Genomic DNA, 115343 nt, shown 5'->3' with positions numbered 1-115343 from the left:
GCCAACGATTCCCCATGGGTCACCTTCTTGCAGCGAACGATGTAGATGAAATACATACATGGAATGACAACGCTTATAGAGCTTCCGAAATTCGCAAACTGCGTGATGCTTATCACACCCCAGATGAGCAGAAACCCGAGAATCGCGCCGAGAGCGATCACGATGGCCGCCAGACGCGCGATGAAGATCGATCTCCTGCTCGGTGACAGCGGATCATCTGCCTCTATACCTATCGAGCCGAAGAATTTCCGCTCCGTCAGCAGATAAGTCATCCAACCGGCGAGCGCGGATGCCGCCGCGACTGCAAAAGCGGCCTGATAGCCCCAGATAAGGGCAATGGTGCCCGCAAAAACCGGAACAACGGCACCGACGTTGTTGATGACATATCCTATCGCGAAGGCTCCCTCCCGGCGCGAATCCCCTCGATCGTAGAACATGCCCAGAAGCGCATCTTGAGCTCTCCCCTGCATCATCGCCGAGCACAGGAGCAGCACCTGACTGATTGCATAGCCCGCGACGCCCAAGGGATGAATCGCGAGGAACACGTAACCGAGAGCACCAAGGCCCTTTGCGATGCGCACGGCCGCTCGCGGACCGAGAATGCGATCGGCGACATATGAACCCAGAAGGCCAACAAGACCTTGAACCGCCCAATACAATGAAACGAGCTGCGAAGCCTGCGTTTGATCGAAGCCGAGCCCGCCCTCTGAGACGGTCGCATACAGATAATAGATGAGCACCGCACTCATCGAATAGTTCGCCAGCGCATTGAACATCGTCATGAAGCTCAACGTGCCCACTCCCCGTGGATGCCCCAAAAAGTTGCGCTCGGCGCGGATTGCAACGATCGTGCTCGTCTCTGCGTCTTTTCCCATGCCCCATCCCTTCATAGAAAGCGCTGCCGCTTATAGCTGCACACCAACCCTGGGCAGATCGCACGGTTCCGGTGCCCTCATCACCTCAGATCTCGAACCGTGAACGCAGATGGTCTAGATAGTGCTCGACATTCAAGTCCTCACCGCTGGCGCCACGAAGGACCTCGGGGGCGGTGAGCGTCTGTCCATGGCACCAGATCCGATCCCTAAGCCAGGTGATGATCGCCTCCGGATCGCCCTTGGAGAGACGCTCGAAGGCATCGGGGACCTGATCGCGAAGCGCATGGTCGATTTGGGCGGCATATAAATCGCCCAGGGCATAGCTGAAGAAATAGCCCACGCTTCCGCTCGCCCAATGGACGTCCGAGAGCACCCCTTCGCTGGCGCAGCGCGGCCTGACTCCGAGATAGGTCTCGTATCGGTCGTTCCAAGCCTCTTCGATGTCTTCGAGCGACAGCACCCCATCGAAGACGTCGCGCTCGATCTCGTGGCGGATGATGATATGAACAGGATAGGTCAGCTCGTCTGCGGCCAACCTGCTGACTTTGAGGGTTGGCTTGTTGAGCATCCGCGCCAGCGCGCAAGGATCGACGTCGGCGAATTCCTCGAACTCGCGCGCGAGCCCAGGGATGAGACGCGACAGGAATTCGGGTGTGCGCCAGATGTGATTCTCGAAGAACCGCGACTGACTCTCATGCATGATGCCCTCTACGCCGCCCCACAGACCTGCCTCGACGACGGCCTGCGAGCTCGACGACGCATACATTGCATGCCCCATCTCGTGCGCCATGGCGCGAAGCGTCTGGAACAGTGAAACAGATCCGTGCAGATAGGTGGATGGACGCGCGTCGCGCGGGCCGGTGCACACGGTCACGGGGTGTCGGACGCGCCAGCGACCGATGCGCTCGGAATCGGCACCGAGCAGCAGCGTGATGTCTGCGAGCAGCCGCTCCTCCGCCTGCTCGCTGCGCCTGTCGGCAGCAGCGAGCAGCGAATCGTCAACCGCGTCCCACGTTGAGCGCGACGAGGCGAGGATGCCGGTGACGCCCGCTTTCACCTTCGTGAACAGCGCGTCGAGCTCATCGGTTCGATAACTCGGATCGCAGCGCGCGAGAATCACGTCATAGGGCTGCGCATCCGCGTCGATTGCCTCGGCGATGCGGCGCTGGATATCGAATTGCCGCCTCAGCGCAGGCAAAAAGCCCTGAAAGTCATTGCGGTCTCGACATATCGCCCAGATGCGCTCACCCTCGGTGCTCGCGGCCGAAAGCTCTGCGGCGAGCTCGAGCGGCACCCTCGTCGCCTCCTCGACCCGTCGCGTGAGCCACCGAGCCATGCCGCGCTCCAGCTCGCTGGCGCCCTCCTGCTCGAGAGCCCCGCGCAGCGTACGCTCGATCTCGCGCGTCTCGGGGCACAGCAGCAGATCGCGTTCAAGTTCGATGAGGTGCTCGGTCGCGGACTGCTCGAAGCCGTATCCCGCGACGGGGCAGCTCCCGGACCAGCGATCGTAATACAGCGCATTCTCAGTGAACTCGAGATAGCGCAACCGCCGGATGCAACCCACCGCCCGCTTGCAAAGCTCTCTTGAGATCATGATCGCACCCCTTTCATGGTCGCACTCGCTATTCATCTGCGCTCGCAAATCCCATTCCGCGCTCGAGCTGTCTGCTGAATACCAGGACGGCCAGGCTGATCACGATGCAGATGCCCCCGAGCAGCATAAAATAGGGCACCTCGGAGCCCTCATGGTAGAAGTTGACCATGATGGTGGCCATGCCGCCGCCGAATGAACCCGTCAGTGCCCACACCGTGATCATCTGCGTCGAGAACGCAGCCGGTGCCACCTTGGCTGATGCGGAGTAGCCCACCGGGCAGCCTATGGCTTCGCCGAGCATGGCGATGAACCAGAAGCCGATTATCCACAGCGGGCTCACCTTCACGCCGACTGGATACAGCAGAAACGGCAGGCACATGAACAGAGGCGCGATTCCATAGATCATGCTGCCGAAGCCGACCTTCGCCGCGGCGGTCGGCTGTCGCTTGAGCTTGGTCCACAATAGCGTGCATATGCTACCGAACACGATGGAGAACACGGCTCCGAGCGTGCTGAAGATGGCGGGCGTGACCTCGATCCCGAACAGCATCCGATCGACGGTGGTTTCCGAATAGATGGACAGGACCCCCATGGCCTGTTGGAAGACAACGTTGGTGACCGCGGTGCACAGGAACAGCGGCACGATGCTCATCACGTGGCGAGATTCCTCGCGCGTGTTCTTCTTGCTCTTGATGATGTAAGCCAGATAGAACAGCGGCACGAAGATCGCGACCGTGCTCACGGCGTTCGCGAACACGCTGATCGTGACCGTCCCGGAGATGAACGCCCATGAGCCGAGCGCGATCGCTGCCGCGACCGCTGCCGCGAGACCGATGAGAAACGTCCGCTTCGCCGCAGGCGTCATCGGATCGTCGGGCTCCAGACCGATCGGGCCGAAGTAGCTCTCCTGCGTGAGGACGTACACGACCACGCCGGCGATCTGCAAGGCAGCCGGCAGGGCGAATGCGACGTGGTAGCCGCTCACGAGCGCCACGGTGCCGACGAGCGCGGGCACGGCGGCGCCGATGTTGTTGATGACGTACTGCAGACCGAACGCGCCGTCGCAGCGCGGGTCATCCAGATCGTACATCTTCTTCGTGAGCGCGTCCTGGCTGCGTCCGGCGGCCATGGTCCCGATGCACAGCAGCACCTGACTGGCAGCGTAGCCGAAGATACCGAGGAACGGAATGGCGAGCAGCGTGAAAGCGAGAGCTTGGATGGACCTCGCGATGGTGAGCGCCCTTCTGGGCCCGAGCACGCGATCGGCGACATAGGAGCCGATGAGCCCGGTGAGCACCGTGCAAGCCGAATACAGGGAGACGAGCTGGGCCGCCTCGGCTTGAGTGAGCCCCAGGCCGGTAGGGATCTGCGCATACAGATAGTACACGAGAATGGCACTCATGCCGTAGTTCGCAAACGAGTTGCACAGGACCATGAAGCTGAGCGATCCGACAGCCTTCGGATGTCCGAGAAATGAGGTCTGCCTTCTCAGCGCCCTCGAAACGTCCGCCTCATGCGATGGGGTCGCAACTGCCTCTGCCATAGATGACCACCTCTCGATCGATCAACGAAACACGTGGGCTCCTCGGCATCGTGTGAGCGCGCCGGTCGGCTCCGTCGGCTGAGAGCAGGGAGCTCTCCCGGGAGCCAACGCGCTTTCGCACCTCATTCGATGCGCCCCTTTGAGTCGGCCTCTCCGCCCATGCGGCGATTGAGCGCGCGAGACCCTGCGACGACAATCAGACCCATCGCGATGGTGAGACCTCCCATGATGAGAAAATAGGGAACCTCGCCCCCTGCGATGTAGAACTGCGAGGCGAGCGTGGACAGGCCGGCGCCGGTCGACTGCGACAGGGACCAGACCGTCACCATCTGAGTGGCGAAGGCGGCTGGCGCGACGGTACAGGCGGCGGCGTACCCGGTGGGGCTGTTGAGCGCCTCGCCGGCGATGATGAGCACGTAGAAGGCAACGAGCCAGATAGGGCTCACTCTCACGCCCGCTGGAAACAGAATGAACGGCAGGCACATGAACACCGGGCCCAGTCCCCATAGAACAGTCCCGGCTCCCACCTTCCAGGGATTGGTCGGCTGGCGATCTCCGAGTCTCGCCCATACGAGCGCAGCGAGCGAGCCGAACACGAGCCCCAGCACAGCTGGGATGGTCTGAAACGTCGCGGGACTGATCTTGAAACCGAGCAGATTCAGGTCGACGCTCGTCTCGGCGTAGATCGCCAGAATCGATGTCGACTGGGTCCAAACGAGCATGGACAAGCAGTTGCAAGCGTACAACGGCAGCAGCGCCAGCACGCGGCGGGCCTCGCCACGCGTTGTCTTTCTGCTGTTGACGATATAGATGAGATAGATGATCGGGATGAAGATCGCCGCCGTGCTCATCGTGTTCGCGAATTGCTTGATGCTGAGTGATCCGCCCATGAACAGCAGCGCCAAAATCGCGACCGCCGCCACGAGGGCGACGACGATACCCACCATGATCCGCCTTTTGACGGCGGCGGGGAGCGGATCATCCGGCTTGTCGCCGATCGGTCCGAAGAAGCGCCTCTCGGTGAGGAGGTAGCTCCCCGCGCCGAGCACGGCGACAACAGCTCCGACGGCGAACGCTGCGTGATAGCCTGCGACCAGCGAGATCGCTCCGGCGATAGCCGGCACTGCGGCACCGATGTTAGCGATCGTGTACGTGATGGTGAAGGCGCCGTCTTTGCGCTCATCGCCGGACTCATACATCTTGCCCATGACAGATTCGAGCGAGCGGCCCGAAAGCATCACGCCGAAGATCAGCAGAATCTGGCTGGCGGCGTAACCGGGGATGCCCATACCCGGTACGGCGAGCACGACATAGGCCACGGCCTGCGCGCACCGAGACAGACGCAGGCCGGCGCGTGGCCCCAAGATGCGATCGGCCACGTAGGACCCGACGAGGCCGGCGAGCAGCGACAGGGCGGAATACAGTGATATGAGCTGGGCGGCATCGGTCTGGGAGAGCCCCAAGCCGCCCTCGACCTTCGTGGCATAGAGGTAGTAGATGAGGATGGCGCTCATGGTGTAGTTGGCAAACGAGTTGCACAGCTGCATGAATGATAGCGTGCCCACAGCCTTCGGATGACCTAGAAAGGAGCGCTGCGTCCTCAGCTCATGCACCAGCTGCTGCTCGCTGAGGGTGAGGGTGCCTTCCTTTGACATGGCAACGTTCCTTCCTCCCGTGCGCCGCATCGACGGATCCCTTCAGTTCCAGTATGAACCGTGAATGTTATTTCATTCTCATGAAATCAGCAGACGGTAGATTCCGTCTGCGACTGAAACGGATGCGACGATCGAGAAGGGTGCCGGCTTCACGGTCGCGAGGTTGCTAGCGCACAGCGAACCAGATGCTCTCGGACACGTCCGTCCCATCGTTTTCTATGGTATGCCCGCAGTTTGCTTGTATGAACAGGGAGTCGCCGCGGCTCAGCTCGAATCGACGTTCCTCTATCGTCACGGCCAGCTCGCCGCGCATCACATACACCGCCTCATCGTAAGGATGCATCGCGACGGCGTCGACGCGTCGCGCGTGCGGCTCGATCGTGATCACTGAAAATGCGCGGTGGTTTGCGCCGAAATCAACGATCTTCATCTTCATAGAGCTCTCGGGGACGTCGATGATCTCGGCCTCCCCGTCCCGGACAATCTCATGGAGCGCGTCCCCCTCACCCAGCACATCCAAGATGGAGACATTCAAAGCATTGCAGACCTTTGTGAGGTTGGCGACGGTGGGGCTTGAGATCCCGTTCTCCATATTGGAGAGAAAGCCCACCGAAAGACCGGTATACAAGGAGAGCTGGGTGATGGTGAGCACCTTCTTCTTTCTGAGACTTCTCAAGCGCTCACCCAGTTGCGTGGCGGCACGACCCGCCGCGATATCTTCTCCCGGTGTCGAACCCGTCATGCAATCCCTGCCGTCTGTAGTCATGTTGATGCGCCCGTCCCATCGTCTGCCGACTTGGAGAGTATACGGCAAGCGCGCCCCCCGAACAGGAGCGCGCCTCGATGGAGGATTGACTCGGCTATCCGATGAACTCCCAATCGAATTTCGTATCCAGGTCATACACGCGGGGACGCCCGTTGATATCGTAGTCATCCTTACCGAAACGCCAAGGGCGCGGAAGACTTTTCTCGGGGTAGATGCTTTTCATGAGTTCATAACCCGAGGGATCGTACTGTTCGAGCTCATCGCGCGTGTTCACCGGACCGCGGATACCGTCCCATGTGCCATCGATGCCCTCCTGCATCGCATCGAACCACACCGTGGACAGCGTCGCGAAATACTCCTCGTAGTTGGAGATCGCATAGGAATCCGGCCACAGGTTCCGCTCGCAGGCACCCCGATACGCCGAGCGCACCTGATCGGCGCATGTCTGGTCTTCCAAGAAGTTGATGCCGACGAGATGGATGGCGTGCCCGAACTCATGGACCAAGATCATCTCGTTGGGATATCTCGTGGCATACCTTCCGGTGCGCAGTCGAATGAGGTTGGCCTCCGAGATCGAGCTTATCGCGTTTTCCGCTTCACCGCCGAAGCCCTCAACCGGACGGGTCGCCATGAGATAGCCCATGCGATGCTCGGGTACATCATACGCATCGTATTTGAGTCCGTACACGGCCACCTCCGCACCCCGTTCCTTGAGTTTGGACGCGATATCGCAACGCTTCTCCAACATGAGATCGATGATCTGCGCGGCGATCTCGAGCGTGTAGGATTGTATGACCTTGCTGCCTTTGATTTTGATACCGTCCCGGGTCGATCGATTGGTCGTGTAGTGGGGCTGATACTCAAGGTTGTAGCGCCGGGTGCAGTCGGCCGGTCGCGCGAGAAGATCGCAGACCTCGCCTCTCACGCGAACCGAGATCTGCGCGGCATCGGCGACATCGACCGGCGCGAGGAGGGCAAGCGTGGTGCAGCAGGTCTCCTTTTGGTACACGCATCCGTAATCCCAGCCCATATCCGCGGTCCAGTGCACGAGCTCGAGCTCCTCGCCATCGCGCATGACTGAAAAGTTGCGCTCGTCGTCTGCCCGACGCACCTGTGTGCTCCAGCACAGCTCGATGCGTCGCTCGTCGATCAGGCGGGCGCATGCAATCTCTGGAGCAGGCGAGCGATCAACTTTGGTATCCATGGCGATCCCCTCTCGTATCAGATCTCGATTCCGCTCTTCTGTCAAAGTTTCATGAATATGAAAATATCATCATGTTTTACTATCGGATCCATTCGACCGGCGTTCAAGGACCCTCTCGCAGACGGTAGGGAAGCCCTCCCGATCGGCAGACCGATCCGGAGCCCTCGGTGTTTTCGGAGGGCAGTGCCAGCGGGAGTCCGGCGGGCCGCGCACACGGGCAACGAAACCGTTGCCGAGATCATCTGAGGGCTCGGGCCGTATAATGGGTGCGCTCCGAGATCGTGATGAGGGCACGCCCAAGCGGAAAGGTCGCTGACATGGAGTTCTACGCAAGCTGCCCGACGGGCTTCGAAGACGCGCTCGCTACCGAGTTTCGCGATCTGGGGCTCGAGCGCGTTCGCAGACTGAAGGGTCGGGTGACCTTCGAAGGGGAGGTCTCGGATGCCTACCGCGCCTGCCTGTGGTCAAGACTCGCGAGTCGCGTGCTCGTCGTGCTCGCCCGCTTCGATGCCGCCGACGATCGGCAGCTCTATCGCGGTGCATACGATATCTGCTGGGAGCGCGTCCTCGCGCCGCGCGCCACGATATCGGTCTCGGCGCGCGGCTTCAACGAGCGGCTGCGCGATACGCGCTTCTCCGCCTTGCGCGTGAAAGATGCCCTGTGCGATCGAATGGTCGACGCGACGGGAGCGCGGCCGTCGGTCGATACGTCATCCCCGGATGCCCGCATCGTCCTCACGCTACGCGGCGAGCGGGCGAGCCTGAATCTCGATCTGTGCTCAGAGCCCTTGTTCGATCGCCTGCCACGTGCGTGCGCGAACGGTCGCATGATGCGTCCTGACTATGCCGCTCTCATGCTCGCGCAGCTTCCGATGAGAGCGGGATCCGCAGAGGCGCCCGCGCTCATCGATCTCGCATGCGGGGGAGGCGCCATCGTACTCGAGGCGGCCGGACTGCTCCTTGACAGGGCTGCGGGCCGTACACGCAGACGATGGGGATTCAAAGGCTGGGCAGCCCATGAGGACAGGACATGGGCGGCTCTGATCGAGGAGGCCGACGATCGCTCCGCGACGGCTGCGGCTGCCGTGGCGATGGGATCGCGGCGGATCAGCATCGTCGCCACCGACACCGATGCGAATGCGGTGTCTCTCGCAGAACGGACCGTGCGCGCCGCGGGTCTCGGGCACCTTGTCGAGTTCGTGCGACCTGAAGCGAACGCCGTGCTCGCGGCCATGAGTCCGTCGCCTCGAGATCCGGAAGCCGCCCGGGCGAGCGACAGGATCGATACCGGTATCATCATCGCCGACATGGCCGCGACGCCGCTTGGCCGCATGGCATCTGCGATCGCGCTGATCACCGGGGTTTGCTCGCAACCCGCGCTGAAGGACTTCACGCTCGTCGCTGTCGCGCGCGATGGGGCGCTCGAGGCCGCGATGGCGGCCGCGCCGGACGGGACGCATCAAATCAGGCTGGGAGGCGATGACGCGACCATCTCGATTTTCGATGCCGTCGGCAACACCGCGAGCACAGGGGAAAACGCAGGTGTTCGAGTTACCGGCAGCGTCGACATCGGCTGCGGGGCACCGATCCCCATACTTGTTCCAGGCTCCGAGCATCTCGCGCACCGCCTCAAGAAGGTCGCGCGGTTGCGCAGACGATGGGCCGCGCGCACCGGCGTGTCGAGCTATCGCGTCTACGATGCCGATCTGCCCGACTACGCCGCATCCATAGACCTCTACACCGCCGCGGAGGCCACAGCGGGGCGCTGGCTGGTCATATCCGAGTACGCCGCACCGGCCACCATCGAGCCCGACCTCGCACGAGCTCGCTTTCTGGACATCTTGCAGATAGCTTCGCGCGTCCTGGATGTCGAGCCGGAGCACGTCCACGCCAGGGCCCGCGTCCGCTCGCGGGGCGGCTCGCAATACGGCAGAAGGTCAACCAAGGCAGGCGGGAGCGTCCGCGATCGCACGGGTGCTGCCGATCGTTGCCTGCCGCTTATCCAAGAAGGCGGTCTCACGTTCCTCGTGAACTTCGACGACTACCTCGACACGGGAATCTTCCTCGATCACCGCATCACCCGCTCGATCATCCGCGAGCGAGCGGCGCACCGAAGGTTTCTGAACCTGTTCGGCTACACCGGTACCGCCACCGTCTACGCGGCAGACGGCGGGGCCGACGAGACGCTTACCGTCGATCTGTCGAACACATACCTCGACTGGGCCGAAGAGAACATGGCGCGCAATGGTTTCACCGGAGATGAACACGGCTTCATTCGCGCTGACGCGAGAGCCTTCATCGACGAGATGCGCCGGTGCCGCGAGCTCTGGGATCTGATCTTCTGCGATCCGCCGACGTTCTCGAACTCGACGAAGATGGGCGGAAGCACCTTTGACATCCAGCGCGATCACGTATCGCTTCTCATCGGCGTCGCGCATCTGCTCGCTCCCGGCGGTCAAGCCGTTTTCTCGACCAATCTGCGCACGTTCAGATTGGATGTGCACGCGCTCGAGCGGGCGGGAATCGAGATCAGAGACATCACAGCCGAAACCATACCGGAGGATTTCGCTCGGAACCCCAGAATCCACCACTGCTACATCGTGGATCGATCATCTGATGTGGACGATGAGGCGTCATGGGTATAGACGCTACTGACGACGCGTCCCGAGCCCGCTGATGCGGCTTGCGCGCATGCGATTCTTTATCGCCATCATACCAGCTCGATCGCATGGCGCGCTATCGACCTAACGACTATAATGTCGTGTCGTCGAAAATGAGAAGAGATGCGGTGACGCAGAATATCTGCTGCGAGCGTTTGACAACATCCAATCTGAGGAGCATCCCCCGATGTCGATTCCACCCGAGATAGAGCCTCCCGAGCCCATGGACCTGTTCGAATCCGATAAAACAGCGGTACCGCCCGATGCGGTTCCCGCCGCGGTCCTCGATCGCTCCAAGGGTAGCGCTCCGCGCCCGAAGCGAGCACCTCGGACCACGGCGCATCCGAGTGCGAGCAGAATCCCTATCGGGATCTCGGCGATGCTTGTAACCTTGGGCGTCGTCTACGGCGATATCGGGACATCACCCATGTATGTCACCAAAGCGCTTCTCGCTGGAAACGGCGGCATAAACTCGGTTACACAGGAATTCATCTTGGGTGCGCTGTCTCTTGTCATCTGGACGCTCACACTGCTCACCACGGTGAAATACGTCCTCATCTCTCTGCGAGCCGATAACCATGGAGAGGGCGGCATCTTCGCTCTGTACAGCATTGTGCGGCGGTACGGCAAGTGGCTGATCATCCCCGCCATGCTCGGCGGGTCGGCGCTGCTCGCCGACGGCGTGCTCACGCCAGCGGTTACCATCACGACCGCGATCGAGGGTCTGCGCACCATTCCCGACATGCATGCGATCATGGGAGACAGCCAGACCAACGTCGTCATCATCACCCTTGTCATCGTATCCGTACTGTTCATAGTCCAGCGCGCGGGCACGAGCCGCATAGGCAGGACCTTCGGACCGGTCATGACCTTATGGTTTCTCTTTCTAGGCGCGAGCGGCCTCATCTACGTCGCTGGAAACCCCGTGGTGCTGCTGGCGTTCAACCCTGCCTACGGGCTCTCATTTCTATTCTCTGCGAACAACCACGCCGGCGTCATGATCATGGGCAGCTGCTTTCTGGCCACGACCGGAGCGGAGGCGCTCTACTCCGATATGGGCCACGTGGGCCGGGGCAACATATACGCGACGTGGCCGTTCGTGAAGATTTGCCTGCTTCTCTCGTATCTGGGCCAAGGAGCCTGGCTGCTCGCAAACCGCGGAGAGACCCCCCTCGCGCGAATCGCCGATCTGAACCCGTTTTTCGAGATGCTCGGCAGCGGCCTGCGCCCCTTCGCGGTCGTGCTTTCGACGATGGCGGCGATCATCGCCTCGCAGGCTCTCATCACCGGCGCGTTCTCACTCGTATCGGAAGCCAGCCGGCTCGATCTCATGCCTCATATGCAGATCTTCTATCCGGCTGAGACGAAGGGCCAGCTCTACATCCCCATGGTCAACCACGTCTTGTGGATCGGGTGCGCGATCGTCGTCGTGTTGTTCCAGTCCTCCGCCCATATGGAGGCGGCCTATGGGCTCGCCATCACCATCACCATGATTTCGACCTCGCTGCTGCTGTTCTTCTTCTTGCACAACGTTTTGAAACTGCGGTTGCTGCCCTGGCTCTTCGTCGTCTTCTTCGTCGCGCTCGAAGGCTTCTTCTTCGTCGCGTCGCTCACGAAATTCTTCCATGGGGGCTATTTCACGATCCTCATGGCGGCCCTTATCATGGGTGTCATGGTGAGCTGGCTGGCCGGTACCTCCGTTGAGCGACGGCAGGCGACGCTTCTGCCCCTGCGCAACTATCTGAATCAGCTCGATCGGCTGCGCACGGATACAACATATGAGCTGATCAGCGACAACTTGGTCTATCTCACGAATGACACGAACACCGACTTTCTCGATCGCGATGTGCTGTACTCGATTCTCGACAAGCACCCCAAGCGGGCACGCGCATGGTGGTTCCTGAACATCGAGGTCATGGAGGATCCCTTCACGTTTGCCTATTCAGTCGAGGACTTCGGCACGGATTATGTGTTTCGCGTCCATCTGTTCCTCGGCTACAAGGTCAACCAGCGCGTGAACGCCTATCTGCGCCAAGTCGTCTCCGATCTGTCCGCATCCGGTGAGCTGCCCCCGCAGACTCATGACTATTCCGTCTACAAGAAGCCTGGTCGCATAGGATCGTTCATGTTCTGCGTGCTGAGAAAGACTCTCGCACCCGAGTCGGACGTCAACAGCCATGAGCGCGCCGCGATAAGCCTGAAATACGCGATCCGTCGCTTCGCGGGATCGCCGGTTCGCTGGTACGGTCTGGAGAACTCGGCGGTGTTCAACGAGTACGTGCCGATGTTCACCAAATTCAAAGCCGTGGACAAGCTGCATCGCATCGCCCCGAACGAGCGCCCTTGAAATCTTCGGAGCTGACGCGTTGAGTGCGCCTTCGGTCTGACCGCCCGAAGGCGCACGGCCAGACCGAAGTCGGACATCCGATATATGAGGCGCGTCATGCTCGCCTGCCGGACATGCCTGACCCGAGCATGCCTCGGTCGGCTCAACTCAGATGCAGTGAGCTCTTGGCCGCCGTGATCACCGTTTGAAAATCGCTCTCGTCTGGATGCGCGAGCGCCTCATCGAAATTCTCGATCATGGCCTTTGCACGCGCATCCTGCGGATCCTGCCCAAGCATGGCCTCATAGCGTCGGCGCACGGCGACATCCATCTTGCCCTGGCACATGACGCTGCCTGCGAGATCCGCATCGGCTGGAAGATGGCTGCGGACGGTCGCCAAGATGCGATCGAAGTAAGCTTGGCTGCCCCCGAACCCCGCTGTACCGAACAGAAAGACCCGCTTGCCCGACAGCGTCTGGAGAAAGCGTGCTGCATCCTGCGTGCAATCGCCCTTATCGGTCCAGAAACCGAACAGGATCGTATCGGCCTGCTGGATCATCTCCACGCTGCCGCACGCGGGCTCGCTCTGCGACGCGCCCTTCTCAGAGCAGGTCTCGCCGTCCGCCGGCGGAATGTCTCCGACATACATCGCCTCCGCGCGCCCGTTCGATTCGGCGAGCGCGCGCATCAAGGCGTTGCCCACAAGCCGCGTGTTGCCGCTCCTGCTGTTGATCACGATCGCGTATTTCATAGCTGCCTTCCCTTCGCCGCCGATCGGAGCTCGTCGCAACCCCATGCCCGAAAGGCGAATCCTGCTGATATCTTCGATGATAGGCCTTTCCGCGGACGTGTGCGCATGTGCTACAGGATCGTCACGCCAGCGCCTCGAGGACGCGAGGTTCTCGCGCGAGACGTCAAGATGTGTAGTTTTCCGAACCTTGTTCTCTGCGCAGACTTCCACCTTATAACTTCAGCCCCCACGGGTAGGACCTTGTGTACGTCCATTCATTTTCCAAAAGGAGGAAACATGGCCAAAGAGCATCAGGATTTTGGTGACAAGATGAGCGAGGTCGGCGATTCGATCAAGGACGCCGCGAAGACCGCTGGTAAAAAACTGCAGGATGTCGCGGGCAACGCGAAGGACGCCGCTCAAGATTCGATGGATAAGGCTTCGGGAAAGGCAGAGGAGGCCAAGAAGAAGGCGGACCACACCGCCAAAGACGCTCAGGGCAAGGCGGAGGAGACCAAGGAAAAGGCTGGTCGCGCTGCCAAAGAAGCCCAGAACAAAGCTGAGCATTCAGCGAACAGAGCCGCAGACTCCACGCAAAGCGCCGCCGAAAAGGCAAAGCGAAACACGCGGTGAAGAACAGCGATGTCACCGGCCGAGATCGGTGACATCGGCAGCAATCAAAAAAGACGTCTCCGGACCACGTGCCGGGGACGTCTTTTTGTATCGCTCTTCCAGAGCGCACGTTCAATTACGGCTGTTCCGCAGTCGCGAACTGGGAATTGTAGAGCTCTGCATAGGCACCGCCTCGGGCGAGCAGCTCATCGTGGGACCCTCGCTCGACGATGCGACCGTCGCGCATGAACAGGATCAGATCGGCACCTCGTATCGTGGAGAGTCGATGGGCCACGATGAAGCTCGTCCGGCCTCTGACCATCTCATCGAAGGCAGCTTGAACCTGCAGCTCGGTACGGGTATCGATCGAACTTGTCGCCTCATCGAGCAATAGGATGGCAGGGTCGGTGAGCATGACGCGCGCGATGCATACGAGCTGCTTCTGACCCTGTGAGAACGTTCCGCCGTCCTCGGAGATCATCGTATCGTAACCATTCGGCAGTGCATCGATGAACGCAGCTGCATGAGCGCGTCGCGCGGCACGCTCCACCTCATCGCGAGATGCCGTGGGTCTGCCATAGGCGATGTTATCGTGCACGGTTCCCTCAAACAGCCAGGTGTCCTGCAGCACCATGCCAAAGGCCCGGCGAAGGCTCGGGCGGCTGAGTCGCCTGGTGTCGAGGCCATCCAGCTCGATCGTGCCCGCATCGACCTCATAGAAACGCAGCAACAGGTTGATGAACGTGGTCTTTCCCGATCCCGTCGGACCCACGAGCGCCAGACGCATGCCGGGCTCGGCGTGCACGCAGATGTCTTGAAGCAGACGCCTGCCCTGAATGTAGGAGAAATCCACGTGATCGATGTCGACATCGCCTTTCGGATCGGTGATCTCGATCGCATCGGCTGGATCCGGCGGCTCTGCTGCTGCATCGAGCAGACTGAACACGCGGCGCGCCGAGGCGAAAGCCGTCTGGATCTGAGTGATCACGCTTGTCACATCGTTGAATGGTTTGGTGTACTGGTTGGCATACGACAGGAAGATCTGCACCTCTCCCACCGTGAGCGACGCGGGGACCCCGGTGATGACGCACATGCACCCGACGATGGCGACCACGGCGTAGATGAGGTTGTTCACGAAGCGCGTTCCGGGATTGGACAGCGAGCTCAAAAACTGAGCCCGCTCCCCTGCGGTATAGAGCTCTCGATTGATGCGATCGAAACCGATCTGCGCTCGATCACCGAACGCGAAGGCATCCACGAGCTTCTGGCTTCCGATCAACTCCTCGATGTATCCACCGAGTTGGCCTTGGATGCGCTGCTGCGAGGTGAAGCTTCTGCTGGAGAATCGTGCGATGAGGGAGGCCACGAGCACGGAAAGGGGCGTCACGAGCACCACGATGATCGCGATGGGGATCGAGATGGACAGCATGAACACGATCGTTCCCGCGATCGTGACCACACCGCCGAACAGCTGGGTGAGACCCTGGAGCAGACCATCGCCCACTTGGTCCACATCGTTTACGATACGCGATATGAGATCCCCGTGCGCATGGGAGTCGATGAAGGACAACGGCATGCGGCTGATCTTGTCGTTCGCGTCGATTCGCATGTCGCGAACGGTCTCGTAGGTGAGACGATTCACGCAGTAGCCCTGCAGCCACTGGAATGCCGCCGCCCCGAGGCTCGCCGCGACGAGCCGCTCGAGCAGCGGTACAAGTGTCTGAAAATCGACGCGCCCCGCAGCGATCATGCAGTCGATCCCCTGTCCGACGAGGATGGGCACGTAAAGCTGAAGCAGCACAGATATCACTGCCGAGACGAAGGAGACGACGAAGGACATCATATGCGGTCGCACGTAACGAAGCAGCCTGCGGCTCACCTGAGCGACCGGCATGCGAGGCGCACCGCCTCCGCGCGGATCTGTCGCGCTCGACGTGCGCCCGGAAACGTTGGAAGCCACCGTGGATGCCGATCCGGCTGATTCATATGGATTCATCGCGTCGTCCCCCATCAGGTCTTTGAAGCAGGCGGTGCGGATGCTGCCGACGGCTCATCGATGGCTCCAGAGGTCGGCTCGGCTGCGTTCGACTGCTCCGAAGTCGCCTCGGCCGCCTCACCGAGCTCATCGGGACGCAGCTGCGACAACCCGATCTCGCGATAGAGCCGCGATGTGCGCAGCAGCTCCTCATGCGTGCCGAGCGCCGACACGCGTCCATGATCGAGCACGCAGATGACATCGGAGTCGCGCACTGCCGAGACGCGCTGCGACACGATGACGCAGGCGAGCGGCGGTATCGCAGATGATGTCATCTGTTCTTGCCTGCTCATCGTCAGAATCGCTCTGCGCAAGGCGGCATCCGTCTTGAAATCGAGTGCAGAGGCCGCATCATCCAAGATCAGCAGTCTCGGTGAGCCCACCAGTGCTCGTGCTATCGTGAGCCGCTGCCGCTGACCGCCGGAAAAGTTCCTGCCACCGGCCTCGACGGTACTGTTGAGTCCGTCTTCCAGGTCTCGAACGAACTCACCGGCCTGAGCGATATCGAGCGCGCGCCACAGCTCATCGTCTGAGGCGCTCTCGTCGCGCCATCTGAGATTGGATGCGATGGTGCCGGATACGAGCGAGGCCGACTGGGGAACGAGACCGATGGCGCGGCGCAGCCGAGCGAGCGGCCAATGGCGAACGTCCTCGCCGAGCACCTCGACCGATCCCGCTCTCACATCATACAGGCGAGGAATGAGTGAGATGAGCGTTGATTTGCCCGATCCGGTCCCCCCGATCACGCCGAGCGTCTGCCCGGGAAAAAGTTCGAGGGTCACGTCATCGATCGAGTTGACGGTCGAGCCGGGATACGCGAACGTGGCTCCCCTCATGCGCAGCGCCGCAACCGAGGAGGAACTCGACGACTCCACGGGCTCGCCGCCGGCGTCGGTGATGCTCGGTTCACATGCGAGCACCTCGTTGATGCGTGAAGCGGACGCACCAGCCTTCGTGAAGACCACGACGAGATTGGCCACATACACGATCGAGAGAAGCGTCTGCATCATATAGTTCACAAAAGCCATGACCTCACCCTGGGTGAGGGAGCCCACGTTCACCTGAATGCCGCCTTGCCACAGGATGGCGCAGATAGCGAGATACATGATAAAGAACGTGACGGGATTCAGAAATGAAGAGAGCCTGCCCACGGCGATAGCGGTCGACGCTTGATCGAATGACGCGTCGTGGAATCGCTCGCGCTCGTGGTCCTCCCGCACGAATGCGCGAATGACCCGGATGCCCGAGATGCCCTCGCGCGTGATCAGACCGATCCGGTCGAGCTTTCTCTGCATGCTCTTGAAGTACGGCACGCACCTTGCCATGACCACCCAGAAGATCACGCCGATCAAAGGCGTGGAAACCAGAAAGACCAGTCCGAGCCTCACATCGATGAGCAACGCCGCGACCATTGATCCGATGGCGAGAAACGGCCACCTGACAAGCTGACGTATGCCGAGCGCGATGGCGAGCTGCACCTGGTTGACATCGTTGGTGATGCGCGTGATGAGCGATGGAGTACCGAAGCGATCCAACTCGGCATAGGAGAACTCGTTGACGCGCCTGTAGAGGCTGTGGCGGATATCGGTGCCGATACCTTGAGAGGCGCGCGACGCCATCTTCTGGCACACGAGTGTGAAGGCGAGCCCTACCGTAGCCATCGCGAACAGCGCAAGTCCATAGCCCCAGATGGAACCGAGATCGCCCTCACCGACGCCCTCATCGATCATGCGCGCGATGACCAAGGGGGTCAGAAGATCAAATATGGCTTCGAGCAATTTGGTGGCAGGACCCAGAATCATGAAGCGCCGGTACGATCCGGCAAAGCATCGTAGCAGTTTGAGCATGATAAGCCCTCGGCTATCGGAACGGTCGGATATCCTGAGCAATCCGCGAATGACTCGCTGCGCGATGCGACGAGAAATCGAGCACGGCACCGCATCGCAGCGTCCAAGAGTCTCACAAGAATCGCCGCTGTGCCCTCGATGGATTCGGGTGCCCGTCAGAGGCCCCTTATGGCTGCTTCCTTCCGGACCTGACCAGGTTCGAGACATATCGTCACCCGAACCCATCGAATGCGCAGTTCTCCTCGGCGAAGATTGCACATCTGCACTATAGTACCCCCTTCATCCCTTCGCGTCGAGTGAAATCCCGTCACGAGAGGCTGGGTTCCCACTCCGCGATCAAGTTCCGCCTTGCTCATCGCATGCCGCGAAAACCGATCACTTGGCTCTCCGCCCGCGAAGATCGGCGAAAAACGTGGTCAGCAGATCGGAGCACTCCTCTCGCTCGACATCTCGCGTCACCCCAAACGCATGATTCAGTCGAGGATCGCGGCTCACATCGAAAAGCGTCCCGAGCGCGCCGCCCTTGGGATCGCTCGCTCCGAAGACGCAGCGATCGATGCGGGCGTTGACCATGAGACCCGCGCACATGAGGCACGGCTCGACGGTGACATAGACCGTGCATCCCGTGAGCCGCCAGCGTCCGAGGACGGCCGATGCCTTGAGCATCGCCACGAATTCTGCATGCGCCGATGGATTTCCATCAAGTTCTCGCCGATTGTGCGCTCGAGCGATACAGTCTCCCTCATAGACCACGGCGGCTCCGATCGGCACCTCGCCGAGTTCGGCGGCCATGCGCGCTTGCGCGAGCGCCTCTCGCATGAAGCGCGCGTCATCCGGATGCGCGTCCAGCACATCCGACGCTGTCTTATCCATGCTCCCTCCTCACGTGTTACTCCAGATCAAACGATGGTATCATTACCTTGCACGGAGAGATGGCAGAGCGGTTGAATGCGGCGGTCTTGAAAACCGTTAGGCGCGAGAGCGTCTCGGGGGTTCGAATCCCCCTCTCTCCGCCACGTCACGTGGGTGCCGACGCACCCAGAAAGGGAACATCATGACTCCCATCATCGTCGTCATCATCGTCGTCGTGCTCATCGGCATCGTCGTCGCCGGCATCTACAACAACATGGTCACGCTGAGAAATCGCATCGACAACGCTTGGCAAAACATTGACACGCAGCTGCAGCGTCGATTCGATCTGATCCCCAATCTGGTCGAGACCGTGCGCGGCTACGCCTCACACGAGAAGACGACGCTGGACGCCGTGACGCGCGCCCGAAACGCCGCCGTCAGCGCCGGCAGCCCCGAGGACAAGATGGCCGCGGACAATGTCCTCACCGGTGCTCTGCGCCAGCTGTTCGCTGTCGCAGAGGCCTACCCCGACCTCAAGGCCAATCAGAACTTCATCCAGCTGCAGGGATCGCTCGAAGACACCGAGAACAAGGTCTCCTACGCGCGCCAGAGCTATAACGACTGCGTATTGTCCTACAACAACGCGATCCAGACATTTCCCGGCAACATCTTCGCCGGGGTGTTCCAGTTTCGCGAGCGCAAAGGGTTCGAGGCGGAGGAGTCATCCCGCGATGTGCCGCATGTGAAATTCTGACGGCGGACGCCTCGAGGTGCGCGCGATTCTAGGATTCTAGCGAATCGTGTGGACCCACCCGTGGACATCCTCCAGAGCACCCTCTTGGATACCGGTGAGCGTCTCTCGCAATCTGCCCATAACCGGACCCATCTCATCGTGGCCCTGCGGGAAGACCACCACGATATCGCCGTTGTGGATCTCTGCGACCGGGGAGATGACTGCAGCGGTGCCGCAAAGCCCGCACTCAGCGAAGCCCCCTTCGGCGACCTCATGCCAGCTGACGGGACGCTCGATGACCGGCATGCCCAGATCCTGTGCGACCTGCACAAGTGACCGGCGTGTTATGGAATGCAGGATGGAGTCCGTCGGCGACTGCGGAGCCACGAGCGCTCCATCTGCGGTGACGAACAGAACGTTGGCACCCCCGGTCTCCTCGACATAGGTGCGCGATTGAGCATCCAGATACAGATTCTCGTCAAAGCCGGCCCGATGAGCATCCATCGTCGCCTTGATGCTCATACCGTAATTGAGTCCGGCCTTGATGTTGCCGGTTCCGTGCGGAGCGGCGCGGTCATAGGGCGACACCGTGAGTCGGATCGGTCTGATCCCACCCTTGAAGTATGGGCCGACAGGCGTCACCAAGATCCGAAACTGATAGGCGCTCGCGGGAGCGACGCCCAAGACCTCACCGGTGGCGATCATGAAGGGACGAACATAGAGGGTTGCTCCCGATCCGTACGGAGGCACCCAGCAAGCGTTTGCATCGATGACCTGCTCGACCGCAGAGACGAAGCGCTTCTCCGGGAAGGGGGGCATCTCGAGACGTGTCGCCGAAGCGCTCATGCGCACCGCGTTGAGTTCAGGTCGAAAGCACACGATGCCGCCATCTGCTGTCGCATATGCCTTGAGTCCCTCGAAGCACTCCTGACAGTACTGATAGATCCCGGCGCACTCGGAGAGCGTGATCGTGTGCTCGGATGTCAGGCACCCGGCATCCCATGCACCGTCGGACCAGTTCGAAACGTAGCTGTAATCGGTGCTTTGATACGCGAAGTCCAGGTTTTCCCAATCCAGATTCTTGATTTGCGTCATCACGATCGTCCCTTCGTGCGCGTGCTGCTCCTATGAGTGCATTCTACTCCGGCTGGAGCGAAGCGACCGATGAGTTCATACGGTTGCAACAGTCTGCCGGAAACGCGTCTGCGTCCCGATCACGCGAGGCGCGCCTCAGGCGTCGGGAGCCGATCGATCCTCCGACTTGCGGGACAGTCTGGAGCGCACAAGACCTGCGATCATGGGCAGGACCGACACGGCCACGATGGCCACGATCAGTACCTCGAAGTGCTCCTCCACGACGGGAATGCCGCCGAAGAAATATCCCATCAGCACGAACATGCTCGACCAGGTAATCCCGCCGAGCATGTTGAACAGAATGAATGAATGCCACTGCATGCCGCCGATGCCGGCGAGAAACGGGACGAACGTGCGGATGAATGGAAAGAAGCGACCCAGAAATATCGCGAGTCGGCCCCAGCGATCCAGAAAGGCCTCGCTCTTGGCGATCCGCTCGGGTGTCATCGCTCGGATCCTGCCCGATGCGATGATTCGGCTGCCGAAGAAATGGCCGATGAAGAAGTTGCACTGATCGCCTGCGATCGCAGCGGTCCATACGATCAGCAGCAGCGCAAAGATGTCGATGCTGCCCATGTGCGCGAAGAAACCGGACGCGAACAGCAGGGAATCCCCGGGCAAAAACGGCATGAAGACCACGCCGGTCTCTATGAATACGATCAGGAAGATGAAGCCGTAGGCAAACAGCGGACCCATCGCGATCCATGCGGAAATCGCATCCCGCGGGTTCTTCAGAAGCTCGACGATGCCTTTGAGCAATCCCATACGACTTACCTCGCTGTCCGGCCTCGCACCAAGAGGCGCTTGTGCTTGCTCGATCACGCGGCGCATGCGCGCCAGCGGACACGATCGTTCAGTATACCTGCTGCGCATATGATTTCCCATGCCGCGCGCCGCGCTCGAACGCATGCGCTTGGGACATCACACAATCATCGCGACAACCCGAATGAGCGCGCACCGAGAGCGATGACGCGGGTATAAGCATAGACCCCATGGCCATCATGCGCGGCGCCGCGCACTAGGATAAAACCTAGCGTATCGCTATACTTAAACGCGCGACAGAGGGGCAGATGAAGCGAAAGGTCGGATGATGAGGTTCATAGGAACCATGAGGGAGGATATCGAGACGGTCAAGCGGAACGACCCTGCCGCTCAGGGCGCTCTCGTGATCTTTCTATCCTACCCCGGGCTTCACGCCAAGTGGATGCACGCTCCTGAGCGGTGGCTGTGGAGACATCGTCTGCGCGGACCCGCGCGCATCCTGTCGCAGATCACGCGCCTCGTCACCGGCGTTGAGATACATCCGGCTGCGAAAGTGGGACGTCGGCTGTTCATCGACCATGCGGCGGGCGTCGTGATCGGCGAGACGGCGAGCCTGGGCGATGACTGCGTGCTCTATCAAGGCGTGACCCTGGGCGGCACCGGTCGGGAGAGCGGCAAGCGCCATCCCACCCTCGGTGACGGTGTCATGGTCGGTGCCGGTGCGAAGGTGCTCGGCAGCATCCGGATCGGATCGGGTGCAAAGATCGGGAGCAACTCCGTGGTCGTGAAGGACGTGCCCGATAATTCCACCGTCATCGGTATCCCCGGCAGGATCGTGCGCCGAAACGGCCGGCGCATCGCACGGGAGACACTCGATGAGCGCCCTGGACTCATGCGCGCGACGGCCCCGGATGAGGAGGAAGTGCTTTGGAACCGACGGGCGATCGCGCGGGCCTGCAAGAGAATCGAGCAACTCGAAAAGGAAGTTGCGAATCTGCAAGAGGCTGTCGAGCGGCTCGCCCGAACCAAGACCTGCACGGGCGCTCAGAGCAGCGAGCGACGCGGCTCGCAAACGGGCGCTGTCGCGGCGGACGCACCGACGGCCCGCGCTTGAGGAAGCGGGGATGTCCGCGCGCTCGATAAGAAAAACGTCGACGAAAGGAGAAACATGACGGGAAATCCACTTGTCATCATCGCTCACCCCCACCTCCACGGGAGCTCGCGCGTGAACAGACGATGGCTTTCTGAACTGCGCGCGCATTCGAATGAGTTCGATGTGCGCGATCTGTACGCTCTGTATCCAGACGGGCAGATCGACGATGATGCCGTCGCCGACGAGCAGGCCGCACTCGAGTCACACGATCTGATCGTCTTCCAGTTCCCCGTCTACTGGTACAGCTGCCCGGCTCTGCTTCGCACGTGGATGGACCGCGTTCTCGCATTCGGTTGGGCCTACGGTGGCGATCGCGCGCTTCCCGGTGAGCCCGGGCGCAAGCTCGCGGGCAAGCGCTTCGCCTTCGCCACGAGTGCCGGTGATTCCGCAGCAAACTACAGCGCGACCGGTGCCGCCGGATTCACGTTCGATGAGATCATGGTTCCCTTCCGCGCGACCGTCAGATTTCTCGGCGCCACATGCGAGACCCATGCGTTCACATTGTTCGCAACCGAAAACGACATCACGGACAGCGACGTGGAGGCGAGCGCGCACTCCTATCTCGCTTGGCTGCGAGACATCGCTCGGAGAGACGATATCGCAGGCGAACGGTCGGCCGTCATGCCACAGCCATCGACGCGACCCATGGGCGAGACGGCACTCTGATACAAAAGAAACGGGATTTTAGCCATTGCCGAACCTCTGAATAGGGAGCATCGGGAATCTGAGTATTCGGTGAGAGCGAAACGCCTACCAGCCGGGTGGCACCACCCACCTAAAAGTTCGGATCCAAGACCGCGATCCGCGGTTAACTGAAGGTCTCTGGTTTTACTGGCACCGTGCCGCGATCTCGGCACACGATGACGGGAGACACCCATGGGCTTCAAGGCAGTAGAAGCAATCGATATAGACTTCGAGAAGTTTCTCGCGTACCTACGCTCCAAGACGCGCGTGTTCATGGATATCGACGATGATCAGTACTACATCACTCACACCGATGGCTACTGGCGCGTGCAGGATTGCTCGAAGCTCAACGACAAGGGACGGTTCACCGACTGTACCGATCTGGTCACCACCATGTCCGAACTCGTCGAGTTTCCCTGGCGCGACGGCAGATCCATTCACGATATGTTTCCACAGGCGACATTCTATGAGTCCATTCAAGAGGGCTGGGAGATGTAGCTCCGAGCCCTCTTGCTGCGCTCTTTGCCGGCCGCCGGCTACTCCACCGTGACCGACTTCGCGAGGTTGCGCGGCTGATCAACATTGCAGTCGCGCAGCAGCGCGACCTCGCGGGCGAGCAGCTGCAGCGGAACGGTGGCGGTGATCGGCGAGAAGCAGTCGCGCACGCGCGGGATGTAGATCACATGATCGGCGATGGCGCGGATCTCCTCGTCGCCCTCGGTGGCGACAGCGATGATCTCGGCACCGCGCGCCTCGCATTCCTTGAGGTTCGAGACGGTCTTGTCGTACACCGGGCTTCTCGTGGTCACAGCAATGACCGGGAAACCGGGCTCGATCAGCGCGATCGGCCCGTGCTTCATCTCGCCGGCGGCATAGGCCTCCGCATGCAGATAGCTGACCTCTTTGAGCTTGAGCGCGCCCTCGTAGCAGATCGCCGAGCCGACACCGCGACCCACGAACAGGGCCGACTGCGCATCCTTGCATGCCAGAGCCGCCTCGCGGATCGCCGCGCCCTGCGTGTCCATGATCCATTGGATCTGCTCGGCGGTGTCGCCGAGCTCGTGGAAGAGCATGCGGACCTGGCCGCAGGTGAGCTTGCCCTTGACCTGTCCGAGCATGAGCGCCAGCAGCGTCAGGCTCACGACCTGTCCGATGAAGCTCTTCGTGGAGGCGACTGCGATCTCCTTGTTGGCCTTCGTGTAGATGACGCCATCGGCCTCGCGCGCGACCGGCGAGCCGATCACGTTCGTGATCCCGAAGACCTTGGCACCTCTGATGCGCGCGTCGCGAATGGCCGCCAGGGTGTCTGCGGTCTCGCCGGACTGCGACACGGCAACGACGAGCGTGGACGGCGTGATGATCGGATCGCGATACCGAAACTCGCTCGCGGCCTCGACCTCGCAGGGAATGCGCGCCCAGCCCTCGATCATGTTCTTGACGATGAGACCGGCGTGGAAGCTCGTACCGCAGGCGATCACGTAGACGCGATCGATGATATCGAGTTCCTCATAGCTGAGACCGAGCTCGTCGATGTCGAGCTCGCCGCCGCGCATGCGCCCCACCAGGGTGTCGCGCACGACGCGCGGCTGCTCGGAGATCTCCTTGAGCATGAAGTCCGGGTATCCCCCCTTCTCCGCGACGTCGACGTCCCAGTCCACATGGGTGATCTCCGGCTCGATGGTGCGACCCGCATCGTCGGTGTAGCTGATGCCCTGCGGCGTCAGCCGCGCGAACTGCCCATCCTCGAGCACCACGACATCGCGCGTCGCATCGATCAGCGCGATGACATCTGATGCCACATAGCTGCCGCGCTCTCCTCGCCCGATGATGATCGGCGAGTCCTTGCGTGCCACGACGATGACGCCGGGCTCGTCTGCGCACATGACCGCCAGACCGTAGGCGCCCACGACGCGCGTGCACGCTTCGCGCACCGCCGCATCGAGATCGGAGCTGGCGGCGTAGGCTTCCTCGATGAGATGGGCGAAGACCTCGGTGTCGGTCTCGCTGCGAAACGTGTGGCCGCGTGATTCGAGCTCTGAGCGGAGCTCGACGAAGTTCTCGATGATGCCGTTGTGCACGATCGCGATCCTGCCATCACAGGAGGTGTGGGGATGCGCGTTGTCCTGGGACGGCTTGCCGTGCGTGGCCCAGCGCGTGTGGCCGATGCCACAGGTCGATGCGAGATCGATCCCTGCGAGCTCCGACTCAAGACCCGAGACCTTGCCCACGCGGCGGATGACGTCGATCGTCGTCGCCGGTGCCGGTTCGGCGGCGTGCGCGCCGCGGGCGCCGGTGCGCTCGAGCGCGACACCTGCCGAGTCGTAACCTCGGTATTCGAGGCGCTTGAGCCCCGATACCAGAATATCCTTCGCTGCATCAAGCCCCGTGTAGCCGACGATCCCGCACATATGCGATTCCCTTCGTGCCGATTTCAATGAAGACCTGACAGATCGAAACACATTTCCCGCTCATTGTATCGAACGACGAGAGCAAGCCGTTCCCCGGCGATGACCGCTCACAAAGCTGACGGGTTTTTCCATAAGATCGAGCGAAACCCTGCAGAAGACAGGACAGGGCGCGCGACGAGTGCTCCGCGCATCAGCTAGGGGGCGCGCGGGCGCGATCCCTCAGAACCGCGATCCCAACATGATACAATTGGGCAGCTCAGCGGCCGCAGGGCTTCGTGTGCCCTCGGTCTCGTGATTCTCCGATGAAAGGCGGCTCATGTCAGGTGTGAAGATCATAGATGTCGCCCGCGAGGCAGGTGTTTCACTCGGAACGGTTTCAAATGCCCTCAACCATCCCGACAAGGTGCGACCTGAAACCCGTGTTCGCATCGAGGCGGCCATCGATATGCTCGGCTACACTCCCAATCAGAGCGCCAGATTGCTCGCAGGCGGCACGAACGCAGCCATCGGCTTGGTGCTTCCGCGCTTGAGCGAGGGCCTCAGCATCGAGATAGCCGGAGGCGCCCGCGCGGAGTGTCATGCGAGAGGGTACTCGTTGCTCATCGCAGATGTCGGAGGGGATGAGCGTCTGGAGCGCCGCTATCTCAGCTCGTTCATGGGAGCTCAGGTTGCCGCTGTTCTCATACAGCCGGTAGGTCGTGACAGCTGGTCCGCGCCCTCGAGCCCCTCTTCGATCCCAAACGTCTTTCTCGATGTGAAAACCGATGCCGCGGGCTGCTTCGTCGTAGCTGACAGCCAAGCGCAGGGACGCATCATCGCCGAGCACGCCCGGGCTCGTCAGGCCAAGCATGTAGCCGTCATCGGTCGCTCTGATTCGTGCAAGCTCGAGCTGCGCCTCTCCGGTATCAGAGAGGCGCTGACGTCTCATGGCGAGATCAACCTCGAGATCATCGACGCGGGGGACGGAGATGTCTCAGGAGACGGATACAGTCTCGGTCTCGAGTTGGCACGCCGCGCGAGGAGGAATCGACCCGATTTCATCATCGGGCTCACCGACGTGCTCGCCGCCGGTGCGCTGGCAGCGTGCCTCAGGACGGGCCTCGCCGTACCGGAGGATGTCATGGTCGCGGGCTGCGACGGCAACCCGCTTGCCTGGAACGGCATGCTGGAGCTCACCACCTGCGCTCCCGTGGGATACGAGATGGGACGTCGGGCTGTGCGCGCCTCGATCGAAGCCATCGGCGCGAGGCAGCTCGATCGCATCGGCACCCGAGGCGCCGGCGCGGCCGCAGCCCGAGGCGAAAGGGCATCCGCCCACCGTGAGGAGATCATCAGACCTTTTCTGCTCGCACGTGCCAGCACCCTCGGTTCACGCGCGCGCGAAGGCGATGGATGCAGCTCGGCCACCTCGCATGTACCCGAGCTGAACCTCGGTGTCTATCTGTAACGAGATGCGAGTCGCCGCGGCGATCACTGGTCGAGTTCGAATTGAGGAGGTGTGCCGACATGCGAGACAAACTCAGGCAGCTGCATGTTCTGCTGCGATCGTTCGGATCTATCGCGATCGGCTTCTCCGGCGGCGTCGATTCCGCGTTTCTGGCAGCTGTCTGCGCGCGCATCATGGCAGATCGCACGCTGCTCATTCATTTGAGCACGCCGCTTGTCGGCACACCGGAGGAGCGTTCCTTCCAGAAGATGACGAAAAACCCCGACGAGGCTCAAGCGATCGACGGTCGAACCGAACGCGGTGCCGTCCGCAGGTCCGCCACAGTGCTGTGCGCTCTGCCGCTTCCCGTCGTTGAGGTCGCACTCGACCCGCTTGCCGACCCCGATATCGCCCGCAATGATGAAGCCCGCTGCTACCATTGCAAGCTCGCCGGCTTCGCCCGCATCGTATCCGAGGCTCGCAAGAGGGGCTACGCCGTCGTGGCCGATGGGAGCAATGCCGATGACGCTGGTGACTACCGGCCCGGCATGCGAGCCATATCGGAGTTGGGAGTGAGGTCGCCGCTCCTGGAGACCGGATGGCACAAGGAAGAGGAGCGCGAGCTGCTGCGCGCATGGGGCTACCCGGTATGGAATCTGCCCTCGGGTGCCTGCTTGGCGACGCGCATCGCGACAGGTGAGCGGCTCACTGCGGGCAGAATCGAGCAGATTCGCACATGTGAGGACCTGCTCGAAAAGCTGGGACTCAGCCAGGTCCGCGCTCGCCTCGTCGGCGACCTGATGAGGATCGAAGCGGCCCCCGCGGATCTGGCAAGGTTGCGCGCCGTCTCAGCAGAAGATGCATCCGACGGGCGCGCGCCGACGTCGATCTGTCCGCTCGGAGGGACAGACGATGATGGGGCCGTTGCTCTTCCGGCAGATGTCCTGCAACGTCTCGGTGAGCTCATCGACATCCGGCTTGATCCGTTCGCCCATCCCTATCGCAAGGGCGATATGAACGCCCAAGCGAAGCCGTTCCAAGGCTAAAAGGCCTCCACGATCTTCGGAGTCAGGCTTGAGACGACCTCCACGGCCACGCGCGCAGCGGCCTCGATGTCGTCGAGGGCGCAAATCGAGGTGGCCGTATGGATGTAGCGGCACGGGATCCCCGCGACCGCGCACGGCACATCGAGCAGATGCGCGATCCCCCCGTTCGTACCGCCGCCCTCCCGCACGGCGGCCTGCACGGGGATCTCGCAGCGCTCGGCCACGCTCAGGACATGTCGTTGGTAGCGCGGGTTCGTGATCATGCTGTGATCGAAATAGCGAAACATCGGCCCTTGATGCAGCGCCGTCGGCTCCTCGCTCGCCGGCGTGAATGAATCGTCCGCAGGGCAGCCCTCGAACATGAAGGCGACCTTGGGATCTACGCGACGCACCGCAGCAGCTATGCCTCGCTCGCCGACCTCCTCCTGCGCGGAGATCGATCCGATGACATCGAATGGAAGATCTGACCGACGTGCGAGCTCGCGCAGTGAGAAGAGCAGCGCGCAGACGCCCGCGCGGCAGTCAAACGCCTTGCCGAACGCGATGCCGCGGCCGGCGTCGCAGCTGAAGCGCGTCGCGGGAACCACGGGTTCACCGATGCCGACACCGAAGCGATCGCGCGCATCCTGCTTGGAAGTCGCTCCTATATCGAGGATCTCCTCGAGCGCTCTCGATCCGCTTCGCTCGGCAGCGTTCATGAAATGCGGGGGTTTCACACCTATCGTGCCGCGGATCCAAGCACCGTCGACGGTGCGCACGAACACATCTTGCCCGGCGAGCGCACCCGGCGAGAACCTGCCGAGTTCCACGAATGCGAGCGTGCCGTTCTCACGGATCGTCTTCACCATGCCGCCCACCTCATCGGCGTGAGCATCGAGCATGACCACGGGCTTTTTCCCGCTGAACGTCTTGGGCTTGATGAAGGTGTCGAGCAGACTGTTGGTCGTTACGCTGGCCCACCCCGCGCTGAACTCCCGTGCGATTTCAACGACCTCGTCTTCAAAACCCGAGGGTGCCTTCGCATCGGAAAGCTGCCCCAGTACCTTGATGAGCTCTGTGCGCTGAATGCTCCATGGATTCTTTTCTCTCACGTCGAACGCGTCCCTTCTCAACGGTTTTCCTATCGCATCGGATTTTTTTGGCACCCGCTCCAACAGCATACCCCCTAGGGCAAACGACGATAGCATCGAGATCCTCAACTGGTTCATAGCCACGGGGCATTCGACGTGGGATGCGCGCATTCGGACACATCGGATGCTTCTGCCCTCAGATCGCGAAGGCGGTCTCGAACCGCCTCGATGAACGCATCATTGTCCTTCAGCGACACGAGGGTGTCATCACAGCAATCTATGCCGCGCACTGTTATATACACCCGATCGAACGAATTCGCCGTACTCGCGAGCAGACAGTGCGAGCGCTCGACCGAGCGTATGCTGCTGATCGTTATTCTGATGGTCATGGGACCATAGCAGATCTCGACACGGTCATCAAAGACATCCACGTGGTTGCGGATGAGCGTGCTGATGAGGAAGATCGACATCAGCAGCCCGGCGCCCGCGATCCACAAAGCCACAGGTGAGGGGATCAGCATGATGATGAACATCACGGCGGTCCAGACCAAGATAAAAGCGATGAACCACCAGCTGCTCTTGCCGTTGAACCTCGTCATGGGCTTGCCTTTCCACCCGCACTCATCTGGGAGCAACGAAAACATCCCTATGCTCGCTCAACCACTCTAGCACGCGCGCTCGGCGAAATCACGCCTCTGAACGGGGTATATCGATCATGGTGGAAACAGCGCCTCCATGTGGAAGGGGACTTGAGTCGCATCGCAACCGATACCGCGAAAGGAAATCCATGACGGAGAAGATGTCAGATCAGATCATAAGCGCGCTCGAGAACCGCTTCGCCTGCAAGAGCTATGATCCTGCAGGCCATGTCTCGGATAGCGATTTCAATACGATCTTGGAGGCCGGTCGGCTCTCGCCAAGCTCCTTCGGCCTTGAGCCCTGGAAGTTCCTCGTGATCCAGGATCGTGACCTCATAGATGAGATTCGCGCGAGATCTTGGGGGATCAAGATGGATGCCGACCGAACCGTGATCCTGCTGACGCGACGCAGCGTCAACGCAAGAAGCACGTGGGTGCACCGGATCCTGCATGACATCCAGGGTTATCTGCAGGAGGACGAAATCGCCCGCCTCGAGAAGCTCGAGGCGTTTCAGCGCGACGATCTGCACATCCTCGACAGCGATCGCACGCTGTTCGATTGGGCCGGCAAGCAGACCTACCTCGCGCTGTCCAATATGCTGACAACGGCGGCTCTGCTTGGCATCGACTCGACCCCCATCGAAGGTTTCTCAGCCGAGAGGATGAACGCGCTTCTCAGCGAGCGCGGGTTGATCGATCCTGAAGAATGGGGCATCTCGGCCATGGTTCAGTTCGGCATCCACGACCCGAACCACCGTCCCCACCCCAAGCAACGGCGCCCATTCACCGAGGTCGTCGAGTACGTTCGGCCGCGTCCCCAGGTGCGATCAGGCGTGACCGCCGGTCTGTGAAGGTGTCGCCGGAGCTGCCAGCTCCACGCGGATGTAGGGCGCCGTGCGACTCCGGGCGACCCGCGCCACCTGCTCGGGGGTGCCCGCAGCAACGATCCGCCCGCCATTTTGACCGCCTTCGGGCCCCATGTCGATGAGGTAGTCCGAGTTGGCGATCACATCCAGATCATGCTCGATCACCACGACGGTCGCGCCGTTGTCCACGAGCCGCTGCAGCACGCCGAGCAGCACCTCGACATCGAGCGGATGCAGGCCGATCGTCGGCTCGTCGAACGCGAACAGGGTATCGGACTGATCGCGCTTGAGCTCGCTGGCGAGTTTCAGCCGCTGCGCCTCGCCGCCTGACAGCGCGGGTGTCGCCTCGCCCAAGGTGAGGTAGCCCAAGCCGAGATCGCGCAGGATCTGCAGGCGAGCCGCGACCTTGCGCACGTCGCCGACATAGCCCATCGCCTCATCGACGGTGCACTCGAGCAGATCGGGCAACGCGATCCGCTCGGACTCGGAGCCGTCGGGCACCGCGCGCGTGATCTCGTAGGCCTCCGGTGCGTAGCGCGAGCCATGACAGGTCGGGCACGGTATGTCCACGTCGGGCAGAAACTGCACGTCAAGCGAGATCTGCCCGGTGCCGTCGCAGGTGGGGCACCGGAGGGATCCGGTGTTGTAGGAGAAGGCGCCCGCACCGAGCTCGCGCGCCTTCGCCTCGGGTGTCGCCGCGAAGGCGCGCCGCAGCTCATCGAGGACACCGGAGTAGGTGCTCACCGTCGAGCGCACGTTCACGCCGATCGGATCGGCGTCGATGAGGTTCACCTGCTCCACGCGCCCCGGCTCGATGCGGCGGACGTGCGCGGGCAGCTTGGCATGCGCCTTGAGCGGGCGCAGCGCCGGGATGAGACTCTCGAGCACAAGCGTCGTCTTGCCCGAACCCGACACGCCGCTCACCGTTGTGAGGCGACCGTAGGGGATGTCCACCGAAAGCGGTCCGACCGTGTGGATCGGTCCGGTCTCCATGTGGATGGTCCCCTCGTCGAACATCGCATCGGACGTCGCGCGCTCGCGCACGCGGACATGGCGCTCCCCGCTCAGAAACGCTGCGATGCGCGAGTCCTTCGTCCGCTCGACCTCCTCGACCGTGCCCTGCGCGATGACGGTTCCCCCCTGCGCACCGGATCTCGGGCCCATCTCGATCAGATGATCCGCCTCGCGCAGCACGCGTATGTCATGGTCGACCACGACGACCGAGTTGCCGTCCTCGAGCAGATCGCCCATGACACCGAGCAGGCCATCGATGTTGGTGGGATGCAGTCCGATAGAGGGCTCATCGAGGACGTAGAGCGCACCGGTCGTGCGATTGCGCACGGCGCGGGCGAGCTGGACGCGCTGCAGCTCGCCGGTGGACAGCGTCGCGCTCGCCCGGTCGAGCGTGAGATAGCCGAGCCCCAGCTGCATGAGGCGCTGAATCGGCTCGCGCATCTCCTCGACGACGCTCTCGGCGATGCCGCTGATCTCGTCGGGAGATATCTCCGGGACCCAGGCGATCCAGCCTGGGAGCTCGGCGAGCGTGAACTCAGTGACATCGGCCAGCGAGAGGTGGTCTATCAGCGGGGATCGAGCGCGCGCCGAGAGCCTCGTGCCGCCGCAGTCCGGGCAGGTTCTATCGGTCAAAAACTTGGCGATGCGCTTGAGGCCCTTCTCGTCGGTCACCTTCGACAGCGCGTTTTCAACCGTGTAGATGGCGTTGAAGTAGGTGAAGTCCAGCTCGACCGCCTCGCCGGTCTTGGGCGACTGGTACAGGATATGGCGCTTCTCGGCCGGGCCGTGAAAGACGATATCGCGCTCCTTGGCTGTGAGCTCGCAGAACGGCACATCGGTTCGGACGCCGAGCTCGCGTACGATCTGGATCATGAGCTTCCACATGAGCTGCCGCCAGGAGGCGACGGCGCCCTGATCGATGCTGAGCGACTCGTCGGGCACCAGGCTCGACTTGTCCACCGCGTGCACCACGCCGGTGCCGCCGCAGGTGGGACACGCGCCCGTGCTGTTGAACGCGAGCTCCTCCGCTCCCGGCGCGCAGAAGCTCGCTGCGCACACCGGGCAGGTTATGGGCAGACCCAGCGCGACGTTCATGGTCGGCGGCACGTGGTGTCCGTTGGGGCACTCGTGGCTCGCCAGGCGCGAGAACATGATACGCAGATAGTTGAGCAGCTCAGAGGCCGTGCCGAACGTGGAGTGGACGCTCGGCGTCGCCTGCCGCTGTCGCAGGGAGAGCGCAGCCGGGACGTGGAGCACCTCGTCGACCTTCGCGCGCTCATACTGAGCGATGCGCCTGCGCGTGTAGGTGGACAGCGCATCGAGGTAGCGGCGGGATCCTTCGGCGTAGAGCACGCCCAGCGCAAGGGAGCTCTTGCCCGAGCCGGACACCCCCGCGATGCCGACGAGCCTGCCGAGCGGCACCGACACATCGATGTTCTTGAGGTTGTGCACGCGCGCGCCGCGCACCTCGATCGTTGTCGGCTGCGGCGAGCGCTCGCCTGCGCGCCTGCTCGATTTCATGAGACCACCCCACTCCATCCGATGAGACACCCGTATGAGCGCTATTCTACCCAGCTGCGCCGAGCGTCTCGAAGCGCCCGCCCGTCGCCTGCGGCGAGACCGCTAGACGTCCCTGAATCGCGACACATCCACGCCCTCGAGTGTGAGCAGTGCAATCTTGCGATCGAGTCCGCCGGCGTAGCCCGTGAGCGAACCGTCGCTGCCCACCACGCGGTGGCACGGAACGATGATGGATATCGGATTGCGCGCGATGGCGCCGCCTACGGCACGACAGGAGATGCGCTCGGTGCCCGAGCGGGCGGCCACCGACTCGGCCACCTGCTTGTAGGTGACGATCTTCCCGCGTGGAATCGCGAGCAGCTCGAGCCAGACCGCGCGGCGATACGGCGTGTCGCGCATGAGCAGCGGCGGCATAGAGCCGGGCTGCTCGCCGTGGAAGTAACTGTCGAGCCACTCCGACGTCGTCGCGAACACCGGAAGAGCGCGCGCCTCGACCTCGTCGCCAAGACCGGCGGCGAAGTACTTCTGGCCTTCGAACCACAGACCGATGAGCGCCTCGCCGTCGCTGGCGAGCATGATATCTCCCAGCGGCGAATGGTAGGTATCGATGTAGTTCATGATCACTCCTGTCCGGTCGGTTTCGATGTGCGCGATCGCGAGCGCCGCGGCGCGCGGTCGCGCAGGCCCGGCACGGCGCCGCCCGCGACCGCCCACAGATACAGACTCGCCACGCTGCCGCAGGGGCTGAACCGTCGCCGATAGCGCTTGAACAGCGCGGGTGAGATCGCGCGGTGATGGTACAGCATGCGCAGACCCCGCTGGATCCCCAGATCGCCATAGCTCAGCACATCGGGTCGCTCGAGGCAGAACAGCAGGATCATCTCGGCGGTCCACACCCCGACGCCCTTGATCGCGACGAGCCGCTCCACCGCATCGGCATCGTCTAGGCTGCGGATTCCCTCCAGATCGAATGATCCGTCGACCAGCTGCCGTGCGAGATCGCGAATGTAGCCGGCCTTGCGAAAGGTCATGCCGAACGACTGCAGCTCCTCGACGGGCGTCGCTGCGATGACATCGGCATCGATCTCACCCAGCGCGTCGTGCATTCGACGCCAGATCGTCTGCTGAGCCGCCGTTGAGATCTGCTGGCCGATGATATGATGAATCACCGAGGAGAGCAGATCGGGATCGATCTCGCGCTCGATGTGCCCGACAGCCGCCATGACCGCAGCGAGCCGGACGTCGCGAGCGGCGAGATATGCCGTCTCCTGCTCGCCGTACCGAAAGATCCTCGCACCATCCGCGGTCGCGGCTGAGATGAACGACGATGGCGATCCTGTCAGCGGAGTCGTACCCATAGCGGTCAGTATAGCAACCATCCGCGCGGGCGCGAATAAGGGGGTTATTCTGACAAAGTCCACAGAACGGACGCCGGGAGTCCAGATGGGCAGCTGAAGCGTCAACGGCGTATCTCCGGTCTCGCCCCCGTGCGCAGGCTGATCGACGGTCGCCACGCGACGCCACGCGATTGGGTACACTCGTATCCGGACGAGAGAAAAGGGGATCCATATGAACGATTATCGATTCGTCGTCGACCGCAACGCCGTGCGCTATGTCGACGCAAACGGCACCAGCTGCGCTGAGGTGACCTTTCCCGACGTCGGCGACAACACGGTTGAGATCGACCATACCTTTGTAGACGATTCCCTGCGCGGACGAGGCATCGCCGGTCAGCTTCTCGAGCGCTGCGTCCGCTCGCTCGAAGAGACCGGTCGAAAAGCCATTCCGACGTGCTTCTACGCCATGCACTGGTTCGAGAAGCATCCTGAGCGCGGTGATCTGCTCGCCTGATCAGCAACGCTCTTCGCACGTGCCGTGAAGCTCGGAGAAGTCATGGTTCACGATGGACGTGTTCGAGAAGGCGCCGGTCGCGGCATCGTAGGAGAAGACGAGCACGCAGCAGTTGCCGATGTAGCCGTCCTGAGCGCAGCGCGCATATGCGACCCATGCCTGACGAAACTGCACCATGAGCGCCCCATGGGAGATCGCGAGCACAGTCTTTGACCCGGCATCGGCCATGAGCTGCGACAGCGCTCGAACCACGCGCCCACGGGCATCGCGCTTCGACTCGCCGCCGAACGGCACCACCGCATCGCCGGGGTCCCAGAGGTCTGCCGGTACATTCGCCCGCGGACCCGCCTCAAGCGATCCGTAGCTGCGCTCGATCAAACCGTCGAGCGCAACCGCCGGCGGAACGCTTCGTCCCCGCTCGATCAGATCGTCGCGGATGAGCTCCGCCGTCGAGCGCGCGCGACCCAGCGGGGAGCTGACCAGCTGATCGAAATCAGCTCCTCGGTCCGCGAGCCAGCGCGCGGCGATATGCGCCTGAGCGATGCCGCACGCCGTGAGCGGCGAGTCGCACCGCCCTTGGACGAGATCGGCCCGATTGAACTCGGTCTCGCCGTGGCGCATGAGGTAGAGGTGTCCCGTCATCGGATGATGTAGGCGTTCACGATCTCGCCGTAGTACTCGGTATGCAGATCTGAATTGGCTCCGAGCGCGGAGCCTGGCACCTGCGGCGGATAGTTCTTCGCACGCAGCTCGTCGGGCAGCAACGAGATATCTTGATCGCGCTCGTAGATGACCTTGCACTCGAGCGTGAGGGGAAGCTCGGCGATCGCGGGGACCGTGACGTCCAGACCCGCGACATGCGTGAGCCCGAACCTCGCCGCCTTGTCGATGTCGCGGCCGCTCGTCCTGCCGCAGCCCACGACGATGCGACGCACGCGGTCGTTCGCCTCATCGTCAAGACCGGCCAGCGGTGCATTGACGGTGAACTCGCCGTTCTTCGCGAGGATGGTATGGGTGTGGCGGTTCAGGCGCACGTAGGTGATGAAGATGGGCTTGCCCCAGGCGACGCCGATCATCCCCCAGCCTATGGTCATGGAATCGGTCTCGCACTCGGCGGCCGTGCTCAGCAGCACGCCCGGATTGAAGGATGACAGAATCTGCGGCGCATAGTGGAAAACGTCGATCTTCTCTCGGTTGATAGAATCCATGATGTCCTCCTGAACTTCATCGGCCACCTCAATTCAGCATGATAGCCGTTGCGCAGACATGGCCCGATGGTGATCACGATAACGACAAGCTCCGCCGCACAGACGAAGCTGCACCTGCTGGAGTTGCTGCCCGCCCACCTCAGATGAGCGTGCTGATCATATCCCAGGTGATGATCCTGCGGATCGCGCCGCAGGCGCGCCGCCGATCCCCGGACGCCACAGCAGCGTCAAAGGCCCGTTGCACCGTCTTCCCATCGATTCCGACAGCCTCGGCGATGTATCGATCTGAGTAAGGGTAGTGGTCCCGCTTCGATGCGAGCAGCGTAGAGAAGCTACGGCAGCTTACGTCCTTACCTCGTGCCATGGATCCTACTTCCTTCCGAGATAAAATGCCTGCCTGCATTGTACATCGTATCGTACGTCGTCGCGATTCCCTTCCGGAATCGCTCTCAAGGGAACGTCGGATCCGGAAGCGAGCCACATAGCCCGACTGCTGATTGGCATCTCGGAGGTGGACTGCACGTAGACCTTGACACCTGCGTGCTCTATCAGCTACTAATGATTGATAGGCAAACCTGAACGACTCGGGCCAGAGCGGGTGCGCGCGTAAGGAGAATCCGTTGGATATCAATACCGTTGCCACGATAATCAATATCACGACGCCGCTGGCCACGGCAGCCGCGGCAGCCGTGGCGGCCGCCGAGTACCTGCACACCAAGAACGCAGGAGAACAGGCGCGCTATATTGCCGTGTATCCTGTTCTCCTATACAACGCCGTCAACAATTCATGGGTCGCGCTTAAGATCGCACCGGCGGGCATCGCGGACATCGAAGAGAATAGGACGAAATCGATGGCCGTCGCTGTAGTGATAGAGAACAACTCTCAGCAGCCAATACGCGATTTCTCTGCAAAGATAAACATCGGGGCGATCGAACGTGAAGTCACCCAAAATGGCAATCGCGACGAGACGCGTGCCGAGACCGAAAAAAAGTATGATGTCGCACCTGAAGTCAACATGCTCAAGATCATACCTCCGGGTAAATGGGTCGTTTCTATTGATGAGACGAGCGACCGATCGCAAAAATCAAACTGCAACCAATGGCAAGGATTCAATTCCTTGGAAGATGTATTGGAGTTCAACGAGGGCACCACCAGATACAACCCGATCATCAGGACCGACGAAGACCCCCTTGAGGAATACAGCTTCATCGACAGCACGTCGCAAGTCTGGTGCTACCGAGATGGCAAACTGAACAAGATCAGCCGCTGAGAAGGAAGTGACAGCATGGAAGTCACCAGACCCGCGATGCTCTGCCCCGGCGATACCGTTGGTGTCGTGGCTCTGGGCAGCCCGATTTACAGCAAGGATGCTGTTCGCAGTTCCTGCGCCTGGTGGGAGGAGCGCGGATTCAAGGTCAAACTGGCTGAAGGGCTGATCAAAGACGGTGGCTATCTCGCAGGCTCTCCGAAGGATCGTGCAAAGGCCTTAAATGACATGTTCGCGGATAAGGATGTGCATGCCGTGTTTTCCGTGCGCGGCGGCTGCGGTTCGGCTCAGATCATCCCCTATCTCGATTTCCGGGCGTTCAACTCAAACCCGAAAGCATTCGTGGGGTTCTCGGACAACACCTCGGTGCACCTTGCATTCGCAGCGCTCAGCGATGTCGTCACGTTTCATGGTCCCGTATTCTCATACTTACGGGAAGACACGACGGAGTACACGGAGTCCCATCTGTTCAAAGCCATAGCGGGCGTCGATCCTCTGGGCCCAGTAAAGCCCGCGAATCCCGATGCAGCATTATGCTCGCTGCGATCAGGCGTCGCCGAGGCGCCGATCATCGGAGGCAATCTCACGCTTCTGTGCTTGAGCTTGGGCACGCCCTATGAGGTGGACACTCGGGGCCACATCCTGTTTTTCGAAGATACGGATTGCGAGCCCTGGATGATCATCAATTTCCTTGATCAGCTCCAGGCTGCGGGAAAATTCGACCGGGTGGCCGGTGTCGTGATCGGAGAACCGAAAAATATAGAGCCCGGCGTTTGCAGTGCCGCCTTTCAACAGGGGGAAAGCTTCCTAACCGTCGTGAGGCAGTTCTTCCGCGACGCCAAGTTCCCCGTTCTGTACGGACTGCCGCTGGGACACACCAAGGACATGGCCACCATTCCGCTGCGGGTGCCAGCGAGATTGGATGCAGATTCACTCACCTTAGAGATCTTGGAGGCTGGCATGACGGAAAAAGGATCAGGTCGCAAGCGCACAACGCACGAGACATTCAAAAGCAGGATCTATGTTTCAAAAGCAGCTGAACTGCTAGAAAAGGCGGTGCGTGCGTCGTTGGGCGAGGACGCATGGGAAAAGATTTGCGCCGCCCCCATCGGCGACAACGCATATGAGGCCTGCAGGGCGATGCGTAAAGCTCTGCACTGTAACGACATGGACTGGGTTCCTTCGGCAGGCGAAGCAACCGACAAGCCTACGTGCAGCAATTACGAAAATCAATTTCCAGAAACCAGCAAATATGAGATAAAAGAACTCAAAAAATGGTGCGCTGCGAAACGAAAGAGCGGTACCAACTCACGGAAGGCCACTCGCGATGACCATCCCCAGGGCTATTTCGAATGCTATCTGGAAAAAGACTGCCATCATTGCAAATGTAGCGGAGAAAACATCTACTGCTATAAAAATGAACTTGATCACATACTGTCGTATTTGATCGTGAAGGCGTTTAATGCACCCATACGGGATGCCAAGAGCAGAATAGGTTGCAATTTTAAAAAAACGGGCATCAGGCTGATTTGGAATGAATTAGGTCTTCTGCCAAAACTGAAGGTCGAGCTAAATACAACCGAGCAACGAGATCCTGATCCTGATCCTGAGAATGGGACCGTTTCAGAGCATCGTTGAGCTGGGTGTTTGTCCACACTCTGTTCGAAGCGGGATGCGCATGCATTCGATAACCTGAAATACCGAGTGAACAACCACCGCGAGCAGAGGCAACGTCCAATACGTCGCAACTCGCACGAAAGCTGCTCTGTCGTGAAGCGCCACGGGGAAAGATCGGCGTTGCAGCCTTTATGGTAGTGAGATGCAGATAGATCATGAAACAACGTTTGATGATGCACGATTCACGGAGTCCGCTTGTCGGGAACGGATCGAACGGCTTCTCAGCGTCAACGGTCGTGAAGTAAAGGCTCCTGCTACAGGCGGAACCTCTGATCAACTCCCAGCCAAGGTGTTCGCAGCAGGCGATGAGCTCGCGAAGCGTCTTGGTGTTCGCGCAGAAGTTTCTCACCACCAAATAGGCCCGATCGGTATCTGTTTGACGCTCAATACGGTATGACTGCAGGCCCTCATTCATTATCTCCGCTTCAAAACTAACCATCTTCCACCTTTGCAATGCCGCATCTCATCCATATGTGTTCAGCAGCCTGTCGGTACTGCTTTCACGAGAGCCGATCACAGGGGACACTGCCTGCGTGCATCTCGTTGTGGTGCTCTCGTTCAACAAGTATGACCAAGCGATCTTCTACAGCGTGTTCGACCCTCTCGTCGCTGGGTTGTCAAACTCGAGCCATGTTGATGCGCTCGTCAGGCTCGACAGCTACCAGTCCTTCATTGATGATCTCTGTGAACTTATCGATCAGATGCATCGATCGACGCGCGCTTGAAAACCACATCAGATTCCCCTTTTTGATGCCGCGAATTCAACACCCGCCATCGAGCAGCAACGATGCAGCTCAAATGGATGACAAAGACTTTTGATGGTGCGGCGGAGGGGACGACACTTCTCTGTCGTCCACCTTTGATGGTAGAGTCGAGTCCGACATGGCATCCTGCGGATGACACGGGTCGCACGAGCGCCTTGAGAGGCAGCTCGACAGCATGAAAGGAGGTCAGGCGCATGCAGGTCGGCGCGCACATAAGGGAGCACCGAGCGCGGCTTGCCCTCTCTCAGGACGATCTCGCCGCTCGGATCTATGTGAGCCGGCAGACGATCTCCAACTGGGAGAACGACAAGACCTACCCGGATGTGCAGAGCCTGCTGCTGCTCAGCGCAGTGTTCGATGCGACCGTCGACGAGCTCATCAAAGGAGATGTGGATGCCATGGACAAGACGGTGAACGAGGACGCAGGAAAGATGAAGCAGCTGGAGTGGTACGCGCTAGCGTGTATGGTACTCGGTGCGGCAGCATTGTACTGGGCGGGCTATCAGTTCCTTTCGGGATGGGCGTGGCACACGATCCCAACCGTCATGCACACCGTGACGGGTTGGACAGCTTTGTTTGTGATCACCCATCGCATAGAAAAGCTGAAGCGCAAGCATGACGTGATCACCTATAGCGAAGTGCTCGCGTTCACGCGAGGCGAGCGGATCGATCGCGGTACGAGGGCGAGCCGTCGCGTGCGTGCCCGAACGCGGAAACAGCGTGCGGGCATACGAGATGGTGCCATTTTGCCTCTGATCAATTTCCAAGGACCGCCATCTTTTTCCATGCACAAGGGAAATCAGCTCTGAGAAATAGTACTCGTGCGAAATGACTGCAGCTTTAAGCAAATCGCAGCCAAACCTCCGAAAGCACTCGGATAGATCGAGATGCCACTCCAGATCAAGTGAATAGGTCATCGCCCGACTGCATTGCGACCGAAAAAGATGAAGACGTTGAATTTTCCTTCATCTGGCCCGGTCTACTTCCGGCTTGATGCATGATTAACAAGATCTAAATTAAATTACGATATCGGACAACATTTCAATCTCCATCCGCCTTCACGTACCCTACAATGCAAAGCGTAAGAAATTTCGATCGAAACAATCGAGTGCATGTCCGACAACCATGCCGGCCGTAAGGGGAGATCACATGTTGTGTGCCAACTGTGGAGCTGAAAACGACGATGAGGGAAAGTTCTGCGCGAACTGCGGACGGCCGCTGTCCGGAGATGCCTGCGCAGCGGCAACGGGAGAAATCGATCGCGCGTCGATGCCCGATGAGCGTGATCAAGCTCCGGTGCCAGAATCGGTTCGCGAACCGGAGGCGGACCCGGCAGATGCTGTCGAATCCTCTGCTGGATCCGAGACCGATGCGGCCATCGACCCTGGGACTGCACCCGCATCAGACACTGACACGATAGCGAGCGCGGATCCGACAGTCGAGCAGCCCACCACTGAGCCAGCTGCTGAACCTGTCGCCGCAGCTTCATGTGCCAGCGCTGCAGATTATTCTGTCCCACCGCAGATGGGCCCTTCCGACTTACCGCCCAGCGTTCCGTTTGCAACGGCTCCGAGCACACGGGCATCGGAGATGAAAAGACGTGTACCCCAACTCGTGAGTGCCGCGGTGATGCTGGTCTGCTTCTTCTTACCCGTCATAGAATTTGGCGGCATCTCGTTCTCACCTGTCGGAATGGCATTCGGCGTGAACATCGCCGGGTATATGATGTCGGATCCCTCAAATATCATCTTCATAGTGCCCGCTATCTGCGCCTTGATATCGCTTGTCGCATTCAGGGGCAAAGCAGCGAACATTTTCGCGATCATGTTCGGTGCGATCAATATCGTCCTCATCATAGGGCTCGCATTCTACGCGACCGTATCAATCCAATCCGACATCAACCTCTCGGTCGGCCTGTACCTCTATGTCCTATCCAGCATCGCACTGATAGTCTCGGCGATCATCGGGCTGATCAAGCCGCATCAGACCTATCAGGCACCCACCATGCAGTAGTTGATATCAGCTTTTGCAGTTATCTTTGAATTTGGGGCGCTTATGACCCGCCCACCATCTTTCATGATACTTCGAACGCATTGTCCTGCATGCAAAGACGGCTGTCCGCTGGACCGAAAACGACACCAGCGGACAGCCCTTCTGTTCTTCGATACATTCCTCAGCGCACCCCTCAGCTCGAAGCGCGGCGCTCGGAGGCTCGCGCTCAGCGTCCCTGCGCGCGAGCCTCCTCATAGGTCTTGACCAGACGTTCCTGCACGTCATGGGGAACCTGCGCATAGCCGGAGCGCTTCATCGTGAAGTCTCCGGTGCCGCGCGAGATGGAGCGCAGCCGCGTCGAGTAGTCGGTCAGCTCGGCGTAGGGCGCAACGGCGGTCACGACGGTGTTGCCGCGCTCGTCGGCGTCCATGCCGGTCACGTGACCGCGCGAGGCGGAGATGTCGCCCATGACCGCACCGGCGTAGCTCTCCGGCACCGTCACGGTGATCTCCTCGACCGGCTCGAGCACGACCGGATCGGCATCGGAACACGCCTTGCGCAGGGCCAGGCGCGCTGCGGAGCGAAACGCCATCTCGTTGGAATCGACCGGGTGGTAGGAGCCGTCATAGACCACCGCGCGGACGCCGGTCAGCGGATAGCCGGCGATGATGCCCTCTTTCATGGTCTCCTGCACCCCCTTGTCCACCGCCGGAATGAGCCCGCGCGGGATGCGGCCGCCCACGACCTCGTCACCGAACTCGTAACCTTCAGCGACGCCCTCCTCGGAGAGCAGCGGCTCCACGCGCAGCCAGCAGTCGCCGAACTGGCCGGCGCCGCCTGTCTGCTTCTTGTGACGACCCTGCGCCGAAGCCGTGCGGCGAATCGTCTCACGGTAGGGGATCTTGATCGGAACGATGTGCGCGGACACCTTCGTGCGCTCCTCGAGTCGATTGAGCAGCACCGATACCTGCGCCTCGCCCACCGCCGAGATGATGGTCTGCCCGGTCTCCTCGTCGCGATCGGTGCGCATGGTGGGGTCGGCGATGCAGGCGCGATCGATAAAGGTGAACAGCTTCTCCTCCTCGCTGCGATTGTCCGCCTCGATGGCGATGCGGTACTGCGAGTTGGGGAAGCGGAATGCCGCCGCCTCGATTTTGCCGGTTGCCGACAGCGTGTCGCCGGTCTCTGCGTTGAGCTTGGGTACGACGATGATGTCGCCGGCATAGGCGTGACCGACCTCGGTGAGCTCGCGTCCGCACATGACGTTCAGATGCGCAAGCCGCTCGGGTTTGCGTGTGCGCGCGCAGATGAGCTCGAGGCCCGGCTCGAGCGTGCCGGTCAGAACCTTGATGAAGGAGATGCGGCCCTGGAGGGGGTCAGAAAGCGTCTTGAACACGAAGGCGACCGGGCGATCGTCCTCAGAGGAGATCTTGATTGAGCCGCCATCCACAAGGGGCATCTCGCCGTAGTCGACCGGCGAGGGAAAGTTGGCGGCGATCTCGTCCATAAGAGAGTTGACCCCCTGCTCGCGCACGCAACTGCCCGCGAACACCGGAACGAAGATACGAGCTGCGATCGCACGCGAAAGCAGACTCTCGAGCTCATCTTGCGTGAGTCCATCGCCATCGAGGTACTTCATCATGAGCTCGTCGTCCGCCTCGGCAACAAGCTCGCACAGCGCCTCGTGGCCCGCCTCGGCGCGCGCACGATACTCCTCGGGGATATCGTACTCGGTCTGCTCGGTGCCGACGCAGCGCCTGGCGCGCATCCGCACCAGATCGATGATGCCGTCAAAGTCCGGACCCTCCCCCCAGGGGATCGTGACGGCACCCAAGCGCATCCCGAATCGCTCGCGCAGCTGCTCGAGCGTCCGCTCGAAGCTCGCGTCCTCCTTGTCCTCGCGGTTCACGAAGACGGCGCGCGCGAGTCTCAGATCCTCGGCGGCGTACCACAGCTTGACGGTCGTGGGCTGCGGACCCTCGGCGGCGTCGACTACGAACAGCGCGGTTTCGCACACGCTCATCGCCGCGTACGCGTCGCCGATGAAGTCCGGGTAGCACGGTGCGTCGAGCACGTTGACGCGGACGTCTTTCCAGTCGATCGGAGCGATGGAGGTCGAGATCGAGAACTCGCGTCTGACCTCCTCGGCATCGTAGTCGAGTGTCGGCTTGGTGCCGTCGTGGCCACCGAGACGGGCGGTTTTGCCGGAAAGGTGGAGCATGGCCTCCGCGAGTGAGGTCTTGCCCACCCCGCCTTGGCCTACGAGAACCACGTTCCTCACATGACCGGTTTTGGGCGCACCCATGATGACCTCCTTGTTTGTTCGGAGTCGCATGGCGGACGCTGACCCGGCCGGCGAGGCGTGCCACCGCGCGGCGAGCAGGATGAGCGGCGCGCCACACGCGCACCGGCTTGTACGATGCCTTGAGTCTAGCGCTTCGGCTGCAGGCTCTCCGCGGCCTTTCGCTCAGCGCTGCGGCCGCGACGGTGAGAGACGGCGCGGGCCTCAGAGTCGTCTCAGCGGTGGAAACGGGGTTTTGCGATGCCGCCTCGATCGGTGGATGAGTCCAGCGGCGACGATCGCTGCCAGGGCAAGGGCCGCGACAATGGAGATCGCGGCGTCTCCGGTCACAGGGATGCCGCGATCTCCGCCGGCGTCATGACGCGCCGGCTGTTGAGCGGAGGACTCAGCGGATCGGGAATAACGGTTTTTGAAAACGATGCGGTGACGAGCGTCTTCTATCGCATACACCACCTTATACGTACCGTCCCCGGCGTCTGCGGAGGTAGCGGTCACATTGAAGACGCTCTGGTCATATTCCATATCGTCCTCATCACCTTTCTCCTCCCGCAGCGTGTAGGTGTGCGTCCCCGCCTCTGCGAAGCTCACCGGATCAAACTTCACGACGCCGTCTGAGCGATTGACCCCCCTTGCTACGACCTGATCCCCCTCGACAAGTTCATAGGACAGCTCCCTGTCGCGCAAAGCCCGACCTGCGAGCTCTTGCACGATTTCAATCTGGTCCGTGAGGCGCGCCGGGGTCGGGGATGCGGTGTAGGCGTTTGCGAAGGAGATGCGATCTCCCCCCTCATCGACGGTGAAGGCCGCGCTGAGCGATCCTGCGGAATCTGTCACCGTCGCCGTGATGATGTGGACGGCTGCGTCATAGGAGATTCCGCCTGCGGTACCCGCAACCTCATGCAACCTGAAACGAAACGTTCCCGTCGTCGTGAAGTTCAGTGGCGGAAGGACAACTCTGCCGGCGGCATCGTTGATCGCGTTCGCGACCGAAACATCTCCTCGATCCAACTCGAAGGTGAATTCTCCAGCGGTCAGAGCCTGTCCATCGAGCGTCGTCGAGATCTCGATCTGATCGCTTGGACTCGCCTTGGTCGGTGCGACAGAGTAGCTGTTCTTGAATTCGATGCGCCCGCTGTCGTCCTTGGCCCTATGGCGCACCCCGAGCGTGCCGTCGCCGTTGTCGGTGAGCGTCGTTGTGATCTCGTATACCGTGGTATCGTAGCCGATGCCAGCGCGATCTCCGGGGACCTCCCGCAACGTGTAGCGGTGCTCGCCGGTGGCGGCGTAGCTTATAGCGCTCATCTTGACGTCCCCGTCTATGTCGCTGGTCCCTCGTGCGACCACCTGAGCGCCCTCGAGAAGCTCGAAGGCGAACTCCCCTGCAATCGAATCCTGACCGGTGAGCTGCTGATCGATAAGGATCTGATCTGTCACGCTCGAGCTCACCGGTACCGTGTGGTAGCTGTTCTTGAAGATGACGCCGTTGCCGGCTATCTCCCCTTTCAGCCTGCAGGAGGCGCAGAGCGTGCCGTCGCCGTTGTCTGTGACGTTGATCTCGAGGTCGTACGCGGCACCGTCCATGGTCATACCGCCTGCAGATCTTTTCACCTCGCTGAGCGTGCAGCTGTGCCGGCCGGCCCCAGTGTATCTCACAACCCCCATCTTCACCGCCCCTGAGGCGTCGTTGGTGCCTGAGGCGACCACCGCGGCACCCTCGCGAAGTTCGAGAGCGAACTCCTTGTTGGCAAGCTTTCTGCCAGCGAGCTCCACTCGAGCCGGGATCTGATCGGTCAGGCTCACAGACAGCGGAGCGGCGGCGTAGGAGTTCTCGAACGATACCCGACTCCCTGCGCCCTTCAACCCATAGCGCACACGGAAGGATCCGCGATTCCCATCGGTGACGGTAACGGTGACCGTATAGATGCTCTTATCGTAGGTGACTCCGCCCAGCTTGCCCGGTACCTCGTGCAACGTGTACGCGTGCTGCCCCGGAGCATCGTAGGTTATCGGCTCCATGGTCACCTTGCCCGCGGCGTCATTTTTCCCGGATGCCACGACGTTTCCGTCTTCAAGAATCTCGAAGGAGAACTCGCCGTCGGCGAGCGCGCGACCGAACAGCCGATCCACGATGTCAATTTGATCGGTGAGACTTGAGGGGGTTGGCGCGCAAGAGTAGACGTTTCGAAATGCGACGGTCATCTCTGTCGTGTCCAAGGTGTACGCGGCGTGAAGCGCCCCGTTGCCGTCATCGGTGATGACGGCGCTGACCTGATAGACCCGCTCGTCGCAGGTGACGCCATCGGTCGATCCGCGTCGTTCCCGCATCGTGTACGCATGTCTGCCCGCTTCGGTATAGCGAATCGGGTCCATGGACACCCTGCCTTGAGCATCGTTTTTCCCACTCGCTGCGACCGCTTGGCCCTCCACGAGCTCAACGGTGAACTCACCAGCGGCGAGGGGCTTTGAATCTCTGCCGGCGAGCGTCACGCTCACGGAAATCGCATCGGTGAGCGCGGAGTTCAGGGGAGCTGGCGCGTAGCTGTTGACAAATGTGATGCGGTCTCCTTTGAAGCCGGGACGGTGGCTCGCCCTCAATCTGCCGGATCCGTCTTTCGTGATCGTTGTGACGATGGAATAGGTAGCGGTGTCGCGCGTCACACCCGAAGCGAGTTCGGAAGCCTGTCGCAAGGAGTAGCGCCTCACCCCGGGTGAGACGTAGGTGATCGGGGTCAGACGGACGGAACCGTCGGCTGAGGTCTTCCCGGTTGAGACGATCCGATCGCCCTCAAGAAGCTGAAAGCTGAACTCCCCCTCGATCGCGGGCCTGCCTCTGAGCTCGCAGCGCACCGGAATCTCGTCGCTTATCGATGAGGAGATCTCGAACATATAGATGTTGGAAAACCTGATGGTATTTCTGGTCCACATCTGTCGATGGCTGATTGAAAACGTTCCGTCGCCCGCGTCCGCTACCCTGGTTCTGATGCGCCACGCGGTTTCCGAATCGTATGTGATATGAGGATCGGTGCCCTTGATTTCGCGGACCGTGTAGAGGTGCTCTCCGGGCCTGTCATAGAGAATCGGAGCCAGGGTCACAGCCCCGCCCTCGTCGCTCGTGCCTGTGGAGACGACCGAGTCCCCTTCGACGACCTCGAAGTTGAACTCGTCTTTGACCATCGTGTTGTTCTGGAGATGAACGGTGATGGGGATCTGGTCGGTCACGGACCCGGCTGTGGGCACCGGCGCGTAGGAGCTCTTGAATGTGATCTGGTGGCTTCCGTCGTCTTTATCCAGAGCGTAGCGCACGCTCAGGTTCGCGGAACCGTCATCGATCACATCCGCTGCGATCGAGTAGATTCGCTGATCGCACATCACGCCAACGAGATCGCCCGGCGTCGCGCGCAACGCATAGACGTGATGTCCGACCTGCGTGTATGTGATCTGGGGCAGCGTCACCCTGCCCGCGGCGTCACTTGTCCCCGCGCCCACGACGTCGGCACCCTCAAGAAGCTCGAATCCGAGCCCGTCTGCGCCGAGCGCGCGACCATCGAGCTGCGTACGGATATCCAGCCGATCGGTGACGCTCGAGCTCAGAGGTTTGACTGCATAGCGGTTTTTGAACGTGAAGCGTTTCATGCCCTGTTGCGGATCGACGCGCGCGCGAAGATATCCATCGAGAGAATCGGTGATGGTGACGATGAGATGGTATCGCGTCTCATCATAGGCGACGCCGGGCCTCTCGCCGGGCTGCTCGACAAGCTCGCAGTCATAGACGCCTGGCTCCGCGAAGGTGGCGGGACCCATCCTGACCACGCCGCGGCCGCGGCTGCGACCGGATGCGACGAGAGTGCCCGCGCGCACAAGAGCCACATCGAACTCGCCTTCTGTCTGTTTGGAAGCGATCAGCTCGGTTCGGATATCAACCAGATCAGTCAGGGAAAATGAGACGGGGATGGCTCGATACGCGTTTCTGAAGGACGGTTGAGCTCCTCCGTCGCTGCGGTGGTGCACCTCCAGGACGCCATCGGATCCACTGGTGACCTCAGTCGTGATCTTCCACGCAGCCGAACTGTATGAGATACCGGGCTCATCACCTCGCTCCTCGCGAATCTCATAGTGGTGCACGCCCGGCTTCGCATACCTCACCGCCCCCATGCGCGTGTTGCCGCAAGCATCGTTGGTTCCGGTCGCAACCACCTTCTCATCCTCGACGAGCTGGATCGTGAACTCTCCTTGCGCCAGTGGCCTGCCGGTCAGAGAGACCGGTATCGCGAAACCGTTCGGTCCGGTCACGCTTGAGATGACGGCGTCTGCGCGCACCTCATCCTCCATCTGCGACGAGAAGCGCGCAGGCCCGGTCGGGCCCCGATTGCGAGCTCTGCTTCGCGCAGCGTCTCTCGAACCGAGGACCCCTGACCCGAGGGCTCCCGCCAGATGTTGCTCGGGGAAGGTTGACGGCAGCGGAACACTCCGCAGCGAGCTCATGTCGATGGCCGATGAATCAGATGCATCCGGTGTTCTTGTGGGCGCGGCATAGGCCGATGAGGCGGTCGCGCACAGAAGCGAGACGCCGATGAGCGCGGCAGCGATCAGGAACACCGCGACTTCGCGGCGCGCGTGGCGCAGCGCTGCGCCCACAGCCGTGCTCGTTATCGCAGACATGGGAATTCCTTTTCTGCTGGGCCGCAAGCTTCCCGTCACCTTCTATGGATGCGGAATTATTGATACCCGATCTCAGTTTCGAATATCACAGCGCTGCGACCCCCGCAGCGATCTTGCGAGCGCCGTCGAGCGCGGAAGCGACACACGCTCTCGATTCGACTGATCGCCGAGCATGGTAGGCTGTCCCAAGCGAGGAATCACGGCGAGGAGCCGAGCAGCGAGAGGAGATGTGATGTCGAGAACCAGACCTGACGGTCCGTGTCCGACGATGCGGACGTGCGGTGGCTGCGCCTGGCTCGGCATTCCCTATCTGAAGCAGCTGCGTCGCAAGCACGCGGCTCTAACTGAGCTGTTCGAGCCCTTGGCGAGGCGACACGAGATCTCGATTTGCATCGATCCCGTCCGCGGCATGGGCGCAGACTCCGACAGCGACACCCGCATCCTCCCCCCGCGCGGATTCCGATTCAAGGCGGCGACGCCATTCGCGCCCGGCATGTGCGGCTCGCTGCGATCGGGATTCTTCGCCCGGGGAACGCATGAGATCATAGAGAGCGAGGATTGCATCGTCGAGGCACCGGGGGCCAGACGGATCCTTCACGCGGTCGCCGTCGCCGCCGAGCGCTCGGGTGTGTCCGCCTATGACGAGGACCGTCGCCGGGGAGCTCTGCGACATGCGGTGGTGCGCTTGGGTCGGCGCAGCGACGAGGGCATGCTCACCATCGTGACGAGCGGGCGTGAAATCGCTCACCTCGCCGCGTTCGTCGACCGGCTCCGCGATATCGATCCCCGCGTGAGAACGGTCGCGCAGAACGTGAATTTGCGGGCGACCAATGCGATTTTGGGCAGCGAGACCCGGATACTGGTGGGGCCGCCGCGCATGCGCGATCGGCTGCTCGAGTGCGACTTCGAGATCTCCCCGACCGCGTTCTTTCAGACCAATCCCGAGCAGACCGAGGTGCTCTACCGCGTGGCGATCGAACACATGGCCCTGGACGATGGCGATGTGGTGCTGGACGCCTACTGCGGCAGCGGTACGATCGGCCTTTCCTGCGCCGCCCACATGCGAGCGAGCGGGCGACCGATCCGCGTCATCGGCGTCGAGCGCAACCCGGCGGGGGTGCGTGACGCCAGACGCAATGCCGAGATCAACGGACTCGACGCGATGGCGCGCTTTGTCGAGCAGGATGCGACAGCGTATATCGCCGGCGCCGCCGATGCGGGCGATCGCGTCGACGTGCTCGTCCTCGATCCTCCACGCGCCGGTGCGAGCCCGGAGCTGCTGGCGGCCGCTGTGCGGCTCGCTCCCCGTCGCATCGTCTACATCAGCTGCAATCCGGTCACGCAGGCGCGCGATCTGGACTCGGTGCTCGATGCCGGATTTCGCCTCATGCGCGTGACCCCGGTCGATATGTTCCCGCACACGAGCCATATCGAGACGGTTGCAGTCCTTGCGTGCGCAGCGGGCTGAACGGTGTCGCGCTAGCTCATCCGTCTCAAGCCGTCCGCGTCCAGCGATTGCATCCATGCGATGTAGGTGCATGGGTAATGTCCGTACAGGATCCGAACGGGATCGATTCTCGCGGCGCACGAGGCCAGCACGGAAGCGATGCCCACAGGAGTCGTGAGATCGCGGGCTGAGTGGACCTTGGTGCCTATATCGCTCAGCAGCTCGCTTACCTCCCGGGCGTCGCTTGGGTCATAGGGGCTCTCGGTGCCCACCAGCGTCCTGAAGCGAGCGCACATCGCCTCATGACGCCGCCCGAAACCATCGTCGTCGATCGCAGGCAGCTCAAGCGTCACTCCATAGCGCCTGTATCCCCAAGATCCGAGTGGCAGGTACGGCATGATATCCGAAGGGTTCACGATGTTGAAGATGTTGTCATAGCATGAGGAGAAGGCGTCGTCACGAGTCGTTGTGTTCGGTGAGGCGAACGTGTAGGCGAACACGCGATCCCTTGACGCCAAAGAAAGACGCGAGACTCCGCCGCGCACGGGGGCCCCTGTGCGCGCGGCGCTCAGATCATCATCGGCCATCGATGCGACGAGATTGGCGATGGCTCCTCCCCTGCTGTGCCCGACGAGCAATAAGGAGACGTCTTCACCTCGATCATGCGCGCTCGCGACCCAAGAGCGGAGCGCGGAGGCGATCTCATCTGCAGCCCGGCTGTAACCGGCATGATCCTCTTCCTGAGACCGGGCGCAAGCGCCTTCCTTGGCGGTTGCAGCCCCGGATAGGATCTCATCGGTCGCCGCAGACGCTCCATCAGATGTCGCCGCATCCGTGATGTCGAAATTGCTCAACCACTCGGCACCATAGGACCCGCGAACCGATACGAAGATCACGCAGCGCGACCGCCCCTCGGAGCCGCCAACCACTTTGCGAGCGATGGTGTAGGCGACAGAATCCTCCTTCTGGGTGAACAGATTCAGGATCTGGTCGAGCACCTCGGAGCGGTACCGATAGGAATCGGTGGACGCTCTCTCGAAGCCGAGCTGCTCGAGCGCGCGCTCCATATAGGCCGGACAGCTGGAACCCGCCTGATAGTAACCGGACTCCGAGTAGGCGAGCGCGGAGAGCACCGAGCTGGCGCTCGCGAGATCGCGGTTATAGATCCGTTCATCACCCGCGAACCACGAGTCATCCCAGACGAGCGGCACGTGAAGTTCCGCGTCGTGCGGTGCGCCCGGTGTCGTGAGAGTCACAGACGTCTGGAACCTGCCGTATCGAGCCGGGCTGTCGCCATAAGCTATCCGGGGCGACTCCACGCCGCCCTTGCCGAGGCTTATCTGATCATAGCGAAACAGAAGCATCGCCGCGAGAGCGAGCGTCGAGACGGCGAGTCCGACAAGCGCCATGAACGGCAGCCGCCGCAGAGCGGCGCGCGGCCCTGATATCTTCCCATGCCCTGCAGCCATGGCACCAACCCCGATCGCAACCATATCGCAATCCTTTGCGATAGCGCTCGTAACAGGATATCAAGACGCTGTGTCGCGATCATGGTGAAAGCGGGGCGCACTCGGTCGTCAACCCCGTCTCAGGCGCGACCGCGCGAGCGGGCTCGGCTCCTGATCCTTGGCGGAGGCACAGGCGGCAGGAGTCTTCGAAGCTACGTGATATCTCGCAGATCGCATACACCTGATGCGCACAGTTGCGCGAACAAGCTGTCCCGGCTGCGATTCATGATGAGCTCCTCTGGAAAATCGATGCGCTCGAGCATCGCTGAAGCCGAGGGGAAGCTGCCGATGTCCAGCGCGATATGAGCGTCGCTCGATACCGAGATGCCCACTCCGAGTTCCGCGCAGCGACAGGCGATGCGCTCACATGCCGCAAGGCTCGAACCGTCCGGATCGCGAGCAAGGCTGTGCTCGTTCACCTCGATGAGCTTGCCGAGCGCCTTGGCGCAGCCGAGCACCTCATCGAGATCGAACGGAACGCCGGAGCGACCCACATGTCCCAACTCGAAGACGCGCGGATGCTCGAGCGCGCGCACGTACATCTGCGTCGTGCGCGCCAGCGACGCTCCTCGAGTGAATTCATCATTGTGAACGCTGGCGATCAGATAGTCGAGATTGGCGAGCGCGCACTCAAACAGACTGCGCTCAGTCTGGCGCCTCTGCCCAGCGATGCTCTCGGGACACCCGATATCCTCGCCGAACAGACCGCCGTCCAACGTGACGATATCGACCTCAGCAGCGCGCAGCAGGATCACGCCATCCCAGAGTCGAGGCCACGCCACCTGGTTTATGAAGAACTGGAAATCCCGAATGTCCAGATGAGATTCAAGCATGGCGCTGAAATGGTCCGAGGACCCGAGCACTTCGAGCTCGGCGCGGCGCGCGGCCGCAACATTCTCCGCGATCGTTGAATAGGCGTGGCGCGAGAAGAGCGTGTGGGTGTGAATATCGCTCGCTATCGTGTAGGACATGCATGCTCCTTCGATTCGATGCGCGTGTGACAGCGCGCGCAGACGGTCCGGGGTACCTCAGGGTGGCGCTCATCAAAGATCGATGCCGAGCTGGCGCGTCGCGCTGAGGTTGCCCGGATGCCATCACGGTGACTGCGTCTCGCTCGCACAGGCAAGCGAAGGGCACCCGAGGTGTCAGCTCGAATCCGTCGTGTTCTGGGAGCTGTCATCTTGCTGACCGCTCGGATCATCTGCGTCGGTCCGCGCCTCTGCGAGCTGCTCGCCTGAGAGCTCGCTGTCCGTGGCGGCGCTGTTGCGCTCCTCTTTGGCTGCGAGGAGCTCCTCCTCGCTCGCGAGATAGCTCTCCCACTTCCCGTCGAGCAGCGCCACGACGGCGTCACCCTCGACGGTCTCGCGTTCGAGCAGAACCCGCGCCACGAGATCGACCTGAGCTCGATTCGTCTCAAGAATCGTGGAAGAGCGTCGATGCGCCTCGCGCATGATGCGCTGGACCTCGATGTCGATGCGCCGAGCCGTCTCCTCGGAGTAATCCTGATGGTTCGCGTAATCGCGTCCGAGAAACACCTCGTGCTGCGCCTCACCGAATACCTGCGTACCCAGCTCCTCGCTCATGCCGAGACGCGTGACCATCTCCCTGGCGATCTTCGTGGCGCGCTCAAGATCGTTGGAGGCCCCGCTCGTGATATCGCTGCACATCAGCTCCTCGGCGACTCTTCCGGCGAGCAGCACCGCGAGCTCGTCGAGCATCTGGTTTCTCGTCTTCAGGAAGTGGTCCTCGGTCGGCAGCTGCAAGGTGTACCCGAGCGCCTGACCGCGACTCAAAATCGAGATCTTGTGCACCGGATTCGCATGCTCGAGTATATGGCCCACCAAGGCGTGGCCACTCTCGTGGTAGGCGATCGTCGTGCGCTCGAGATCGGTCATGACTCGGCTCTTACGCTGCGGACCGGCGATGATGCGCTCCATCGACTCCTCTATCTCCTCCATGGAGATGAGTGCGCGATGGCGGCGGGCGGTGAGAAGAGCCGCCTCATTCAGCAGATTCGCGAGATCGGCACCGGTGAAGCCCACGCCCAGATGTGCGATCTTGCCGAAATCCACATCCTCATCCATCGGCTTGTTCTGCGCATGAACCCGCAGAATCTGTTCGCGACCAGCCATATCCGGCGCGTCGACGGTGATCTGCCGGTCGAAGCGACCGGGTCGCAGAAGCGCCGGATCCAAAATATCGGGGCGGTTCGTCGCGGCGATCAGAATGACCGAGTCGGAGCCCGCAAAGCCGTCCATCTCGACAAGGAGCTGATTGAGCGTCTGCTCGCGCTCGTCATGTCCTCCGCCGAGGCCCGCACCGCGCTGTCGACCGACCGCATCGATCTCATCGATGAAGACGATGGAGGGGCTCTGCGCCTTCGCCTCTTTGAACAGATCGCGCACCCGGCTCGCTCCGACGCCCACGAACATCTCGACGAAATCGGATCCGGATATGGAGAAGAACGGAACCCCCGCCTCCCCGGCGACCGCTTTCGCAAGCAGCGTCTTACCGGTTCCGGGAGGGCCCACCAGCAGCACGCCACGTGGGATCTTCGCGCCGAGCTTGCGATAGCGTTCGGGATCCTCGAGGTAGTCGCGTACCTCCTCGAGCTCCTCGACGGCCTCATCGATGCCGGCGACATCTTTGAATTTGAGATTTTGGCGCGTCGCCTGACTCGTCTTCGCATGGGTCCTGCCGAACTGCATGGTCTTGTTGTTCGCACCCATCACCTGACGCAGCGCATAGAGCACGACGAAAGCCAGCAGCAGCGCCGGCAGGTAGTTCAGCGCGATCTCGATCCAGGAGTTCGGATTGGACGTGTCGATCTCGTAGGTGGTCTTCGGGTGCTTGGCCATGAGCTCGGACAGCGAATCCGGTCCCACGTATACCGAGGTGAACTTCGTGAGCCGATTCTCCGACCCGGCATCCTCGCTGTTTTTCCAGTAGGTACCCGTAACGGAGCTGTTCGCAACCATATAGGTGAGGCTGTCGACGCGATCCTCATCGATAGCGCTCACCAGATCATTCGTGGAGATCTTCTCAGGACGGTCCTCCCCGGACAGACCCGGAATGAGGCGAAAGGCGAGAAACGAGATGAGAACGCAGAAGAAGATGAAGTATGTCCATGTGTACCACTTGGGACGCTTTGGCCTGCCCTTGCCGGCCCGCTGCCCGCCGCCCCCCGATGTGTCACCGAGCACGAGCCGATCGATCTTACCGAACAGGCCATCCTGCTCCTCGGGCTTGTCGCGCGCGGGATCATCCGACTCGCTGGGCTGCGTGTCATCTTGATCGTCGTCCGTCGCGAAACCGAGGACCAACCCGCCGGTCGAATCGTTGTACTGAGAAAACATGCTAGGCGTAGACCTCCGATTTCAAGATCCCCACGTAGGGGAGATTGCGATAGCGCTCTGCGAAGTCGAGTCCGTATCCCACGACAAAGGCGTTCGGACAATGCGATCCCACATATCTCGGGTTGACGGCGGCCTGCTTGCCGTCTATATCCTTCCAGAGAAAGGTAGCCACCTCCAGCGAGGCGGGCTTGCGGCTCGCGAGATTCTTCATGAGATATTTGAGCGTGAGGCCGGAATCGAGTATATCCTCGACGATGAGAACGTCACGATCCTTGATGTCCATCTCGAGATCCTTGACGATGCGAACGACCCCCGATGACTTCGCTTTGTCGCCGTAGCTTGAAACCGCCATGAAGTCGATCGCGAGGGGCACGCTGATCTGACGCATGAGATCGCCCATGAACACGACCGCTCCGCGAAGCACCGCGATGAGAACGAGGTCTTTGCCCGCGTAGTCACGGCTGATCTGCTCGCCCATCCGCTTGACCATGGATTCGATGTCGCGCTTGTCGAACAGGACCGCGTCGACGTCGGGATGCTCCTTGTTCATAAGGACCTCTCTGCTCTATGATATCGGTGTCCGGCTGACCCTGGTCAAAGACTTCAGCGCCAGCAGGGACCCCACGAGACGGGTTCCCATTGTATCAACATAGAGCGCTGAGGGCTCCTCCGGACGCCTCCGCTCGGCGAATTCCTGCAACCAACACACGCTCAGCAGCATTTCTCTCGAGCGAGCGACGCAGCGACTCGATGACTAGAGGTCCTCTAGGTAATCCTCTTTGTCATAGGTGATGCTATACGCTTTGTTGAGAATGCGCACCAGCTCGTTCGCATCATGCTCGCCCAGCGCGGAGAGCTGGTGCGCCAGAGCCGCGACGCTCTCGGCGTATCTCTCGGCCGCGTAGCGCCGACCCTCATCGGAGATGCTCACGATGACGCGGCGACGATCCCGCTCGTCCTGGACGCGCCTGATGTAGCCCTTGCTCTCAAGAGCGTCGAGGATGTGCGACATGCGACCACGCGTGTACCCGAGTCTTCCGGCGAGCTCCGACGGAATGATATCGCCCTTCGCGTTCACCAGGTATTGGAGCACGGGAGCTTCGCCCACGCTCGCTCCATGCACGGTGCTCAAGGACCCCTTGGCGAGTGACCGGGAGTACACGATCAGTTTTCTGGCAACGTCCTCGTAGTTCACGTCTTGAATCCTCAAACCGTCCCGTAGAATCGCGGCGTCATCCGCATCACCGGCGAGATCCGGGTCCAGGTCCGCTGCACCGGCGAGCGCACAGACCAATCGATAGATGAGTTTACCTGAATGATGGCGGCCGACACCACCGAAACAGGTGCCTATGCCCCCCATCTCCATGCATCGTGCAGCCATATCCGCTCCTTGTGCGGGCACCCTCCCGTGCGCTTCGCAGTCTCGGGCTCCGATGCCCGTGAATCGCAATACTTGAAACGGAGCGCGCGACCCTTTGGCGATTTGACTGGTGCTTGCGAACGACGCGCAAAGCTCAGCTCGGCAAAACCTCACCATTGTATCCGTCTTCGATCCCGCATGCCGACCTCGCGATGAAGCGCGCATCCGCGCTCGGAACCCTCACGCTCTCGTCGATCTCCGAGCGCGGCGCGAAGCGGATCGCTCGTCCGCGCCATCGTGAGCGGACGAGCCCGCGCCCGCAGCCTCAAGGATCTTTTCGACGTTGCTCCTCGCATGCGCGATGCCGATCTTCAGGATCACCGAGATCGGCACGCCGATCACAAGGCAGGCGACCCCTGCTGCGACGGCGGCCGGCGAGGCCTTCTGAGTGCCCCACAACACCAGGATCGCCCCGATCGCCGCCAGCGAGCAGGCGAGCCTCAACCAGGCGCCGAGCCGGCCGATCGCGGCGGTCTGGAGGCGCGCCTCCTCGATCAGCTCGCGTCTGCCCATGGTGCCGGGACTCGCTGAAGCCCTGTGTATCTGCGCCATCTGCTGATCTCCCCTCGCATCGATCTGATCGCATCGACGGCGCCGACGGACCTTCGCTCACAAATCCGGCGATGCGCCGAGCTACGCCAGCCAAGGGACGAGGCCGCACCGCTCAGACGGCGCGGTGCGGCCGGGCCACGGCTCGCCTCGGATGATCTCGCACTCAGTAGGACAGTCCCGGATTGAAGAATCCGACGAGCACTCCGAGAAACGCGATCACGACCAAGATGAGCATCACCACGATCGGGTTGATCTTCTTCTTCGCCATGAGCCACCAGCAGAACAAGGTGAACAGCAAAGGCAGCAGCTTGGGATAGATGCCGTCGAAGGTCTTCTGCAGCGTCGAATCACCAGGCAGCGGCAGCACCGTCTCGATGGAGATCCACGTCGCCGCGACAGCCCCGATGACCATGGTGCCGACCATGACGATCGAATCGCGAATCGCCGTGGCGTTCGGGCCGACGAGCGCCTCGACCGCCTTGCCGCCCATCTCGTAGCCGCGGAAGTATGCGAGATGCATGCCAAGATACATGAGCACGTTCCACACGACGATGTAGAAGATCGGACCGACGATCGAACCCCCATTGGAGAGCCCCAGCGAGATGCCCAGGATGATCGGGATGAGCGTGCCGACGATCAGCGAATCGCCCAGACCGGCAAGCGGCCCCATGAGGCCGGCGCGGATGCCGTTGATCGTCTCGTCATCGATCGGGTCGCCGTTGGCGCGCGCCTCCTCCAGACCCACGGTCACACCGACGATCATCGTGCCGATCTGCGGCTCGGTATTGAAAAAGGCGCTGTAGGTCTTGAGAGCCCTGACCTGCTCGTCGTGGGTCTCATAGAGATCCTCGACGATGGGCAGCATCGACACCAAGTAGCCGAATGTCTGCATGTGCTCCTGCGAGAAGCAGGTCAGGTTGCCGTAGATCCAGTTGTGAAACGATTTCTTGAGCGCTTTGTCAGAAACCTTCTTGCGGCCTGCGCGGGCCGCAGCAGAGTTGTCCGCCATCTCAGATGTCCTCCTCTTCCTCGTCCTCGGCGGCATCGAAGGTGCCCGCCGGAGTTGCCTTGGCGATCCTGATCGTCTCGATGCGATAGTTGATCAGTGCAAAGAAGCAGCCTATGAGCGCTGCAGCCACCAGGTTCGCCCCCATGACCGCGGACAGCGTGAAGCCGAAGAAGAATGTGAGAAAATCAGTCGGCTTGCCGATAACCTGCTTGAGAAGGATCGCGACGCCGACGGCGGGCAGCAGCGAGCCGACGGTGAACAGCGTCTTCATCGCGATGCCATCCATCGGCATGTAGGCTTTCATGAGATCGACCATGTTCGCACCGGCCATCGTGATGATGAACGTCGGCAGAAATGAACAGATGATATGCGAGATCCAAGGCAGAACCCAGTCGACGAGATAGAGCTTTTTCGTGTCTCCGCGCTCAAGGGCGTGCCAGCCTATTCCCTGCCAGACCAGATTGATCGTCGCCGTTCCGTAGAACAAGACGGTGCCGAGCGTGCCCACGGCGGCTCCGAGCGACGCGGCGAGGCCGGCGGCCTCGCTCGAAGAGGGATCGAGCCCTTGCGAGCGAATCGCCAAAATCGCGAGCGGGATGCCGATGTAGCTGATGGCGCGCACGTCAGCAGAGACCGTTCCACCAGGGGTCACCAGCGCGATGTAGACGAGCTGGATTGCTGCGCCCACGATGATACCGGTCTGGATGTCTCCCATGATCGCACCGACCACGAGACCGGCTACGAGCGGACGGCCGAGCGTGTAGTTGCCCACGGTCGTGCCACCCATGCCCGGCATCGATGCGAGGCATGCGAACAGGCCGAACAGCGTGGCTTGCAATGCAGTTACTGCCATAGTTCCTTCCACCTTTCTTCTATCTCCGAGCCCTTGTCGACGGGGCTGTTCCGGACGTACCTCCAAGCCCGGTCACGGACTCGGTGAAGACGCTTTGATTGTTTGCCGTGCGCCGCCAGAGCGCGCGAGCGCGATGTGGTCTCTCGATCAGCTGAAGCCGAACTGCTTGCGAAACTTCGGCCACTCCCCGATCGACTTCTCCTTGAGCAGGGCGAATTCCACGGTATATCCGGCGCTGGTGATATCCTCGAGCGCTTGAGCCTCATCGTGCGTAATGGACTGATTGTTCCCGAGTCTGATCGCACCGGGCCGATCGTTGCAGGGACCTACGCATACGCGATCGAGTCCGGCCTCGAAGCCCTGATCGACGAGAATCCTCTTCATGTCGATCGGGTTCTTCGTGATCAGGAAGTAACGATCAGCGCTGTCCAGGACCTGCTGACTCTTCATGCGAAAATGGTCCAGTGTCCACACGAAGGTCTTCTTGTCCGATGTCGCCCCCTTGTAGGCGGCTTTGAGAACCGGGTTGGTCGCAGCCGCATCGTTCACGGCGATCAGGCCGTCGCAAGGGTACTCGAGCGCCCATCGCGTGCAGGTCTGGCCGTGTATCATCCGGTCATCGATGCGCAGAAACGTTATCATGAATTCTCCTATCATCCGATTGTCGAGCGTGGCCTCTCTCTGGACTGCGGACGGCCTCGCAACCTTGGCTTCGACGAGGTCTTCGCAGCGACGCCGGTCGGTCGAGGCGCGATCTCATCCGATGGATCCCCTCGAGATGGAAAGAAGATCCCCTTCCCCTCGATGGAACGGCTCAGATTTCCTCTTCATCCTCGTTCTCGTCCAACGCGGGCCTCAAGTCGAGTTCGCGTAGACCGGCTCGTCCCTCGGCGAGCACGCTGTCTCTCAGCTCATCGGCGTCCATGGAGTCGAGTCCCATCGCAGCCGTCATCGCCATCGGGAGGTTCATCCCGCCGAACGCCATGGTCGCGCCCAGCAGGCCCTTCTCCGCGATGAGGTCCATCGCGTTCGTGAGCGGCGAGCCGCCTATGATGTCACCCATGACAACCACTTCGTCGTCTGCGCCCATCGGCTCGATCAGGCGACGTACGCGATCGCGGTACTCGTCGGCTCCCATCCCGTCCTCGAGGCTGCAGCTCGATATGGTGGATCTGTCGCCGACAAGCATGGAGAGCACGCTGTGCAAACCCGGAGCGAGTGTTCCATGACTCACCAACAGCAGATACCGCATGTCCAAGCTCCTCGCGACGCGCCCACTTCAACCGATCAGCCAGCAGGTCGTCCCTGGTGGCAAAGTAATTGTCATCAACAACTACCTTGCCAGCAAGAAGATAGTTGCGAACGGCAACTATCTATCGGTTAACGGTAGCAACTATTTATGTTCAAGCTTGAGAAGTCCAGTCATATGAGATATCAAGCTGCGCCATGTACCATCTGACGAAGCAGCTATCAATGGTTTTTATCGGTTCCGCGAACGGAGATCCTCAGCGCGACCTTCGTGGTCGGCGTGCATCTGAACCTGTCATCGAGCCTGACACCCGCCACCCACACCACTGCTCCGGTGGGAGCGGTCCGAACGACCGGCACGCGGGAGCGCTCCTCCACCGGCACTCGATCCGCCCCGAATATGTCTGAGAGCTTCTTGGATCTTCCGTGCATGCCCAACGGACACATGACGTCCCCGGGAACCGGCGTGTCCACCCATAGCCGCATCGAGCCGACCCCCGTCGCCTCATTGTCATTCATACCGTGAGGCAGATCAGCTTCTCCGTAGCCGAGTGATGCGGCATCGACCAGAACAGCCGGCGCGGCGCGGCGCGCGCAGGCGATCGGGTCCGAGCCCGGCTCCATGCTGATGGGCTCCACCTCGATCGCCGTCTCCTCGGTGATCGCGATCTTGCCGGGTACCGGCAGCCAACCCGGCGTCGGCTCACGAAGAGGCGCGGGCACGCGAAACGTGAGCGTCCCGAACTCGACCAGGGCGCTGATGCCGCCCGGCAGCGTGATCGAGCGCTCCCCAGCGGCCACGCATTCGAGCACCCTTTGGACATGATCCATCTCCAAGCGAGCTTGCGGGTCGATCCGCTTGACAGCCAAGCGAACCATCCGGCGGGCGAGGGCGATCTGCGTGGCGGCGAGCCGGTCCGCATTCAAGACGAGCAGACCCGCCCCCTCTCGTCGCGTGCACGACCGCAGCGCCGTCGCCGCGAGCTTTTGCATGTACGCATCCTCATCAGCAAGGATGTCACAGCTCGCCGCTACCGTGCGGACGAGATTCCTGTTGCGCTCCATCGCGACGGGCATGAGACGGTGACGCACGTAATTTCGCAGAAACGAGGTGTCTCTGTTGCTCTCGTCCTCCCGCCAGCGAAGCCCGGCCACCTCGAGGTAGCGTTGAAGCTCCTCATGCGTCCGATCGATGAGCGGCCGCACGATGAGATTGCGTCTGCGCGGGATGCTGGATAGACCGGAGATCCCTGAGCCTCTGATCGCGTTCATGAAAAAGGTCTCAGCTCGATCGTTGGCTGTGTGCGCCGTCGCGATCCGAGCGGAGCGGCGCGGGCATCCGGCCTCCTCGACAAGCTCTTTCAGGTAGCGACGCGCGGCGGCATAGCGGACATCGCGCGCCGCCGCCTCGAGATTTCTGCCTCCGAGATCTCGCAGGGAGGCGTGCTCGACGCAGACGGGCACGCCGAGGCGACGGCACAGCTCGCGAACGAATGCCTCGTCGCCATCGGATGCGCTCCCGCGCAGGTGATGGTTGACGTGCAAGACGTGCAGCCGATTGCGCGCGATGGAAGCCCGGCCGCATCCGTCGTCGATATCGAGCTTTGATGTGCACGCCATCAGAAGAAGCGCCGTGGAGTCCGCCCCTCCTGATACCATGAGTACCACGGGGGGGACGGAATCGTCTTTTGGTGCGCGCGCCGAGCTTGGGATTCGCGCTCGGCTCTGGATCGTGCGCTGCGAGACCGTTGGCATGGGTACCTCCTTTGAACTTCACCTATTGTAGCGGCTGGGAGATGTATGGACGCAAAAGGCGCATCGATCGGTACGAGGAAGCTGCATCTGCACATCTTGGGCAGCGGTTCGAAGGGGAACTGCGCCCTCGTGGAGGCGCCGGAGGGTCTGATCATGATCGATGACGGATTCTCGCGCCGCGAGGTGCTCGCTCGAATGCATCGCCTCGGGCTCGATGAGACGAGGGTCCGCGCGCTGGTGCTCACCCATGAGCACTCGGATCATGTGAGCGGCGTCGGTGTGTGGTGTCGCAAGTTCGACGGCACGATCTGGGCGAGCGCCGGCACCGCTGAGAAGCGCTCATATCTGGCATGCCTGCCCTTCATCCGCTTCGAGGCCGGCGATGCCCTGGAGATCGCCGGCGTTCGAATCCAAACGTTCTCCACCTCGCACGACGTCGCGAATCCCATCGGTCTGCGCTTCAGCTGCGAGGAGGACGCCATAGGCTTTGTCACCGATACCGGCATCTTGAGTGAGGCCGCCATGAGGGAGCTGCGCGATGTGCGGATCCTGGCACTCGAGAGCAACCACGACGTGGCCATGCTGCGCGGCGGATCCTATCCGCGCATGCTGCAGGATCGCATCGCATCGAGTCGAGGGCACCTGTCGAACGCGCAGGCGGCCGAGGCCGCTGTCGACCTCGTTGGCGAGGGCACCGAGCAGATCGTGTGCATGCATATCTCGCTCGAGAACAACCGTCCGAGTCTGGCGGTGCGCGCCCTGGCGGCCGCGCTCAAAGCCGGCCTCGACGATGATCTCGGTTGCTCGGCGACGCTCAGACGCACCAACCCGACCAGGATGCTGCGCATAGGGGCGGCGAGTCAATTCGAACCCATGAGCTTTCTTTGAGAGAGCCTCCCGAGAACAGCAGGTGGCCCGGACACGATGCCCGGGCCACCTCGATGAGCGGCCTCGACGAGGCCGCACGTTCCTTGCGCTGAGCGCGCGAGAACGATCAATCGATGTTGATCTTTGTGACGTTCGCCTTCTCCGCGATCTTGGGGACAGAGACGGTCAGCACGCCATCGGCGTACTGAGCCGATAGGCCCTCGCTTGAAGCATCCTTCAGGTAGACGCCCCGCGATGCGCTGTAGGCCGAGAACTCCTTTTGCAGGTAGTTCTTATCCTTCTCCTCTTTCTCCTCTTCCACGTTGACCGAGATGGACAGACGGCCCTCGTTCAGCTCCACATCGATATCATTTTTATTGACACCGGTGAAGTAGGCCTTGACCTCGTAGGCCTCACCTTTGTCTTCCACATCGATGGGAAACGCCTTGCTCGCTGCCGGGTTTCCGGTGAAATCCAGCATGTCGTCGAAGACATCGAACAACGTGTTGGCCGACGGACGCAGACCCAGAACTGAACGATACGGAATCAAGCTTGCCATACAGATCACTCCTTCGTGCTCTTGTCGCCCTTGTGGCGCGACGACCTTTAATCACTTGCGTTATTCCCCGATCTATGTGCATTATACATAATCTGAGAAATTTTATAAGTGAGTTCACATCATTTTATCTAAGTTCATAAGACTTAGATAATCTAAGGGTCATATGATGCGAAATGCAGAACTCGACAGTCGCCAGCGAATCGGATCGTGTGTTTCGCTCGTGAATGCGTGATCTTTTTCTGCATGTTCCAGACAAGCCCAGACGGACCTCTTAGAATGAATTCGTCTGTATGCTATCGAGTTTGAGGGCGCGTCATGGATAACCAACGCACTGCGCGCAGCACACCGCCTCACGGTGATCCGGAGACCCATTCCGGTGGCATCGCGGGATCGCCGGGCGATGTGAAATCTTACGGCTCAGATCCTCCTCCATCCGACGCAAGGGCTTTTCGGCCCAACCGGCGGCACATCACGCAGGAGCCCATCTTTGACTCCGGAGCGCCACCGTGCGATCGGCGGCGCGCTCAAGATGAGCTCGGCTCGCCCCATCGACATATGGGCGTGGCGACAGCGGATCCGCAATATCTGCCGTCGACGAGCAGCACGGCGATGCGCGATCGTCCGAGCGAAATTCCTCAAGCCGTGCAGAACGCGGAGCGACGCAAGGTCATCCACTCGGATCGCTACCTCCAGACCCCGAAGGCGGGCAGGGCGATCTTCACGTCGCGGGAGGAGCGGGCGAAGCGCACCATGCGCCGGTTCTTCGGGGTGCTCATTCTAGCTGCCGTGATCTTAGGTCTCATCTGGTACTTCAGCATCAGATGACGCGTCGCTGACGCATCGCGGTTCACGTCAGGACAGCAGCTCGCGCCCGGCATCCTCGATGCGCGCCATGAGCTCGTCGGCGGCTGCGGCGTCGGCACCTTTCGCGAACACGTACAGCTTGATCTTCGGCTCGGTACCAGACGGTCGCACGATGGCCTTGTTGCCCCCGGCGAGGTCGAACTCGACCACATCTGCCGCGGGGAGCCCATGTACACCGGAAGCGTAGTCGATGACCCGCTCGACAGCGGATCCGCCGATCTCCGTCGGGGGATTCTTTCGCAGATCTATCATGAGATCGGACATCTTCGCTGCGCCCTCGGCACCTGGATAGGCAAGCGAGATCGTTTTGTTGTGGTAATAGCCATGACGCTCGTAGAGCCGCTCCATCGCATCGGCCAGACTCATGCTCTGGGTCTTGTAGTACTGCGCCATCTGGCAAATGAGCAGAGATGCGTTGACGGCGTCCTTGTCGCGCACGTGATCACCGGACAGATAGCCGTAGCTCTCCTCGAAGCCGAAGATGAAGCGCTCCGGCTCGCCGTCCCTCTCGAGTTCGGTGATGATGTCGCCGATGTACTTGAAGCCGGTGAGAACGCGACGCAGCTCGAAGCCGTACTGAGCGGCCAGCGCATCGGTCATAGCCGAGGAGACGATCGTGGTGACAGCGACCTTGTTCGACAGCTCCTCGCCGCGCCCCGAGCGCATCCGGCAGATGTAGTCGAGCAGCAGCACACCGATCTCATTGCCGGTGAGCAGCAGGTAGTCGCCTGCGGACTTCACGGCAACGCCTACGCGATCGGCATCGGGATCGGTCGCGAGCAACAGGTCGGGATGAATGCGCTCTGACAGATCGATCCCTTTTTGCATGGCCTCCCGGATCTCGGGATTGGGATACGGACAGGTCGGAAAGTCTCCATCCGGGTCGCGCTGCTCGGGCACGACGGTCACATCGGTGATGCCGGCGGCGGAGAGCACGGTCGTCACCGGAATGAGACCGGTGCCGTTGAGCGGGGTGTAGACGAGTCTGAGCGGGGTGCGCGCTGCCTGATCGGGCGTGAGGTTGCTCACCGACTGCGCGATCACGGCGCGATAGTAGCTCCTCAGCACCTCATCATCGATCCAGCGGATGAGACCGCGGGCCACCGCCTCATCGAACTCCATGGTCGTCACGTCGTCAAAGGGATCGGTCCGCTCGATGGCCTTCGATATGGCGCGGGCGGCCTGGCTCGTGATCTGGCATCCGTCCGGGCCGTAGACCTTGTAGCCGTTGTAGGCCGCGGGATTGTGACTCGCGGTCATGCAGATCCCACCGGTGCAGCACAGATCGCGCACGGCCCAGGAAAGCGTCGGGACCGGTGAGATCTCAGGATAGATATGGACGCGCACGCCGTTGGCAGCCAGGATCGCCGCCGTGGTCCGCACGAACAGCTCGCCTCCGTGGCGGCTGTCGCGCGCGATCGCAACCGAGGGCTCCTCGGTAAGGGAGCGCAGATAGGTGGCGAAGCCCTGCGTGGCCCGGCCGACGGTGTAGATGTTCATGCGGTTCGTACCGGGGCCGATGATGCCGCGCAACCCAGCGGTGCCGAAAGCGAGGTCTTGGAAGAAGGCATCGGTGATCGCCTCGGACTCGCCGCGATCTCTCATATCATGGAGCTCGCTGAGGAGCTTCTCATCCGTGACGCGCTCGATCCACAGATCGAGAAGCTCGTGTACATCTGCCATTGTCCCAGCCTTCCCTTCAGATGACGGGTCCGGGTCCCGCGAGCATGCGAGATCCGGACCCGATGCGCCAACAAGCTACTCGCATCATAGGACACATCGCGCCCTCGTGCGCGCTCAAAACGGCGGACGCGCAGCATATGCGGCGCATGTGGTCTCGATGCGGGCCATCGCGAGACGATCTGTGGGCCCGCGATGACTCAGATGAGAGAATCGATGGTCGTCCCGCGGTCCGGCAACCACTCGAAAGCGGGTGAGAGCCGAACCTCTGCCCCGGATCGAGATCGGCGTCGCCGAGCGAGAAGAGCTCGCATCGGCGCATGAAAAATGCCCCGGCACGGGGCATGATGCTATCGCGGTGGGCCGTCAGGGTTTCGAACCCTGGACCTTGAGATTAAAAGTCTCCTGCTCTGCCTACTGAGCTAACGGCCCGCAGGAGGCATTGTACCACGCAAGACGCACGGCCGCGAGAACATGTTCGAGGTGGATGCGACGCGAGACGCAAGCCTGGAGAGGTCGGTGAGAATCGGAAGCGGACCTTTGCGCCATCGCGACCGCGCCGCTACTCCCAGCTCCATTGCCCGTTGACGAAGATGGACGTCTCGCGACCCTCTGCGTCCATACCGCAGATATTGAGGTCGTCTGCGCCGATCATGAAGTCGACATGCGTGCTCGACATGTTCACGCCCTTCTTGCGGAGCTTCTCGGGGGTCATGTCGTAACCGCCCTCGTAGCACTCCGGAAACCCGATGCCGAGAGCCAGATGGCAGCTCGCGTTCTCATCGTAGAGCGTGTCGAAAAACAAGATGCCGCTCTCGCGGATCGGCGTGTTCTTGGAGATGAGCGCCACCTCGCCGAGCCGACTGGAACCCCGATCGAGCTCGATGATGCTTCTGAGCGCCTCGACGCCCACCTCGGCGTCGTAGTCGACGACGCGGCCGGCCTCGAAGCGCAGCCAGAATCGATCGATCCTCGTACCATGGTGGATGACTGGCAGCGCCGCGTGCACGATGCCCTCGACATGCTCGCAATCCGGAGAGGTGAACACCTCCTCGGTGGGAACGTTCGGAAAGAACGGGTGCTCCTGCGGGGTCTCGGCTTTGCCGCCCGCCCAGATATGACGGTCGGTCATACCGACCGTGAGATCTGTGCCATTCTTGGAACGGTAACGCAGGCTCGCGAAATGATGCTCGTTCAAGAAGCGCAGATTCTTCTCGAACGTCGCATCATGCAGCTCCCAGTCGCTCTCGGGATCCTCGCCGTCGGCGCGCGCCGCGGATAGGATCGCGCACCACAACCGGTAGAGGGCGACCTCCTCGCACGCGTCCGGAAACACATGACGAGCCCATGCCGGCACCGGAGCGCCGGCGCAGCACCAGGGGTTGATGTTGAAGTCGAGACCGCGTCGGAACGATTTGCACTGGCTGTTGCGCGCCGAGGCTGCCGTCGCAGGCTTCGCCGGATCGATGCCCTGCAACGCAGCGGGGTCCGCCCCCTCGACGAAGACGAAGCAGGCACCCGCTTGGGCGAGCGACTCGAGCTGGACGCGCTCCCATTCGGGCACCCGCTCCAAGGAAGCGAGATCCACATGCTCGTAGGTGAGACGAGTCACGGCATCATCGCGCCAGATCACCGTCACATGAGCGGCGCCGGCGGCGTACGCCTTGCGGGTCAGCAGCTCGGCGAACCTCCGCTGCTCGACCGCCGCCTCGACGACGACCTCCTGACCGGACCGCACGTTCACGCCTCTACGGATGATGAGGTCGGCATAACGCTCGATCTTGGGCATCAGCTTGACCATGCCCGCACAGGCGTCCTCTGCGGTCAGCTCGGCTCGGATCATAGGTCTTCCTAGCTCTTGGATTTGGAGCGGCCGCCGTGCGCCTCTGAGCGTCGCCGAGCGGATCGCCTGGTGGCGGGGCCTGAGGACGAGCCGGTCTCGGATCCGTCCGTCGGACTCGCGTCAGCGTCTCGGGACTTTTTTCTGCCGGGAACGAGCCTGGCGAGCAGACCCCGCCGGGAAGCGCGAGCGGCCTGATCGCGCGCGGCGGCGCGCTCGAGCAGACTCACGAGCTTGCGCTCGGAGAGGCCCTGAGCCTGAGCGCGGTAGAAGTTGCGGATCGGTCTCAGCCGGACGGCATCGTAGATGAGCGCGACGATCATGACGCCATAGAAGATGATGAAGCTCACGAACTGCAGGCTGGCCGGCGGAATGAGAGCGCGTCGACGCATCGCGAACATGATGATGATCGTCGCCGCCGCCAGCACTGCGGCGACGCCGACGACGATCCACAGATGTCCCCGGCGCTTCCTGTAGTCATCATCTTGTTTCATGAGGATGTTCGAGACATCGAAGATGCGATCCTCCTGTATGCGCCGCTGCTGACGGCGGGCGCGTTTCTCCTCACGAGTGAGTCCCTGGAGCGACTCGCCCTGCTCGAGCTGTCGACGACGATCCCTCGAGGATGCCGGAGCGACGCGCACCGAGCCGGCGGCTTCGCGCGCGGGCTTGGCCGACGCCGCCGAACGACGGGCGACGCCGCGGCGCTCGCGCGTCTGCGAGCGCTTGTTCATCGGGCTGCGCGTGCTCACCGGTCGATCTCCCCCATGCTTGAGAACGGATCGCCCGTGATGAGCTCGAACGCCTCGCGGTAGCGCGCGGACGTCCCCTCGATGACCTCTTCAGGCAGCCGCGGTGCGTCTCCGCGCATGTCCCAGTTCCCCTTGAGCCAATCGCGAACGAACTGCTTGTCATAGCTCGGTTGAACGCGGCCCTCCTCATAGCGCGCCGCGGGCCAGAACCGGCTCGAGTCCGGCGTCAGGCACTCGTCGATCAAGGTGAGACGTCCGTCGATGAGACCGAACTCGAACTTCGTATCAGCGATGATGATGCCACGCGACAGCGCGTAGTCCGCTGCGGCCTGATAGATCTCGAGCGAAAGGTCGCGCAGCCGCGCGGCCAGATCAGCGCCGACGATATCGGCGGTCCGCTCGAAGGATATGTTTTCGTCGTGGTCGCCGATCTGAGCTTTGGTAGAGGGTGTGAACAGCGGTTCGGGCAGCTTCGACGCCTCGGTGAGACCCGCTGGCAGACGGATCCCGCACACGGTGCCGTCCGCATCGTAGGTCTGCTTGCCCGATCCTGTCAGGTAGCCGCGAACGATGCACTCGATCATGATGGGCTCGGCGCGGCGCACGAGCATCGCGCGACCCGCGAGATAGTCGCGATAGGCTGCGAACTCATCGGGAAATTCGTCCGGATCGATCGAGATCATATGGTTGGGAACCATGTCGGAGAAGCGATCGAACCAGAAGGCCGAGATGCGGTTCAGCACCTCGCCCTTGCGGGGAATCTCATCGGGAAGGATGAAATCGAAAGCGGAGATGCGATCCGTCGCGACCATGAGCAGGCGATCGCCCGCATCGTATATGTCGCGAACCTTGCCCCGGGAATCCGGACGGCGCTCAATCGAACTCACGTGAGTCAACTCCTCAGCTCAATACATCGGATCGATCGCGCGGCGTGCGCACGCGCGCGGCGCGCCGAAAGGTCGCGATGGCCTGCGACCGGCTCCGGCGAGCCTATTGGTCCATTGTAGTTGAAGGAGTCTCAAACGATTGCTCGCGCGGCAAATGAATCGTAAAAGTCGTACCCTTTTCAAGTTCGGACTCGACCGAGATATAGCCATGGTGGCGCTCGATGCTTTGTTTGGTCACCGCAAGGCCAACGCCCAGGCCTCCCGCCTCCCGTGCGCGGCTCGCGTCAGCGCGCCAGAATCGGCTGAAGATCCGGGAGAGATCCTCCTTGGCGATGCCGATGCCGGTGTCTTTGACCGATATCATGACAAAGCGCCGCTCGGAGCGCACCGAGACGACGACCCAGCCGCCCTCGGGGGTGTAGCGCATCGCGTTGCTCAAAAGGTTGATGATGGCCTGGGTGATCATATCGGGATCCATCTCGATGCAAACCGAGCGTCCCTGTGTCTCATCGGCGAATCGCAGGCGCAGATCCCTGGCCACGAACAGCTGCTGCTGGCTCGCCACGATCGCCTGAACGAACGGTATGATGTCCACGCGCTCGATATTGAGCTTGGACGTGCGCATCTCCATCCGCGACAGGTCGAGCATCTGCTGCACGAGTCGGGAGAGCCTGCGCGTCTCGGACGCGACGGTCTCCAGATGCTCATCATCCGCGGGGAGCACGCCGTCTTGCATGGCCTCGACCGTCGCGAGCATCGCCATGAGCGGGGTCCGCAGCTCGTGCGCGACATCGGAGGTGAGCCGCCGCTCGTGCTTGAGGTCGTTCTCAAGCGAGGTCGCCATCTCATCGAACGTCTCACCGAGCTGGTCGATCTCATCGTTGCCCACCAACGCGGTTCGAGCCGACAGGTCGCCATCGCGGATCTGCTTGGCCGTCCCGGTGATGCGCCTTATCGGGTTCGTGAGCATGCGCGACACGAACAGCCCGATCAGGATCGCGATGGCGATCGCTATGATCGCCGCGAGAAACATCGCGTTGGAGGTCTTCTCCCTGAACGCCGTGTCAGCCTTGGTGAGCAGCGCATCGGAGCCGAGAACCCACATGCGCAGCTTGCCGACGACGGTGCCGTCGGCAAGCTCGATCGGCTCGGTGAGAGCACCCTCCTGATCGGTGGGAGCGCTCGATGTGAGCCCGTGCGCCGCGCCGCTTCCGCGACCGCCACCGGTGCCGCCGCCTGACCCGGAGTCGCTTCCGCTGCCATCTTTATCGGCAGCGGGAGGCTGCGATGAGTCGGGACCCTGAGCGGGTCCCAGAAGATCTGCAGCCGCCGGGGCCGCCGGCCAGGTGTCGTCGTACAGGATCTTTCCTGTATCGTCGAGCACCTGCAGACCGATGTCTCTCGATATCCGATCGGATTTCGCGGCGGCCACCAAGTCGTCGGTCGTCCATTCGCCGTTTTTTTCGTAGGTCTCCGCAAGCTTTCGCGCGGTGAGGTGAGCCAGCTCGGTCATATTCGCGCGCGTGTACTCTGAGAAGACGCCGCTCCACACGAACGTGACCACGCACACAAGCGTGATGACCGTCATGGCAGAGCAGATCGCGAACCAAACCGCCATGCGAGAGGCATACGACAGCCCGGTGCGAGAATCATTTCGAGGCGTGTTCCAGCTCGAACGTGACCCCGTTTCGTCAGACTGTCTATGCCTTTGTCCGATTACCAGACGCGCGGGCAGCATCTACTCGCTCTCGTCAGCCTTCGCCGCCGGCTGGGCCGGAGCCTCGAAGCGGTAACCCACTCCGTGGACCGTGTAGAGCCATTTGGGCTTCTTGGGATCATCGCCGAGCTTGGCGCGGAGGTTCTTGACGTGCGAGTCGATCGTGCGCTCATAGCCCTCGAAGTCGTACCCCAAAACCTTCTCGACCAGCTCCATGCGGTTGTAGACGCGCCCGGGATGGCGCGCGAGCGTGGTCAGAAGCTTGAACTCGGAGGCGGTGAGATCAACCTCGTTGCCCTCCACCAAGATCTTGTGCCCGGAGATATCGATGACCAGATCCCCGAAATCGAGCACCTCGACTTGGGGCTCGTCGGCCAGATGAGTGCGCCGAAACAGCGCGCGAACCCTCGCGACGAGCTCGCGAGGCGAGAACGGCTTGATGATGTAATCGTCGGCGCCGAGTTCAAGACCGATGATGCGATCCTCCACCTCGCCTTTGGCGGTCAGCATGATGATGGGTACATCCGAGGTGTCGCGAATGGCACGGCAGACGCGCTCGCCTGAGAGCTTGGGCAGCATGAGGTCGAGTACGATCAGATCGAACTGATGCTTTTCGAACTCCTCGACCGCAGATTGGCCGTCCCCGACACCGACGACCCAGTAACCTTCGCGCTCGAGATAGGCTGCGACGGCGTCGCGGATAGCCTTCTCGTCTTCGACCAGCAGAATTTTTCTCGCATCCGAAGCCATGACGAGGCCTCCTCATCTCAACATTGAAAGAATCAATTCATTCTAGCGCAGGCGACGCGCGATTGCACATCAGCCGTCGGAGGCTCGTCGCATCTGCAGACGTCGAATGCGCTCATGATGTGAAGTATTCCCATATCTGCGGTTTTCTTCCAGCAGGCGATATATCTCGTCAAATTCGCCGCGGCGCTCCGTCGCGATACCGTCATGCGGCCGGAGCGCTCTCATCGCGGCGCGGAGCGCAGTGAGATCTCCTATAACCAAGACCCCGACGACATGCCCCTTATCGTGTCGTTAATGCCCATCGCATGGGCGAGCGCGTCGCGAGCCTTGTCCGAATCCGCGTTCCACGTGCCATCGTCGCCTCTGTGATAGATGAACGTGCAGTCGGTCTTCTTGGTCTCGGTATCCTTGATCGCCTTCATCATGCTGTCGCGCATGAGGTTCTTCAGCTTGGCGTAATTGCCCATATCCGAATAGCCCTTTATGTTCGAACCCAACTCGACCACGAGATGGCCGATGAAGGACTGCAGCTGCTTGCAGTTGATGCTCACGTGCGCGGTCGCGGTATCGCCATCAATCTCGATATCCTCGATCTTGTAGTCGAAAGCCTCGAAAAACGACTTGGCGAACTCTTTGGGGTCGATGTTGAGCTCCCGGAACTCTCTGCTCGCATCACCGAGCATCGAGTCGGTGATCTTTTCGTCGGCATGCTTGACCGAGTCGAGCCTCTCACTGAGGTTGCGCGCGATCATTCCCTCTGCTACGGGCAACCCGCAGCTGCTCAGCGATACCATGCACAGTGCCGCCATCAGAGATGCGACGGCGAACGCAAACACGCTCCTCTTCTTCATGATCCCTCCACGGAAAACGAGATTGACATCGGTTGCGGACGTATTCACTTCGGTCGAGCTGAACGATGTGGAACAAGCTCGACGTGGCTCGCGCGAGCCGCCGAGGTGCGAGAGCGCGTTCTATCGCTGCCCTAGCGCGCGGGCGAGCTCATCGCTTTGGGTCGCGTCCGCGGACCATTCGTCGGTCTTCTTCGTGAAGTTGAAATCGCAATCGGTGTCGCGTGGATCCGCCTGATCGACCGAGCTCTCGAGTGCATCTTTCATTATCTTGTTGAAGTCATCGGAGCCGGTTTTTGCATGGTTCTGCATGGCCTGCGCAAAGATCTTCTCTTGGAATTTCGTCATGATTTCTTTGAATGACTTGCAGGTCAGCGTGACGTGAGCCGTTGCCTTGTTGCCGTTCACATCGATGCTGTTGATCTTGTAGTCGAACTTGTCGAAGAGCGATCGGGTGACCTCTTTGGGGTCGATGCCATACTCTTTGATCGAGTCGGCACCGTCGCCGATCATCTTATCGATCGTATCGTCTTTGAGCTGTTTTACCGAGTCGAGATTCTCACTGATCTTTGTTCGGATGATGTCGGCGTCTGACGGCCCCCCGCAGCCTCCGAGCAGCACCGCGCATATCACGATGATAGCGAATAGCGAGGCGACGACCGTTTTTCTTTTCATTGCGTTGCTGTTCATGATCCCTCCAGATTATGCCAGTGGCCCGGCCGGACCACTCCCCGAGATGCGGCGTACAATTCCCCGATATGCGCCGATCTCCATAGCATACCAGCGCGCTTTGTCGATTTATTCGGGATGCGCGGATTATTTCAAAGCGGTTGGATGTTTTCGGTGAGAAGCACGAAGGGCCGGTCCGCGGACTCAGCGGAACCCCCCCCTCCCCGCCCGATGGAGGCTAGATCGAGAAGAGGCGCGCGGTCACAGCGTCGGGGATGCCCTGATCGTTGCGGGTGGTCGCATATGTGAGAATCTTCGTTGTCGCACCCTCGCTCGCAGGATAGTCCCCGAAGTCCAGGCAGCGGTCCGGCGCGCGCAGCGTCGCGTAGGTCTTGGCATCGGTATCGATGAGGAAGTGCGACGACTGGGACTTGATGAGATAGCGCCCGCCGTTTGCGACCGGGCACGCGAGCGGTTCGCGCTCGAGGAACACGTAGGAGTCACCTGCGCGCCCGATGAACGTGCCCATCTTGCCCAACGCGCCGACACCATCGTATGCGGCCTCGATCGAGAAGGCGAAGCGCTCGTTCATGTACACCGCCTCGAACGGTTTGACCCCTTCGGGCAATATGAGCTGGTCGACCTTGGTGACTTCTGATCTTGTGAGGTCGTATGCGGTCATACCGATATACGTCCCCTTGGACTGCAGCACGCGCGGTGTCAGCGTCAGGATGCCCTCGGCGCAGCGCGGCTGCGTCGAGAAGCGGCCCTGAGACTCCACGAGCTGAGCACCCTCTCGCTCGCCGACGCTCCAACGCATGCATGAGGAGTTCTCCGCGGAGCGCTTGCCAGTTGCCGTGGGCATATGCAGCCAAATGACGCTGGAGCCGTTCACGGTGAAGCGAGCGGGCTCGTAATCTCTGTCCCCCTCGTCGAGCTTCACGGGGTCGCCTGAGACCCTGCCGGCTGAGAGCTCTTGCGCCATGAGCACCCAGACGCGCCGAGCGAAGTCCATCTCCACCCAGGCGCACACCGAATCGGAGCAGCGAGCATCGAAGAACCCATAGCCCGTCCCCTGCGCGGGCGCATCGACGAGCGTGGCCATCTTGCCGCTCGCGAGGCTGAGGGCTCCCAGCTTGTTGGGGGTCTGCGCTGAGGCTGGCGCGAGCATCGCCACCGCCCATGAACCCTCCGTGTGGAACAGGACCGTGCCCAAGGGAAGCTTCCAGGTCTGTTTGGGCTCCAGCTGCGCCTCGGCTTTGTCGTAGTCCTCGATCACGGAGACGATCTTGGATTTGTCGTTGATCACCTGGGGGTCTCCCGCAGAGGCGGCGGAACCACCGTCATGCGAGGAGCATCCGCTGAGCACTCCCGCCGCGGAGGCGGCTCCCAGCGTGAGAAGTCCTGCGAGCGTGAACCGACGGCGCGTGATGCCGCCTCGCTCGGCAGGCTTGGATTCACCCGTGAAATCGCGGCCCATGCGTCCCTCCCGCCGGCGTCGATGCGAAGCTGAGGCTCTCGAGGCGATCGAAGACGACGTCCGCGCGCGTGAGAAAGCTGCGCGGGTCGAAGATCCCGTCGAGGTCGGAAGCGGTGAGCGTGCACGCCGGATCGAGCTCCAAGCACTCGCGCAGGGTTCTTCCCGGGCGCGACTCGTGGACGTCCTCCCAGACCCGCATGGAAGCGCGCTGCACGATCGCATAGGCGTCTTCGCGCGTGATGCCGGTATCCACCAAGGCGAGCAGCACTTTCGAGGAGAAGATGAGCCCGCGGGTCCGATCGAGGTTGGCGTGCATGTTCGCCGGATACAGAACGAGACCGTCCACGATGCGCGTCAGGCAGCAGAGCATGTGGTCCAAGGCGATGAAGCTGTCTGCCTGGGCGACGCGTTCGGCGGAGCTGTGGGAGATGTCGCGTTCGTGCCACAGCGCCACATCGTCGAAGGCGACCTGCGCGTTGGCCTTCACGACGCGCGCCAGTCCGCAGACCTTCTCGGCGGTGATGGGATTGCGCTTGTGGGGCATGGCGGACGACCCCTTCTGGCCGCGTCGAAACGGCTCCTCCGCTTCAAGGGTGTCGGTCTTCTGCAGGGCGCGGATCTCGGTGGCGATGCGCTCGCAGGTGGCGGCGGTGCAGGCGAGCACCCCGGCGAGATACGCATGATGGTCACGGCTTATGACCTGTGTGGAAAGCGGATCGCCTGTGAGCCCCAGATGCTCGCAGACATAGCCCTCGACGAAGGGATCAATGGAGGAATAGGTTCCCACCGCACCGGAGATCGCGCCGACGGCAACCTGTTCGCGCGCCTCCATAAGGCGGTCGAGGTCGCGTCTGAGCTCCCAGGCCCAGCTGCCGAACTTCATGCCGAACGTCATGGGCTCGGCGTGAATGCCATGAGTGCGCCCGACGCACAGGGTATCGCGCTCCTCCAGGCCGCGACGGCGGCAGATCGCGCCCAGGGAGCGCACATCCTCGATCAGGATATCGGTCGCCTGGACGAGCTGCCGACACAGCGCCGTGTCGCCCAGATCCGAGCTGGTCATGCCGTAGTGCACCCAACGACTGGGCTTGGGAGCCCCTTCAGGCGCCTTGGCATCGATGTATGCGCCCATGTTGGTGAGAAAGGCGATGACATCATGGTTCGTGACGCGTTCGATCTCATCGACCTCTTCGCAGCTGAAGGCCGCGTGCTCGCGGATCCAAGCCGCCTCACGGCGCGTGATGCCGATGACCCCAAGCTCCGCCTGGGCCTCGCAAGCGAGCACCTCGATCTCCTGCCAGATGGCGTACTTGTTCTCGAGCGAGAAGACGGCGCCCATCTCCGGACGGGTGTAGCGATCGATCATGGTGGCTCCTTCGGCTGGATATCCGACGGTCAGAAACGAAAAACAGCCCGGAGCGCATTCGCCGCGGGCTGTGTGTGCTCTGGAGCGGGTGACGGGACTCGAACCCGCGAATACCAGCTTGGGAAGCTGGGGCCTTACCACTTGGCAACACCCGCCTGATCTGCGCTCGCCGACGAAGGGCGCCGAGCGTCGATTGCGTGCATCAGTATAACGCGGTCGGCAGGAGAAGAGCAAGACGGATCCGTCTGTCCTCCCCGATGCGTGGACGCGCAGGCGGCGCGCATTGTGGCGGGCGAGCGACGGGCCGGTCTCATCAGAGGGTTCCCTGTCCGCGTCGCCGACGCGCCGAGGCGGCATCGACAGATCCCCACGCCGCCAGCTGAAGGGCCGCGGCGAAGTTGCGGGGAGTTCCAGCAAAAAACATCGTGGCACACGCCGTCATTTTGTCGGAATCCGCCCGCAAGTCGCCAGGGACGGTGAATATAAAATATGCTGCTTTATCGCTCGTCGAGCGTTCTCATTCTTCTTGTTGTACATGAGAATGAATACGAAATTCTCTCTGATAAGGGCTTTTATCGCGAACGCTTCCAATCCCGTCGAAAGATTGCCGCGTCTAAGTTCTTCCCTAAAACCGCTCTCGAAATAAGACAAGACAGGAAAACGGCCCCGAACTTCCTGGTGAAAATCGCCAAGGCAAAGCGCATTTCCTGTCATCAAAGCGGCATCAAGCTGTTTGCTCCTCACACTATCTTCGGAGAAGGCTGAAGGACTCGCAGCTTCAACCTCATCAGAAAGGGTCGAGGGACCGGCGATCTCGATCTCATCCGATGTGAGAGAGGAGGTTTCTCTCATTTCTTCGAAACGTCTATACGTGATTTCACGAAGGCGGAGCTGACGTCAGCGCTGGAAGGGCCGACAAAGCCGACCACCATCCCCATGCTACAATCCTCCCGATGACCGTCGGGCGAAGATCCCAAGGGGGGGGGGGTTCACGTCATGCTGCTTCCCGCCACGTTCGACTACAGCTTCGAGCTGCGCGACTGGCGTCGCTACGTCTCCATGAGGGAGGGCAGGTACTACCAGCCCGTGTTCCTCTTGGGGGTGCTGGTGCTGCCCGCCTGCACGATCGGCATGGTACTGCTCTTCCTGGAGATGCTCTCCTCGCCGTCCTCGACCGACGTGATGATGCTGACGGTGATGGCGGCCATGGTCGCCTTCTCGATCCTCTCCGACGTGTTCGGCCTGATCCCCTTCGGCGGGATACGGAGCATCGCCATGCCCTCCTGCCCGCCGGCTGGCGCGGGAGATGAGGCTCCTCATCCGCGCGTACAGGCGCCTCCGGACGTCGCGCTGGCGCGTTCAGCTCGACTGATCGATCTCTCGCCGCGAATCATTCATGAGCTCGCTGTACCTGCGCCGCTCCTGGTTGATATCGAATTCCATCTCACACCTCCTTCGGATGGTCGCAGAAGTCGAGTGCGACGTCCATCAGGGCGCGCCCGTCGCCGATGAAGTCGAAGCCCTGGTACTGGCAGACTCTGGACAGGCCGTCGTCGTCGAACCAGTCGTCGGGGTATCCCGGCAAAGGCGAGGAGCCGTTGAAGAGACAGAAGCCCTTCTGGGGGATGAGGCCCGCTGCACCTCGTCTGGAACCGGCCGGCGTGCGGATAGGGAAGGGCGAAGCCGAGGTTCCACTCGTAGGCGCAGGAGGGGCCGGTCTTGCTGTAGGCGAAGAGCCGGGTGAAGACGCCCGCGCAGGTGCGCTTCAGATCGAGGAGGGCGGTCGCGTCGACGCCGTAGCGGAGCGCGCAGAGGCGGACATCCTCCATGTCGCCTTCGAACAGCTCGCGTCGCGTCTCGTTGGTATCGGTGTCCTCCTTCGGGCCCCACGGCCGGATCGCGTGCTGCGGCCCCACGAGGGGGAGAAGTAGCCGTCGAGACCGAAGGCCCGCTCGAAGGAGGCGGCCCTCGCGTCTGTATTTAGTTAATAGTTTCTGAGCAAAAAGAGCATTGGTTTCTGAGCACTTTGGTCACCGGATGTGATCACCTTTACTGAGCACCCCCCCCCCTCACAGAACTTCGGTAACGTGTGAAAACCATGCTGCTTATATTTGTATTTTTACGATTGAAGTATAAAAGAACGACCGTAATATTTAATGGCGGTAAAGGAGGTGATGAAATGTTTAGAATAGGTGAATTTTCAAAGCTGGCAGAAGTTTCAATCCGTATGCTTCGCTATTACGATGCAATAGGAATCTTGAAGCCGGCAGAAGTTGATAAATGGACAGGACATCGATTGTACTCGGTGGAGCAAATACCGCGTTTAAATAAAATATTGTATCTGCGAGACAGTGGTTTTAATGTTGATGAAATAGCACATGTACTTGATATGGACGATTATTTACTTCTTGAACACCTTGAGAGAAAACGGTCTGAGATTAATCGGGTTATACAAGGCGAACAGAAAAAATTAAAGAAAATAGCAATTGCCAAAGACGAGATACAGTGCAATAAAAGCGAACTACATTACAACATTTCCATTAAATCAATACCGGGGCAAAAAGTGCTTTCTTTGCGTAAGATTGTGCCGACATACCATTCTGAAGGAGATTTATGGAATGAAATTTCTGCTTTTGCCAAAGATAAAAAAATAAAAATATCTAATAATACTTTTTCAATTTATCACGATACAGAATATAAGGAACGGGATGTTGATATTGAATTATGTGCTCCGGTAAATACACTGCAAAAAAATACTCCAATGCCTTCGTCATTTTGTTTTCGTATTACCGAGCCAATACAGACTATGGCTTCCACAATGGTATATGGAGATTTTTCAAATATCAGCGGTGCGTATATTGCATTTTCCAAATGGCTACAAAAGAACAGTCAATATCGAATGTTAAACCCTATGCGGCAAATTGTTCATAGAGGTCCGTGGAATGAGAATGATTCGCTGAAATTTTTAATTGAAATTCAAATACCGTTAGAACTTGAATAGATGTGCCCTGTAAAAATTTCAAAATATACTCATTTCCCTCTTGCACCTCACACGATGTGAGGTATTACGCTGGTTTTACCAATAAAAAACAGGAGGTACAACATGAGTTATTTGAAGTTAAACCCCATTGGAGAGGTAAAGAGTGATGAAGGCGGAGCATTTATTCAATTAAAGTCAGAGTATATTTCAGCAATGGCGGCATTAGATGGATTTAGCCATATCAATGTAATATGGTGGTTCAGTGATTGCGATAATGAAACTGACAGAAACACGTTACAGAGTGAACAGCCTTATAAAGGTGCGCCAAAGGTAATGGGAGCTTTCGCCACAAGGTCGCCCGCCCGTCCTAATCCCATCGCTTTGACAGCTTCGGAAATCATTAACATTGATTTTGACTTAGGGATTATCCGAGTTGCTTTTATTGACGCAAATGATGGTACGCCTATCCTCGATATAAAGCCTTATACACCAAGCTTTGATAGAGTTGAAACTCCTGGCGTTCCTGCATGGTGCAGCGAGTGGCCAAAAAGCACGGAAGCATCGGGCAATTTTAATTGGGATAAGGTATTTAACTTCTAAGGAGGGTTTATGAAACTTAGAGATTATATTCGCGATAAACCTGTCTTGAAACAGAACAGTTGATATTGCGTACTCTAAAACCTACAGAAGAACTCTATCATCGCGTCGCATCGATACCGTGCAACAGACGGTTATCGATGCGAGCCGCTCGTATTCCCATGCACCACACCGATCGGTATAAAAGTTGTGGTTTCTGATGTGCGCTCAAGTAAGGTCGATCGCGCAACGCTCTTCGCTCATTGGTCCACGGTTGTTTTCCGAGGGTTGTCGACGTTCGGGGGCCATGGCCGTCCGGCCAGCTCGTCAAGTGCGCAGTCGTAGTAGTCGGCTGCCATCCACGCCTCCTCGAGTCCGATGTCGTTTATTTAGTCAACAGTCTCCGAGCAAAAAGAGCATCGGTTTCTGAGCACTTTGGTCACCGGATGTGATCACCTTTTCTGAGCACCCGCTCCTCTCGCATGTGGGTGCCTCGCACGCGGTGAGACTCCCCGTGAAATCGGATCAGCCTGCCGTGGCGAACGCGTCCATCGATCACCGCCGCGACCATCTGATCGTCGCTGAAGACGGCACCCCACCTCGAGAACTCCAGGTTCGACGCGTTGATCACCGAGATGCCTCTCGCAGGAGTCGGCGATCACCCGGAACAGGAGCCGCGCGCCGTCGGCGTCGAGCGGCAAGAAGCCGGACTCGGCCGCGACGAGCATCTCGGCGCGGCCGAGCAGATCCTCGCCCTCGAGGTCCGGCGATCGGAAGACGGTCGAGCGGTCATATCCCTCGATCGTCTTCGGCGAGCGAGGCGCGCGCCTCCCGAGCAGCGCCGCGCTCGCGGGCGGCTCGCGGCTCGCGCAAGCTGTCTCGAGACAGCGGGCCAGGTACTCGACCTGCTTGGGCGTCTCCAGGCGCGACCACTCCCTCAGCACCGAGTCGATCCAGTCCGCGTGCTCCGTCTGCGCCGGCGGCGAAGCTCTCCTTCATTTTCGCAAGTTCCTCCTCGTGCTCTGCCATGTCCCCCAGGAACCGCTCGGCGTCCAAGCCGAGATGCCCCACGTACAGAAGCTGTTCGATATCGTCCCGATCGAACATCATGACCGAATCCCGGCCGGCCCATCCCTGTGGATATGGCAGCGCCCCGTAGTCGCGCATGACACGTGTATCCGCGTCGCCGTGCATGACAGGGCCGAGCGCGGCCGACCGGCGGCCGCGCCCAGCAGCCTGTCGGGGTCCAGATCGCGATCGAGCATCGCGCAGGCGGCCATCGCCGCGCGGGCGGCCGGGCCCATGACGAGGATGAGGCCGATCATCTGCATGAGGACGGCCAGCTCGATCGCGAAGGCGAGCCGCTCGATCGCGAATCCGGCCGGAGACGCCGCCGCCAGGATGAGCGAGACGAGCGAGAAGGCCCTCAGCGCCCACTCGAGCGCGAGGACCGCGCGGAACCTTCGCGTGATCATGACGAGCCCCCCTCTCCTCGCGAGGCCCCGTCCCCGCCGGGAAACGTGATGTCCAGGTCATCCATGATCTCGCGGATGGTGAAGCCCCCGAAATCGAAGTCCGACCTCGCTTTCAGCGCGCCGATGACGTCGAGGTCGTCGTAGTACCAGCAGTAGTAGGTGACCTTCTTGTAGGTGTAGCTCACCACGCCGTCGGGGCGCTTGCCCAGTATCGTCATCTCCCCGACGCGCGGGTCCTTCGAGGCTCCGAACCACTGCAGCCCGCAGGCGGGATCCGGACAGTTGTCGAAAAACGACTCCTCGATGTCGTAGCCGGCCTTCGCCTCCGGGGTCGGGTAGCGGTACTTCTTCTCCATGGTCGTGTCGACGCAGCTGAACAAGCGCGCCTCGGTCGGGGCCGCGTAGCGACCGTCCCGTCGCCGCATGCGGGTGACGGCGAAGACGAGCATCTTCCCTTCGCGATCCGGAGAGCAGAAGTAGAGGATGGATGCCTGCGAGTCGTTCTCGCGCACCAGCAGCGGCTCGGAGACGAAGCTCGCCTCGCAAAGCAGATCGGAGGCGCGCAGGGCATCCGAGGGGGTGGCGTAGGTGCGCTCGCGCTCCGGGTCGGGCTGCTGCCGCCCGCGGTCGTCCCGCGTGATGCCGATCCCGATCGACATGGGAAGATCCGTGGCATCGATGGGCTTCACGGTCAAGTAGACCGCCAAAGCCGCAAGCAGCGCCAAGACCACCAGGCAGACCGAGCAGCCGATCCTGCGCGCGCGCCGGCGACCGGGGCGGCGCGGGCGACCGGGCGCGGCACCAACATGAAGGAGGTGAATCCGCGCGTTCATGAAGCGCACACCTGAAGCTGCGCGAAATACTTCTGCACAAGATCCTTGCAGCCAGAGAGAGTGTCTAAAGGCTCTGGCAAACCCATTGACTGTAGTTTCATCGCAAGCTGGTCCAGATCAGAAGCACCTGCTGTGAGCGCTGAGCCAATCAACTCGGATAGACCGGTGCCGATCTCCGCGCCTCCAAGGTTATCGAGTATTACGGAAAGGTAGCTGCCGTCCTTCGGATAGGCGATACTCGGTGAAACACCAAACAACCAACCCCATGGCAGTTTTAAGCCGAGATTGACAGGGAATCCAGTATCGACGGATTTGCTCCCTTTTTTCTCGCGACTCATCACGAACACTCCACCTCCAGAATGAGTGAATTCCTTGTAATGTCACCGCAGGGTCCCGGGGCGGGGGGTCCGACCCGGCCTCACAGCCCGACCTCCAGCAGGAGCGGGCGGCGGTAGGGCGACAGGCCGGCCGCCGCCGCGCAGGGCGCCGCGAGACGGGCGCGCGCCTCGGCGGCCCAGGGCGTGGTGCCGCCGCGCTCGGCCACGAAGCGCCAGCCGCGCAGGGCCTCCTCGCGAAGGGCCCCCGCGTCCGCGTCCGGCGCGGCCCGCTCGCAGAAGCCGCCGGAGAGCTCGTCGAGCAGCAGCGCCTCGGCGCGGCGCAGGGAGACCTCCCGAGACGGGCCGAGGCCCCCGGCCGACAGCTCCGAGCGCACCCAGGCCAGGCGCGCCGCGGGGGTGCCGGCGCGCTCGGCGCGCGCGGCGCGGGCGAGGCTCTCGAGCGTCAGGGTCGCGCCGCGCCGCCACCCCCGCGGCGCGCGGCGGGCTCCCAGCAGCGCCCGGGTCGACTCGATCGCCATGCGCAGGGAGCGCGCGTCGCCGAGGGCCTCGGCCGGGGCGATCTCCGAGGCCGCGCACGCCAGCCGCAGCCTCGTCGCGCACAGGGCCGCGCGCAGGTCCCGGATGTCGGCGAGCTCCCGCTCCGCCTCGGCGCGCCCGCCCTCCCAGGCGAGCGCGAGCGCCCTGAGGCCCTGGATCCCCGGCGATTGGAATCTCCGCCAGTCGGCGGCGGTGAGCCCGGCGGTCGCCTCGAGCAGCGCGGCCGGATCGCAGGAGCGCGTCATCGCCGCCTGGACGCGGCGCAACGAGATGGACAGGCGGACGAGGTTGAGCGCCATCGAGAGGAAGATGACGGACCAGATCCAGAACGAGAGATCGATCACGGCGCTCGGCGGAACGAGGGGGATGACCAGGACGGTGGCCGCCAGGACGCAGAACTCCGCGAGAAAAGCCGCCGTCGCGCGGGCCGTGAAGGCGTCGAACGCGCGCCCGAGGGAGGAGGCGCCCGTCGCGCGGAAGCCGATCCTGCCGGCGAGGCGGGCCAGGGAGGCCGAGAGGCTCTCCGGTCCCACGCCGAGGGCGAGCGAGGTGGCGGCGACGGGATCGGGGCGCGGCGCGGCGAGCGCCGGCGAGATCGGCACTCGGACGGGGTAGTCGCCGTCGCCCGCGAAGCAGCGCCGCTGCCCGGCGAGCGCCGATCGGGCCTGCCCGGCGAGGCCGGAGAGGCCCCCCTGCCCCCTCGGCGATCGCGCGCTCCGCCCGCGCGGCGCCCTCGGCGTCGCCGGCGCGCTCCGATGCGGCGGCCAGACCCCTGAGCGCGAGCAGCCGTCCCAGCGCGGTGCGGTCGGTGTCCGCGGCGCGGCGGTAGAGCGCCGCCAGCCGAGCCCAGTCGCCGGCGGCGACCAGCTCTCGGAGCCGCGAGCGACCCCGCAGGACCGATCCGACGCAGGCCCGCGCGGGCGCCGGCTCGCGCGGGCCTGGCGCGGCGGCCGCCAGCGCCGACCAGAGCCGCTCGGCGCGCGGCGCGTCCAGCGCGACCGAGGCGGCGTGGTAGCCCAGCGCGGCGGCGGTCGCCCTGGTCTGGCGCAGCAGCGAGCGGGCCGCGGCCCGCTCGAGCAGATCGAGCTCGGCGGCGGCCTCGGAGGCGCGGCCGGTGAGCGCCAGGGCCAGCGCGCGGCGGTGCGCCACGTGCAGCCAGGGCAGCGCGCAGCAGCACAGGGCCGCGCGCGGCCGACCGGCGGTCTCGGCCAGCAGCCTGTCGGGGTCCAGATCGCGATCGAGCATCGCGCAGGCGGCCATCGCCGCGCGGGCGGCCGGGCCCATGACGAGGATGAGGCCGATCATCTGCATGAGGACGGCCAGCTCGATCGCGAAGGCGAGTCGCTCGATCGCGAATCCGGCCGGAGACGCCGCCACCAGGATGAGCGAGACGAGCGAGAAGGCCCTCAGCGCCCACTCGAGCGCGAGGATCGCGCGGAACCTTCGTGTGATCATGACGAGCCCCCCTCGCCTCGCGTGGCTCCGTCGCCGCCGGGAAACGTGATGTCCAGGTCCTTCATGATCCGCCGGACGGCGAATCGGTCGAAATGGAAGTCCGACCTCGCTTTCAGCGCGCCGATGACGTCGAGGTCGTCATAGTACCAGCAGTAGTAGGTGGCCTTCTTGTAGGTGCAGCTCACCACGCCGTCGGGGCGCCTTCCGAGGACGGTCATCTCCCCGACGCGCGGGTCCTTCGAGGCTCCGAACCACTGCAGCCCGCAGGCGGGGTCCGGATCGTTGTCGATGAAGGATTTCTCGATGTCGTAGCCGGCCTTCGCCTCCGGGGTCGGGAAGCGGTACCTCTTGTCCATGGCCGTGTCGACGCAGCTGAACGAGGGCGCCTCGGTCGGAGCCGCGTAGCGACCGTCCCGTCGCCGCATGCGGGCGACGGCGAAGACGAGCGTCTTCCCTTCGCGATCCGGGGAGATGAAGTAGAGGACGGATGCCTGCGAGTCGTTCTCGCGCACCAGCAGCGGATCGGAGACGAAGCTCGCCTCGCAGAGCAGCCCGGTGGCGCGCAGGGCCTCCGAGGGGGTGGCGTAGGTGCGCTCGTGACCCTGGTCGGTCTGCTGCCGCCCGCGGTCGCCCCGCGTGATGCCGATCCCGGTCGGTATGAGCAGATCCGTGGCATCGACGGATGCCATGATCGGGGTGCCCACCATGGGCACGAGCAGCATCGTCAAGACAACCAGGCAGACCGAGCAGCCGATCCTGCGCGCGCGCCGGCGGCGGGAACGCGGCGAGCGACCGGGCGCGGCGCGGCGCGGCGACCGGGCCTCGAGCTCGACCTCCAGCAGGAGCGGGCGGCGGTAGGGCGACAGGCCGGCCGCCGCCGCGCAGGGCGCCGCGAGACGGGCGCGCGCCTCGGCGGCCCAGGGCGTGGTGCCGCCGCGCTCGGCCACGAAGCGCCAGCCGCGCAGGGCCTCCTCGCGAAGGGCCCCCGCGTCCGCGTCCGGCGCGGCCCGCTCGCAGAAGCCGCCGGAGAGCTCGTCGAGCAGCAGCGCCTCGGCGCGGCGCAGGGAGACCTCATCAAACCGGCTGAGGCCCCACTCCGAAAGCTCCGAGCGCACGCGGACCAGACGCGCGTCCGGGGTGCCTGCGCGCTCGGCGAGCGCGGCGCGAGAGAGGCTCTCGAGCATCAGGGTCGCCGCGCGCCGGGCGTCAAGGGAGCCGCGGTTGGCCGCGAGCAGCTCTCGGAGCGCGAGGAGGGCCCGTGCGGCGGCGGGCGCGTCATCGAGGTCCAGAGATGCCCGGAGCTGAGAGAACGCGGCCAGGATCCGCTGCGTCGGGCTGGCCGCGACGGCGCGCAGCGCGCACAGCTCGCCCAGCGTGACGTCCGCCTCGCGGTCGCGACCGGCCCAATGGAGCGCGGCGGCGCGCAGAGCCAGGAGCGGCCCCGGCCCCGATTGTCCGCGCCGAGCGCCTCCGATCACCTCGCTCCGCTCGAGAAGCAACGCTGGGTCGCAATCTCTTGTCAGCGCTCTCATGCACCCCCTGTAGGCGCGCGAGAGCCAGACCGCCGCGGCGAGCGCGAGGGCCACACAGGCGAGCAGCGGGGCTGCCGGCGGGCCAGCATACCCCTGGCCCTGCCGCCCCGCCAGAAGGACGACGGCATCCGCGCTCCACTCGATGCAGGCCACTCCGAAGCAGAGAGCCTCCGCCGCGCGCAGAGCGCGCTGCGCGCGGCCGATCGAGCTCGCGTCCGTCGCGGCGGAGCAGCCGCGCAGGGAGCGTGACCCGAGCGCTCGTTCGAAGCAGCCGAAGCCGAGGACGGGCGCGATCTCGGCGTCCGCCTCACATGCGGGTCGCGCGCAGGGCGCGGGGCATGCCGAGGGGTCGGGGTAGTCGCCGTCGCCGACGAAGCAGCGCCGCTGCCCGGCGAGCGCCGATCGCGCCTCCTCGGCGAGGCCGGAGAGGCCCCCGGCTCCCTCGGCGATCTCGCGCAGCGCCCGCGCGGCGGCCTCGGCGTCGCCGGCGCGCTGCGATGCGGCGGCCAGCCCCCTGAGCGCGAGCAGCCGGTCCAGGGGCGTCGGGTCGGCGCGGGCGGCGCGGGCGAACTCCGCGGCGACCCTCGGCCAGTCGCCGGCGGCGATAAGCGCGCGCAGGGCGGATCGGCCCCTCATCACGGCCGCGGCGACCGCGGTCGCCGGGCGAGCATCGTCATCGGGCAGGATGGAGACCAGCGCCGACCAGAGCCGCTCGGCGCGCGGCGCGTCCAGCGCGACCGAGGCGGCGTGGTAGCCCAGCGCGGCGGCGGTGCCTCTCACGAGGCGCGATGCGCGGGAGGCGGCCGCGCGCTCGAGCAGATCCAGCTCGGAGGCGGCCTCGGCGGCGCGCCCGGTGAGCGCCAGGGCCAGCGCGCGGTGATGCGCGACGTGCAGCCAGGGCAGCGCGCCCCGGCTCCGGCGGAGACCGGGCCGGCGGGAGGTCCTCTCGAGCAGGCCCTCGGGGTCCAGGTCGCGATCGAGCATCGCGCACGCCGCGAGCGCATCGCGGGCGGCCAGACCACGGACGAGCAGGCAAGGCACCATGAGATCGAGCGCGACGGCGAGAACCGCAGACCTGGCGGCCTCGGGCGTGAATCCGCTTCGAGGGCGCGGCGAGCCCCCCGAGCGCGCCGCCGATCCGCCGTCGCGCCCCGGCTCGGCGGTCCCGTGCTCGAGCGCCTCTGCGGTAGGCGCCGATCTCTTCGCGTAGATCGTCTCGGGACCAAACAAGGTGATGGTCTCCACCACGAAGCCGAGCACCATAAAGGAAGCCATGAAGCCGAGCAGCGCCGCCCGGATCCGAATGCTGCGGCGCAGAGGACCCGCGCCCACGCCGAGGAGCGACTCCAGCCTCCTCACGAAAAGGCGGACCGGGATAATCGTGGTGCAACCAAAGACGATCAGGCTATTCCTGTTGCGCGGGACGAGGGCGCACGCCGCCACGGCACCCGCGACCAAAAGGCAGACGAGAACCCTCCCGACCAAGATGGACGCGGGTATTCTGCGATCACGAATCTTCGGGCCCGGGCCGTCCGGTCCTTGCATATCGGCGCGCCCGAGCCGGGGCGCGGGGGCGGATGTCCCACCCGGCCTCACAGCGCGGCCTCCGGCGGCAGCGAGCGGCGGCAGGACGAGAGCGGACGTGACCTGAGGGCCCGCTCGAGCGCGGGAGTCGCGCGGAGCATTCGTGTGATCATGATTCTCCCTCTTACTCGCATTCCGCGAATCCAGCCGGCATCGGGTCGGTCGGGCACGCCTCGTCCCACCCCCCCCCGGTCTGACTCCTCGTCGCAGAGTATAGCGCAATCCTTCAATACAAAGCGATATGGGACGCGAGTCGGAGCGATTCGGGCACCCGAGTTCGCTCCGAGGACAGAGCCCGATGCCCTCCCGTCGAGAACGTCGCTGCTCGCACCCTCTACGGGCGCGCCATGCTATCCTGATGGGATCCGCTGCCCCGCCGGGGCCGTCTGCGAGGGGAGATGCCATGATGGAGCTGCCGGTCTCGTTCGAATGCCGTCTGGGCGAGGAGGACTTCTACCGCTACCACGGGATACGCGAGGGCGCCCGCGCCCGACCGCTGTTCGCCGGCATGACCGGCTGGATGATCCTCACCGGCTTCATCGGGTTGGGACAGGGTCCCGTGCAAGCCTTCGGGATGTGGTCCCTGAGCCTGCTGTTCTTGATTCCGGCGGCGATGGGACGGTTCCCCACCGTGCGCGCCGGTCGGGCCGCTCAGGTCAGATCCTATCTCTTGACCCACGGGGCGCGCCCCGGGGAGGCGACCTGCCGGCAGGTCGTCGAGATCGGACCGCAGGGTGTCACCGTCCGCTGCGGGGCCGACGGAGCCCCCGACGATCGTCTCGCGACGATACCGGGGCCCTGGAGGCGCTGGCGGCGAGCCGTGGCCTCGCGCGGCTCGGTCACCGTGCTGAGCGCAGCGGGACAGGCTGGTGCGTTGCGCGACCTCGCGGGCGTCGGCTATCTGCTGCGCGGAGCGGGCCCGGACTCCTACGAGGACGTCTACATACCCGCTCGCGCACTCGGGGGCGCCTCCGCCCGACGTCTGGCCAGAGAGCTGAACCGCATGATCGAGCGCGGGAGACGGGGAGAGATCTGAGTGAGGCCTCGCACAAGATCGATCACAGCGGCGCCGACTTGGATAGGCGCGCGTCCTCTTTCCGCTTCGCCTCTTGCCAGAGCTGTCGCTGATCCATCTCAGTCCTCCTCCGGGTAGTCGCAGAACCCGAGCACGTTGTCCATCAGAGGCTCGTCTGCCGCGAGGAAGTCGAAGCCCTTATAGCGGCAGGCGTCGCGAAGCTCGGGGTGCTTGGACCAGTCATCGGGGAAATCGGGCAGCGGCGAGCAGCCGAAGAAGATTACGAAGCCTTTCTGAGGATAGACCACCGAGAACCTCGATCGAGACTTGCCCGATTCTGGCACAGGCATGCGACAAGGCAGGTTCTTCGGCAGCTCGCAGCCGACGATCCGGTAGGCGTACATACTGATACCCGACGGTCCCCTGAAGCCGCGTCTGCGCGAGAGCACGAGATCGACCAGGGGGGCCGGGTCCACCCCGTGCGCCTCGCAGTATGCCCGCGCCGCCCGCTCGCCGCCGCGCAGAGCATGGTCGAACTCCTCATCTTTTCGCTTGAAGCCGCCGTGAATCTCGTGCTGGGACCATTTCGAGGGCAGGTACCTGCCCTCCAGCCTGAAGACGCGCTCGAAGATCACCGGCCACCAGGATCGGTCCGGACCGAACGGCACGAGTCTGAAGCCCCCGTGCGCGCGCACCACCGCCGTCGCTCTGGACCACGTTTCATCCACCGAGACCACACACGAGCGGACGTCGCGGGTGGTGTCCATATCGACCAGGTCGCCGTCGCCGACGAAGGAGCCCAGCGAGCGGAGCGGAGCGAGCGCCTCGGCCAGCTCGGGGCACGGCTCGCCGGAGCGGTCCATGAGGCCGGCGGGGGCCAGCCGCTCGATCAGCGCTTCGCGCCAGGGACCGAGGCCGTGGCTTTTGTAGAAACGCATATTGATGTTCATCTGATGAGCCGCGAACATGCCCAGCTCGAAGCCACCGTCCATGAGGGTGAAGACCTCTTGGGGGGTGAACACGGCGGTCTGCAGCGTCAGGGGCTCCTCCTCGCGGGGCCTCAGGAAGAAGAACGGGTCCATGCGCGGTCCTCTCTATCAGATCCTCTCGCCATCTCAGTCTCCCTCCGGGTAGTCGCAGAATGTGAGCACGGTGTCCATGAGGGTCATGCCCTCGCCGATGAAGTCGAAGCCCCCGAAGCGGCTGCCGCTCTTGAACTCCGAGTGCTTCACCCAGTCCTCGGGATAGCCCCGGCGCGGGGCGCAGCCGTTGAACATGATGAAGCCCTTCTCGGGAAGGATCCCCGATACCTTCGATTTGGGCCAGCCGCCGACGGGATGGGGGAGCACATAGCCGAGACCCTCGAGAAACGAGCAGTCCGTCAGGTTCATCGCCGTGAGCGTCCTCATGGTCAGCCCCCCAAACGGGTTGTGGAAGGCGCGGCCCAGGTCCGCCAGGGGCTCGGGGTCGACACCCTTCTCCAGCGCGTACTCGCGCGCGGTGCGCTCTCCGCCGATCAGATGATCGGCGAGCGATTCGTCGTCCAGGCGAAAGTCGCCTTCGATGTAGTGCTGGGTCCACATGGAGTTCTGGAAGGAGCGCTCGAGACCGAAGACGCGCTCGAAGCGCGCCGGCCAGGAGGCGCGATCCGGCCCGAAGGGGACCAGCCGGTAGCCCCCGCGGGCCCGCGCGATACCGGTGACTCGCTCCCCGGCCGCGTCGACGCACACCGCCACGGTCCTGCGGTCGATCGGATGGCGTTCCGTGATGTAGTCACCGTCCATCACGACGCTGCCCGGCGGGGACAGCGGGGACAGCGCCCAGGCCAGCTCGGGGCACGGCGCCCCCGACTCGTCGACCAGACCGGTTGGTGCCCAGCGCTCGATGAGCGCGGAGCGCCAGGGGCCGATGCCGCGGTCCTCGAAGACATGCATGTCGACGCTGCCGTGCGAGGCCGCGAAGCACCCCAGGTCGAAGCCGCCGAGCAGCGCGAAGAGGTCCGTCGAGGAGAACACGGCGGTCGAGACCGTGGGCGGCCCGGTCCGTCTCGGGCGCATGAGGGAAAACGGATTCATATGATGTCCTCTCCGAGCCCGGGTCCGGCGGCGGGCCCGCTCCGTCCAAGTATACGCGACGGCGCGCGCTCCCGGACGGACTGCCACCACTCAATCGGGCATCTTCTCCAGGATGCGTACCGCTCTCCGAGATTCCATGGAGGACATGCGATCGAGCGTCGAACGAGGACGTCTGCGGTCGCGCCGATGCATGCGATCGCTCGGCCGCAGCCGGAGATCATGTGCATCGATAGAAGGATGCCGGCAGATGAACTCCCTCTTCGATATCTCGCCCGCGTATTCGATCACGGCATCGTCGCGGGGATCTCCCTCTCTCGAGCGCGACCGTTAGGTATCGAGGACCCGCGCGCGACGATCGGCTCGCTGCGGAGGCATCTCAGAAGATGTGCATGGCTCCATCCGCCTCTGACGGATGCATGGATCGGATCGCTCATCGGGTGCGAGGCGATGCCCCCCCTCCGCGGCTCAGCGGTCGCGCGGGAAGGTGATCTTGAGGTCGCGCACGATCTGGCCGACGGTGAAGTTGTCGAAGCTGAAGTCGCGCCTGGACCTCAGCGCTCCGATCACGTCGAGGTCGTCGTAGTACCAGCAGTAGTAGTCCGTTCCCTCGTAGGTGTGGCGCACCACGCCGTCCGGACGGCGTCCGAGCACCGTCATCTCGCCGACGCGGGGGTCCGCGGAGGCTCCGAACCACTGCAGGCCGACCGCCGGGGTCGGCGTGTTGTCGAAGAAGCCGTTGACTATGTCGTTACCCGCCTTCGCCTCCGGCGTCGGGTAGCGGTCTGTGCCCCCCATGGCCGTGTCCACGTAGCTGAACGAGGTCGCGCCCTTCGGGAGGACGTAGCGGCCGTCGCGGCGCTCCATCCGCACCACGTTGAACTCCCGCCACCGGCCGTCCTTGTCCGACGCTACGAAGAACATGACCGAGGCGCGCGTGTCGTCCTCGCGCAGCACCAGCGGATCGGAGACGAATCTGTCCTCGGAGAACAGGCCGCTGGCGCGCAGCGCCTCGGCCGGCGTGGCGTAGGTCCGGCGGTCGACCCCGTCGGTCGCCGGCGGGCCGCCGCCCGTGGCGGTTCTGATCCCGATCGATATGTTCCTGTCCGTCGCGTCCGACGGCGTCACGAGCACGCGGATCGTCAGCGCAACGGGCAAGGCGAGGAGCAGCAGCAAGACTCCGCATCCGATCCTGCAGCCCAATCTGCGGCGAGGGTGCGATGCCGCAGGAACCCGCCGGTCCCGGGACCGAGTCGTGGTCGCGCGCACCGAGCCGACCGGATTGGATGTCCAGACCTCCAGCAGGAGGGGCCGACGGTACGGCCGCAGCCCGGCCGCAGCCGCGGAGGGGGCGGCGAGCCGGGCGCGCGCCTCGGCGACCCAGGGCGTGGTGCCGCCGCGCTCGGCCACGAATGCCCAGTCGCGCAGGGCCTCGGCGAGCGGGACGGCCGCGTCGGGACGGCCGGCGTCGGCCTCCCCGCCCTCGCTGAAGCCGCCGGCCAGCTCGTCGAGCAGCAGCGCCTCAGCACGGCGCAGAGAGACCTCCTGGAGCGGCGACAGGCGCCGGCCGGCCAGCTCGCCTCGCGCCCATGCCAGGCGGGCCTCGATGGTACCGATGCACTCGGCGGCGGCGGCTCGGGACAGACCCTCCATCACGCTGCGCGCCATCAGCCGCGCCGTCAGAGGGGCGTCGGCGCTGCCGAGCAGCACCTCGGTCGAGCGCATCGCCTCGAGCATCGACCCGACGTCTCCGGTCGCCTCGGACGGCTGGATCTCGCAGACGGAGCAGATCAGTCGGCCCCGCGTCGAGCGCATGAAGAACCGCATGTCCTGCAGGTCGCGCAGGACCGCGGCGCCCTCCTCGCCCCGGCCCATCCAGGCCAGCACCGTCCCCCGAAACGACATCGCGATCGGGGCGGGGAGCCTCTGCCAGCTGGCGGATCCCATATCCTCGGTCTCCGCAAGCAGCGCCGCGGGGTCGCAGGAGCGCGTGAGCATCGCCGTGAGCCGACGTCCGTAGAGGACGATGAGCAAGCGATGGAGCAGCGCGGCTGCGAGCACCGCGAAGATCGCCCAGCCCGCCGCGCCGGCGGGAGAAACGAGCTCGACCACCACGTAGGCGACGACCGCCGCGCATGCCAAGACGTTGAGCGCGACTCCGCTCGCGACAAGGGCGTCGCAGGTCCGCGCGCACCGAGAGCGCCCGCCCGACCAGCAGCCCGCCATCGCGCCGCAGGCCCGCAGAGCGCGCTCGAACCCGTCGAGGCCTATCCCCAGCGATGCCGAAGAGGGCACCGGCTCGTCGGGGCGCGGCGGCGCGGTCACGGCCGAGATCGCAGCCGGGACGGGGTAGTCCCCGTCGCCGGAGAAACCCGCCGGGCCGCCGGCCAGCGCAGCTCGCGCCTGATCCGCGAGCCCGGTGAGCCCCCCGGCAGCCTCGGCGATCTCGCGCCAGGTGAGCGCGGCGCCGGCCGCGTCGCCTGAGCGCTCCAGGCTCACGGCCAGACCACGCAGCCCGAGCAGCCGACCCAGCGCGGTGCGGTCGGTATCCGCGGCCCGCCGCTGCAGGGCCGCGAGCTCCCCCCAGCGGCCGGCGGCGACCAGCGCGCGGATCCGGGAGCGCCCCTGGAGCAGCGCATCGGCGAACGGGCGGCGGGGGATCAGCGGATCGCGCCCGCACCGAAGCGACCCCGCCAGCGTCGACCAGAGCCGCTCGGCGCGCTCGGCGTCCAGCGCGACCGAGGCCGCGTGATAGCCCAGGGCCGCCGCGGCGGCCCTGCACGAGCGCGTGGGAGCGCGGAGCGCGACGCGCTCGAGCAGATCGAGCTCCCGGTCGGCTCCGGCGACGTCTCCGGTGAGCGCCAGGGCCAGCGCGCGGCGATGCGCGACGTGCAGCCAGCTCCACATGCAAAGGGACGGGTGCATCCCGCGGGGCTTCGCCGTCTCGGCCAGCAGCCGGGCAGGGTCCAGATCGCGGTCCAGGATCGCGCAGGCCGACAGGGCGCAGCGGGCGCTCAGCGCGTCGACGAGCGTGAGAGCGATCATCGGTAGAACGACCGCTCCGATGATGAGCAGATCGAGCCTGGGCGCGAAGAAGAGCGTCGCCGCGAGCAGTGCCAGCCAGCCCGCCTCCAGTGTCCGTTCCAGCACCAGCGCCCCGCGAAAGCCGCGTGATATCATGGCCTTTCCTTTCTCGGCGGCGAGGTGGCGCCAGCCTGTCTGATCGTACGAGCGCCCCGCCAAGGGGACCGAAACGAACCGGTCATCTGACTCGACAGCCCTGAAAAGCTCCCGCCGCAGCGGGCCCGGAATCCAACGGCAGACCGGTGACGAATGCTCCCGATGTCACCGCAGGGTCCCGGGGCGGGGGGTCCGACCCGGCCTCACAGCCCGACCTCCAGCAGGAGCGGGCGGCGGTAGGGCGACAGGCCGGCCGCCGCCGCGCAGGGCGCCGCGAGACGGGCGCGCGCCTCGGCGGCCCAGGGCGTGGTGCCGCCGCGCTCGGCCACGAAGCGCCAGCCGCGCAGGGCCTCCTCGCGAAGGGCCCCCGCGTCCGCGTCCGGCGCGGCCCGCTCGCAGAAGCCGCCGGAGAGCTCGTCGAGCAGCAGCGCCTCGGCGCGGCGCAGGGAGACCTCCCGAGACGGGCCGAGGCCCCCGGCCGACAGCTCCGAGCGCACCCAGGCCAGGCGCGCCGCGGGGGTGCCGGCGCGCTCGGCGCGCGCGGCGCGGGCGAGGCTCTCGAGCGTCAGGGTCGCGCCGCGCCGCCACCCCCCGCGGCGCGCGGCGGGCTCCCAGCAGCGCCCGGGTCGACTCGATCGCCATGCGCAGGGAGCGCGCGTCGCCGAGGGCCTCGGCCGGGGCGATCTCCGAGGCCGCGCACGCCAGCCGCAGCCTCGTCGCGCACAGGGCCGCGCGCAGGTCCCGGATGTCGGCGAGCTCACGCTCCGCCTCGGCGCGCCCGCCCTCCCAGGCGAGCGCGAGCGCCCTGAGGCCCTGGATCCCCGGCGATTGGAATCTCCGCCAGTCGGCGGCGGTGAGCCCGGCGGTCGCCTCGAGCAGCGCGGCCGGATCGCAGGAGCGCGTCATCGCCGCCTGGACGCGGCGCAACGAGATGGACAGGCAGACGAGGTTGAGCGCCATCGAGAGGAAGATGACGGACCAGATCCAGAACGAGAGATCGATCACGGCGCTCGGCGGAACGAGGGGGATGACCAGGACGGTGGCCGCCAGGACGCAGAACTCCGCGAGAGAAGCCGCCGTCGCGCGGGCCGTGAAGGCGTCGAACGCGCGCCCGAGGGAGGAGGCGCCCGTCGCGCGGAAGCCGATCCTGCCGGCGAGGCGGGCCAGGGAGGCCGAGAGGCTCTCCGGTCCCACGCCGAGGGCGAGCGAGGTGGCGGCGACGGGATCGGCGCGCGGCGCGGCGAGCGCCGGCGAGATCGGCACTCGGACGGGGTAGTCGCCGTCGCCCGCGAAGCAGCGCCGCTGCCCGGCGAGCGCCGATCGGGCCTGCCCGGCGAGGCCGGAGAGGCCCCCTGCCCCCTCGGCGATCGCGCGCAGCGCCCGCGCGGCGCCCTCGGCGTCGCCGGCGCGCTCCGATGCGGCGGCCAGACCCCTGAGCGCGAGCAGCCGTCCCAGCGCGGTGCGGTCGGTGTCCGCGGCGCGGCGGTAGAGCGCCGCCAGCCGAGCCCAGTCGCCGGCGGCGACCAGCTCTCGGAGCCGCGAGCGACCCCGCAGGACCGATCCGACGCAGGCCCGCGCGGGCGCCGGCTCGCGCGGGCCTGGCGCGGCGGCCGCCAGCGCCGACCAGAGCCGCTCGGCGCGCGGCGCGTCCAGCGCGACCGAGGCGGCGTGGTAGCCCAGCGCGGCGGCGGTCGCCCTGGTCTGGCGCAGCAGCGAGCGGGCCGCGGCCCGCTCGAGCAGATCGAGCTCGGAGGCGGCCTCGGCGGCGCGCCCGGTGAGCGCCAGGGCCAGCGCGCGGCGGTGCGCCACGTGCAGCCAGGGCAGCGCGCAGCAGCACAGGGCCGCGCGCGGCCGACCGGCGGTCTCGGCCAGCAGCCTGTCGGGGTCCAGATCGCGATCGAGCATCGCGCAGGCGGCCATCGCCGCGCGGGCGGCCGGGCCCATGACGAGGATGAGGCCGATCATCTGCATGAGGACGGCCAGCTCGATCGCGAAGGCGAGCCGCTCGATCGCGAATCCGGCCGGAGACGCCGCCGCCAGGATGAGCGAGACGAGCGCGAAGGCCCTCAGCGCCCACTCGAGCGCCAGGATCGCGCGGAACCTTCGTGTGATCATGAATCTCTCCTTCAGTCGAAACGCCCGGGGCCCTCGCCTCGCGAGGCCCCGTCCCCGCCGGGAGCCGTGATGTCCGGAACCAAGACCAGCGGGCAGACCGAGCCGCCGGGTCCGGCGGCGGGCCCGCTCCGCCCAAGTATACGCGACGGCGCGCGCTCCCGGATCGGAGCATCCGCGGGCGCGCGATCGAAGCCGACCCCCATGGTACAATCTTGCGAGGATGACCGAGACGACTCCAGGGGGTCCATGCCATGAGGCTTCCCGTCACGCTCGACTTCAGCTACGAGCTGCGCGACTGGCGCCGCTACACGAACATGAGGGAGGGCAGATTCTGCCAGCCCGCGACCCTCTTGGTAGTCGTCGGGATGCCCGTTTGCATGATCGGCGTGTGGCTGCCCTACGCGAGGGATCCCCACGTCTTCTCGTCCCCCTTCGATGTGCTGGCGATAACTGCGGCGATGGTCGCCGTCTCAGTGCCCTCCGGCGTGTTCGGCGTGCTACCCGGCCCCGGTGGGACGAGGAAGACCGCCCTGCCCTTCTTCATCCGCCACGGGTGGGAGCCGGGCTCCTCGCCGCTCGCCTTCAGGCAGATCGTCGAGATCGACGAGGAGGGGGTCAGGCTGAGGTGCGGTCCCGCGGGCTGCCGGACTCAGGACATGAAGACGATCAGCCTGCCGTGGTCGATGTGGTGCCCCGCCAGGATCTGGCGGGGCTCGATCGCCATGCTCGCCTGGCGCGAGCAGGCCGGCAGGATCGACAACATCATGAGCAAAGCGATGGTGTTCCACGGAAACGAGGCGAGGCTCTACGAGGAGGTGTACATCCCGGCCCGCGCGCTGACCGGGATCTCCGCCCGAGAGCTGAGGCGGGAGATGAACCGTCTCGTCCGCGCGCGCAGGCGTCCTCGGACGTCGCGCTGGCGAGTTCAGCTCGACTGATCGATCTTTCCCCCACGCTCGGATTTCAGTCTCTCGAGCTCCGGCTCGGCCTCGGAGAGGCACTCGAGGAGCGGGTCTCGCTCGGGTCCGAGGTAGCCGATGTAGAGAGTCCGCGCGATGTCGCTGCGGTTGAACGCGATGATCGAGTCGGGGCCCGCCCATCCCCCCGGATAGCGAAGCGACACGTAGTCCCAGGCGGTGCGCAGCGTCTCCTCCCTCTGCATGTATCCGATGATGATCAAACGGCTGTCATCCTGTGCCAGCTGCACGACGGAGCCGATGGGCAGCCACGACGTATCGATGTCTCTCCTCATTCGCTTCTCCTTGTCCGAATCACTTGCCATATCCGGGTATCCACTTGCGATCGATGTCCCTGTCCTGCTTTCGGGATGCGGCATCCCTCTCCTGAGACAGCTCGCCTTTGCGCTTCTCGAGTCCCGAGAGTTCCTTTTCGAGACTCGAAACGATCCGGGCGGCGGCGGCGACGGCCTCGGCGATGTGATCACGCACTGTGAAGGCCATGCAGCCGGGCACCGTGAGCACCCTCTGCTCCCCTATGACCTGTGCGAGCATCGAGCCCACGTTCGCCGCATGGGAATACAGGTCATCACATTTTGGGTAAAGATCTTGGCAAGACCTGAGAACCGATTTCGCTTTGTTGAGCTCCATTTGCTTTCCGAGTATCTGCGCGTCGAGACCTGCGATCTGCCACCACAGATCATCCATGCGCGCCCTGTCCCGGCGCAGTTCCTGATCTATATCGAATTCCATCTCAAGCTCCCTTCGGTGGGTCGCAGAAGTCCAGGATGCCGTCCATCAGATCGCACCCGTCGCCGAGAAAGTCGTAGCCCTGGTACTGGCACGCTCTGGCCAGCTCGCTATCCTCGAACCAGTTGGCCGGGTAGCCGGGAGAGGCGAGCAGCCCTGGAAGAGGCAGAAGCCCTTCTGGGGGATGACCGAGGACACCTTCACCCGGAAGAAACCGGCGCGCGGGAAGGGCAGGGCGAAGCCGAGGTTCCACTCGTAGGAGCACGAGGGATCGACCTGGGAGTAGGCGTAAAGGTGGATCAGAATGCGGGCGCCGACCCGTTTCAGATCGAGCAGGGCGGCCGGGTCGACGCCGTGGCGGGCCGCGCAGAGGCGGACGTCCTCCTCGTCGCCTTTGAACAGCGCCCTGTGGGCCTCGTTCTCCTCGCTGCTCCCCCACGGCCGAATCGCGTGCTGCGACCACCACGAGGGCTGGAAGTGGCCGTCGAGGCCGAGCGCCCGCTCGAAGGAGGCCGCCCGGGCGGCGGGGTCCGTCGCGAGCGGCGCGAGACGGAAGCGACGGCCCCGGCGTATCAGGGCGGTCGCGCGGACGCGGCGGGCGTCCACGCAGATCGCGGTGGACGCCCGCCTGGTCGGGCGCTCCTTTTGAACGATGGACTCGTCGATGACGAACGCGCCGGGCGGGCGGAGCGGCTCCAGGGCGGCGGCGAGCTCGGGGCACGGGACGCCGGATGCGTCCACGAGTCCGGACGGCGCGAGACGCTCGATGGCGTTCCGGTGCCACCCCTCTATGCGCCAGCCATCCCTGTCGACGTCGACGCCCACCGCGGATGCGCATCCCATCTCGGGACCGCCCAGAAGGACGAAGATGTCCTCGGGGCTGAACGCGGTCGCAGCCAGGGCCTCCGCGGCCGTCGCGCGACGGTTCCTGCGCGAAAAGGCTCTCATGCGGTTGCCGCCCTCTCATCGATCGATGGCATGAAGCCGCTCCTCGTGCCGAATCCTCCCGATCGGACGGAGCCTCTCGACCCCCTGAGGTTCTTTTGGCCTCGTTCTGGTCTCAGATGATTATAGTCATTGTTCTTCTGCTCTTTGTTCTCCTCGAAGTCAACGAAGTCGTTCCAAGCGGCGGATCCAACTACTCCTAGTGCTATGACAACAGGTGCACCAGATGGAAAGACTGCACAAAAGATCGTCGTGGCAAAGCCGATCCCAGCGTCTCCGAGAAGTCTAAATGTCCCCCACTTTCCTGCAGTTGCCGCCCCGTCGATATCGCCCCGCGCAACTCTGCCGCCTACTTCGACAGCAGTAGAACCGGCATCAAGGATGAACGCTACCCTTCCGCCTATCTTGAAGACCGTGGAGAACGATTTGAGAGCGGAGCCGTCTTTAGTTAGTTCATCAACTCTCTTGGCCGTATTTCCCGCAGCCCCTATCTCCACCTTCCCCATCGACTTGAGCAGATCAGCAAATTCCTTTAAATCCTCGGCATATTTGCTTGGTTTGAAATCGTCTAACAAGCTATCTGCAATGGTTTGTGCAAATTTTTGGTCCCCCGCCTTTTTGGAATCATTGAGAGAAATAACGAGTTTTCCGATGTAATCCAAGGTGATCTGCCCTTTGTCAACATTAAACGTGATGCCGTTTTTCTTCAGGACATCGGGAAAGCCGGATGCGAGTTTTGATTCGAGGGAGGAGATTTCACTTTTAAGTTGAGTCAGATACGATGACATGAGGCCGATCTGCGTCTCTTGGACACTAATTTCACTGCTTGCACGATTCAGAGCCGAAGTAACCCTGTTACCGTACGGCATCCCAAACGTCCCGATCCTTTTTATAGCTGCGTTTAGACTGTCATAGGAACTATTAACATCGGTGAAGCAGGATTCGCGAACTGCAGATTCATCAAAAATGATTCGATTTCCCAGTTCGGTTTCGCAGTTCATATCGCTCAGTATAGAGTCCCTGAGTCTGATTACATTTCCCTGCAGCGTTTCCGCTGCCTCGTCGCACAACTTCGCATAGTCTATAAGACCTATTGCAATTCCCCTTATTGTTTTATCCTCAGTATCTCTGATTTCTTTCTGCGTCTTCACCCACTCCCCTGAACCTGATGACGTTATGCATTCATCACACTTGCCTCCTGCGATATTTCCGCTTTTTGCGTTTTTTGCTGCTTCTGTAACCTTTTCAGACACTTCTTTTAGTGTGTCTGTATTGATATCAAGCACCGTCTCCACCACCTATCGCCGAAGCGGACTTGTTATCCGCCTCGATCAGGGCATCTATTGACGCCTGAAGTTGATTGTGGTTGACATCAGACACATTGAGAGCTTCCGAGGTCGCCTCGATGAGAGATTCAAGCGTGGTGATTGCCGCCTTCATTGAATCGCCTTGAGGGTTTGAACCCCTCAGCACATCGTTTGCGGCGGTCAATATATCTATCGCGTTCTTGAGTTCATCTGATTGCTCCTGCAGATGACTGAGTGCCTGTTGGCCGTCATCTGGGGATATCTTGATCTCTCCGGAACTCATAGGGTCGCCTCGTTCCTCTTGTGTTCATATTTTTCCATATTGCTTTGCAGAAAGCGTTGAAATGACAATCCGTCCTGATCTGCGAATCCCAGTTGAACTACGGTACGAATGGTCTCCGTATCAAAGAAATAATCCTGTTTGGGATCGACGCGTCCTTCGGGATAAGGGTAGCCCATGTAGTCCCAGTATCTTCCCGTCGTCGTATCCTGCACCATCGTTCCCGCGATCATGATTGGCCTCGTCGCGGCCTCGAGCATGACCACAGACCCTATCGGCAGCCAGTTGACCTCTCTCACGTGCTGCTCCTCCCTCTTTTTTCCGGTGGCATCATTCTCGTTTGTCATTGTTTCACCCTTCTTTCTCACTCATTCCCATCTGTCTCATTCGGTGAGATCAGTCGTACGGGATCGCAGACGCCAAACCGCGTCGCGAACCCTTCGTCGGACCGTATGGCGCGCCGCCATTCGGGTCTCATCTGCGCCGGACGCAACATGCTTTGATCACAGAATCCATTTCCGACCCAGATACCGCTACCATAGGCGGACAGCACCTTGAACCATCGATCGTAGAGCGACCTGACGCGCCACGCCTCGCTGACAGCCATGACAGCCGTAGCGCCGGAGAAGCGCTCGGTCTCGATGTAGCTCTGCAGGCCCTTGGCGATCTCTGCTGGAAGAGCATCCATAACGCGGACGGCGGAGATCAAGACCAATAACGCAGGTGTCGACTCTGCGCTGATCACATCCTGAACGCCGGCAAGCATCTCCTCGGGACTCTGCGCGATTCTGCTATCGGAGATTTCGCCAAGAGCGCGCTCCGGATCCAAGGCGAGAAAACTCGCCGATGAGTCTTTGACCAGAAGACCGAGGGCAGCGCGCACATAATTGGAAAGACTGGTCGCATCGTCCCCGAGAGCGAGCAGACATGGGGCCCGATCCAAGGGGATCCACAGAGGTGCCACTGTTTCTTTTGAAAAGCCGACGGGAAGCGCAGCGCCAGCGGGCTTGCCCAGCAGAACCTCCTCTGAGCCCACCCTCGCGGGCAGCACCGGGATTGGCGTCGCGCGCACGGGATCGCCGGCCGAGATATCATCGGCCAGACCGTGAAGCTCCTCGACGACCGAGCCATCCTCAGACGCCACGTTGGCGGCCTGGAACTCGCACAGATCTTTTCCGTGCTTGACGATCCCGCGCCCCGGGGAGCGCGCGGGCGTGACCGAGGGCTTGTGACCGAACAGCGTGGCATAATCGCTCTCGTCATTCATGGCGAGGGCGATCACCTCAGGGAAGCTCGAACGCAACCGCATGCGCGCGGCGGTCGCGGAGGCGGCGGTGATGATCATGTGCACGCCCAGCCGGGAGCCGTCGCGCGCCAAGGCACCCAGACGGTCTTCATGCATGGGGAACAGCTCGTAGAAGGCGGCGATGCCCGAGATGGCGAGAAAGATGCGGGGCATGGCGGAGAGCTCGTCCTGCTCTCCTGCGGACAAGAGCTCGCGGCGAGATGCGATGCTGGTCTCGAGGAGCCTGAAGAGATTCTCCATGTGCTCCGCATCGTCTCCCCGCGCGACGCCGCCGCATTGCGGCAGCGCGAGGAGCGCGGAGAGCGCTCCCCCTTCGAGATCGATCGCGTATATCTCCAAGCGGGACGCATCCAAGCGCTTCGCCATCGAGACCAGCGCCGTGACGGCCAGCTCGGATGTTCCCGTCCCCGGGGCTCCGTAGATCGCGAGGTTGCCGGTCTCGCACCAGTCGATCAGATGGGCCTCTCTGGTCTGACGCTCGGGAATGTCGACCTCGCCGAGGATGGAGATGTAGCTCGAGGCGCCTTGCGCTTCGGCGACGAGCCCACGCATGCCGCTCTGCTCCAGCTCAGCGAGGCCGATATGGGCCGGCAGGGGAGCCAGCCACAGCGGGCGGGCCTCGGCGCGCGCATCGGGCAGGCCGCTCGCGGCCTCGCGGACGCCCTCGAGCACGGCGTTGATCTCCTCGACGCCGTCGGCGGCGCGCGTCTCCCGGCGCTTTTTCACCGAGGCCGTCACGTCGAGCCGCTCGTCGACGGCGTCGACGGCGTCATCGACTCTGGGGGGCCAGACGTCGACCGGCGCATAGGGCGCGCCGGCGTAGGCGGCCTGTCCCGCCAGGAAGTGCTCGTTGTAGCCGACGAGCATGTAGAAGCGGCCCGGTCCCGGGATGTCGGCGGCATCCGGGCGGCCGATCATCTCCTTGGAGTCGGCCGCGTCGGCGACCTTGAGACAGACCTTGAGGCGCATGTTGGAGCGTATCTGATCGGATACGACGCCGGAGGGCTTCTGGGTCGCCAGCACCAGATGCACTCCCAGGCTGCGGCCGATCCTGGCGGCGCTCATGAGCTCCTCCATGAACTCGGGCTGCTGGTCTTTGAGCTCGGCGAACTCATCGGCCACGATGAGCAGATGCGGCAGCGGCTCGGCGAGCTCGCCGCCCGCCCTTGTAGTCTATGAGGACGAAGGCCACCTGGTAGCTCATGAGCGCGTCTGCTGCGGATACGGAACATGGCCACACATGATGTTGCCCAAACGTATCCACCACCGTCTATATCAGACGTTTGATGATATCGAGAGCGCCTCCCATGTCATCGACGAGCCAGTCCGCGTGAGTCTGATCCACTCGCATCCGCGTCTCTCGGTAGCCGATAACACGCAAACCAGCTGCCTTGGCGGCTGCTATTCCCGGTGTCGAATCCTCGATGGCGACGGTGCGATCAGGTTGGGCATCGAGACGTGCCAGCGCCTTGCAGTAGATCTCCGGATGCGGCTTGCTCTCCCGAACGTCCTCGCCGCTCTCGATCACATCAACGTCATCTAAGATGCCGCAGTCTTCGAGCACCCGCTCTATGAGGATGCGCTCCGAGGATGAAGCGACCGCCAGATGGATCCCGTGCTCGTGGGCGAAATCGATCAGCGGGACCACATCCACTCGGAACAGCTCTGGGTAGTCGCGGCTCTCGTGTGAGGCGCGATCGACACGATCGAAGCGGTGGCGCAGCTCGGCTAAAGGGAGCACCTCGCCTGTCAGGTGCCAGAGCTCCTGATAGAGAGCATCAAAGGAAGTTCCTACCAGTGAGGTGCAATCGATATCGGCTGAGCGACCCAATTCCGTGTTGACGCGCCGTACGAAGGCGACCTGGGTGCGATAATCGAGATACTCGGTATCGACGAGCACGCCATCCATATCGAAGATGATCGCATCGAGGGGTGAGCGGGCGTCGGGCGGAATCGCGGATAGATCTGCGCCCTCGCATGAGCTGAACGCTCCGGTCTCACTCATCGCGCACTCCTCCATGTAGGGATGTCCGGCTGTAGCCTTCACGAGAGAGATTGTATCAAACGGTTGAGGTCAGATGTGTGATTCCGGCGCACACATGGCTTTTTGGGTACTATTACTACCCAGTTTGATTGCTCGCGGCGCGCTCAAGGAAAAGATGCGCTCGCCGCAGGCCTCAATATTTCTGCAGTAGTCGGGAGGTGCTGCCGTGGTTCGCGTCGATATCGAGACCATCGTTATGGCGACCGGATCCGTTCCATCCCTTGTCGTGTTGCGCGAGCGTGCGAGCGAAGCGGATGGCGGTTCCACCGCTCCTCTTCGGGTTCTCTCCATTCAAACCGGCCCCTTCGAAGCGGCGGCGATCAGCCGTGGCATCGAAGGCGTGCGGGGTCCGCGTCCGATCACCCACGATCTGTTCATCAGCACCCTCGCCGCACTCGGCGCCAGACTCGAGCGCGTTGAGATCAACCGGGTCGAGGCGCCGATCTTCTACTCGAGGCTCATCATCGCGCGCAACCGAAGCGAGGAGATCGCGCTCGATGCGCGGCCGAGCGATGCTCTGGCGCTCGCGGTGCGCTCGAACGCCCCCATCTACGTAGAAGATGATGTCATGAACCGGGCGTCGAGCGCTCAGAGACGCACCGATGAGGAATCACGGGATGAGGAGCTCGATCGCTTCGATCGCTTCGCTCACACGGTCACCCCCGATGACTTCTGAGAGCGCCCCTGATCGATCTCGCGCGTAGATGATCACATAACCCGCAGCGCTTATCATGAGAAGCGACCCCGCAGAAGATCCATGCGGGGTCGCTTTTCAAGCTCGCAGGGGCTAGTCCTCGTCGAGCAGCTCCTCGGGCACATCGTCCGTCCCGCCGATGTCTACGCATTCGACCTCATCTGCAGATGAGCCGGATGGTATCTCCAGCGCCTCCTGCCCCTCGGCAGCCATCGACGGCTTGGGTCGCCTTTTCGCCGCGGTCATGCGCGCGACGGCGATGACGAGATCGCCGTCGGCGACGTTCATCATCTTCACGCCCTGGGTTGCGCGGCCGGTCTGGGATATCTCACCGGTCTTGACGCGGATGACCGTCGCGCCCTTCGTGATGATGAACAGCTCATGCTGCGGACCGACCGTCTTCATAGCGGCGAGCATTCCTTTTCGCTGCGTCATCTGGATGGTGTAGACACCCTGTCCGCCTCGGTGCTGAGTGGGATAGTCGCGAACCGGCGTGCGCTTGCCGTAACCGTTCTCGGTGATCACGAACAGGTCACCTTGACCGTTGGTGATCTCCATGCCGAGCACGCGGGCGCTGCCGCGCAGATCGATGCCGCGCACGCCCGAGGTGTCCCGACCGGTCGCGCGCACCTGCTCCTGTTCGAACATGATGGCCTTGCCCTCGGTCGTCGCCATGATGATCTTGTCTTGCGGGCGAACGCGCCGGACATCGAGCAGAGCGTCGTCTGTTTTTAGGTTGATCGCGATGATACCGTCTCGGCGACTGCGGTCGTAGGCGCTCATGACCGTCTTTTTCACCATCCCGGAGCGGGTGGCGAACATGAGGAACTCATCATCGGGGAAATCGCGCGTGCTGATGACCGATGCGATCTTCTCACCCTCTTCGAACGGCAGCAGGTTCACGATGGCGGCTCCGCGCGCCTGTCGGGACCCGACGGGCAGCTCATGCACCTTCAGGCGGTAGACCTTGCCTCGCGTTGAGAAGAACAGGACGAACTCGTGAGTCGAGGCGATGAACATCTCGGCTATGACATCATCCTCTTTGAGATTGACACCGGATACTCCCTTGCCGCCGCGCTTCTGTGAGCGATAGGTGGCCACGGGGATGCGCTTCACGTAGCCTGTGTGCGTTATGGTGACGACCATGTCCTCGTCGGCGATGAGGTCCTCGACATCGAGCTCCTTCTCAGCCTCCCGGATCTCGGTGCGGCGCGGGTCACCGAACTTGCGCGCGATCTCGCGCATCTCCTCCTTGATGACGGCCAGCACCTTCTCCTTGTGGGCGAGCAGGTCCTCGTAGTACTCGATCGCCTGCCTCAGAGCATCGAGTTCGGCGGCGATCTTGCCTCGCTCGAGCCCGGTGAGTCGGCGCAGCTTCATCTCAAGAATGGCTGCGGTCTGGCGATCGGTGAACCCGAATCGCTCCGTCAGGCGCGCCGAGGCCTCGGCATCGGTCTCGGAGGACCGGATGATCGAGATGACCTCATCGATGTGATCGAGCGCTATGAGGTAACCCTCGAGGATGTGGGCGCGGGCACGCGCCTTCTTGAGATCGAAGCGCGTGCGCCGGTTCACCACATCGACCTGATGGGCGATGTAGTGCGACAGCATGTCGCGCAGGGACAGCGACTGGGGGGCGCCCTCCACCAGAGCGAGGTTGTTGATGCCGAAGGTGCTCTGAAGCGAGGTGAACTTGTACAGGTTGTTGAGCACCACCTGCGGGATAACGCCTTTTTTCAACTCGATGACGAGGCGGAGCCCCTTTCCCGTCGACTCATCGCGCATGTCGGAGATGCCCTCGAGGCGCTTCTCATTGACGAGCTGGGCGATCTTCTCCTGCAGCGAGCCCTTGTTCACCTGATAGGGGATCTCGGTGAACACAAGCCGGTTGCGCCCGGTCTTCGTCGACTCGATATGAGCCTTCGCTCGCACCGTGATCGAGCCGCGTCCGGTCTCATAGGCCTTGTGGATCCCCTCGGTGCCCATGATGACCGCACCTGTGGGAAAATCGGGACCGGGAATGATCTGCATGAGTTCGTCGGTCGTGATCTCCGGGTCGTCGATGAGCGCGCAGGCGGCCTCGACGGCCTCGAGGAGGTTGTGCGGCGGGATATTCGTAGCCATGCCGACGGCGATGCCGGATGATCCGTTGACCAGCAGATTCGGGAAGCGCGCAGGCAGCACCTGCGGCTCGGAGAGCGACTCGTCGTAGTTGGGCTGCCAGTCGACAGTGTCCTTCTGCAGATCGCGCAGCAGCTCCATGGCGGGGCGCGCCAGACGGCTCTCCGTGTAGCGCATGGCCGCCGCGCCGTCGCCGTCGATATTGCCGAAGTTGCCATGACCGTCGATGAGCGGCGTGCGCATGGAGAACCACTGCGCGAGACGCACCATCGTGTCGTAGACGGCGGTGTCACCGTGCGGATGGTACTTGCCGATGACCTCTCCGACCGTCCAAGCGCTCTTCTTGTGCGGACGGTTGGGATAGATGCCCGATTCGTTCATCGCATATAAGATCCTGCGATGCACCGGCTTCAAGCCGTCGCGGACGTCGGGCAGGGCGCGGGCGGTGATGACGCTCATCGAGTACTCGATGAACGACTGCCTCATCTCGGTGCCGAACTCGGAGATCTGCAGGGCCCCTCCGTTCACGTCCTCACCGCCGGCCTGGCCGCGACCGGCCGCGCCGAAGCTCTCCTCGAGGATCTCCTCGTCGGAATCATTGCCCTGATCCGGGTCGTAGACGTCCGGCTCGGCATCCGTGTCGTCTCCGTCGGCTCGATCGAGCAGACGACGCAGGTCCTCGGGCATGCCCTCGGATTCGACGTCGCCGTCTGTATCATGTATGTTCGTATCGTCAGACACGCATGTCCTCCCTGTTCTCGTTAAGCGTCCAGGAAGCGCGCGTCATGGGCGTGCTTCTCGATGTAATCGCGCCGCGGTGCGACGTCGGGGCCCATGAGCTCGCGTACGGCGCGCTCCGCCAAGGAAGCGTCCTCGATCGTCACGCGCTGCAGGATGCGCGTCTTGGGGTCCATCGTCGTAGACGCGAGCTGGGCGGGATCCATCTCGCCGAGGCCCTTGTAGCGTTGGACGGCATAGCCGCGGTGCTTCTTTTTGGGCCGATCCGCCTCGAGCTCATCTGCATCCTCGTCGGGATCGAGACCGAGCGAGGTGATCGTGCGCCGCAGGATCTCCTCCTCCGGAGTGCGGCCGTCGGGGTAGACGTAGTGGATCTTCTTGCCGACCTTGACACCGAAGATCGGCGGACAGGCGACGTAGACGAAGCCCTCATCGATGAGCGGCCTCATGTACTTGTAGAAAAACGTCAGCAGCAGCGTCCTGATATGGGCGCCGTCGACATCGGCATCGGTCATGATGATGATCTTGTGGTAGCGCGCCTTCGATACATCGAAGCCCTCCCCGTCACCTTGCACCTGCGTGACGCCGGATCCGATGGCGGTGATGAGCGACTGGATGGTCTCGCTTGAGAAGGCTCGGTGGTCGCCGACGCGCTCGACATTCAAGATCTTGCCGCGCAGCGGCAGGATCGCCTGGATGTCGCGACGCCGCCCGTCCTTGGCGGAGCCGCCTGCCGAGTCGCCCTCGACGATGAACAGCTCGGTCATCTCCGCGTCGCGCACCGAGCAGTCAGCGAGCTTGCCGGGAAGAGCGGCTGTTTCCAGAAGACTCTTCCTGCGCGTCGCTTCGCGCGCCTTGCGCGCGGCGTTGCGCGCGCGGGAGGCCTGCTGTGCCTTCCTGACGATCTCGCGTCCGGCGCGAGGATGCTCCTCGAGGTAATCGCTCAGACCATCCGAGAGCACCTTGAGAACGAGTCCGCGCATGAACGAGCTACCGAGTTTGGCCTTCGTCTGTCCTTCGAACTGAGGATCGGCGAGCTTGACGGAGATGACCGCCGCCAGTCCCTCGCGGACATCGTCGCCAGTGAGGTTCGCGTCCTTTTCCTTGATCATGTTCTGCCGGCGCGCGTAGTCGTTGATGACGCGCGTGAGCGCGGTGCGGAAGCCCTCCAGGTGCATGCCTCCCTCGGGCGTGAAGATGTCGTTCGCGTAGCACATGACGTTCTCGGTGTACGACGAGCTCCATTGCAGCGCGACCTCGACCTCACCGGTCCTCTCGACCGGGGCGTCCTCCTCTGAGGCCCCCGACACGTAGATCGGCTTCTTGAGACCCTCGGGGATGTCCTTGCCATGGTTCAGATATTTCACGAAGTCGACGATACCGCCCGCGTAGACGAACTCCTCGGTTCGGGGCGCGAGCTCGCGCTCGTCGGTGATCGTGATCCGGAGGTTGCGGTTCAGAAACGCGGTCTCCTGCAGGCGGTTGCGCAAGGTGTCGTAATCGAAGATCGTCGTCTCGAAGATCTCGTCGTCGGGCCAGAAGGTAATTGTCGTACCCGTGGACCTCGAGGATCCGACGATGTGCATCTTCTCAACGGTCTTGCCGCGTGAGAACACCATCTCGTAGATGTTGCCATCTCTTTTGACCTGCACGCGAACGCGGTGGGACAATGCGTTCACCACTGAGATGCCCACACCGTGCAGGCCACCGGAGACCTTGTAGGCCTTGTTGTCGAACTTGCCGCCGGCGTGCAGAATCGTCATGACGACCTCGAGGGTCGGAATGCGCTTGACGGGGTGCTTGTCCACCGGTATGCCGCGGCCGTTGTCGATGACCGTGACCGAGTTGTCCGCGTGAATGGTCACGCCGATCCTTGTGCAGTATCCCGCCATCGCCTCATCGACGGAGTTGTCCACCACCTCGTAGACGAGATGGTGCAGACCGCTCGCGCTCGTGGAGCCGATATACATGCCCGGGCGCTTGCGAACGGCCTCCAGACCCTCGAGGATCTTGATCTCTCCGCCGTTGTAATCGTTTTTCTTCGCCACACAAGCTCCTTCTCAGAGAAAAGGTGTCCAACCTTCCATATACTACCGGAAACAGCTGTGTGTGAGGACCACAAATACAATGCTCTACAAGGCCACCAGAAGCTCTATACGTCTATTTAGAGGACTCGATACCCTTTTTCCACTCAAAACTTGCGATCATAGCCTTCTTCAGGGCCTCCTTCAGTTTCTCATCTTCGATGGACGAGACATCGGATTCGATCTGCTCGAGCTGCTCTGCGCAAAGTGGAGCAGACGGGGGTCTGACGGGCTGGCGCGCGACGACACCGAGACTGCGGGGGCGCGCGGGCCGAGCATATCCGCTGCGAGACGTCTTGAACACGAACCCGTCCAGAGGGGCGCCCGCACGAGCCATCCGACCGCGGACGATCTCGCGCAGCATCGTGAACTCCTGCGTCCAGCATGCCTCGTCCAGATAGACCAGAAGCTCGTTGCTCTCGGGAAGATAGCGCAGGCCCGTCACGTGGCGCCCCTCTCGGGTCCCGCCGCACACGCTGTTCCAGGCTGCGTAGATGGACCGGTCACGCTCGGCGCGGCGCATCTGCTCGCGCCGCTGCGGCGAGCTTGCCCGCAAGATCCGCTCGCGCTCGCGCTCGATGAGCGCGCGCAGATCAGCCGGCTCAGATCCCCTCCCCTCGCTTTTCCCGCTCATTGCCGATCGTCACCACCTTGGCGCGTCGAAGCATCGACGAGGAGAAGTATCCGAGGTTCGTCGTTGAGATGACCGTCTGGATCCCCTCCTCGACAAATTCCATGACGGCGGAGCGTCGCGGTTCATCGAGTTCGCTCATCACGTCATCCAGAAGCAGCAAGGGCGGAGCGCCGAGAATCTCGCATGCGACATCGACCTCGGCGATCTTCCATGACAAGACGAGTGTGCGCTGCTGGCCCTGCGAGGCGAAGGAGCGCGCGTCGCGACCCGCGACAGTGAAGGCGATCTCGTCGCGGTGGGGTCCCATCAGCGAGACGCAGCGACGGATTTCGTCGGGACGCGCCGCAGCGAGCGCGCCGCGGTATCTCCGCTCGAGCGTCGCGCGATCGGCTCTTTCGGTGAGCAGATCCTCCGTGGGGCATATGCTGGCCCGGTAGCCCACGTCCATCTGCTCACCCGGAGCGATGCTCGCATGGATGCGCCGCATCGCCGCGCGCAGGCGGGCGAGCAGCGAGATGCGATGCGCGATCAGGGCGCATCCGGTTTCGATCAGGGCGTCGTCCCAGGCGTCCAACAGCCCATCTGAGAGCGCAACGTCTCTCAGCAGCGCGTTCCGCTGCTCGACGATCCTTCCATAGGAGCCGACCAGCTGCGCGTATCGCGCGCTCAGCTGCGTTCCGAAGTCATCGAGGGCACCGCGGCGAACACCGGCGGATCTCTTCACCATGTCAAGATGATCGGGACAGAACAGGACCGATGGCATGACACCGCGAATGGATGACGCGCGGCAGGGCTTCCCGTTGCGGGAGAACGCGCGTTTTCCCGCCGTCGCGACAAGTCCCAGATCGATATCGCGACCACCTCCCGACAGATTCAGATCGAGCACAGCGCGCTCGGCACCATCGCGGATGAGCTCGGATGGCGACGCCTTCCGAAACGACTGACCGAACGTCAGCAGCTGAAGCGCCTCGATGAGATTTGTCTTGCCCACGGCGTTTCTACCCGAGAGCACCGTCGTGCCCGGATCGAGATCGAGGCTGAATCGCTCGAAGCTGCGATAGTCCCGCAAGCGCAGCGAGCGGGCGAGCACACCCATCAGATGCGGACCGGCATGACCAGATAGAGGTAGTTGATCTTGCCGTATGACTTGAAGACGCCGGCCTGAGTGTAGTTCTTGAGCTCGAGTGAGATCTCCTGCTCTTTGGCCAGTACGTTCAAGCAGCCGAAGATGTAGTGGTAGTTGAACGCGATGACACCGGACTCCCCTTCCGCCTCGACGTCGATGATCTCCTGTGCGAGGTCCTGATCACTTGAGATGGCAGACAGCGCAAGCGATCCCCGTTCGACGTCGATCGCGAATTTCACCGCAGGGTTCGTGCTCGCTATGGCGGAGACGCGCTTGAGCGCTGCGGTTATGGCCTCGACATCGATTTTGACGCTCGTGGTGCACGAGTCGGGAATGAGCTGGTTGTAGTTTGGATAGACCCCCTCTATGCGCCGCGAGACGTACGTGGTGTCACCCGCTTCGAAAACAACTTGGGTATCGGTTGCTCCGACCAGGATGGTCTGCTGCTCGGACATGATCGTGAGGGCATCATTGAACGCATCGGCTGGAACGTTCAGCTCGAAGCTTCCCTCGAGCGAGGAGGTCTCGACCTGCGTGTCGCATACGGCGAGGCGAAATGAATCCGTGGCCACGAGACGGATCGTGTTGTTCTCGACGGTCATGTGGACGCCGCCCAGGATCGGGCGGGCCTTGTCGGTCGAGGTGACGCGCCACACGCGCGCGACCATATCGGTGAGCGTGCGCGAGGGCAGCTCGACGGCGCTCTCCAGCGCATAGGTCGGAAACTCCGGAAAGTCGGCGGCGTCGAGCGTGTTCAGGCGAAATGTGCTCTTCTCGCAGGTGATGTTCACTTGGCGCTCGACGAGCTGGAAGCGGACCGGAGCGTCGGGCAGCGTCTTCGTGATGTTTGACAGCGTCTTGCACGGCACGACGAGCGAGCCGTCCTTCTCGACGTGGGCGGCGATGCGATGCCGAATCGATATCGTGTAGTTCGACGTCTGGAATTCGAGCACGCCATCCCCGGCTGTGATCAAAACGCCGGAGAGAATGGGCAGGGTCGAGGCGGAAGCGACGCCCTTTGAGACGATGGCGAGCGCCTCTGATAGCGCGTTCTGGCTGACAGTGAACTCCATGTTGCCCCTTTCATTGTTTATATTCTATATAGATATATCTTCATCATAGTAATAAGGCGGTTGAAACTGTTGATTATCGCCGATCCCCCCGCCAAGACCCGTCAAACATATCATTGACTCATGTTGAAAACAGCGATGGTTTCCCACAGCGCCCGCTTGCGCCCTCGCTTCTCCACAGATAAGGTGACTTTCCAACATCTTTTCCCCGCAGATCCAACACGTTATCATCCGTCTCATTCAGACTCGGCACCGTCCATCGGACCCTCACGACTTCAAGACGATCTTGTTGCGGAGCTGCTGAAGCTCCTCGCACAGGGCGCGATCGCCCTTCATCTTCTTCTCGATCACCTTCATGCTGTTGAGCACCGTCGAGTGGTCGCGCCCACCGAACTGAGCGCCCACGGCCGGTGTCGTGGTGTCGCACATGTCATTGGACAGATAGACCGCCACATGCCGCGCGAACGCAATGTTGGCGGTGCGCCTCGGGCCGATCATCTCCTCATGGGTCACATGGTAGAACTCCTCGACGACCGATTGGACCGTGTCGATATGGATCTTCTTGCGCGCCGTATCGAAGTATTCGTCGGCGATCGCCTCTATGTCCTCTCCGGTCAGCTCCTCTCCGACCTGCTCCTTCTCGTAGGAGTCGCAGGCGCAGCGCTCGCAGAAGCTCTCGAGCTCGCGGATGTTCGTTCCCGAGATCTCGGCCATATGCCTCAGCTGCGCATCGGAGAGGTGGCCGCCGCCGGTGTATATGGAACTCAGCAGGGAGACGTCGGTGGTCTCGCGGGTCAGCGGAGCGGCATCTGAAGCCAGCACGTTGTTCTCGTAGTAGCGCTTGAGGATCGCGTATTTCATCTCGAACCCCGGCTCGGACACCAGGCAGAGCATCCCGCCGTTGAAGCGGCTCGTCAGCCTCTCATCCATGCCGAGCTTCTTCGGCGCGCGATCCGAGGCGATGACGACCTTCTTGTTATCGCGGATGAATTCGTCCATGAGGCGGAAGAAGTAGTCGATGCTCGCCGTCTTGCCGATGATGTTTTGTATGTCATCGATGATCAAGATGTCCGCGGCATGATAATCACGCAGGATGGCGTGGCCATCGGTCTTCTGAATCGCGACCTCATTGATGAAATCGTCTATATAGGCTTGGGAGTTCGCGTATTTGACCCGCATATAGGGCTTCGTCTCGGCGAGATAGTTCTCGATCGCGAGAAGAAGATGGGTCTTTCCGAGGCCGGAGTTGCCGTAGATGAACAAGGAGGTATAGGATCCCGGCTCCTCGGCGAATGCGGCGAATCGCAGCGAAGATTGGTACGCCTGCTTGTTCTCCTCGCCGTACACGAAGTTCTCGAATGTGAACTTCGAGTTCACGGGTACGGAGGGAAAGTCACCGCCGTCTGCGCCCTCTCGACCCGATGCGCCCTCCGCCATCGTCTTCGGTTTGGGCTGCCGGCTCTCCTGTCCGGCGATGCTGTTCATCATCTTTCTGAAGGCATCTTGGGACAGGGTGTTTTTTATTGTGACGCCCTTGGTTTCCGCGGCATCTCGCTGCTGGGTGCCGAGCACCGCCGCAGCGGCACCCGAGGGCGTCTCGCGCGCTCTCGGATCTCCGTCGGCGGCTGCGTTTTCACGCTCGGCTGTCGGGCCGTGCGCATCTGCAGCGAGCGCTGCCGCGGACGTCTCCCCCGAGGTCGCCTCGAGGCTCCGGCCTCCATCGCCCGCGGCGCCCGCCGGCACCGCGGATGCCGCAGCGGGTGCGGCGCTGCGACCGTCCGCGTCGCCGCTTGACGATCGCGGAATGCCGATATGCAGCGTCAGCGGACAAAAAGCGATCTCCTCGAGATAGCGCTCGATGATCTTGCGCTGCTTCATGAGATAGGAGTACGCGAAGCGCGACGGTGCTTCGATTGTGAGCTTGTCGCCGGTGAGGGAATCGGCTCTCGACTGCCGGAGCATGCTGATGAGACGCGCGTCTCGCTCATCTCGCTCGCAGAACGAGATCGTATCTTCCAATATGATGTCCGCTTCGTTGTCCATACCGCTTCCCGTCACGCGTCTATCAGAGTGCGGAATCGCGGCGCGCACCTATCCAAGCCGCACCCGATTCCGTGAGAATATATTTCTGCCCGCGCTTTACCACGAGTCCGCATTGATTCAGTGTAGCAAGCTCTCTGGACCACGTGGGACCGGAATACCCGAATTCCGCGACAAGCTCCGTCGGACCCGCTTGCCCGTGTCTCAGCAGAAATGAGAGCGCCTGATGCTCTCTTCTGCTGACAAATGGTTCGCTGCGCGCGCCCCATGTCTCACCTGTCGGCCACGCGACGCGCTCGCCCACGTGATCTCGATGCGCCCTCCCGGTCGCCTCGGAGATCCCCGGGACGGCTTCGCGCGCGCTTTGCGCTTCATATGGCCTCGCCGCCGCCTCGCGCCGACCTCGCGCGCCTCCACCGCGAACGGCGGCGCCCCTCTCTCTGGCCGCGTCGATCTCGCGAGCTCGATCGACGTCGACGCTGATGGTCACGACCGTCCCCGCGCTCATGTTGTCCTCGATGGATACGACCCCGCCGCTCGTCTCGAGGTATTGCTGGACCATGGGGAATCCCGCCCCGGTGCCCCGAATATAGCGCTTCATGTTCTGATCTGCCGAGGTCACACCGAAGTCGAATGCGCGTTCCTTGTCTCCGATGCCGGGTCCCTGGTCGGCGAAGCGAATGGTGTTGCCGTCGTCCAAGATGGAGATGATGGGTTCGACGAAGTTGGCATGGATGAAGTTCTCGACGATCTCACGGATCACCATGAGCGAGATGCGCCCGCCTTGCTCTCTCATGCAGCGGTAGACGGTGTTCGTGATCTCCTCTAGGTAGGTTCTGATCTCGTTCGGGGCGATGACGATGACACGCGGCGTCGACAGCATGTCATCGTAGATCGCTATCCGCGTGGCGTATGACGCCGACATCCCCGCCTGCCGGCGCTTGAGAGCGCTTTCGGGCGCCAGCGCCTCAGCGGCGTGCGGAGCACCCTCGGGCGCTGACGCAGCCTCTGTCTTCGGCTGGCGCGCCGTCGTGATATGCGCGTTGTCCGGTGGTGGATCGCCGGAATCTACGAACGGATAAAAGTCTTCAGACATGGACTGCTCAATCTCGTCGGGTTGCTATGAAGATCATATCCCACCTCGGACCCGTTCAGACTTGTCCACAGGATTTCAAAACATGTTGAAAACTTCCGAATGAATCTGAATAGTTATCAACAACAGAGGATAACCGGTGAAAAGAAGATGAAATTATA

General features: G+C 62.6%; 98 protein-coding genes, 3 tRNA genes, 1 other RNA gene and 1 pseudogene (1 of these 103 running past the window's edge). 28 read left to right on the top strand and 75 right to left on the bottom strand.

All coding sequences use genetic code 11. The annotated features are described in order from the left end of the window. The 6 genes from CORGL_RS00525 to CORGL_RS00500 all read right to left on the bottom strand — a co-directional run. On the bottom strand, positions 1-875 hold the 5' portion of the coding sequence (locus tag CORGL_RS00525; protein ID WP_013707971.1) for a peptide MFS transporter. The gene continues 634 nt to the left of window position 1, outside the view; only the first 875 of its 1509 coding nucleotides appear in the window; it begins with the start codon at positions 873-875; its stop codon lies beyond the left edge, outside the window. 85 nt (positions 876-960) lie between these two features. Beyond that, positions 961-2469, bottom strand: a complete 1509-nt coding sequence (locus CORGL_RS00520) for a gluzincin family metallopeptidase (RefSeq protein ID WP_049777643.1) — start codon at positions 2467-2469, stop codon at positions 961-963. A gap of 28 nt (positions 2470-2497) precedes the next feature. Beyond that, the gene (locus CORGL_RS00515) at positions 2498-4012 is read right to left on the bottom strand and encodes a peptide MFS transporter (RefSeq protein WP_013707969.1); all 1515 of its coding nucleotides are present in this window, start codon (positions 4010-4012) and stop codon (positions 2498-2500) included. 122 nt (positions 4013-4134) lie between these two features. Further along, a complete protein-coding gene (locus CORGL_RS00510) occupies positions 4135-5667 on the bottom strand; it encodes a peptide MFS transporter (RefSeq protein WP_013707968.1) in 1533 nt (510 codons plus the stop codon). Between the two features lie 166 nt (positions 5668-5833). Then, entirely contained in the window at positions 5834-6433 is a 600-nt protein-coding gene (locus CORGL_RS00505) for a helix-turn-helix domain-containing protein (RefSeq protein ID WP_172633499.1), read from the bottom strand. A gap of 94 nt (positions 6434-6527) precedes the next feature. Beyond that, on the bottom strand, positions 6528-7637 hold the full coding sequence (locus CORGL_RS00500; protein ID WP_013707966.1) for a hypothetical protein: 1110 nt from the start codon (positions 7635-7637) through the stop codon (positions 6528-6530). 317 nt (positions 7638-7954) lie between these two features. Here CORGL_RS00500 and rlmKL point away from each other — a divergent pair, with 317 nt between their 5' ends. Together rlmKL and CORGL_RS00490 are read left to right on the top strand one after the other, a co-directional pair. Continuing rightward, positions 7955-10282, top strand: coding sequence for a bifunctional 23S rRNA (guanine(2069)-N(7))-methyltransferase RlmK/23S rRNA (guanine(2445)-N(2))-methyltransferase RlmL (gene rlmKL, locus CORGL_RS00495; RefSeq protein ID WP_013707965.1), 2328 nt, complete (start codon positions 7955-7957; stop codon positions 10280-10282). Positions 10283-10484: 202 nt separating this feature from the next. Beyond that, positions 10485-12644, top strand: coding sequence for a KUP/HAK/KT family potassium transporter (locus CORGL_RS00490; RefSeq protein WP_013707964.1), 2160 nt, complete (start codon positions 10485-10487; stop codon positions 12642-12644). 142 nt (positions 12645-12786) lie between these two features. Here the strand turns inward: CORGL_RS00490 and bilS are convergent, their stop codons facing one another. Beyond that, entirely contained in the window at positions 12787-13374 is a 588-nt protein-coding gene (bilS, locus tag CORGL_RS00485) for a flavodoxin family protein BilS (protein WP_013707963.1), read from the bottom strand. Between the two features lie 276 nt (positions 13375-13650). On the opposite strand from bilS, the gene CORGL_RS00480 reads away from it, so the two are divergent. Continuing rightward, entirely contained in the window at positions 13651-13986 is a 336-nt protein-coding gene (locus CORGL_RS00480) for a hypothetical protein (RefSeq protein WP_013707962.1), read from the top strand. 115 nt (positions 13987-14101) lie between these two features. Here the strand turns inward: CORGL_RS00480 and CORGL_RS00475 are convergent, their stop codons facing one another. The 4 genes from CORGL_RS00475 to tadA form a co-directional block, all read right to left on the bottom strand. Further along, positions 14102-15961, bottom strand: coding sequence for an ABC transporter ATP-binding protein (locus tag CORGL_RS00475; RefSeq protein ID WP_041738446.1), 1860 nt, complete (start codon positions 15959-15961; stop codon positions 14102-14104). Positions 15962-15975: 14 nt separating this feature from the next. Further along, positions 15976-17847 carry an ABC transporter ATP-binding protein gene (locus CORGL_RS00470; RefSeq protein WP_013707960.1) on the bottom strand — a complete coding sequence of 624 codons (1872 nt, stop codon included), beginning with the start codon at positions 17845-17847 and terminating at the stop codon, positions 15976-15978. 132 nt (positions 17848-17979) lie between these two features. Then, an RNA gene (gene ffs / locus CORGL_RS09505) (signal recognition particle sRNA small type) lies at positions 17980-18075 on the bottom strand. A 147-nt stretch (positions 18076-18222) separates the two neighbouring features. Beyond that, on the bottom strand, positions 18223-18720 hold the full coding sequence (gene tadA / locus CORGL_RS00465) for a tRNA adenosine(34) deaminase TadA (RefSeq protein WP_013707959.1): 498 nt from the start codon (positions 18718-18720) through the stop codon (positions 18223-18225). A 53-nt stretch (positions 18721-18773) separates the two neighbouring features. Between tadA and CORGL_RS00460 the strand changes: the two genes are divergently transcribed. Beyond that, a tRNA-Ser gene (locus tag CORGL_RS00460) sits at positions 18774-18863 on the top strand. Positions 18864-18901: 38 nt separating this feature from the next. After that, positions 18902-19453, top strand: a complete 552-nt coding sequence (locus CORGL_RS00455) for a LemA family protein (RefSeq protein ID WP_013707958.1) — start codon at positions 18902-18904, stop codon at positions 19451-19453. 36 nt (positions 19454-19489) lie between these two features. Here CORGL_RS00455 and CORGL_RS00450 read toward each other — a convergent pair whose 3' ends face one another. Next, on the bottom strand, positions 19490-20527 hold the full coding sequence (locus tag CORGL_RS00450) for a branched-chain amino acid aminotransferase (protein WP_013707957.1): 1038 nt from the start codon (positions 20525-20527) through the stop codon (positions 19490-19492). 135 nt (positions 20528-20662) lie between these two features. After that, positions 20663-21331: a DedA family protein gene (locus CORGL_RS00445; protein WP_013707956.1), complete on the bottom strand. Its 669-nt coding sequence runs from the start codon at positions 21329-21331 to the stop codon at positions 20663-20665. Positions 21332-21674: 343 nt separating this feature from the next. Here CORGL_RS00445 and cysE point away from each other — a divergent pair, with 343 nt between their 5' ends. The 3 genes from cysE to CORGL_RS00430 all read left to right on the top strand — a co-directional run bounded on the left by cysE (position 21675) and on the right by CORGL_RS00430 (position 23663). Further along, a complete protein-coding gene (gene cysE, locus CORGL_RS00440; protein ID WP_245526912.1) occupies positions 21675-22442 on the top strand; it encodes a serine O-acetyltransferase in 768 nt (255 codons plus the stop codon). Between the two features lie 54 nt (positions 22443-22496). After that, positions 22497-23147, top strand: coding sequence for an NAD(P)H-dependent oxidoreductase (locus CORGL_RS00435; RefSeq protein WP_013707954.1), 651 nt, complete (start codon positions 22497-22499; stop codon positions 23145-23147). Between the two features lie 210 nt (positions 23148-23357). After that, a complete protein-coding gene (locus tag CORGL_RS00430; protein ID WP_013707953.1) occupies positions 23358-23663 on the top strand; it encodes a hypothetical protein in 306 nt (101 codons plus the stop codon). Positions 23664-23701: 38 nt separating this feature from the next. On the opposite strand, the gene glmS is transcribed toward CORGL_RS00430, so the two are convergent. Then, positions 23702-25573, bottom strand: a complete 1872-nt coding sequence (glmS, locus tag CORGL_RS00425; protein WP_013707952.1) for a glutamine--fructose-6-phosphate transaminase (isomerizing) — start codon at positions 25571-25573, stop codon at positions 23702-23704. A gap of 316 nt (positions 25574-25889) precedes the next feature. Here glmS and CORGL_RS00420 point away from each other — a divergent pair, with 316 nt between their 5' ends. Together CORGL_RS00420 and larE are read left to right on the top strand one after the other, a co-directional pair. After that, entirely contained in the window at positions 25890-27020 is a 1131-nt protein-coding gene (locus tag CORGL_RS00420; protein ID WP_013707951.1) for a LacI family DNA-binding transcriptional regulator, read from the top strand. A gap of 59 nt (positions 27021-27079) precedes the next feature. Continuing rightward, a complete protein-coding gene (larE, locus tag CORGL_RS00415) occupies positions 27080-28045 on the top strand; it encodes an ATP-dependent sacrificial sulfur transferase LarE (RefSeq protein WP_013707950.1) in 966 nt (321 codons plus the stop codon). Here larE and CORGL_RS00410 read toward each other — a convergent pair. Together CORGL_RS00410 and CORGL_RS00405 are read right to left on the bottom strand one after the other, a co-directional pair. Then, on the bottom strand, positions 28042-29136 hold the full coding sequence (locus CORGL_RS00410) for a M42 family metallopeptidase (RefSeq protein WP_172633498.1): 1095 nt from the start codon (positions 29134-29136) through the stop codon (positions 28042-28044). The genes larE and CORGL_RS00410 overlap by 4 nt on opposite strands. Before the next feature lie 113 nt (positions 29137-29249). After that, a complete protein-coding gene (locus CORGL_RS00405) occupies positions 29250-29714 on the bottom strand; it encodes a PH domain-containing protein (RefSeq protein WP_041738444.1) in 465 nt (154 codons plus the stop codon). Between the two features lie 200 nt (positions 29715-29914). Here CORGL_RS00405 and CORGL_RS00400 point away from each other — a divergent pair, with 200 nt between their 5' ends. Continuing rightward, complete coding sequence (locus tag CORGL_RS00400; RefSeq protein WP_156789842.1) at positions 29915-30604, top strand: NAD(P)H-dependent oxidoreductase; 690 nt, start codon at positions 29915-29917, stop codon at positions 30602-30604. Here CORGL_RS00400 and CORGL_RS00395 read toward each other — a convergent pair. From CORGL_RS00395 to CORGL_RS00385, 3 genes are all read right to left on the bottom strand, one after another. After that, entirely contained in the window at positions 30581-33154 is a 2574-nt protein-coding gene (locus tag CORGL_RS00395) for an excinuclease ABC subunit UvrA (RefSeq protein ID WP_013707946.1), read from the bottom strand. The genes CORGL_RS00400 and CORGL_RS00395 overlap by 24 nt on opposite strands. A gap of 102 nt (positions 33155-33256) precedes the next feature. Further along, complete coding sequence (locus tag CORGL_RS00390; RefSeq protein WP_013707945.1) at positions 33257-33772, bottom strand: methylated-DNA--[protein]-cysteine S-methyltransferase; 516 nt, start codon at positions 33770-33772, stop codon at positions 33257-33259. A 2-nt stretch (positions 33773-33774) separates the two neighbouring features. Further along, positions 33775-34692: a DNA-3-methyladenine glycosylase family protein gene (locus CORGL_RS00385; protein WP_013707944.1), complete on the bottom strand. Its 918-nt coding sequence runs from the start codon at positions 34690-34692 to the stop codon at positions 33775-33777. 31 nt (positions 34693-34723) lie between these two features. On the opposite strand from CORGL_RS00385, the gene CORGL_RS00380 reads away from it, so the two are divergent. Further along, positions 34724-35005, top strand: coding sequence for a GNAT family N-acetyltransferase (locus CORGL_RS00380; RefSeq protein WP_013707943.1), 282 nt, complete (start codon positions 34724-34726; stop codon positions 35003-35005). Here the strand turns inward: CORGL_RS00380 and CORGL_RS00375 are convergent, their stop codons facing one another. From CORGL_RS00375 to CORGL_RS00365, 3 genes are all read right to left on the bottom strand, one after another. Beyond that, entirely contained in the window at positions 35006-35647 is a 642-nt protein-coding gene (locus CORGL_RS00375; RefSeq protein WP_013707942.1) for a histidine phosphatase family protein, read from the bottom strand. It lies immediately after the preceding gene. Then, on the bottom strand, positions 35644-36240 hold the full coding sequence (locus tag CORGL_RS00370; protein ID WP_216476090.1) for a flavin reductase family protein: 597 nt from the start codon (positions 36238-36240) through the stop codon (positions 35644-35646). Before CORGL_RS00370 ends, CORGL_RS00375 begins: the two co-directional genes overlap by 4 nt. A 112-nt stretch (positions 36241-36352) precedes the next feature. After that, positions 36353-36577, bottom strand: coding sequence for a hypothetical protein (locus tag CORGL_RS00365; RefSeq protein ID WP_013707940.1), 225 nt, complete (start codon positions 36575-36577; stop codon positions 36353-36355). A 256-nt stretch (positions 36578-36833) separates the two neighbouring features. Here CORGL_RS00365 and CORGL_RS00360 point away from each other — a divergent pair, with 256 nt between their 5' ends. The 6 genes and pseudogenes from CORGL_RS00360 (at position 36834) to CORGL_RS10040 (ending at position 41935) form a co-directional block, all read left to right on the top strand. Continuing rightward, positions 36834-37484, top strand: a complete 651-nt coding sequence (locus CORGL_RS00360; protein WP_013707939.1) for a hypothetical protein — start codon at positions 36834-36836, stop codon at positions 37482-37484. Positions 37485-37499: 15 nt separating this feature from the next. After that, positions 37500-39119: a S66 peptidase family protein gene (locus tag CORGL_RS09275; protein ID WP_013707938.1), complete on the top strand. Its 1620-nt coding sequence runs from the start codon at positions 37500-37502 to the stop codon at positions 39117-39119. Between the two features lie 572 nt (positions 39120-39691). Then, entirely contained in the window at positions 39692-39883 is a 192-nt protein-coding gene (locus tag CORGL_RS00350; RefSeq protein ID WP_013707936.1) for a hypothetical protein, read from the top strand. 233 nt (positions 39884-40116) lie between these two features. Next, on the top strand, positions 40117-40731 hold the full coding sequence (locus tag CORGL_RS00345; protein WP_013707935.1) for a helix-turn-helix domain-containing protein: 615 nt from the start codon (positions 40117-40119) through the stop codon (positions 40729-40731). A 316-nt stretch (positions 40732-41047) separates the two neighbouring features. Next, a pseudogene (locus tag CORGL_RS10160) lies at positions 41048-41137 on the top strand (zinc-ribbon domain-containing protein); the annotation flags it as partial. Between the two features lie 375 nt (positions 41138-41512). Next, a complete protein-coding gene (locus CORGL_RS10040) occupies positions 41513-41935 on the top strand; it encodes a hypothetical protein (protein ID WP_245526911.1) in 423 nt (140 codons plus the stop codon). Positions 41936-42140: 205 nt separating this feature from the next. Here CORGL_RS10040 and CORGL_RS00335 read toward each other — a convergent pair whose 3' ends face one another. Both CORGL_RS00335 and CORGL_RS00330 read right to left on the bottom strand, forming a co-directional pair. After that, positions 42141-44219 (bottom strand): elongation factor G, encoded by a 2079-nt coding sequence (locus tag CORGL_RS00335; protein ID WP_013707933.1) that lies wholly within the window; start codon positions 44217-44219, stop codon positions 42141-42143. Between the two features lie 201 nt (positions 44220-44420). Continuing rightward, a complete protein-coding gene (locus CORGL_RS00330) occupies positions 44421-48875 on the bottom strand; it encodes a Spy0128 family protein (RefSeq protein ID WP_013707932.1) in 4455 nt (1484 codons plus the stop codon). A 172-nt stretch (positions 48876-49047) separates the two neighbouring features. Between CORGL_RS00330 and rlmD the strand changes: the two genes are divergently transcribed. After that, positions 49048-50343 (top strand): 23S rRNA (uracil(1939)-C(5))-methyltransferase RlmD, encoded by a 1296-nt coding sequence (gene rlmD / locus CORGL_RS00325; RefSeq protein ID WP_083809951.1) that lies wholly within the window; start codon positions 49048-49050, stop codon positions 50341-50343. 11 nt (positions 50344-50354) lie between these two features. Here the strand turns inward: rlmD and CORGL_RS00320 are convergent, their stop codons facing one another. The 11 genes from CORGL_RS00320 to tilS form a co-directional block, all read right to left on the bottom strand. Next, positions 50355-51815 carry a lipase family protein gene (locus CORGL_RS00320; RefSeq protein WP_013707930.1) on the bottom strand — a complete coding sequence of 487 codons (1461 nt, stop codon included), beginning with the start codon at positions 51813-51815 and terminating at the stop codon, positions 50355-50357. 167 nt (positions 51816-51982) lie between these two features. Further along, positions 51983-52801 (bottom strand): phosphatase, encoded by an 819-nt coding sequence (locus CORGL_RS00315; RefSeq protein ID WP_013707929.1) that lies wholly within the window; start codon positions 52799-52801, stop codon positions 51983-51985. Between the two features lie 174 nt (positions 52802-52975). Further along, positions 52976-55186 carry an ATP-dependent zinc metalloprotease FtsH gene (gene ftsH, locus CORGL_RS00310; protein WP_013707928.1) on the bottom strand — a complete coding sequence of 737 codons (2211 nt, stop codon included), beginning with the start codon at positions 55184-55186 and terminating at the stop codon, positions 52976-52978. Between the two features lies 1 nt (position 55187). After that, positions 55188-55736, bottom strand: coding sequence for a hypoxanthine phosphoribosyltransferase (hpt, locus tag CORGL_RS00305; protein ID WP_013707927.1), 549 nt, complete (start codon positions 55734-55736; stop codon positions 55188-55190). A 204-nt stretch (positions 55737-55940) separates the two neighbouring features. Next, a complete protein-coding gene (locus CORGL_RS09270) occupies positions 55941-56567 on the bottom strand; it encodes a MarR family winged helix-turn-helix transcriptional regulator (RefSeq protein ID WP_013707926.1) in 627 nt (208 codons plus the stop codon). 219 nt (positions 56568-56786) lie between these two features. Further along, positions 56787-57158: a hypothetical protein gene (locus CORGL_RS00295; protein ID WP_013707925.1), complete on the bottom strand. Its 372-nt coding sequence runs from the start codon at positions 57156-57158 to the stop codon at positions 56787-56789. Positions 57159-57321: 163 nt separating this feature from the next. Further along, a complete protein-coding gene (locus CORGL_RS00290) occupies positions 57322-58167 on the bottom strand; it encodes a PTS system mannose/fructose/sorbose family transporter subunit IID (RefSeq protein WP_013707924.1) in 846 nt (281 codons plus the stop codon). Between the two features lies 1 nt (position 58168). Further along, positions 58169-59020: a PTS mannose/fructose/sorbose/N-acetylgalactosamine transporter subunit IIC gene (locus CORGL_RS00285; protein WP_013707923.1), complete on the bottom strand. Its 852-nt coding sequence runs from the start codon at positions 59018-59020 to the stop codon at positions 58169-58171. 147 nt (positions 59021-59167) lie between these two features. Continuing rightward, positions 59168-59662, bottom strand: coding sequence for a PTS sugar transporter subunit IIB (locus CORGL_RS00280; RefSeq protein WP_013707922.1), 495 nt, complete (start codon positions 59660-59662; stop codon positions 59168-59170). A 172-nt stretch (positions 59663-59834) separates the two neighbouring features. Continuing rightward, positions 59835-60272 (bottom strand): PTS sugar transporter subunit IIA, encoded by a 438-nt coding sequence (locus CORGL_RS00275; RefSeq protein ID WP_013707921.1) that lies wholly within the window; start codon positions 60270-60272, stop codon positions 59835-59837. A 218-nt stretch (positions 60273-60490) separates the two neighbouring features. Then, positions 60491-62023, bottom strand: a complete 1533-nt coding sequence (gene tilS / locus CORGL_RS00270) for a tRNA lysidine(34) synthetase TilS (protein WP_013707920.1) — start codon at positions 62021-62023, stop codon at positions 60491-60493. Between the two features lie 45 nt (positions 62024-62068). Here tilS and CORGL_RS00265 point away from each other — a divergent pair, with 45 nt between their 5' ends. Further along, entirely contained in the window at positions 62069-62911 is an 843-nt protein-coding gene (locus tag CORGL_RS00265) for an MBL fold metallo-hydrolase (RefSeq protein ID WP_013707919.1), read from the top strand. 106 nt (positions 62912-63017) lie between these two features. Here CORGL_RS00265 and CORGL_RS00260 read toward each other — a convergent pair whose 3' ends face one another. Next, positions 63018-63449: an Hsp20/alpha crystallin family protein gene (locus CORGL_RS00260; protein ID WP_013707918.1), complete on the bottom strand. Its 432-nt coding sequence runs from the start codon at positions 63447-63449 to the stop codon at positions 63018-63020. Between the two features lie 315 nt (positions 63450-63764). On the opposite strand from CORGL_RS00260, the gene CORGL_RS00255 reads away from it, so the two are divergent. Next, on the top strand, positions 63765-64274 hold the full coding sequence (locus CORGL_RS00255) for a hypothetical protein (RefSeq protein WP_013707917.1): 510 nt from the start codon (positions 63765-63767) through the stop codon (positions 64272-64274). A 27-nt stretch (positions 64275-64301) separates the two neighbouring features. Here CORGL_RS00255 and CORGL_RS00250 read toward each other — a convergent pair whose 3' ends face one another. From CORGL_RS00250 to CORGL_RS09875, 13 genes are all read right to left on the bottom strand, one after another. Continuing rightward, positions 64302-65996, bottom strand: coding sequence for a phospho-sugar mutase (locus CORGL_RS00250; RefSeq protein ID WP_013707916.1), 1695 nt, complete (start codon positions 65994-65996; stop codon positions 64302-64304). 356 nt (positions 65997-66352) lie between these two features. Continuing rightward, a tRNA-Lys gene (locus tag CORGL_RS00240) sits at positions 66353-66425 on the bottom strand. A 130-nt stretch (positions 66426-66555) separates the two neighbouring features. After that, entirely contained in the window at positions 66556-67836 is a 1281-nt protein-coding gene (locus CORGL_RS00235) for an aminopeptidase (protein ID WP_013707915.1), read from the bottom strand. A gap of 8 nt (positions 67837-67844) precedes the next feature. Beyond that, on the bottom strand, positions 67845-68585 hold the full coding sequence (locus tag CORGL_RS00230) for a hypothetical protein (RefSeq protein WP_013707914.1): 741 nt from the start codon (positions 68583-68585) through the stop codon (positions 67845-67847). Then, positions 68582-69472, bottom strand: coding sequence for a phosphoribosylaminoimidazolesuccinocarboxamide synthase (locus CORGL_RS00225; RefSeq protein WP_013707913.1), 891 nt, complete (start codon positions 69470-69472; stop codon positions 68582-68584). The genes CORGL_RS00230 and CORGL_RS00225 overlap by 4 nt, the downstream gene beginning before the upstream one ends. Positions 69473-69575: 103 nt before the next feature. After that, entirely contained in the window at positions 69576-71210 is a 1635-nt protein-coding gene (locus CORGL_RS00220; RefSeq protein ID WP_013707912.1) for a HAMP domain-containing sensor histidine kinase, read from the bottom strand. Continuing rightward, positions 71211-71939, bottom strand: a complete 729-nt coding sequence (locus CORGL_RS00215; protein ID WP_013707911.1) for a response regulator transcription factor — start codon at positions 71937-71939, stop codon at positions 71211-71213. It abuts the gene before it with no gap. 251 nt (positions 71940-72190) lie between these two features. Next, positions 72191-72790, bottom strand: a complete 600-nt coding sequence (locus tag CORGL_RS00210; RefSeq protein WP_013707910.1) for a hypothetical protein — start codon at positions 72788-72790, stop codon at positions 72191-72193. Between the two features lie 120 nt (positions 72791-72910). After that, positions 72911-73477 (bottom strand): hypothetical protein, encoded by a 567-nt coding sequence (locus tag CORGL_RS09265; RefSeq protein ID WP_013707909.1) that lies wholly within the window; start codon positions 73475-73477, stop codon positions 72911-72913. Between the two features lie 217 nt (positions 73478-73694). Then, positions 73695-74936, bottom strand: coding sequence for a hypothetical protein (locus CORGL_RS00200; RefSeq protein ID WP_013707908.1), 1242 nt, complete (start codon positions 74934-74936; stop codon positions 73695-73697). Continuing rightward, complete coding sequence (purB, locus tag CORGL_RS00195; protein ID WP_013707907.1) at positions 74914-76302, bottom strand: adenylosuccinate lyase; 1389 nt, start codon at positions 76300-76302, stop codon at positions 74914-74916. The genes CORGL_RS00200 and purB overlap by 23 nt, the downstream gene beginning before the upstream one ends. Positions 76303-76382: 80 nt before the next feature. After that, positions 76383-76457, bottom strand: a tRNA-Gly gene (locus CORGL_RS00190). Positions 76458-76740: 283 nt separating this feature from the next. Further along, the gene (locus CORGL_RS09875; RefSeq protein WP_172633497.1) at positions 76741-77154 is read right to left on the bottom strand and encodes a hypothetical protein; all 414 of its coding nucleotides are present in this window, start codon (positions 77152-77154) and stop codon (positions 76741-76743) included. 144 nt (positions 77155-77298) lie between these two features. Here CORGL_RS09875 and CORGL_RS00180 point away from each other — a divergent pair, with 144 nt between their 5' ends. From CORGL_RS00180 to CORGL_RS09525, 4 genes are all read left to right on the top strand, one after another. After that, positions 77299-77814, top strand: a complete 516-nt coding sequence (locus tag CORGL_RS00180; RefSeq protein ID WP_013707906.1) for a hypothetical protein — start codon at positions 77299-77301, stop codon at positions 77812-77814. 86 nt (positions 77815-77900) lie between these two features. After that, positions 77901-78233, top strand: coding sequence for a hypothetical protein (locus tag CORGL_RS00175; protein ID WP_156789727.1), 333 nt, complete (start codon positions 77901-77903; stop codon positions 78231-78233). A gap of 248 nt (positions 78234-78481) precedes the next feature. Then, positions 78482-79303, top strand: a complete 822-nt coding sequence (locus tag CORGL_RS09530) for a MerR family transcriptional regulator (RefSeq protein WP_013707904.1) — start codon at positions 78482-78484, stop codon at positions 79301-79303. A gap of 102 nt (positions 79304-79405) precedes the next feature. Then, entirely contained in the window at positions 79406-79882 is a 477-nt protein-coding gene (locus CORGL_RS09525) for an SAM-dependent methyltransferase (RefSeq protein WP_013707903.1), read from the top strand. Between the two features lie 415 nt (positions 79883-80297). Here CORGL_RS09525 and CORGL_RS10125 read toward each other — a convergent pair whose 3' ends face one another. From CORGL_RS10125 to CORGL_RS00140, 7 genes are all read right to left on the bottom strand, one after another. Then, entirely contained in the window at positions 80298-80489 is a 192-nt protein-coding gene (locus tag CORGL_RS10125; RefSeq protein ID WP_049777630.1) for an ATP-binding protein, read from the bottom strand. A gap of 158 nt (positions 80490-80647) precedes the next feature. Further along, positions 80648-81025, bottom strand: coding sequence for a DUF4176 domain-containing protein (locus CORGL_RS10000; RefSeq protein WP_013707901.1), 378 nt, complete (start codon positions 81023-81025; stop codon positions 80648-80650). Then, positions 80965-81333 (bottom strand): hypothetical protein, encoded by a 369-nt coding sequence (locus CORGL_RS09870; RefSeq protein WP_013707900.1) that lies wholly within the window; start codon positions 81331-81333, stop codon positions 80965-80967. The genes CORGL_RS10000 and CORGL_RS09870 overlap by 61 nt, the downstream gene beginning before the upstream one ends. Then, the gene (locus CORGL_RS00160; RefSeq protein WP_013707899.1) at positions 81330-82166 is read right to left on the bottom strand and encodes a hypothetical protein; all 837 of its coding nucleotides are present in this window, start codon (positions 82164-82166) and stop codon (positions 81330-81332) included. Before CORGL_RS00160 ends, CORGL_RS09870 begins: the two co-directional genes overlap by 4 nt. Next, complete coding sequence (locus CORGL_RS00155) at positions 82163-82504, bottom strand: hypothetical protein (protein ID WP_013707898.1); 342 nt, start codon at positions 82502-82504, stop codon at positions 82163-82165. The genes CORGL_RS00160 and CORGL_RS00155 overlap by 4 nt, the downstream gene beginning before the upstream one ends. A gap of 80 nt (positions 82505-82584) precedes the next feature. Further along, positions 82585-83643, bottom strand: coding sequence for a hypothetical protein (locus tag CORGL_RS00150; RefSeq protein WP_013707897.1), 1059 nt, complete (start codon positions 83641-83643; stop codon positions 82585-82587). Between the two features lie 849 nt (positions 83644-84492). Further along, positions 84493-87513 (bottom strand): hypothetical protein, encoded by a 3021-nt coding sequence (locus tag CORGL_RS00140; RefSeq protein ID WP_172633496.1) that lies wholly within the window; start codon positions 87511-87513, stop codon positions 84493-84495. 502 nt (positions 87514-88015) lie between these two features. On the opposite strand from CORGL_RS00140, the gene CORGL_RS00130 reads away from it, so the two are divergent. Beyond that, positions 88016-88648, top strand: a complete 633-nt coding sequence (locus CORGL_RS00130) for a hypothetical protein (RefSeq protein WP_013707895.1) — start codon at positions 88016-88018, stop codon at positions 88646-88648. Between the two features lie 98 nt (positions 88649-88746). On the opposite strand, the gene CORGL_RS00125 is transcribed toward CORGL_RS00130, so the two are convergent. The 4 genes from CORGL_RS00125 to CORGL_RS00105 all read right to left on the bottom strand — a co-directional run bounded on the left by CORGL_RS00125 (position 88747) and on the right by CORGL_RS00105 (position 95994). Further along, positions 88747-89709: a hypothetical protein gene (locus CORGL_RS00125; RefSeq protein ID WP_013707894.1), complete on the bottom strand. Its 963-nt coding sequence runs from the start codon at positions 89707-89709 to the stop codon at positions 88747-88749. A gap of 33 nt (positions 89710-89742) precedes the next feature. Beyond that, positions 89743-90702: a hypothetical protein gene (locus CORGL_RS00120; protein ID WP_013707893.1), complete on the bottom strand. Its 960-nt coding sequence runs from the start codon at positions 90700-90702 to the stop codon at positions 89743-89745. A 465-nt stretch (positions 90703-91167) separates the two neighbouring features. Then, the gene (locus CORGL_RS00110) at positions 91168-93879 is read right to left on the bottom strand and encodes a hypothetical protein (RefSeq protein WP_013707892.1); all 2712 of its coding nucleotides are present in this window, start codon (positions 93877-93879) and stop codon (positions 91168-91170) included. Between the two features lie 165 nt (positions 93880-94044). After that, positions 94045-95994 (bottom strand): hypothetical protein, encoded by a 1950-nt coding sequence (locus tag CORGL_RS00105; protein ID WP_013707891.1) that lies wholly within the window; start codon positions 95992-95994, stop codon positions 94045-94047. Between the two features lie 251 nt (positions 95995-96245). Here CORGL_RS00105 and CORGL_RS00095 point away from each other — a divergent pair, with 251 nt between their 5' ends. After that, complete coding sequence (locus tag CORGL_RS00095) at positions 96246-96932, top strand: hypothetical protein (protein WP_013707890.1); 687 nt, start codon at positions 96246-96248, stop codon at positions 96930-96932. Here CORGL_RS00095 and CORGL_RS00090 read toward each other — a convergent pair. From CORGL_RS00090 to CORGL_RS00045, 8 genes are all read right to left on the bottom strand, one after another. Next, positions 96920-97246 (bottom strand): DUF4176 domain-containing protein, encoded by a 327-nt coding sequence (locus tag CORGL_RS00090; RefSeq protein WP_013707889.1) that lies wholly within the window; start codon positions 97244-97246, stop codon positions 96920-96922. The genes CORGL_RS00095 and CORGL_RS00090 overlap by 13 nt on opposite strands. A gap of 19 nt (positions 97247-97265) precedes the next feature. Next, the gene (locus CORGL_RS00085; RefSeq protein WP_013707888.1) at positions 97266-97703 is read right to left on the bottom strand and encodes a hypothetical protein; all 438 of its coding nucleotides are present in this window, start codon (positions 97701-97703) and stop codon (positions 97266-97268) included. Positions 97704-97748: 45 nt separating this feature from the next. Continuing rightward, positions 97749-98648 (bottom strand): hypothetical protein, encoded by a 900-nt coding sequence (locus tag CORGL_RS09250; RefSeq protein WP_013707887.1) that lies wholly within the window; start codon positions 98646-98648, stop codon positions 97749-97751. Then, on the bottom strand, positions 98645-99943 hold the full coding sequence (locus CORGL_RS00075) for a hypothetical protein (RefSeq protein ID WP_172633495.1): 1299 nt from the start codon (positions 99941-99943) through the stop codon (positions 98645-98647). The genes CORGL_RS09250 and CORGL_RS00075 overlap by 4 nt, the downstream gene beginning before the upstream one ends. Next, positions 99924-100235, bottom strand: a complete 312-nt coding sequence (locus CORGL_RS00070) for a hypothetical protein (protein ID WP_013707885.1) — start codon at positions 100233-100235, stop codon at positions 99924-99926. Before CORGL_RS00070 ends, CORGL_RS00075 begins: the two co-directional genes overlap by 20 nt. Then, a complete protein-coding gene (locus tag CORGL_RS00065; RefSeq protein ID WP_245526910.1) occupies positions 100232-100600 on the bottom strand; it encodes a DUF4176 domain-containing protein in 369 nt (122 codons plus the stop codon). The genes CORGL_RS00070 and CORGL_RS00065 overlap by 4 nt, the downstream gene beginning before the upstream one ends. Continuing rightward, positions 100597-102660 carry an FtsK/SpoIIIE domain-containing protein gene (locus CORGL_RS09245; RefSeq protein ID WP_049777625.1) on the bottom strand — a complete coding sequence of 688 codons (2064 nt, stop codon included), beginning with the start codon at positions 102658-102660 and terminating at the stop codon, positions 100597-100599. Before CORGL_RS09245 ends, CORGL_RS00065 begins: the two co-directional genes overlap by 4 nt. Positions 102661-102808: 148 nt before the next feature. Beyond that, complete coding sequence (locus tag CORGL_RS00045) at positions 102809-103543, bottom strand: HAD family hydrolase (RefSeq protein WP_013707883.1); 735 nt, start codon at positions 103541-103543, stop codon at positions 102809-102811. Positions 103544-103748: 205 nt separating this feature from the next. On the opposite strand from CORGL_RS00045, the gene CORGL_RS00040 reads away from it, so the two are divergent. Further along, a complete protein-coding gene (locus tag CORGL_RS00040; RefSeq protein ID WP_013707882.1) occupies positions 103749-104258 on the top strand; it encodes a bifunctional nuclease family protein in 510 nt (169 codons plus the stop codon). A gap of 111 nt (positions 104259-104369) precedes the next feature. Here CORGL_RS00040 and gyrA read toward each other — a convergent pair whose 3' ends face one another. From gyrA to CORGL_RS00005, 7 genes are all read right to left on the bottom strand, one after another. After that, entirely contained in the window at positions 104370-107084 is a 2715-nt protein-coding gene (gyrA, locus tag CORGL_RS00035; RefSeq protein WP_172633566.1) for a DNA gyrase subunit A, read from the bottom strand. A 74-nt stretch (positions 107085-107158) separates the two neighbouring features. Then, a complete protein-coding gene (gyrB, locus tag CORGL_RS00030) occupies positions 107159-109183 on the bottom strand; it encodes a DNA topoisomerase (ATP-hydrolyzing) subunit B (protein ID WP_013707880.1) in 2025 nt (674 codons plus the stop codon). A 112-nt stretch (positions 109184-109295) separates the two neighbouring features. After that, entirely contained in the window at positions 109296-109853 is a 558-nt protein-coding gene (locus CORGL_RS00025) for a hypothetical protein (protein ID WP_013707879.1), read from the bottom strand. After that, positions 109822-110949, bottom strand: coding sequence for a DNA replication/repair protein RecF (recF, locus tag CORGL_RS00020; protein ID WP_013707878.1), 1128 nt, complete (start codon positions 110947-110949; stop codon positions 109822-109824). Before recF ends, CORGL_RS00025 begins: the two co-directional genes overlap by 32 nt. Continuing rightward, positions 110949-112052 (bottom strand): DNA polymerase III subunit beta, encoded by a 1104-nt coding sequence (gene dnaN / locus CORGL_RS00015; protein WP_013707877.1) that lies wholly within the window; start codon positions 112050-112052, stop codon positions 110949-110951. The genes recF and dnaN overlap by 1 nt, the downstream gene beginning before the upstream one ends. A 264-nt stretch (positions 112053-112316) precedes the next feature. Then, on the bottom strand, positions 112317-114092 hold the full coding sequence (locus tag CORGL_RS00010; protein WP_013707876.1) for a DnaA ATPase domain-containing protein: 1776 nt from the start codon (positions 114090-114092) through the stop codon (positions 112317-112319). 22 nt (positions 114093-114114) lie between these two features. Next, on the bottom strand, positions 114115-115185 hold the full coding sequence (locus CORGL_RS00005; protein WP_013707875.1) for an ATP-binding protein: 1071 nt from the start codon (positions 115183-115185) through the stop codon (positions 114115-114117). Between the last annotated feature and the right edge of the window lie 158 nt (positions 115186-115343).

The organism is Coriobacterium glomerans PW2 (assembly GCF_000195315.1).
In the GTDB taxonomy this organism is placed as follows: Bacteria; Actinomycetota; Coriobacteriia; order Coriobacteriales; family Coriobacteriaceae; genus Coriobacterium; species Coriobacterium glomerans.
Note: the sequence above shows the minus strand (reverse complement) of the source record. Positions and strands in the feature narration are given on the sequence as shown.

Bases quoted from the DNA above. Each gene is read 5' to 3' on its own strand.
- gyrA (WP_172633566.1), bottom strand. From the start codon at position 107,084: ATGCCCGAGGACCTGCGTCGTCTGCTCGATCGAGCCGACGGAGACGAC.
- CORGL_RS00375 (WP_013707942.1), bottom strand. From the start codon at position 35,647: ATGACGGGACACCTCTACCTCATGCGCCACGGCGAGACCGAGTTCAAT.
- CORGL_RS00490 (WP_013707964.1), top strand. From the start codon at position 10,485: ATGTCGATTCCACCCGAGATAGAGCCTCCCGAGCCCATGGACCTGTTC.
- CORGL_RS00515 (WP_013707969.1), bottom strand. From the start codon at position 4,012: ATGGCAGAGGCAGTTGCGACCCCATCGCATGAGGCGGACGTTTCGAGG.
- CORGL_RS00260 (WP_013707918.1), bottom strand. From the start codon at position 63,449: ATGGCAAGCTTGATTCCGTATCGTTCAGTTCTGGGTCTGCGTCCGTCG.
- CORGL_RS00295 (WP_013707925.1), bottom strand. From the start codon at position 57,158: ATGGCGCAGATACACAGGGCTTCAGCGAGTCCCGGCACCATGGGCAGA.
- CORGL_RS00380 (WP_013707943.1), top strand. From the start codon at position 34,724: ATGAACGATTATCGATTCGTCGTCGACCGCAACGCCGTGCGCTATGTC.
- CORGL_RS00280 (WP_013707922.1), bottom strand. From the start codon at position 59,662: ATGATAACGTTTCTGCGCATCGATGACCGGATGATACACGGCCAGACC.
- CORGL_RS09275 (WP_013707938.1), top strand. From the start codon at position 37,500: ATGGAAGTCACCAGACCCGCGATGCTCTGCCCCGGCGATACCGTTGGT.
- CORGL_RS00450 (WP_013707957.1), bottom strand. From the start codon at position 20,527: ATGACGCAAATCAAGAATCTGGATTGGGAAAACCTGGACTTCGCGTAT.
- CORGL_RS09270 (WP_013707926.1), bottom strand. From the start codon at position 56,567: ATGGCTGCACGATGCATGGAGATGGGGGGCATAGGCACCTGTTTCGGT.
- CORGL_RS00430 (WP_013707953.1), top strand. From the start codon at position 23,358: ATGGGCTTCAAGGCAGTAGAAGCAATCGATATAGACTTCGAGAAGTTT.
- CORGL_RS00085 (WP_013707888.1), bottom strand. From the start codon at position 97,703: ATGGAATTCGATATAGATCAGGAACTGCGCCGGGACAGGGCGCGCATG.
- CORGL_RS09250 (WP_013707887.1), bottom strand. From the start codon at position 98,648: ATGAGAGCCTTTTCGCGCAGGAACCGTCGCGCGACGGCCGCGGAGGCC.
- CORGL_RS00090 (WP_013707889.1), bottom strand. From the start codon at position 97,246: ATGAGGAGAGACATCGATACGTCGTGGCTGCCCATCGGCTCCGTCGTG.
- CORGL_RS00435 (WP_013707954.1), top strand. From the start codon at position 22,497: ATGACGGGAAATCCACTTGTCATCATCGCTCACCCCCACCTCCACGGG.
- CORGL_RS00320 (WP_013707930.1), bottom strand. From the start codon at position 51,815: ATGGTTGCGATCGGGGTTGGTGCCATGGCTGCAGGGCATGGGAAGATA.
- bilS (WP_013707963.1), bottom strand. From the start codon at position 13,374: ATGAAATACGCGATCGTGATCAACAGCAGGAGCGGCAACACGCGGCTT.
- CORGL_RS10040 (WP_245526911.1), top strand. From the start codon at position 41,513: ATGAAAAGACGTGTACCCCAACTCGTGAGTGCCGCGGTGATGCTGGTC.
- CORGL_RS00010 (WP_013707876.1), bottom strand. From the start codon at position 114,092: ATGGACAACGAAGCGGACATCATATTGGAAGATACGATCTCGTTCTGC.
- CORGL_RS00330 (WP_013707932.1), bottom strand. From the start codon at position 48,875: ATGTCTGCGATAACGAGCACGGCTGTGGGCGCAGCGCTGCGCCACGCG.
- glmS (WP_013707952.1), bottom strand. From the start codon at position 25,573: ATGTGCGGGATCGTCGGCTACACGGGGCTTGATGCAGCGAAGGATATT.
- recF (WP_013707878.1), bottom strand. From the start codon at position 110,949: ATGGGTGTGCTCGCCCGCTCGCTGCGCTTGCGGGACTATCGCAGCTTC.
- tadA (WP_013707959.1), bottom strand. From the start codon at position 18,720: ATGGATAAGACAGCGTCGGATGTGCTGGACGCGCATCCGGATGACGCG.
- CORGL_RS00070 (WP_013707885.1), bottom strand. From the start codon at position 100,235: ATGAGTTCCGGAGAGATCAAGATATCCCCAGATGACGGCCAACAGGCA.
- hpt (WP_013707927.1), bottom strand. From the start codon at position 55,736: ATGAACAAGGAGCATCCCGACGTCGACGCGGTCCTGTTCGACAAGCGC.
- CORGL_RS00470 (WP_013707960.1), bottom strand. From the start codon at position 17,847: ATGCTCAAACTGCTACGATGCTTTGCCGGATCGTACCGGCGCTTCATG.
- CORGL_RS09530 (WP_013707904.1), top strand. From the start codon at position 78,482: ATGTTTAGAATAGGTGAATTTTCAAAGCTGGCAGAAGTTTCAATCCGT.
- CORGL_RS00475 (WP_041738446.1), bottom strand. From the start codon at position 15,961: ATGAATCCATATGAATCAGCCGGATCGGCATCCACGGTGGCTTCCAAC.
- CORGL_RS00250 (WP_013707916.1), bottom strand. From the start codon at position 65,996: ATGGCAGATGTACACGAGCTTCTCGATCTGTGGATCGAGCGCGTCACG.
- CORGL_RS00445 (WP_013707956.1), bottom strand. From the start codon at position 21,331: ATGGGATTGCTCAAAGGCATCGTCGAGCTTCTGAAGAACCCGCGGGAT.
- ftsH (WP_013707928.1), bottom strand. From the start codon at position 55,186: ATGTTTTCTCAGTACAACGATTCGACCGGCGGGTTGGTCCTCGGTTTC.
- CORGL_RS00045 (WP_013707883.1), bottom strand. From the start codon at position 103,543: ATGAGTGAGACCGGAGCGTTCAGCTCATGCGAGGGCGCAGATCTATCC.
- CORGL_RS00255 (WP_013707917.1), top strand. From the start codon at position 63,765: ATGGATAACCAACGCACTGCGCGCAGCACACCGCCTCACGGTGATCCG.
- CORGL_RS00125 (WP_013707894.1), bottom strand. From the start codon at position 89,709: ATGGACCCGTTCTTCTTCCTGAGGCCCCGCGAGGAGGAGCCCCTGACG.
- CORGL_RS00275 (WP_013707921.1), bottom strand. From the start codon at position 60,272: ATGCGGTATCTGCTGTTGGTGAGTCATGGAACACTCGCTCCGGGTTTG.
- CORGL_RS00520 (WP_049777643.1), bottom strand. From the start codon at position 2,469: ATGATCTCAAGAGAGCTTTGCAAGCGGGCGGTGGGTTGCATCCGGCGG.
- CORGL_RS00395 (WP_013707946.1), bottom strand. From the start codon at position 33,154: ATGAAATCGAGCAGGCGCGCAGGCGAGCGCTCGCCGCAGCCGACAACG.
- CORGL_RS00390 (WP_013707945.1), bottom strand. From the start codon at position 33,772: ATGAACTACATCGATACCTACCATTCGCCGCTGGGAGATATCATGCTC.
- CORGL_RS00235 (WP_013707915.1), bottom strand. From the start codon at position 67,836: ATGATCCGAGCCGAGCTGACCGCAGAGGACGCCTGTGCGGGCATGGTC.
- CORGL_RS00365 (WP_013707940.1), bottom strand. From the start codon at position 36,577: ATGGCACGAGGTAAGGACGTAAGCTGCCGTAGCTTCTCTACGCTGCTC.
- CORGL_RS00025 (WP_013707879.1), bottom strand. From the start codon at position 109,853: ATGAGCGGGAAAAGCGAGGGGAGGGGATCTGAGCCGGCTGATCTGCGC.
- CORGL_RS10000 (WP_013707901.1), bottom strand. From the start codon at position 81,025: ATGCGCGACTACGGGGCGCTGCCATATCCACAGGGATGGGCCGGCCGG.
- CORGL_RS00095 (WP_013707890.1), top strand. From the start codon at position 96,246: ATGAGGCTTCCCGTCACGCTCGACTTCAGCTACGAGCTGCGCGACTGG.
- CORGL_RS00405 (WP_041738444.1), bottom strand. From the start codon at position 29,714: ATGACGAGGTTCAACGGCAAGAGCAGCTGGTGGTTCATCGCTTTTATC.
- CORGL_RS00420 (WP_013707951.1), top strand. From the start codon at position 25,890: ATGTCAGGTGTGAAGATCATAGATGTCGCCCGCGAGGCAGGTGTTTCA.
- CORGL_RS00265 (WP_013707919.1), top strand. From the start codon at position 62,069: ATGGACGCAAAAGGCGCATCGATCGGTACGAGGAAGCTGCATCTGCAC.
- CORGL_RS00505 (WP_172633499.1), bottom strand. From the start codon at position 6,433: ATGACTACAGACGGCAGGGATTGCATGACGGGTTCGACACCGGGAGAA.
- CORGL_RS00335 (WP_013707933.1), bottom strand. From the start codon at position 44,219: ATGGGTGCGCCCAAAACCGGTCATGTGAGGAACGTGGTTCTCGTAGGC.
- dnaN (WP_013707877.1), bottom strand. From the start codon at position 112,052: ATGGAGTTCACTGTCAGCCAGAACGCGCTATCAGAGGCGCTCGCCATC.
- CORGL_RS00130 (WP_013707895.1), top strand. From the start codon at position 88,016: ATGATGGAGCTGCCGGTCTCGTTCGAATGCCGTCTGGGCGAGGAGGAC.
- CORGL_RS00400 (WP_156789842.1), top strand. From the start codon at position 29,915: ATGTCAGATCAGATCATAAGCGCGCTCGAGAACCGCTTCGCCTGCAAG.
- rlmD (WP_083809951.1), top strand. From the start codon at position 49,048: ATGGTAGGCTGTCCCAAGCGAGGAATCACGGCGAGGAGCCGAGCAGCG.
- CORGL_RS00215 (WP_013707911.1), bottom strand. From the start codon at position 71,939: ATGGCTTCGGATGCGAGAAAAATTCTGCTGGTCGAAGACGAGAAGGCT.
- CORGL_RS00315 (WP_013707929.1), bottom strand. From the start codon at position 52,801: ATGTCCTACACGATAGCGAGCGATATTCACACCCACACGCTCTTCTCG.
- CORGL_RS00180 (WP_013707906.1), top strand. From the start codon at position 77,299: ATGCTGCTTCCCGCCACGTTCGACTACAGCTTCGAGCTGCGCGACTGG.
- CORGL_RS00155 (WP_013707898.1), bottom strand. From the start codon at position 82,504: ATGAGTCGCGAGAAAAAAGGGAGCAAATCCGTCGATACTGGATTCCCT.
- purB (WP_013707907.1), bottom strand. From the start codon at position 76,302: ATGATCGATCGCTACACCCGTCCGGAGATGGGCGCCGTCTTCTCGCTC.
- CORGL_RS00005 (WP_013707875.1), bottom strand. From the start codon at position 115,185: ATGTCTGAAGACTTTTATCCGTTCGTAGATTCCGGCGATCCACCACCG.
- CORGL_RS00510 (WP_013707968.1), bottom strand. From the start codon at position 5,667: ATGTCAAAGGAAGGCACCCTCACCCTCAGCGAGCAGCAGCTGGTGCAT.
- CORGL_RS09525 (WP_013707903.1), top strand. From the start codon at position 79,406: ATGAGTTATTTGAAGTTAAACCCCATTGGAGAGGTAAAGAGTGATGAA.
- CORGL_RS00285 (WP_013707923.1), bottom strand. From the start codon at position 59,020: ATGGCAGTAACTGCATTGCAAGCCACGCTGTTCGGCCTGTTCGCATGC.
- tilS (WP_013707920.1), bottom strand. From the start codon at position 62,023: ATGCCAACGGTCTCGCAGCGCACGATCCAGAGCCGAGCGCGAATCCCA.
- CORGL_RS09265 (WP_013707909.1), bottom strand. From the start codon at position 73,477: ATGAACAGCAACGCAATGAAAAGAAAAACGGTCGTCGCCTCGCTATTC.
- CORGL_RS00160 (WP_013707899.1), bottom strand. From the start codon at position 82,166: ATGAACGCGCGGATTCACCTCCTTCATGTTGGTGCCGCGCCCGGTCGC.
- CORGL_RS00345 (WP_013707935.1), top strand. From the start codon at position 40,117: ATGCAGGTCGGCGCGCACATAAGGGAGCACCGAGCGCGGCTTGCCCTC.
- CORGL_RS09870 (WP_013707900.1), bottom strand. From the start codon at position 81,333: ATGATCACGCGAAGGTTCCGCGCGGTCCTCGCGCTCGAGTGGGCGCTG.
- CORGL_RS00210 (WP_013707910.1), bottom strand. From the start codon at position 72,790: ATGAAGAAGAGGAGCGTGTTTGCGTTCGCCGTCGCATCTCTGATGGCG.
- CORGL_RS00220 (WP_013707912.1), bottom strand. From the start codon at position 71,210: ATGCTGCCCGCGCGTCTGGTAATCGGACAAAGGCATAGACAGTCTGAC.
- CORGL_RS00500 (WP_013707966.1), bottom strand. From the start codon at position 7,637: ATGGATACCAAAGTTGATCGCTCGCCTGCTCCAGAGATTGCATGCGCC.
- CORGL_RS09875 (WP_172633497.1), bottom strand. From the start codon at position 77,154: ATGAGAGAAACCTCCTCTCTCACATCGGATGAGATCGAGATCGCCGGT.
- CORGL_RS00290 (WP_013707924.1), bottom strand. From the start codon at position 58,167: ATGGCGGACAACTCTGCTGCGGCCCGCGCAGGCCGCAAGAAGGTTTCT.
- CORGL_RS00110 (WP_013707892.1), bottom strand. From the start codon at position 93,879: ATGATATCACGCGGCTTTCGCGGGGCGCTGGTGCTGGAACGGACACTG.
- cysE (WP_245526912.1), top strand. From the start codon at position 21,675: ATGAGGGAGGATATCGAGACGGTCAAGCGGAACGACCCTGCCGCTCAG.
- larE (WP_013707950.1), top strand. From the start codon at position 27,080: ATGCGAGACAAACTCAGGCAGCTGCATGTTCTGCTGCGATCGTTCGGA.
- CORGL_RS00120 (WP_013707893.1), bottom strand. From the start codon at position 90,702: ATGAATCCGTTTTCCCTCATGCGCCCGAGACGGACCGGGCCGCCCACG.
- CORGL_RS00200 (WP_013707908.1), bottom strand. From the start codon at position 74,936: ATGGGCCGCGATTTCACGGGTGAATCCAAGCCTGCCGAGCGAGGCGGC.
- CORGL_RS00105 (WP_013707891.1), bottom strand. From the start codon at position 95,994: ATGATCACACGAAGGTTCCGCGCGATCCTGGCGCTCGAGTGGGCGCTG.
- CORGL_RS00480 (WP_013707962.1), top strand. From the start codon at position 13,651: ATGGCCAAAGAGCATCAGGATTTTGGTGACAAGATGAGCGAGGTCGGC.
- rlmKL (WP_013707965.1), top strand. From the start codon at position 7,955: ATGGAGTTCTACGCAAGCTGCCCGACGGGCTTCGAAGACGCGCTCGCT.
- CORGL_RS00455 (WP_013707958.1), top strand. From the start codon at position 18,902: ATGACTCCCATCATCGTCGTCATCATCGTCGTCGTGCTCATCGGCATC.